Consider the following 115,343-nt stretch of genomic DNA (forward strand, 5'->3'; position numbering starts at 1 on the left):
TGCCGAGGGCCTGACGCTCGTGGGTGCAGGCTCCGATCCGTGGACGCCGGAACAGTGGCTGGACCGCGTCGAGGAGTCCTTTGCCGACGCCAATTCCCAGGCCGAGGCCCACGGCAGGCGGGAACTGAAGCGGATCCGCGAAACCACCAGCTACCACCAGCTGGACGTCACCGCCGAAGGGCAGCTCGCCGGGCTGCTGGCGCAGCTCAAGGGTCCCGTGGCCGTGTACTTCGCCCTGCCGCCGCGGATCAGCCAGCTGGCCTGCGAGGCCCTGACGCCGGAGCAGGTGCCGCCCGGAACCCGGCTGGTGATGGAGAAACCGTTCGGCTCCGATGAGGACTCTGCCCGCCACCTGAACAAGATCCTGGCCACCCTGGTCCCGGAGGACCACATCCACCGGGTGGACCACTTCCTGGGCAAGGCGACGGTGCTGAACATCCTGGGCCTGCGCTTCGCGAACACGTTCCTGGAACCCGTCTGGAACCGGCAGCACATCGAAAAAGTGGAAATCATCTTCGACGAGGACCTCGCACTGGAAGGGCGTGCGCGCTATTACGACGGCGCCGGCGCCCTCCGCGACATGATCCAGAGCCACCTGCTCCAGATCATGGCCCTGATGGCGATCGAGCCTCCGGCGTCCGTGGACGAGCGGGATCTCCGGGACGCGGTGGCCACCGTACTGCGCGCCAGCAGCATCAAGGCACCTTATGCCAAGAGCACACGCCGCGCCCGGTACACGGCAGGCACCACCGGCGGCCGCAAGGTCCCGGACTACGCCAAGGAGCACGGCGTGGGCCCCGCCCGGGGCACCGAAACCCTCGCCGAGGTCCAGGTGGAGATCGACAACTGGCGCTGGCAGGGCGTGCCGTTCATCCTCCGCTCGGGCAAGGCCCTGGGCGACAAGCGCAAGGAAGCCGTGGTCACCTTCCGGCCCGTGCCGCACCTGCCGCAAGGGTTCACCGGGGTGGACTCCCCCAACCAGCTGCGGATCGGATTCGGCCCGGACACGCTGCAGTTCGACGTCGATGTGAACGGCCCCGGCAACGTCCTCGCCCTGGACCGCGTCACCCTTGCGGCCGAGCTGAGCGCCTCCGAGCTGCTCCCCTACGGCGAAGTCCTGGAAGGCGTCCTCGCCGGCGATCCCCTGCTGTCCGTCCGTGCCGACACCGCGGAGGACTGCTGGCGGATGGTCGACCCCGTCCTGAAGTCGTGGGCCCGGGGAAGTGTCCCGCTGGAGGAGTACGCCGCCGGGACATCCGGTCCGGAGGGCTGGCCCACGTAAGCCATAAAATACCCGGGCACAGAAAAGCGGGCCGGCTACCTCTTCAGGCAGCCGGCCCGCTTTTGCTGGTGACGCTCTGCTAGATGGCGGCGCTAGAGCTAGATGGCGGCCGATCCGCGTTCCCCGGTGCGGACCCGCACGGCCTCAAACACATCCATCGTCCAGACCTTGCCGTCCCCGGCCCGGCCGGTGTTCGAACTGGCGATGATGACATCCAGGATGTCGTCCGCCTGTTCGTCCGTGGCCAGGACCTCTACCCGGATCTTGGGCAGCAGGTCCACGTTGTATTCGGCTCCGCGGTACACCTCGGTGTAGCCGCGCTGCCGGCCGTAGCCGCTGGCCGCGCTGACCGTGAGGCCCTGCACCCCGTAGGCCTCAAGGCCTTCCCGGATTGCATCGAGCTTTTCCGGCCGGACGATTGCTGTGATCAGTTTCATGCCCCCACACTTTCCTTGCCTGCTGCGGTCTTCTTGCCATTGGACGCCGGGTCCGCCGGGGCGGCGGCCGCGGCGGCTGTTTCTTCCGGGATCCCGGCTTCGCCCTGCGGCTTGCCGGTGATCAGTTCATGCAGCGGCTGGAAGCTTCCGCCGTGGCCGCCGACACCGAATTCGTAGGCCGTCTCTGCGTGCAGGCTGAGGTCCACGCCCACCACTTCCTGTTCCTGGGAAACCCGGAAGCCCATCGTCTTGTGGATGGCCAGGGCGATCACGGTGGTCAGGACTGCCGAGTAGGCGATGGCCGTGCCGGCCACTGCGAGCTGGGCCCACAGCTGGGTGAAGCCGCCGCCGTAGAAGAGGCCGCCGCCGACGCCCTCGACGGGGAGCGCGATGAAGCCCAGCGCGACGGTGCCGATGATGCCCGAGACCAGGTGGACGCCGACGACGTCGAGCGAGTCGTCAAAGCCCCAGCGGAACTTGAGTCCGACGGCGAGCGCGGAGGCCACACCGGCCACGACGCCGAGGCACAGTGCACCGACCGGGCTGACGTTGGCGCAGGCCGGGGTGATCGCCACGAGGCCAGCAACCACACCGGAAGCTGCACCGAGCGAGGTCGGGTGTCCGTCGCGGATGCGCTCCGTGACGAGCCAGCCGAGCATGGCCGCGGCGGGGGCCGCCAGGGTGTTGACCCAGATCAGGCCGCCCTGCTCCGCCGTCGTGGCTGCGCCGCCGTTGAAGCCGAACCAGCCGAACCAGAGGATGGCAGCGCCGAGCATCACGAACGGGATGTTGTGCGGGCGGTGGTTCGGGTCCTTCCCGAAGCCCTTGCGGTTGCCGATGATCAGCACGAGGATCAGTGCGGCGACGCCGGCGTTGATGTGCACCACCGTACCGCCGGCGAAGTCAATCGCGGGGCCCAGGGCCTTGCCGATGGCGCCTTCCGGGCCGAACAGCCCGCCGCCCCAGACCATGTAGGCCAGCGGGCAGTAGACCAGCGTGACCCAGACCGGCACGAAGACCGTCCACGCGCCGAACTTTGCGCGGTCCGCGATTGCTCCGCTGATCAGTGCCACGGTGATGATGGCGAAGGTGGCTGCGTAGCCGACCTTGATGAGTCCGTCAGGGGTGGTGACGCCCTCCAGCCCGAAGGTGGCGAACGGGTTCCCTACCATCTGGAGGAAGCCCTCGCCGGAGCTCATCGAGGCGCCCCAGAGCACCCACACGACACCGACCATGCCGATGGAGATGAAGCTCATCATCATCATGTTCAGTGCAGCCTTGGCGCGCGTCATGCCGCCGTAGAAAAATGCGAGTCCTGGTGTCATGAACAGCACGAGTGCCGCCGCCACCATCAGCCATACGTGACCTGCGGTAAGTTCCATGGTGCACGTCCTCCTTGCTTGGATGCGATCTAAGGTTTGTTCCTGCGGATTGCTCCGCCTGCCCCAACGCGTTTTGCGTTCTAAGAAGAGTTTTGCCGGGCAGTGTTTCACCGGCAGAGGATTTACATTGCCGGGTTGTTACAAGAACCTCCCGGAAGTAAATGGTGCGTCTCCGCCTTGTTACGGTTATGTTTCACGCCTTTAGTTCCGCCTTCCGCGTTCCGTGATCGAGGACCACAGCATCATGAGCAAGACCCCCCGCCCCGCCGGTGAAACCCGGTCCCAGGCCGCCGGCCGCCCATCGGGCCGCGCCCGGCTCCCCCGGGACATCAAGGTGATGTTGGTTGCCGCCTTCCTGATTGCGCTCGGCTTCGGGCTGGTGGCGCCGGTCCTTCCGCAGTTCGCCACCACGTTCGACGTCGGCGCGACGGCCGCCGCCGTGATTGTGAGCATCTTCGCGTTCATGCGGCTCGTGTTCGCCCCGGCCGGCGGGGCACTGATTGTGCGGCTGGGCGAACGGCCGGTGTATGTGGCCGGTCTGCTCATTGTGGCGGCCTCCACCGCGGCCTGCGCCTTCGCCCAGGACTACTGGCAGCTGCTGGTCTTCCGCGGCCTCGGCGGTGCGGGTTCGGTGATGTTCACGGTGGCATCGATGGCCCTCGTGATCCGGCTGGCGCCACCGGAAAGCCGCGGCCGTGTCTCCGGCGCCTATGCCTCGGCTTTCCTGATCGGAAACGTCTGCGGCCCGATTGTGGGTGGCCTTCTCGCCGGCTTTGGTCTCCGCGTCCCGTTCCTCGCGTACGCGGCAGCGCTGGTCCTGGCGGCCCTCGTGGTGCAGACCCAGCTCAGCCATGTTCCGGCCGCGTCCCGGCCGGAGGGCGGGGTGGCCCCGGCGATGGAACTCCGGGAAGCCCTGCGGGACAGCGCCTACCGCGCCGCCCTGGTCTCCAGCTTCGCGAACGGCTGGGCCACCTTCGGCGTGCGGATGGCCACCGTGCCCTTGTTCGCCGTCGCGGCACTAGGGGCGGGACCGGAGGCCGCCGGCTGGGCGCTGGCCGTGTTCGCGGCAGGAAACGCGGCGGCACTGACGTTTTCCGGCCGGCTCGCCGACAACCTGGGCCGGAAACCCCTGATGCTGGCTGGCCTGCTCGTCACCGGCACCGCCACGGCCGCCATCGGCTTCACCGAGCAGCTGCCCTGGTTCCTCGTGGCGTCCGCCGTCGCGGGCATCGGCTCCGGCCTGCTCGGCCCCGCCCAGCAGGCGGCCATTGCCGATGTGATCGGCAATGAACGTTCGAGCGGCCGCGTCCTCGCCGTGTTCCAGATGACCGCGGACAGCGGCGCCATCATCGGTCCCGTGTTCGCCGGGCTGCTGGCGGACCGTCTGGGCTACGGTTGGGCTTTCGGCGTCACCGGCGGCATCTTGGTCGCCGCAGCAGCCGGCTGGCTGGTGGCCCGGGAGAGCCTCCGGGCCCAGCCCGCGGCGAAGGCCTGAGGCCGGGGGCGGCGCCACGGTCAACCGGGCGCCCCGGCCTTGGCTAAGCTGGACGGGACTTGCCAAATCTTCCGGAGGTACTGCCTTATGGCGCCAATCGACCATTCACGCGGGTATTCAGCTGCCCCCGACCCCTCCGATGATGACGGCGCGCCCAAGGGCAACAAGAAGCGCTCGCGGCTGATCGCCGCCGCAGGGATCGTCGCCGTCGTGGCAGCTGCCGCGGTGGCCATCCCGCTGACCTTCGGCGCACCCGCGCCGGGGCCGCAGTCCGCTGTCTCGAGCCCGGCCGCAACGGCCGCAAGCAGCGAACCCGCAGAAATGGGTCCTGCCGTCACCTACTACGAGCAGGCCGGGCCACCGGCCGGTTCACCGCTGGAAAAGGTTGAACCCCTTAAGGTCGACGTGTCCAAGGACCTGGTGGGCACCTCCCTGAACAAGGGCCTGACAGGAATCTCGCTGGAGGCCACGGACCTGGCCGACCCCGATCTGAGCAGCGACAACGCCTCGATGGTGAAGCTCCTCAAGGAGATCGACCAGCCGGTCCTGCGGTTTGGCGGCAACGCCGTGGACCGCCGGTTCTTCTGGACATCCTCCAACGAGGCCCTCCCCTCCAACTACCGCGGAGACAAGGCGCATCCCGCAGAGGCTGTCGGTCCGGCGGAACTCACCCGGGTCAAGACGCTGCTGGACGCAACGGACGCCAGGGTCAGCCTCACCGTCGACCTCGGCCACTACGACCCGAACCGCGCGGCGGACATGGTCAAGCACGCCTCGGAAATCTTCGGTGACCGGCTGCTCAGCATCACCATCGGCAACGAGCCCAACGGCTTCGTCTTCAACGATGTGAAGACCGACGGCTACAGCCTGGACCAGTACATCCGGGAGCTCAAGGACTACGCCAAGGCGATCTATGCCGTGGCCCCGAATGTGCCCATTTCAGGTCCGGGCGCCTATGACCAGAAGTGGTGGCAGCCCTTCGTCGATGCGGACATCCCGCAGAAGAAGATCCTCACGTTCCACAACTACCCGCTCTACAGCTGTGATGGCAGCGACCCCAAGGGCTCGCCCACCATGTCCAACCTGATGAGCCGGCTCATGCACGACCGTGCGGCCGATTACCAGCAGGCGGCCCTCAAGGTGGGCCAGGCGGCGGGCCTGGAAACGTGGCTCCCGGAAACCGGGATCGCAGCCTGCCCCGGCTCCAACGAGACCTCCCGCACGCACGCATCGGCACTCTGGACCGCAGACTATGCCCTCAACGCCGCGCAGCTGGGGATCACCAGGATCGGGTTCCACAGCTCCATGCTCAGCTGCAAGGGCGGCCCGCCCATGTCCGCCATCTGCAGCGCCGGCGCCTACCCTCTGGGCAACGGCCAGATGTCCGGCCGGGCCAACTTCTTCGGCATTTCGATGGTGGCCGAGCTGGAGGCCGGAAAGTTCATGAAACTGGACAGCTCCGGAGGCGGGCTGGCGTACAGCTACGCGCTGCAGAACGCTGACGGCAGCACCAGCGTCGTCATCGTCAATGAGAACGATCCGGAAAAGGCCGCCCAGACCGATGTCACGCTGAACCTTCCGGGCAGGCCGCTGACCGGCACCATGACCCAGCTCACCGGCCCCAGCTACGGGGCCGAGGACAGCACCGTGATCGACGGGGTCACGTCCGAACCGACGCCGCTGGCGGACCGCGCCACGGTGCCGGGATTCCAGTACAAGTCCGGGACGCAGAACTTCAAGCTGACGGCCGGCACCGTGACGGTGCTGAACTTCAAGTACTGATCCTTCCCAACTGGCTCGCATTCGTTGTCGTTTCAGCGGTCAAAACGGCAACTACTGCGAGCCAGTTGGGTTGCGGACTCAGTTCAGCAGGGCGTCGACGAAGCCCTCCGCGTCGAACGGAGCGAGGTCGTCTGCGCCCTCGCCCAGGCCGATCAGCTTGACCGGGACGCCCAGCGATCTCTGGATCGCGACGACGATCCCGCCCTTGGCGGTGCCGTCCAGCTTGGTCAGGACGATGCCGGTGATGTTGACGACTTCGGCGAAGACCCTGGCCTGGTTCAGGCCGTTCTGGCCCGTCGTCGCGTCCAGGACCAGCAGCACCTCGTCCACTTCGGCGAGTTTTTCAATGACGCGCTTGACCTTGCTCAGCTCGTCCATCAGGCCCACCTTGTTCTGCAGGCGCCCGGCGGTGTCGATCATGACGACGTCGACTTCCTGATCGATGCCCGCCTGGACCGCCTCGTAGGCGACGGACGCCGGGTCCGCCCCGTGGACGTGGGACCTGACCGTGGGGACGCCCACGCGCGCACCCCAGGTGGCAAGCTGCTCGGAGGCAGCGGCGCGGAAGGTGTCCGCGGCGCCCAGCAGCACGTCCTTGTCCTCGGCCACGAGCACGCGGGCAAGCTTGCCCACGGTGGTGGTCTTGCCGACGCCGTTGACGCCGACCACCAGCACGACGGCGGGCTTGTCGGCATGGCGCTCCACCCGCAGGCTGCGGTCCATCGTGGGGTCCACGAGCTTGATCAGTTCCTCGCGCAGCAGGGCCTTGACGTGCTCCGGGGAACGCGTGCCCAGGACTTTCACCCGTTCGCGGAGCGCGTCCACGAGCTGCATGGTCGGTTCGGTGCCGAGATCGGCGAGCAGGAGGGTCTCCTCCACCTCGTCCCAGACGTTTTCGTCGATCTTGTCCGCGGAGAGCAGGGCCAGCAGGCCCTTGCCGAAGATGTTGTTGGACTTGACGAGGCGTTCGCGCAGGCGGGTCAGGCGGCCCGCCACCGGCAGCGGCGTCTCCACCGGGACGGTTTCCAGGCCGGCCACATCGTCCGGCACCTCGACCGTTTCGAGGCCCTCCAGGTCGGCGGTCTCCGGCGCCCCGCGTTCTCGCGTTGGCGAGGGCCGGTCCTCGACGAGGGTTCCTCCGGCGGAGCCTGACTGCACGGGATCGTTCTCGTCACGCGTGCCCGGGTAGCTCGTGATGTTCTTCCGGGTCTTCATGAGGACCGGAATCAGCGCACCGAGGACCACCAGGGCAGCGAGAATGGGCAGGATAATGGGGAGGATGTCGTTCACTCCCCTAGCTTCTCACAAACGCGAAAGCGGCCGCGGAGACGCCTGGGTCCGGGGAGCGGCCCGGGCCGCCGTCCGGGCAAAGCGGGTTTCAGACCTCCGCGCGGAGCCGCTGGCTGATGACCGTGGAGACGCCGTCGCCGCGCATGGTGACACCGTAGAGCGCGTCGGCGACCTCCATGGTCCGCTTCTGGTGCGTGATGACGATCAGCTGGCTGGATTCGCGCAGTTCCTCGAAGATGGTGATAAGCCGCCCCAGGTTGGTGTCGTCCAGGGCTGCCTCCACCTCATCCATGACGTAGAACGGTGAGGGCCTGGCCTTGAAGATCGCCACGAGCAGGGCCACGGCCGTCAGCGAGCGTTCGCCACCGGAAAGCAGCGAGAGCCGTTTGATCCTCTTGCCCGCCGGGCGGGCTTCGACCTCGATGCCGGTGGTGAGCATGTCCGACGGGTCCGTCAGGACCAGCCGCCCCTCCCCGCCCGGGAACAGCCGGGCGAACACGCGGACAAACTGGGCGGACGTGTCCGCGAAGGCTTCCGCGAAGACCTTCTGCACGCGCTCGTCGACTTCCTTGATGATGTCCAGCAGGTCCTTGCGGCTGGACTTGAGGTCCTCCAGCTGCGTGCTCAGGAACTGGTGGCGTTCCTCCAGGGCGGCGAACTCCTCGAGGGCCAGCGGATTGACGCGGCCCAGCGCGGAGAGGTCACGTTCGGCACGTTTGAGCCGTTTCTCCTGCTCTTCCCGGACAAAGGGCTTTCCTTCGACGATCTCGGCGCCGTCCTCACCGACGGGGGCTCGCAGGGCAGCCCATTTGTCCGCCGCTTCCCCGGCGGGCAGGGGCACGGGCTGGTCCGGACCGTAGTCGGCCACCAGCTGATCGGCCGTGAGCCCCAGTTCCTCGACGCTCCTGAGTTCCAGGCCCTCGATCCGCAGCCGCTGCTGGGCGCGGGCCAGTTCGTCGCGGTGCACGGAGTCGGTGAGTTCCGCGAGCTCGCGGGCCAGGGCGTCGGTACCGGTGCGGACCTCGGCGAGTTCGCGGTCCATCTGCTCCCGGCGCTCCTCGGCGCTGTCCCGCTCCTGCCGGGCGAGCTCAACGGAGACATCGATGAAGCCGAGCACCTGTTCGACGGCGGCGGAGACGGCGGCGGCGCGTTTCGCCTGGCGGCGGCGGCGGCGCGCGCGTTCGGCGGCTTCCTCGCGGGCGCGGCGTTCGGCGGCGGCAGCGCGTTCGAGCGAGGCCGCCCGGTTGGCGGTGGCCGTGAGTTGTTCCTCGGCGCTGCGCAGCGCGAGCCGCGCCTCCATCTCGGCGGCGCGGGCCTGCGAGGCCGCAAGGGCAAGGGCGTCGCGGTGCTCGGCGGACGGCTCTTCCTCGGCGGGCGTTTCCTGGGCGGCGGCCAGCCTCGCCGCCACCGCTTCGAGGGACGCCTGTTCCGTGCGGATGTTCGCCTCGGCCTTGGCGAGGGACGCGGCGAGCCGTTCACTTTCGCCGACGGCGCTGCGCAGCACGGAATTGAGGTGTCCCAGCCGCTCGGCCACGGCCGCGAGCCGGGCGTCCGAGTCGTGGAGTTTCTCCAGGGCGGCGTCCGCGCGGTCCTGCGCTTCGGCCCGCCGTGCCTGCGCTGCGGACAGCGCGAAGCGGTTTCGCTCCAGCCCTGCGGTCACCGCGGCCAGCCTTGCGGCGGCGTCGTCTACGGCGGCCTGGACCTCCAGCAGCGAGGGCGCCTTGGCGGAGCCGCCGCTGGCCGTCAAGGCGGTAAACACGTCCCCTGCCCGGGTGACGGCTGTCAGCTCCGGCCGTCCCGTGATCAGCTCCGCGGCGGCGTCGAGATCGTCGACGACGGCGATGCCCGCCAGGAGGCCGGACAGCGGCAGTTCGGCGATGGCCGTCGGGGACCCGGCGGAGGCGACAAGGCTTGAGGCCCAGCGAGCCCCGCCCGGCAGCCCGGCGTCCGGCAACCCGGCGTCCGGCAGCAAGATGTCCGGCTGAGCCGGGGCGTCCGGGGCCCCCGCTACCAGCAGCAGCGAGGCGCGGCCGGCGTCGTCGTTCTTCAATCGCTGGACCGCGGCGGCGGCGGCCTCCGCGTCCTGCACCACGACGGCGTCCGCGGAGGTACCGAGGGCGGCGGCGATGGCGGCCTCGAAACCGTTCTCCACCGTGATCATGGCCGCCAGGGACCCCAGCACGCCGGGCAGACCGGCGCCGAGCACATGGCCGGTGCCGTCCTTGCGGTTCAGGCCAAGCTGCAGGGCGTCGCGGCGCGCCACGAGGGCACCGCGTTCGCGCTCGCCCTCGCGCTCGGCCGCCTTGAGGGCGTCAATCTCGGCGATGACCGCGTCGAGGGCACCGTTGGCGTCCTCATAGTCGGCGTCGAGGGTTTCCTCGCCGTCCTCGACGCCGGCCACCTGGGATTCCAGGGCGGTGAATTCGCTCTGGGCGTGCCGGCGGCGCTCCTCCCCTGCCTTCTGGGACTCGCGGAGCCGGCCGAGTTCGGCCTGCGCCGACTCGACGCGGGACCGCGCCGCGCCGACCTGGCCGGCGAGTTTCGCCAGGCCCTCACGCCGGTCCGCGGCGGCACGGAGCAGGGCCGCGAGCCGCTTGTCCTCGGCGGCGGCCGCGTTCTCGGCGTCCTGCTTGGAGTCGGCAGCAGCGTCCAGCGCGCCGCGCCGGTCCAGGATCTGCCGCTCGAGGTCGGCCTGTTCCTCGCGTACCCGCGCGGCCTGCCGGTCCAGCTGGTCCGGGTCCCGGCCGGTGTCCGGGACCGAATCTGCCGCGCCCAGCAGCCGCCGGCGTTCCTCGGCGAGGGAGCCGAGGGACCGGAGCCTTTCGCGTCCGGCGGAGAGCTGGTACCAGTTGTCCCGGGCGGCGTTCAGCTTCGGCGTGGCCCCGGCCGCGAGCTGTTCCAGATCGGCCCGGCGCTGCCGGCCGTGTTCCAGCTCCCGCTCGACGACGGCGCGCCGGGCCTTGAGGGCTGACTCGTCGGCGACGTCCTGCTCCAGCGCGGACTGCAGCTGGACGAGATCGTCGGCGAGGAGGCGGGAACGTGCGTCGCGGACTTCGAACTGGACAGTCTGGGCCCGGCGGGCCACCGCCGCCTGCTTCCCCAGCGGGGTCAGCTGCCGCCGGATTTCCCCGGTGAGGTCGCTGAGCCGCTGCAGGTTGGCCTGCATGGCTTCGAGTTTGCGGACCGTTTTTTCCTTGCGCCGCCGGTGTTTGAGGATGCCGGCGGCTTCCTCGATGAAACCTCGCCTGTCCTCGGGCGTGGCATGCAGGACCTTGTCCAGCTGCCCCTGCCCGACGATGACGTGCATCTCCCGGCCCAGGCCGGAGTCGGAGAGGAGTTCCTGGATGTCCAGCAGCCGGCAGCCTGCGCCGTTGATGGCGTATTCCGAGCCGCCGGTCCGGAACAGGGTGCGGGAGATGGTGACTTCGCTGTAGTCGATCGGCAGGGCGCCGTCGCTGTTGTCGATGGTCAACGACACGTGGGCGCGTCCCAGCGGCGGCCGCCCGGACGTCCCGGCGAAGATGACGTCCTCCATCTTGCCGCCGCGGAGCGTCTTGGCCCCTTGCTCGCCCATGACCCATGCCAGGGCATCCACCACATTGGATTTGCCCGAGCCGTTGGGTCCGACCACGGCGGTGACGCCTGGCTCGAATTCGAAAGTCGTCGCCGAAGCGAAAGACTTGAATCCCCGGACGGTCAGGCTCTTGAGGTGCAAAGTGCTTCGGAACTCCTTCAGTGGCGGCAGTGCCGTGAATCTACGTGCCCAATCTACCCCGTGGACCACGGGAATCCGCGGATTTCCAGGGTTGCCGGTGCTGCTTGGCAGCCCGTCTACCAGCGGCCGTTGCGGGGCCTGGGCTGGCACACGGGGCAGGTGTAGGAGGACCGGTTCATGAACTGTTCCCGCTTGAGGATGCTCACCAGACCGGCGGCGGCGCAGCGCTTGCACTGCTGCCCTTCGCGGCCGTAGGCGTTGAGGGAACGGTCGAAGTAGCCGGAGGCGCCGTTGACGTTGACGTAGAGCGAATCGAAGCTTGTTCCGCCGGCGGCCAGGGCGTCCGTCATGACCTCCCGCGCGGCGTCCAGCACCCGCTCGGCGTCCGCCCGGCGCAGGGTGTCCGTGGGGCGTGCGTAATGCAGCCGCGCCTTCCAGAGAGCCTCGTCCGCGTAGATGTTGCCGATCCCCGAGACCAGCCCCTGGTCCAGCAGCGCCCGCTTGAGGCCGGTCTTCCGGGCCCGGAGGCGGCGGTAGAACTCGTCGAAGGAGAAGTACGGGTCCAGCGGGTCCCGGGCGATGTGCGAGGCTTCCTCGGCGATCAGCGGAAGCGGCGTTTCGGCGAGCCCGCCGGGACCGCCGTCGGACGTGGCGATCAGCGAGGTGAGGAACAGCCCGCCGAAAATTCGCTGGTCCACGAAGCGGAGCTGTTCCGGCATGCCCTCAGCCGGGCTCAGGCGCAGCCGGACCTTCAGGTGTTTCTCGTCCGGAACACCGGCGTCCTGCATCAGGAGCTGCCCGGACATGCCGAGGTGGGCCATGAGTGCCACGGCCGGCCGCGGGGGTCCCGATTCAGCGTCTCCCGATACGGCGGGTCCCGATACGGCGGTACCGTCCGGTGTATCGGCCAGCGGCAGCCACAGGAACTTCCCGCGCCGGACCACGTCCAGCACCCGGGCACCCTCGAGGTTGCCGGCGAAGTCCTCGGGACCGAGCGGGTGCCGGCGGACGGAGCGCGGATCCACCACGTCAACGGACGTGATGGTCCGGCCGCGTACCCAGCTCACCAGGCCGCGGCGGACAACTTCAACCTCCGGCAGTTCAGGCACAGCGCGCCTAGCTGTCGGTCTGGGTCAGCTGCCGCGTCTCCGAAGGCGTTTCGGGAACCGGTGCCGGGGGAACCGGTGCCGACGGTGCAGGGGGAACCGGTGCGGAGAGCCGGCGCCAGGCGTCCGCGGCGGCTTCCTGCTCGGCTTCCTTCTTCGAATTCCCCGAGCCGGTGCCGTAGTCCGTGCCGCCGATCCGCAGTATGGCCTCGAACGTCCGCGCGTGGTCCGGGCCGGAGCCCTCCACCGCGTAGTTGATGGTGCCCATCTGCCGGCTGGCGGCCAGCTCCTGGATGCTGGTCTTCCAGTCGGTGCCGGCGCCGAGGGCGGCAGCGTCCGCCAGCAGCGGCCCGATCAGCCGCATGACCAGCTGGCGTGCCGTCTCAATGTCGTTGGAGATGTAGGTGGCGCCGATCAGCGCCTCCATGGTGTCCGCCAGGATGGACGCCTTGTTCTTGCCCTCGGTGAGCTTCTCGCCCTGTCCGAGGAAGATGTATTCGCCCAGCCCGATGCTGCGGCCGATGCCGGCCAGTGCCCGGGTGCTGACGACGGCGGAGCGGCGCTTGGCGAGGTCCCCTTCCGGCAGCGTGGGGTTGTCACGGTACAGCGCGTCGGTGACGGAGAAGCCCAGGATGGAGTCACCCAGGAACTCGAGCCGTTCGTTGGTGGGAATGCCGCCATTTTCGTAGGCGTAGGAACGGTGTGTGAGCGCAAGACGAAGCGTCCCGGCGTCAATAGAGACACCGAGACGCTTCAGAAGCTCTTCAGTTGAAGACATCTTATTCAGCCTGTCGGCGGATTAGACGTCTGCGACCTTGCGGCCCTTGTATTCAAGGAACAGCGCGGTGCCAGCCGAGTCGGTAACGACCTTTGCCTGGTGCGGCAGGCTGTAGGTAACCTGGCCGTTCTCGACAGTCTTCACCAGGTGGGGGGCGGTTGCCTTCCACTGGGAGCGGCGGGCGCGGGTATTCGAGCGAGACATTTTCCGCTTCGGGACAGCCACGGCTAACTCATTTCTCTCTAGTCCAACACTTACAAATCAGTTTTGCCGGTCAGGCTTAGCCAAGTCGGCTAGGGCAGCCCAGCGAGGATCTACGATCTCGTGGTGATGCCCCGGCTCGTCTTCCAGGCGAACTCCACATTCGGAGCAAAGGCCCTGGCAGTCTTCCCGGCACACCGGCTGGAACGGCAGCATGGTTACAACTGCGTCCCGCAACACCGGCTCAAGATCGATAACATCGCGCTCGACTCGATATTGCTCTTCTTCGTCTTCTTCATCCGAGAATTCAGCATCCTCGTAGAAGAAAAGTTCTTGCACATTGACCTCGAGGTCATACGCAAGGGGATCCAGGCATCGGCCACATTCGCCGGTTACTTCGACGTTTGCGGTTCCTGATACCAGAATTCCTTCGTGTACGGCCTCCAGCCGCAGGTCCAGCCCGACATCCGAGCCTTCCTGCACGCCAATGAGCGCCACACCAAGATCACCTGGTGCGGGTACATGTTCCGTCAGCGTCCGCATGCTTCCCGGACTGCGTCCGAGGTCCTTGACGTCGAACGCCAGGGGCGAACTAGCATCTCGTTTAATGAGAACTCCTGTTGAACATATGACCGACGTACTATCTTAGCCTGATCTTCCGGACGGACTCAAACCGCGGATACGCCTGGGGCTCACACCGCAAACGGCTTTGGATTCGGGCCGCGCAACCGGCAGCAGGCCGCCGAGTACCGATCAAGCTTACCCTCTGTGCGCCTAATCCTGGACAGGCCCGCCCGCGTGCAGCCGTTTCAGCACGGATCGGGGCACAAACTCCGAGACATTGCCGCCCAGCGTGAAGACTTCCTTGATCAGGGTGGACGACAAATGAAGGTAATGGGCTTCCGCCGGAAGGAAGACCGTTTCGACGCCGGTGAGCTGCCGGTTCATGGTGGCCATCGGCAGTTCGTAGTCGAAGTCCGACGACGAACGCAGGCCCTTGACGATGGCGGACACACCCCGCTGGCGGCAGTACTCGGCCAGCAGCCCCTCCCCCACCGGCTCCACAACAATGCCGCGCAGGGACGCCAGGGTTTCCCTGGCCATCTCGATCCGCTCGTCCAGGCTGAAGCGGTACTTCTTCGCGTAGTTGGTGGATACTGCCACGATCACCTCGTCGAAGAGGCCGGCTGCTCTGGCGATCACTTCCAGGTGTCCATTGTGAATGGGGTCGAAGGAGCCAGGGCATACGGCGCGTCTCATGCTCCGAACCTACCGTATCCGCGCCGCCGAGCGGGATACCATGGCTGAATGTCAGCTTCCAGCAATCCTTTCGCCGTGGCCGGGGGCGTCGTGCTCGTCACGGGCGCCGCCAGGGGCATGGGCCGGCTCTACGCGCTCCGCGCTGGCTCCTGGTGACCGCCCCGCTGCGGTTCCCGTGGCAGCGGGCCGCCACCGGCGCCAACCTGCTCTCCGCCGAAGGCACCCTGGGTGTCACCATCTTTGAGGAAATGACCACGCTGGCGCTGCACACCGGCGCCATCAACCTGGGACAGGGGTTCCCGGACGAGGACGGCCCGGCGGAGATCAAGGCGGCCGCCCAGGCCGCGATCGCCGCCGGCTACAACCAGTACGCGCCGGGCAAAGGCATCATTGAACTCCGCGAGGCAATCTCCCTCCACCAGGAGCGCTTCTACGGCCTGACTCCGGACCCGCAGACTGAAATCATCGTCACCACCGGCGCCACCGAGGCCATTGCCGCCTCGCTGCTCGCCCTCGTGGGCCCCGGCGACGAGGTCCTCACCTTCGAACCCTTCTACGACTCCTACGGCGCCATCATCGGCCTCTCCGGCGCCCGCCACGTCACCGCGCCGCTGCTGGCACCGGACTTCATGCCGGATCTGGACGCCCTTGAAGCGGCATTCAGCCACCGCACCAAGGTGGTGCTGGTCAACAACCCGCACAACCCGACCGGAGCGGTGTTCCCGCGCGGGGTGCTGGAGCGCGTCGTCGAGCTGGCCGCGAAGTACGACGCCGTCATCATCACCGATGAAGTCTACGAACACCTCACCTTCGGCGTCCGCCACATCCCCCTGGCCAGCCTGCCCGGAGCGGCCGAGCGCACGCTCACCATTTCCTCGGCCGGGAAGACGTTCTCCTTCACCGGCTGGAAGATCGGCTGGCTCAGCGGCCCCGAACACCTCGTCGCGGCCGCCCGGACCGTGAAGCAGTTCCTCAGCTACAGCTCCGGCACACCGTTCCAGGGCGCCATCGCCGTCGGCCTCGGCCTGCCGGACGAGTTCTACGCCGGGATCGCCGACACGCTCCAGCTCAAGCGGGACATCCTCAGCGAGGGCCTCCGCGCCGCCGGGCTGGACGTCTTCACCCCGCAGGGGACGTACTTCGTGAACGTCGACACCGCGTCCCTGGGCATCTCGGATTCCGTGGACCTGGCCCGCCGGCTGCCGGCGCTCATCGGCGTCGCCGCGATCCCGGTGCCGGTTTTCTGCCACCCGGAAGGAGCCGAGCGCACCCGCAGCCTCCTGCGCTTTGCCTTCTGCAAGCGGATTGACGTCTTGCAGGAGGCCGCCGAACGGCTGGCAACCCTCCGGGACCGGCTCTAAAAGGGTGGCCGGAACACCGGCGGCGGCGTCGCGCTTTCTGCGGACCACGGGCCAGCACGCCACGATCGAGCCCGATGAATTCACCGAGGGCGGCTTCGTGCTCAGCATCGGCGGGGCCGAGCAGTCACACGTGAACCTCACCGACCCCTCGGACATCTTCTACGAGTACCTGCGCCGGATCGGGCACGTGGTGGACCTCGCGGCGCCGTGGGGTGGGCCCATCAGCGCCCTCCACCTCGGCGCCGGGGCCCTGACGCTGGCCCGCTACATCCAGGCCACCCGGCCCGGCTCCGTGCAGTACGCGGTGGAACTTGAGCGGGAACTGCTGGACTTCGTATTGCAGCAGCTGCCGCTGCCCGAAGGCATCCAGCTGCACACGCTGATCGGCGACGCCAGGGAGGCGCTGGCCGGGCTGCCTGCAGGACAGCGCTTCGACGTCGTGATCCTGGACATCTTTTCCGGCCCCGAGGCACCCGCGCATCTTGCCTGCACAGAGTTCTACCGCGAGGCCGCCGCGAAGCTGACCCCGCGCGGAGTGCTGATCGTCAACGTGGGTGACGAACCCGGGCTGACCCTGGTCCGGAGCCAGGTGGCCGCGCTGCGCCGGGCGATGACGGACGTGTCGGCAGTCGCCGAGGCCGGCATGTTTACCGGCCGGTATCCCGGCAACATCATCCTGACCGGCACGCAGACGCCGTGGCCGGAGGCGTGGACCGCGGCGCTGTTGGCCCGCGGCCCGCATCCGGCCAGGGTGCTGTCCGGCGTAGGGCTCGATGAACTCTCGGACCAGCCGGGCTGACCGGGCTGCTCCCCCGGGAGGACATGTCCAGTTCTCGCGCCCGGGACCGGACATAACCGGAATATGTCCATCCGCAGACCCCGGCGCGGGGCATGTCCGGGCTCGGGGGTGGCACGTCCGGACCAGGGGCGCGTCCGGTTCCAGGGCCCCCGAAGGACATGTCCAGGCCTCGCGCCCAGGACCGGGCATAACCGGTCTATGTCCATCCGCGAACCGCGGCGCGGGGCATGTCCAGGCTCCGGCGGCAGGTGCGGTGGCTCCGCCAGTGGCGGGCTACTGCCCGTCTTCCAGCACTACCTCCGGGACTTCCGGCACACTGGGCTCAGCGAACCAGAGCCGGGTCTCCCCGTACTTCCGTTCGGCAAACCGTTCCAAGCCGTCCGGCCAGGTGGGTTCGGGGCTCCGCGAGGAGCGTTCCACCACGACGACGGCACCTTCCGCCAGGTGCGGTGCGAGCTCGGCCAGCACGTCGGCCAGCGCGGGTTCCTCCAGCGGGTAGGGCGGATCCAGGAAGACAAGGTCCCAGCGGACAGCCTCCTGGGTCCGTTCGAGGAACGATTCGACCCTGGAGCGGTGCACCGAGACCACCTTGCGGCGCGCGACGGTGTTGACGAGGTCCGCGTTGCGCTGGCAGACCTCGCTGGCCTTGGCATCGAACTCCACGAGGTCCACCGTCCCGGCGCCCCGGCTGGCGCTCTCCACCCCCAGCGAACCGGAGCCGGCGTAGAGATCCAGCACGCGGGCGTCCGCCACGACCTCGAAGGCGTCCAGCCGGGAAAACAGCGCTTCCTTGACGCGGTCCGTGGTGGGGCGGGTCAGGGAGCCGGGCACGCTGACCAGCGTGGTTCCGCCCGCGGCGCCGGCGATGATGCGGCTCATCGCCGGGACCCCGTAGCTGCGTGGATTCTGCTAGCCGCGTTCAAGGAACGCCTCCTTCTCAGGGTTAAGGTATTCGTCGATTGCCTCGGCGAGCCCGGGGTGGCCCGCTAGCGACGGGTCGGCCGCCACGATCCGCTGGGCGTCCTGCCGGGCCCGGGCGATGATGTCCTCGTGTTCGAGCACCCGCAGGAGCTTCAGCGTGGACCGGCCGCCCGACTGGGAGGCACCCAGGATGTCGCCTTCACGGCGCAGCTTGAGGTCCTCCTGCGAGAGCTCGAACCCGTCCGTGGTGGCCGCAACGGCATCGAGCCGGCGGCGGCTGGGATGGCCGGGTTCCAGGGTGGTGACGAGCAGGCAGGTCCCGGGCAGGCCGCCACGGCCCACCCGGCCGCGGAGCTGGTGGAGCTGCGAGATGCCGAACCTGTCCGCGTCCAGGATCACCATGAGCGTGGCGTTGTGCACGTCCACGCCGACCTCAATGACGGTGGTGGAGACGAGGAGTTTGGTCTCGTTCGCGGTGAACGAGGCCATGGTCCCGGACTTGAGCGCAGGGTCCTGGCGGCCGTGCAGGGGCGCCACGGTCACCCCGGCGAGTGCCGGTTCGTCCCGCAACTGTTCGACGACGCCGGTCACGGACGCCAGCTCGCGCGCGCCGCCGTCGCCTGCGAGGTCGGCGGCGGACGGTTCGGCTTCCCCGGGACTGAAGTCGCCGTCGTCGTCGGTGCCGATCTTGGGACAGACGACGTAGACCTGGTGGCCGGCGTCGATCTCCTCGCGGGAGCGGGACCACAGCCGGGCGAGCCACGCGGGATGCTCGGCCAGCCCCACGACGTGCGTGGTGATGGGGGCGCGTCCCGCCGGGAGCTCGTCCAGCACGGAGGTTTCGAGGTCGCCGAACACGGTCATGGCCACGGTCCGCGGGATCGGGGTGGCGGTCATGACCAGCAGGTGCGGCGGCTTGCTGGCCTTGGACCGGAGCACGTCGCGCTGTTCCACGCCGAAGCGGTGCTGTTCGTCGACCACAATCAGGCCGAGGTCGTAGAAGGAGACGTTGTCGCTGAGCAGCGCGTGGGTTCCGATCACGATCCCGGCCGTTCCGGAGGCGGCATCCAGCATGGCCTGCTTCTGCGCCGCGGTGGGCATGGAGCCCGTCAGCAGGCTGACCTGGACGGCGTCGGCTCCGAGGCCGCCGAGCATCCCGTCCCGGGACAGCGGGCCGAGCGTGCGGCGGATCGACTCGAAGTGCTGGGCGGCGAGGACCTCGGTGGGTGCCAGCAGGGCCGCCTGTCCCCCGGCGTCGACCACCTGCAGCATGGCGCGCAGCGCCACGATCGTCTTGCCGGACCCCACCTCGCCCTGCAGCAGCCGGTTCATCGGGGAAGCCTGGCCGAGCTCTTCGGCGAGCGTCTTGCCGACGGCGGACTGGCCGGCTGTCAGCGTGAACGGCAGCTGGCGGTCGAAGGCGGGCAGCAGACCGCCGGCTGCCGGGCGGCGGGCGGTGGCCTCCTCGGCGGCGAGCTGGGCGCGGCGCCGTGCCAGTGCGGACTGGAGTACCAGGGCTTCCTGGTAGCGGAACCGGTCGCGGGCCCGCTGCCAGTCCGGCGGCGTCTGCGGGGCGTGGATCAGGCGGTAGGCCTCCGCGACGGGCAGGAATTTCTCCCGGGCGGCAATCTCCGCCGGCAGCGGGTCACCCAGGGCCTCGAGCTCGACGGTGTCCAGGAGCGTGGAAATCACCTTCTGGATGGACCAGCTGGTCAGCTTGGCCGTGGCCGGATACACCGGGATGGGCATGGCCGCGAGCTTTTCCGGATCCATCCCCGGCGTCTCAGGGTCCTCGTCGAGCAGCAGGAAATCAGGGTTGGTCAGCCCGAGCGCGCCGCCGTAGCGCGTGACCTTGCCGGAAAACATGGCGCGCCGGCCCGGCTGGAGTTCGGCTTTGGCCCGGAAGCCGTTGAAGAAGCTCACCTTCAGGGTGCCCGGCATCCTTGCTCCCGGGGGCCGGACGGCGCCGGCGGCTCCCCCGGCATCATCGGAGATCACGACGTCGGTCAGGGAGCCGCGGCGGGCGCGCATCTGGCGGGTGCTGTTGGAGATCACGCGGGCGATGAGCGTGACTTCCTCGTCGAGCGGGACCTCACTGATCGGGGTCAGCTCGCCGCGGCTGAGGTAGCGGCGCGGGAAGTAGTTCAGCAGCCCGCCCACGGTGGTGATGCCGAGGTGCTTCTCAATGACCGCCGCGGAGCGCTTGCCGATCCGGCGCTCCAGGCCGAGGTCCAGTTCAGCGTTCATGTCCGTCGGGGTCCCGCGGCTCAAATTCACGCGGGAGGGCGAGTTCGCTGACGGAAAAGTCCGAGGGCTCGCCGAGCGATCGGATCAGGGCCACGGCCGGGCCGGCGTCCAGAACATGGACGTGGACCCGCCAGCGGTACTGGCCGGAACTGTCGGCCGCGGCGCCCACCTGGCTCATGATGACCGAGTCGCCCATCTCATCGAGCCGCTGGCGCATCATCGCGGCATCCAGCGGCGAGAGCGTGATGGTGCACATGACTTCCACGCCCTCGTCCCGGGGCATGGCGGCGTGGATGTGCGGATCCTGGACGTCGTAGCCGTGCAGGCCGTCGAGGAGTTCGCTCTGCAGTTCCTCGCCCAGGACGGCGGAGCGCAGGCAGTCAAGGATCAGCAGCATTCCGACCCCGCCGGCGTCCACCACATGGGCGGCATGCAGGGCATCGAGCTGGTCCTCGGTGTGGATCACCGCAGCCAGGGCAGCCTCGACGGCGGCATCCAGTGCCAGTCCGAGCGTGTGGTTGCTGTCGTCGCCGTCGTGCGCTGAGTCCACGGCGGCGGCGGCGCGGGCGGCGGCTTCCATGACGGACAGCATGGTTCCCGGCACGGGATCGCTCAGCGCGGACCAGGCCCGGATCTGGGCCCGGTTGAGGGCGGCGGCCAAGAGCGGGGCGCTCAGCCGGGTGTGGCCGGCGAGTGGCTCGGCTGCGGCGCAGAGGAAAACAGCGAACAGCGTCCCGGAGTTACCGCGGGCCTGCTCCATGGCGGCCTGGCCGGCCCGTGCCAGGACCGCGCCGACGTCGTTCTGGGCCGGACCGGGGCTCCCGAAAGCGGTTTGGGCCAGGTCCCCGGCGACCAGCGGGATGGAGGCGGTGTCGGCGGTTAAGGAGGCCGTGTCCATGGCCGTGCCCGTGGCTGTGTTCGTGCTTTGCAGTGCGTGCACCGCGGCCCGGACCGTCAGGTAAAGGTTGGTGCCGGTATCGCCGTCGGCGACGGGGAAGATGTTGATGGCGTTCAGGCGGTCGCTGTGGTTCCCTAGCGTTGTTTCTGCCTTGCCCAACCACCGCTTCATCGCTTGCGCGTTGGCGGCAATTTTAGTCTGCAAAGTGATCCCATCCCACGGTGTCAGCGGGCCGGCCCGCGATCTTGACGCCCGCGCTGTCCAGAGGTGCAGGGGCTTCTATCGAGCCTATCGCAGTGAAACCGGGAGGCAGCTGAAGGCCTGCGGGGAATGTGGCGAGCAGTCCGTGGTCTTCCCCGCCGCCCAGGACCCAGGCCAGCGGGTCAGTGCCAAGCAGCGTCGACGCCGGCAGCAAGGGAACGGCGAGTTCCTTCAGTGCGGCGGCGTCCAGGTTGAGCACCGCGCGGCTGGCTGCCGCCATGCGGCCGCCGTCCCGCACCAGGCCGTCGGAGATGTCCATCATCGCCGTGGCCCCGGCTTCCCTGGCCAGCGGACCGGCGGCGAGCGGTGGCCGGGGCCGGCATTGGGTGTCCATCAGGGCCCGCTGCTCCCCGCTGAGCGAGTGGACGCCGGTGTCCGATTCGAGCAGGGCAAGCCCGGCGGCCGCCCGTCCCACGGTTCCCGCCAGCGCCAGTGTGTCCCCGGGGCGGGCTCCGGAGCGCAGCACCGGTTCCCTGCCGTCCAGGGTCCCCAGTATCGCGACGCTGACAGCCAGCTCCCGCCCGCGGCCCAGGTCTCCCCCGGCCACGGCGCAGTCCGGGGCGCCAAGTTCCCGGATGCCGGCGGTCAGTCCGTCCGCGAAGTCCTCCACCCAGGAGACGGCCGTTTCCGGCGGCATCGTCAGGCTCACCACCATGGCCGTGGCGCGGGCTCCCATGGCGTTGATGTCGCTGAGGTTTTGCGCGGCGGCCTTCCAGCCGACGTCGTATCCGCTGGTCCGGTAACCGTTCTTCCATTCGAGCCGGAAGTCCTGGTCCGCCACCTGGGTGTCGATGCTGATCACGGTCCGGCCGTCGGGCACCGCCACGATGGCGGCGTCGTCCCCCGGGCCAAGCAGGACCGCCAGGTTGCCGCCGGTGCCGCGGTTGAGCCGGGGGAAGATCCGTTCGAGGAGCTCGGACTCGGAGAGCGCGGCAACGGTCAGGGAAGCTTCGGGCACGGTGGAGTCGGGCACGGTGGAGTCGGGCACAGTCGATTCAGGCACAGCCCTACGCTACCGCGGGGGCCGGACAACAGACTCACGGGACGGGACGGGACGGCAGGACCCCCCGGCAGGCACCCCGGCAGGATCCCCGGCGGGGTGGGGTCGCCGCGGACGCAGATTCACACCGCGTTGAGGGCGTCCAGTACGATCGATGGGTCAGCGGCCTAAACTCTTTCGGGGGAATCACCATGCCTAGTGTCATGCCAATTTTCGGGACCCGTCCCGAAGCTATCAAGATGGCCCCTATAGTTGCCGCCCTTCAGGAATCTGAGCATTTCGACTGCGTCGTCACGGTCACGGGTCAGCATCGCGAGATGCTCGATCAAGTCAACCAGCTCTTCGGCATTGTGCCGGATCATGATCTGAATATTCTGCAGCAGCGCCAGTCACTCTCCGCCATCATGACCCGGACCATCGATGGGCTGGACAAACTCTTCGCAGCCAACAAGCCAGACGTCGTCATCGTTCAGGGTGACACGACGACGTCCACCGCCGGCGCCATCGCAGCGTTCTACCATGGCATCCCCGTGGTGCACGTTGAAGCAGGCCTTCGCAGCGGAGACCTGTTCTCCCCGTTTCCGGAGGAGGCAAACCGCAAAATCACCAGTCAAATCGCCAGCCTCCACCTTGCACCCACAAGCGTGAGCAAGGCCAACCTCGTCGCCGAGGGAATCGACCCTGCCAACATCGTCATTACCGGAAACTCTGTCATCGACGCCTTGCTCACCACGGTCGGCAAGCAGATCCCATTCACGGACCCGCAGCTTGAGGAACTCGCTGCCAGCGGCAGGAAGATCCTCCTGGTCACCACCCACCGGCGTGAAAACCAGGGAGGCGCCATGCAGGGCGTGGGCCGGGCCCTGGCCAGAATCGCGGAAGCCGAACCGGATCTGATGATCGTGCTGCCGGCCCACAAGAACCCGGTGGTCCGCGAAGCTGTGCTCCCGGCGGTGGCAGGCTTATCCAACGTCATTGTGACCGAGCCGCTGGCCTACGGTGAATTCACCCGGATGCTTTCCCTCGCCCACATCGTCCTGACGGACTCGGGAGGTGTGCAGGAAGAGGCCCCCAGCCTCGGAAAGCCCGTCCTCGTCATGCGGGACAACACTGAACGGCCCGAAGCGGTCGACGCCGGCACCGTGGCCTTGATCGGGACAGACGAAGAGGTCATCTTCAAGGAAGTCGACCGTCTCCTGCATGATCAGGAACATTTTGACTCCATGGCCAATGCGGTCAATCCTTACGGCGACGGCCGCGCATCCGAGCGGACAGTCGCGGCCGTGGCCGCCATGCTAAACCTCGGTCCACGCCTCCCCGAATTCGGCCAGTAGCTGCGGGCCGGCTGACGTATCTTGAGGGGTAGCCGAGCCCCCAAGAGCGTGGGTCGAAAGGGTCTCCGTGGCTCAGGCGCCCTTCCTTTAGGCTTCTGCGGTGGCCAGGATCCCGGTGGTTTCCCGGTATTTGAAGAGTTTGAGCAGGTTGTGGCAACCCGCCGGGAGCTCCCGTTCGCGGGCGGCTTGCTCGAGCCCGTGGCGGGTATGGATTGCCCGAAGACCGGTTCAACGATCGCCTTGCGCGGCGCCTAGACGGCCCGGCCCCTCTTGGTTTTGAGTTTCCTCGCCCTGCGTTCCTTGGGTGTGGCGTTGGCCGGAATCCGTCCCCTACTACGACCGGAAACGCGGCGAAGGCAAACGCCACAACCAGGCCCTCGTCGCCCTCGCCAGGAGACGCTGCGATACCCTCTACGCCATGCTTCTAGACGGAACCCTCTACCAGCCGAGAACCACCGCAGTGACCTGATAGAACCCCAAGGCTCTCCATACAGCAGCCACCGCCCGATTGGAAGATTCAGGAGGCCGGTGACGGGCTGGGCACGGAGCCGCTAGGATTCGCATACCCCAGACGCCCCTATGAGTCAGAAGGTGGGACCAATGCATCTTGACGAGGTCATCGACCAGTTTCATCAAGCGGTAAATCAGTTTGCTAAAGGCGACCCGGAACCCGTCAAGGCCATTTTCTCCCACAGCGGGGATGTCTCCCTTGCTAATCCCTGGGGCCCTCCGGTGGTGGGCTGGGAGCGAGTATCAGAGGCCCTCGATTCAGCGGCGGCACGATTCAAAGATGGACGCGTCACCGCTTTTGATGCCCTCACCAAGCACGTCACTACCGATCTCGCATGCTTCCTGGACATAGAACACTGGCAGGCAAAGGTCGGAGGAGGCGACAAAATATCGCCATTCGATCTACGGGTAACGAGCATTTATCGCCTTGAAGGCGACACCTGGGCACTCGTGCACCGCCACGCAGACCCGATCACGACACCGCAGGCCCCGGACGCGGTGCTGCGAAAATAGCGCACGGGATTCACGCCCTCCGTTTCCACCCTGGGATGCAATGGCATGTGACCGGCCGGGCCGCCCATCCGCTCAGGGTCGTCCCACTGTCCCGGCTAACGCGGCCTAAGCAACAGTTGACTAAAAACATAGGGGCACCCCGTGTTTGAGCCGCCCGGTCGCGATGAAGAACTCGGTCCCACCGGCAGTCTCGATTTCCGTGACCTATTCGAGCTTGGCTGCTGAACAATACCCGGCATCTGGTCCATTGGGAGGGCATCTGTCCCACGCGCCGGGTGGTGTGTTCGATCATCGGGGCCAGTGGCCGCCTCCGTGCGGGCCTTCCGTACGGCTTCGTCCTCCATGGGACTTGCGGGCAGCGGCCAGTGCCGCAAGCCGCGATTCCCTGTCCACCAGAGCCTCCAGCAGCTCGTCCCGCGCTTGTCCCGTACCGGCTGTCCTCGGCCTCGTCCACGGCCTGGGCCAGGAGATCGCTGACCTCGTCGGCAACGATCCTCTGCTTCTCCGACAGCCTCGCGTAGCTCATCACGTTGCGGGAGGCGTTGACCCGCACCTTCGTCCCGTCCAACCCAGAGAGACCATGCCGCGGCACGGCAGAGCTCCTGGGCCCGGAGGACCACATTGCCCAACGCGGCCAGGTGACGTTGGCGGAACCGTCCAATGGACCGGAAATCCGGAACCTGCTGTCCGGCGAGCCAACGGAACGCGACCACGTCCTCACAGGCCCGTCCAACTCCCGTGAGGAGCGCACCCCGACGCAGCATCCGTAGAGCAGGACCCGGACGATGAGCCGCGGTTCGCACGGCGGCTGTCCCTTCGCCTTCGCATACGAGTCGTAGAACCGGGCCAGATCCAGTTCCTCGGCGACGATTTCGGCAATGAACCGGGCCAAATGTTTATGCGGCAGCCACTCGTCCAGCGACGGCGGCACCAGCATCACCGCGTCCAGCTGAAACGCCCATCGACAAGCGACGAGTATTCTCAGAAAGCGCCCTCGCGAGCCACCTTCCCGCCACCACGCGCAATGTCCGCGTCTGCCGCCCAAGGTTTTCCCAAGCTGCTCGGCCTAGCGTCTGTCTTGTCACTTAAGACCAGTGCCGCCAGGAGGCGCAGATGGATCGCAGAACAGCACCGATCCCCCTCCCCGTGACCAGGTCCCTTGCGAGGCACTCTAGCCATGGGCGCACGCGTGCTTCTTTCTGGCGGCCCCGCACCGCACTGATTCGATCCCTCATTTTGGGGCCGACGGCCGGCAGGCATCTGGCTGGCCGCGGCGGGCCGCGGGGGCCAGTGATCCTGGGGGCGCCGCTTGTTGGAATTCTCCGCGCGTCCACACTTCTGGTGACAGTCCTGCTGATCATGGGGTACGTGGCGACGGCTCCGCAAACCTCCTCGGGCGCGGCCGGATCGCACGTTCACTCGGCGGCGCTGCCGGCTCCGCAAGACTCCGCAGGCGTGGCCGGACCGCACCTGCACGTCCCCGAGGTGCTGCCGGCTGCCGCGACGGAGGCACTTCCGGCTCCAATGCCACGGACCGGGTGGACGGCTTCGTCCAGCGACGAGGAGATCTCCGGCCAGAACGGCCGCGCCAGCAATGTGCTCGACGGGGACGCCGCCACCTTCTGGCACAGCAAGTGGACCGCTCCTGCCGGCCCGTTGCCGCACACCATCACGATCGACACTAAGGCGACGCAAAGCATCTCGGGGTTCCGCTATCTCCCGCGTTCCACCACCGCGAACGGGCGGGTCGGCAGCTTCGAGATCCTGGTGAGCACCGATGGCACCACCTGGAGTGCCCCGGTGGCTCAGGGGACCTGGGCGGACAGCAGTGCGGAGAAGACGGTGACCTTCACCGCGGTCAGCGCACGGTACGTCCGGCTGATCGCAACCGCTGAGGCCGGCGACCGCGGTCCGTGGAGCAGCGCCGCCGAGATAAACCTGGTCGCCGGGCAAACCGCACCCCCTACCACCGAGATCAACCTGCTCGCCGGGCAAACCGCACCCGCTGCCGCCGAGATCAACCTGCTCGCCGGGCAAACCGCACCCGCTGCCGCCGAGATCAACCTGCTCGCCGGGCAAACCGCACCGGCTGCCGCCGAGCTCGTCGGCCAGTCGCGGGGGTCCTGGGGTCCGACGATCAACTTCCCGATCGTCCCGGTCGCGGGGGCGCTATTGCCCGGCAACAAGCTGCTGACCTGGTCCGCCTATTCCCCCACCGCTCACGGTGGCGACAGGGGCTACACCCAAACGTCCATCCTGGACCTCGCCACGGGCAAGGTGACCCAGGCCCAGGTGGCCAACACCGGTCACGACATGTTCTGCCCGGGGACCTCGATGCTACCGGACGGCAGGATCATGGTCAGCGGCGGCAGCAGCAGCACGAAAACCAGCCTGTACAACCCTGCGACGAACAAATGGAGCCCGGGGCCGGACATGAAGATCGCCCGCGGCTACCAGAGCAACGTGACCACCTCCACCGGCGAGGTGTTCACCATCGGCGGCTCGTTTTCGGGCGGTATCGGCAACAAGGACGGCGAGGTGTGGTCCGCCGCCGGCGGCTGGCGCAAGCTGCCGAATGTCCTGGTGGACAAGATCCTGACCGCCGACCCCCGTGGCGGCTACCGTTCCGACAATCACACCTGGTTGTTTGCCGCCCCCGGTGGCCGCGTGTTCCAGGCGGGGCCGAGCCGCCAGATGAACTGGATCTCCACCACCGGCAAGGGCAGCATCACCTCGGCCGGTCCGCGCGCAGATAGCCAAGACGCGATGAACGGCGACGCCGTGATGTACGACGTCGGAAAGATCCTCACCGTGGGCGGGGCGACCGCCTACGAGAAAACCCCGGCCACGGCGCGGGCGTACACGATCGACATCAACAACGGGGTCAAAGTGGCCCGGACCGCAGACATGGCCGTGACCCGGTCGTTCGCGAACGGGGTCGCGCTGCCCGATGGCCAGGTGCTCGTGGTCGGCGGTCAGGCCACCCCGGTTACGTTCACGGACACAGCCGCCAGGATGGCCCCGGAAATCTGGAACCCGGCAACCGGAAAATGGACCACGCTGGCCCCGATGGCCATCCCCCGGACGTATCACAGCGTCGGCATGCTGCTTCCCGATGGCAAGGTCTTCGTCGGCGGTGGCGGGCTGTGCAACACCTGTACGACCAACCATCTGGATGGCGAGATTTTCACGCCGCCGTATCTGCTGAACGCCGACGGCAGTGCACGCACCCGGCCGAAGATTGTGACCGCACCGGCCAGCGCCGCGACCGGCAGCACGATCGCCGTGACCACCGGAGCGCCCGTCACCAACTTCTCCCTGATGCGGATGAGCACCGTGACCCACACCGTGAACACCGACCAGCGGCGGATCCCGCTGACCGCAACTTCGGTGTCGGGCAACACCGCGTCGCTGACGTTGCCGGCGGACAGCGGCGTGCTGGTGCCGGGCAGCTATATGCTTTTCGCAATGGACGCCAACGGGGTGCCCAGCGTCGCCTCGACGATCAGGATCACCGTTTCGGCAGGTTCTTCGGGAGGTTCTTCGGGAGGTTCTACGGCAGGTTCTGCGACTGAACCAGGGACACAAATTCCAATAACGCCGTTCCGGGCGTTGGATACCCGTAAAGGTGCCCCGGTCGGTGCTGACTCGTCGGTGTCCTTCCAGGTCGGCGGCGTGAGCGGGATCCCGGCGAATGTCTCTGCCGTGACGTTCAACCTCACTGTGACCGAGCCCCGGTCCTTCGGCTTCGCTGCCGCTTATGCCTCCGGCGCTGCGCGCCCGAACGCTTCCAACTTGAACTTCGCCAGGGGCCAGACTGTCCCGAACTCGGTGACCGTTCCCGTAGGTGCGGACGGGAAGGTCACGCTCTTCAACCGCTCCTCGGGTACCACCCACTTCATCGCCGACGTCTCCGGTTATTACATTGCGGGCACCCCGACGGCGGCTGGTGCGTTCAAGGCCACCGCGCCGTTCCGGGCGTTGGACACCCGCAGCCGCACCGCGGTCGGTGCTGACTCGTCGGTGTCCTTCCAGGTCGGCGGGGCGAACGGGATCCCGGCGAATGTCTCTGCCGTGACGTTCAACCTCACCGTGACCGATCCCCGGTCCTTCGGGTTCGCCGCCGCGTACGCCTCCGGCGCAGCGCGCCCGAACGCCTCCAACTTGAACTTCGCCACGGGCCAGACTGTCCCGAACTCGGTGACCGTTCCCGTAGGTGCGGACGGGAAGGTCACGCTCTTCAACCGCTCCTCGGGTACCACACACTTCATCGCCGACGTCTCCGGTTATTACATCGCGGGCACCCCGACCGTGGCTGGTGCGTTCAAGCCCACAGCACCGTTCCGGGCGTTGGATACCCGCAGCCGCGCCGCGGTCGGTGCTGACTCGACGGTGTCCTTCCAGGTCGGCGGGGCGAACGGGATCCCGGCGAAGGTCTCGGCCGTGACGTTCAACCTCACTGTGACCGAGCCCCGGTCCTTCGGCTTCGCTGCCGCTTACGCCGGCACTGCGCGCCCGAACGCTTCCAACTTGAACTTCGCCACGGGCCAGACTGTCCCGAACTCGGTGACCGTTCCCGTAGGTGCGGACGGAAAGGTCACGCTCTTCAACCGCTCCTCGGGAACGACCCACTTCATCGCCGACGTCTCCGGCTACTACATCGCCGGCCCCCCGAAATGACGTGACAGCGCCTACGACGCGAGCGGTTCGATGATAAGTGATGGAACAGCAAACGTGCGCCAACACGCATTTTGTCCCGAGATTCCCGGACCATCAGCAAAGCACGGATGATGACGAAAGCTGCCACCAGCTAATCGTGAGGTCGGGAGATCGAGCCTCCCCACCGCTACCAACTAAGCCTTGATCCACCGATGTTGATTGGGGCTACGTCGGCGTTTTAAACCGAGAATGGCCGCCTTTTCAAGGAAAATGAAGTTTGTCTAGAACTCATTTTTCACCGAAAAGAGGCCATCTCGTAGATGCAAGTTTCCCACAAACCATCCGCGGTGTCGGTTTCCTTTGACGAGCCCAATCTCGTGTCGGCTGCCGGGCTGCTGCCGGTCATGACGCTGGCCCGGGACGCCGGGCTGCACGAGCTCGCCCAGGACTGGCTGACGGTGCCGACGGATAAGGGCGCGAACGCCGGGCTGAAAGTCGCTTCCCTGGTCGCCGGGATGGTCGCCGGGGCAGACTCGATTGATGACATGGCCCTGTTGCGCCACGGCGGGATGAAGCGGCTCTTCAGCGCCTGCTACGCGCCCTCGACCCTGGGCTCGTTCCTGCGGTCCTTCACGTTCGGGCACGTGCGCCAACTGGACGCTGTCGCCTCCCGTTTCCTGGCCGGCCTGGGGACCCGGGCCCCGCTGCTCGGGAGCCCCAGGGCGGAGGACTTCGTGTTCGTCGATGTTGACGACACGATCATCGAGGTCCACGGCTACGCCAAGCAGGGTTCCGGCTACGGGTACTCCGGGGTCCGCGGCCTGAACGCCCTGCTGGCCACGGTCTCCACCAAAGACACCGCCCCGGTAATCGCAGCGCAGCGGCTGCGCAAGGGCGCGGCGAACTCGGCCCGCGGAGCCAAACGCCTGATCACCGATGCCCTGCCCACGCTCAAAGGCCTCCAGGCCGGCGGGCAGAGCCGCGGGCGGGTGCTCTGCCGGTTCGATTCGGCCTTCTACGGCCATGCAGCAGTTTCCGCCGCCCTGGCCGGCGGGGCCGAGGTCTCGGTGACCGTGCGCATGGACCCGGCCGTCAAACGGGCCATCGCCGGGATCCCTGAAACGGCGTGGGAAACGATCGAATACACCGACGCGGTCTTCGACGAGACCACCAACACCTGGGTGTCCCGGGCCGAGGTCGCCGAAACCGGGTTCACCGCGTTCTCCTCCCGCAAAAAGGCCGAGCAGATCACCGGCCGGCTGGTGGTGCGCCGCATCCCGGAACTGAACAAGAAAGCCAGCGACGGACAACCCACCTTGTTTGAAACACACCGGCACCACGCGTTCTTCACCACCGTGGACGCCAAGGTTCTGGACACCGTCGCGGCGGACAAGACCCACCGCAAACACGCTCAGATTGAGCAGGTGAACGCCGATCTGAAGGACAGTGCACTGGCTCATATGCCCTCAGGTGTTTTTTCCGCGAACTCGGCATGGCTGGTTACCGCGGTCATGGCCTACAACCTCACCCGAACCGCCGGAATCCTCGCCGCAGGACCCTTCAGCAAGGCCCGCACCGGCACGATCCGCCGCAAACTCATCCACGTCCCGGCCCGCATCGCCACCAGCGCCCGGAAAATCCGGCTTCATCTCCCCGAAGCCTGGCCCTGGAAAACCGCCTGGCAGGGCCTCTTCGAGCACCTCTACCCGCCGCCACAACCGGCCTGAACCCACACCAACCAGCCACACGGCGCAACCAGGACCACCAGTGGAACACCCCGACAGCGAGGCCGGATGATCCACCATGCCCAAACACCTCACCGCAGCCAGCCCGGAATTACGCCCGGGACCGGCTGCCGATCGGTGGATCAAGGCTAAGACCCCCGGAATCCTCGTGATTCCGGGGTCTTTTGTTTGTGGGCGGGATTGGGTCCGCGCGTTCCTCCCGGGATGCCCCTCCGACCAATAACCGCGTCACTGCGCGCAATCTCAGCGTCTACGCCGCCGCCCGCAGGTTTTCCCATGCTGCTCTGGCTAGCGTCTCCAATTACAGGGTACTCGTGCCGCAAGGAGGCGCAGATGGATAGCACATCTGGTCGCTTCCCCGTGGGCAGGGCGCCCGGCAGCAGCGCTCGTCATAGGCGTCCGCATGCTGGCCGGTCCCTGGCATCTGCCGCAAGTACTCCCGCTGGAACGCGACAAGCATCGCTGGCCTTCGCCCCTGATACTTTCCGGCCGCGCCGCACTTCGCTGATCTCCCTCCTCGCGGTGCCGGCCGGTGGCAGGCACCGGGCTGGCCGCAGCAGGCCGCCGGGTGCAGCGTTCCTGGTGGGGCGGCCTATGGGATTTCGTCTCTCGTCCACTTTTCTGGTCGTACTCCTGGTTATCGTGGGAGAGGGGGTCTCGGCTCCGCACGATTCCTCGAGTGCTGCCGGGTCGCACCTGCACGCGGGGTCGGTTACCTACGACTCCGCGGGCGCGGCCGGTTCGCACATTCACAATGCGGTTCTGCCGGCTGCCGCGATGGAGGCGGCTCCGGCTGCATTGCCGCGGACCGGGTGGACGGCTACGGCCAGCGATGAAGAGGTTACCCGCACGAACGGCCGCGCCGCCAATGTGCTTGACGGCAATGCTGCCACGATGTGGCACAGCAGGTGGTACCCGGCGCCGGCGGCACCGCTGCCGCACAGCATCACGATCGACACCAAGGCGACACGAAGCATCTCGGGGCTGCGCTATCTCCCGCGTACTGACCTCGCGAACGGACGGGTCGGCAGCTTCGAGATCCGGGTGAGCACCAACGGCACCACCTGGAGTGCCCCGGTGGCTCACGGGACCTGGCCGGACACCAATGCGGAAAAGACGGTGACCTTCACCACGGTCAGCGCCCGGTACGTCCGGCTGACCGCGACCACTGAGGCCGGCAACCGCGGCCCGTGGAGCAGTGCCGCCGAGATCAACCTGCTCGCCGGGCAAACCCTGTCTCCAACCGGCGTGCTGCCCCGCACCGGGTGGACGGCTTCGGCCAGCGATGAAGAAGTCACCCGCGTAAACGGCCGCGCGGGAAATGTTCTCGACGGCAGTGCGGCCACGATGTGGCACAGCCGGTGGTACCCGGCGCCGGCCGCGCCGCTGCCGCACAGCATCACGATCGACACCAAGGCCACGCGCAGCATCTCAGGTTTCCGCTACCTCCCGCGTTCTGAGGGAACGAACGGGCGGGTCGGCAAATACTCGATCGGAGTCAGCACGAACGGAATCACCTGGAGCGTGCTCGCCAGCGGCACCTGGCCGGACACCAGCGCGGAGAAGACCGTGACCTTCACCGCGGTCAGCGCCCGGTACGTCCGGCTGACCGCGACAACCGAGGCCGGCAACCGCGGCCCTTGGAGCAGCGCCGCGGAGATCAATCTCCTCGGCCCGTCGCAGGGGTCCTGGGGTCCGACGATCAGCTTCCCGATCGTCCCGGTCGCTGCGGCGCTATTGCCCGGCAACAAGCTGCTGACCTGGTCCGCCTATTCCCCCACCGCTTTCGGTGGCAACAGGGGCTACACCCAAACGTCCATCCTGGACCTCACCACCGGCAAGGTGACCCAGGCCCAGGTGGCCAACACCGGTCACGACATGTTCTGCCCCGGGACCTCGATGCTACCGGACGGCAGGATCATGGTCAGCGGCGGCAGCAGCAGCACGAAAACCAGCCTGTACAACCCTGCGACGAACAAATGGAGCCCGGGGCCGGACATGAAGATCGCCCGCGGCTACCACAGCAACGTGACCACCTCCACCGGCGAGGTGTTCACCATCGGCGGCTCGTGGTCCGGCGGTATCGGCAACAAGAACGGCGAGGTGTGGTCCGCCGCCGGCGGCTGGCGCAAGCTGCCGAATGTCCTCGTTGACAACATCCTGACCGCCGACCCCCGTGGCGGCTACCGTTCCGACAATCACCCCTGGTTGTTCGCCGCCCCCGGTGGCCGCGTGTTCCACGCCGGGCCGAGCCGCCAGATGAACTGGATCTCCACCACCGGCCAAGGCAGCATCACCTCGGCCGGTCCGCGCGCAGATAGCCAAGACGCGATGAACGGCGACGCCGTGATGTACGACGTCGGAAAGATCCTCACCGTGGGCGGGGCGACCGCCTACGAGAAAACCCCCGCAACGGCGCGGGCGTACACGATCGACATCAACAACGCGGTCAAAACGGCCCGGACCGCAGACATGGCCGTGACCCGGTCGTTCGCGAACGGGGTCGCGCTGCCCGATGGCCAGGTGCTCGTGGTCGGCGGTCAGGCCACCCCGGTTACGTTCACGGACACAGCCGCCAGGATGGCCCCGGAAATCTGGAACCCGGCAACCGGAAAATGGACCACGCTGGCCCCGATGGCCATCCCCCGGACGTATCACAGCGTCGGCATGCTGCTTCCCGATGGCAAGGTCTTCGTCGGCGGTGGCGGGCTGTGCAACACCTGTACGACCAACCATCTGGACGGCGAGATTTTCACGCCGCCCTACCTGCTGAACGCCGACGGCAGTGCACGCACCCGGCCGAAGATTGTGACCGCACCGGCCAGCGCCGCGACCGGCAGCACGATCGCCGTGACCACCGGAGCGCCCGTCACCAACTTCTCCCTGATGCGGATGAGCACCGTGACCCACACCGTGAACACCGACCAGCGGCGGATCCCGCTGACCGCAACCTCGGTGTCGGGCAACACCGCGTCGCTGACGTTGCCGGCGGACCGCGGCGTGCTGGTGCCGGGCAGCTATCTGCTCTTCGCAATGGACGCCAACGGGGTGCCCAGCGTCGCCTCGACGATCAACATCAAGTGATGACGACGACCGTCCGCATCAACCCATTGGCTGATGCGGACGGTCACTTTGTCACTTGACCCTCCGCATGGACCGGACGGGTGAGCCGTGAGTTCAGCTCCGAAAGATCTCCTCCAGCCACTGTTCGCCGGTGGATCGCATATCGAACCGCCGGACGTATTCGGCAGCCGCCAGGGACTCCTCCTCATGCGCTTCCGGAGAGCTGTTGAGGGCGGAGACGAACTCTCGAACCTGGGACGAGGTCTCGCGGGTCCAGCGTTTGCTGAATATTTGATCCACGCCGGGCCTTTGCCAGAACAGCGGTATGGAACCTGACGCCATTCCCTCAGCGGGGGCAAGGTGGAAGCTTTCGTCCGAGCTGGGCGAGAGAATGTATCCGATCTTGCGCATCCAGCTGGCCATATCCGGGCCGAACGGTTCGAAGACCACGGCGTCCCGCAGCGCCGGGGACTGTCCGATCCGGTCCAGGATTTCTAGGTATGCCTCCCTCTGAAGCGGCTTCTTCCACTCGTAGGGATACTCCCAGGGCATTCTTCCCCGTATGTGCAGGGTGTACCTGGAGTCTTCGTCCAGTAATTCCTCCAGCAAGTCCAGCGCCCTGTCCAGGCGCTTGCGCATCGGAACAATGCCCACGAGGCCCAGCCGGAATCTGTGATCCGCTGCTTTGGGCCTGCGGAGGTCCGCCAGGTCAATTGCATTCGGAATGACCCGGAACGGAGTGCTGGTCCAACCCGTACTTTCGAGGGTGCGCTCCACGAACAGCTGCGACACGCAGATGAGGGCGTCAATGTTTTCAGCGGCCACATTCGTCAGCCAAGGACCGTTGAGCTCGAACATGTGAAGACGCACAATGAGCTTCTGTCTCTGCCGTTTGTTATTCGAGTACCAAACGGCGTTGGGTCCACACCACTCACAAATGATGACGTCAGCCCAGTCCCTGAGCCGCTCGGACTCCTTGGCGTCATGGTGATGCAGTGTTTTCCAGTGGTCGAAAGCAAGTTCGATGTCGTCCCTCATTTCGAGGACGGAAACGAGCTCGCCTGCGAACTTAAGATCGTGACCGGCAATCAGCACGCGGGTCTTGTGCTTGGAGCGAGGACTGCGGACGTAGTCGCCCTCGGACCGCTCGAAGTAGGCTTTCAGCCGGCTTGCGGAGGATGAAATCGAATAGTGCCGGACCCGCGAACTTACGTCCTCTTTCAACTCTGCCAGGGTGTCCCTGGCATCCAGAAGGGTGTTTACAACGCTCTCCGTCGAATCGTCGTCGACATACAGCGGGTAGTCGGCGCCGAAGAGTTCGAGATGCTGGGCATTTCGGTTCACCATGGGCGGTACCCCCAGGGCAGCGTATTCGAGCACCTTGGTCGAAATTTCGAGACTGCCGTCCATGCTTGCATCACGCCAGCTCAACCCGACATCGTGCCGACTGACCTCCTTTGCCGCCTCATCACGCGACAGCCCTCCCGTCCAGTCGATGTAGGGCAAGGCCATGGCATCCTCCATCGTGACCGACCATGAGGGGTCTTGGGGATCATGCTGGAATTTGTCGCCGATCATTGTCAACGCAAGGGGAAGATCGTTCTCCTCGGCCGCAGCCGGGAGTGAGCACATCTCAAGAGTGCGCCACTTCTTGGCGAACTTACCGGAATAGACGGCGCTCAATTGCGTTCCGCTGCTCGGGTAGCTTCCCCGCAGATCAAAGTATTCATCGGGCACCATCGGCGTGAGGACAAGTGTCTTACCGGCAGCTTCGGGAATCGTCGCTTCAACGTACGAGCGCGCGGCCTCAGTCTGCACGAAGAATCGCCGGCATTGTCCGACGGTCCGCCTGAGCATCGCGAGATCGCCTTCAGAAAGTCGGGAGCTGGGATGTGCGATGTCGGTGATGTAAAGCCACGATTTGGGACCAAGGACTTTGGAGTTTGCGACGTGCGCCGCTACCTGGGTGCCGCGGGCGATCACGACGTCGAACGGCCTCTCGGCGTCGAGTTGGGCCATGCGCTGGGCTGCATTTCGAGGCTTCAGTGCCTCAACGTCCTCGGTTGCGTCTGGCTGCACGATTTCCACGCCAGGCAGGCCGGCAATCCGTTCAAGGAGCCGCGTGTTGGTGACCGCGGTCTTGAGCAGTACGCAGACCTCGGAGCCCGTCAGTGACAACGCTTCGGCCATGGAGACCAGCCAGACGGCTGAACCGTCGATGATGTTCAGGTCGACGTCTCCGTACAGGAGGACGGTCCGCGTGGACCCGGTTGTGTCAGTGCGAGTTGTGTCAGTGCGAGCCAATGAGTGCCTCATTTTTCATCTTGACAAAAGTTTCCAGCGAATTGATCAGGCCAAATTTGTAGTCTTCGGTCCACTCGTCCATGGATAAACGATCCGAAAACACAACGTCCGATGCAGCTTCGAAATCCCGGGTGTAGATCTCGGCCGCTCGTCGCGTTTTCACAAAATAGACCGGCACTCCTTGGGACCGGCATTCAGCCAGTGCCTGGAGGATTTCGTTTGCCAGCAAGGTCCCCGCCGCGGAATCGGCTCCGAACCAGATTCCCGATGCGAATGCGGTGTCGTCGACGATCAGCGCGGATCCACTCCCGTTCGCGATCTGGGCGGCTATGGTGCTCGGACCCAGAGCTTCAAGCGCGTGCGTATCGCCCAAGTACCGGGATAGGTCCCTGCCGAGGATCGAGTAAATGACCCGTCCGCCCCACGGCGCAGTCGGAGGCACCCCGAGATAGCCAAGAATTGTGGACTGACGCTGCCGGTCATCCGTCACAGCGGCCGCCAGCCGGCCGATTGCCCCGCCGGTCGATGGAACCGGGCCGGACGATGGAGCCGTGCCGGGAGACACGGGCGGCTTCGCCGACGCCGTGGCAACTCTCGTTACCGGAATCTGTTGAACCGACTTGGAAATTCCGCCCAACATGTCACGGAGTTCGCGGAAACGCGAGCGGGACTTCTTGGCTTCGGTTTCCTGGACCCACCGCATACTGACCAGTTGCGATTGGGCCGTCACCGCCATGAGGGTGAACAACCCGAGGGACAGAACCGCGAACGCCGGATGCCCGACTGAAAAGTAGAGAGATCCGGCCAGTAGCGCGGCGATCCCGCAGAGGGCCATCGCGATGACGCCCCGGCTCTTGACGGCTGTGCGCATACTCTCAAGGAACCGGCGGATCATGAGCTGAAGACCCCTCTGGTATCGACGAGGAGCTTCCCTGCAAGGGCCTCGGGGGGCAGAGCACGGACGGCGTCATGGTCAACAAGCACAACCACCAGTGAGGACCGGCTCACGGCTTCCTCCAGGTTCACCAGCCGGACGTTGTCCCGGCCCCGAAGGCGCGGGGGCAGCTCATCGATGTGGGACTCGGCGACGTTGATCTGCGTGGCTGGCATCGAATCGGCAATGGCTTGGGCTATTTCAACAGCGGGCGACTCACGAAGGTCGTCAATATTTGCCTTGAACGCAAGTCCCAGGACGGCGATCTCGGAATTCACGGGCAGCTTGGCAAATGCATCACGCACCTGGTGCCAGACCCAGCGCGGCTTGTCGTCGTTGACGGTCCGTGCCGTCCTGATCAAACGGGATTCTGCTGGTGCTGCAGCCACGATGAACCAAGGATCTACTGCGATGCAGTGCCCGCCCACACCAGGTCCGGGCTGCAGGATGTTGACGCGTGGGTGGTGATTTGCCAGTCTGATCAGCTCCCAGACGTTGATATCCAGCTTTTCACTGATGACCGAAAGTTCGTTGGCGAAGGCAATATTTACGTCGCGGTAGGCATTTTCCACTAGTTTGGCCATTTCCGCCGTTACGTCGTCGGTGACCAGTATCTCCCCCTGGCAGAACACCGAATATAGCTCCTTCGCGAGCTCGGCCGCTTCGCTGGTGATGCCTCCAACAATTCTGTCGTTGGTGACCAGCTCGATCATGACCTTGCCGGGCAGCACGCGCTCAGGGCAGTGGGCCAGCAGGATCGCAGCCCTGCCGTTGGCGCCGTCCAGCGACAAGTCCGGCCGGAGCGAGATAATGTACTCCGCCAGGTGGCGGGTTGCCCCGGGTGGTGACGTCGATTCCAGGATGATCAGTTCGCCGCCCTGCAGCAGGGGCGCGATGCCGCGTGCGGCTGCCTCGATGTAGCTCAGGTCAGCACTTTTGTCCGATCTGAACGGCGTTGGCACGGCGACAATGTACGCATCTGCGGCCGGCGTCTCGGTGGTGGCCTTGAGCCGGCCCTGGCTGACGGCTCCGGCAACGTGGATCTCAAGATCTGGTTCAACAAACGGAACGCGCCCGTTGTTCACGGCGTCCACGGTCCGCTGGCTGACGTCGACGCCGATGACGTCAAGCCCGTTGGTCGCCAGGATCGCGGCCGTGGGCAGGCCGATGTACCCAAGTCCGATCACGGCGATGGTCTGGATGTTTGTCAATCTATTGTCCCCAATCAAAGAGTGATGTGCTCACGTGGATTTCCGGAAATTTGGATATTGCCGCCCACTGCGGGTTCGTCATCCGGTCCGGCCCAGGGCTGCCCTGCTTCCAAGCGAATCTGGCAGTAATTGAACCTGTCGGCCGAGTAGATGGAGCCGTTGGCTGCCGTCACTGATGTCAGGAAGGCGGTGTCCTCGCCACGGCTCAGGGCCTCAAAGGGGTGCGCCTCGAAGACCTCCCGTCGTGCCGTAATGGTTGGTCCCACGACAAGCCGGCTGAACCGGTGCTCATGGTGCGCAGCACGGAGCACCGTCGCCTGGCTGGAACGGATGTGCCGGTAGTGGGCCTGTTTCCCCACCACATCCGCGCCGGAGTAACTCAGCGCATGCAGCAAATCAACGAGGTAGTTTGGCGCGTAATAGTCGCCGTCGTCCATCTTTGTGAGCACTGGCCCGGCCGACGCCTTAACGCACAAGTTGAGGCACTCCCCGCGGGTCAGGGTGTCCGGGGCGACGAGTACTTTGTACCTCGCCACGCCATGGGCGTGGGCCAGATCAGCCAGCTGGCCGTCGGCGGCCACAAAACCGTGAGTCAGCAAAACAAGCTCCAGGTCCACGCCGTCCTGGCTCCCTGCGGTCTGGAATACATGGCTCAGCTGTTGCGGACGGGTTGTGCTCACCAAAGCGCTGACCGAGGGGAGATCGACCGGCAGGTATCGCTGCGGCGCGATCGCCCGAACGATGGACTCGGCTCGGTGCGCGTAAGTGTGCTCCCGCCAGATCCGGCGCTGGGCCTTATGGACCACGCGTTCATTGAATTCCGCATTGGATGTCAGCATCCGCAGCATGTTCTCCGCCTCAGGCTTGGCTTTGGCAACCAGGACCTCATCGTCTTCGAAGAACCGCGGTATCGCCGCGCTGGGCGTGGAGACGACTGGTGTGCCCGAGGCCGTGATCTCAAAAATCCGTCGGGCACACATGCTGGGCGACTCGATCACGGAATTGACATTCAAAAAGGCCTTGTACGCCCGGTATGCGGTCAGCATCTGGGCGTAGCTCAATGAGCCCACTACATGTTTGTCAAACGGATCCGGGAACTGGTACTTCTTGGACCCTCCCAGCTGGCGGGAGAATATGTCCAGCTCGGCGCCGCCCGTTATTGCTTCGGCCATGGCCGCGCCCAGGAGCATGTCCATCTGGGTGCGCCGCTGGGGATACTTATGGGCAAAATACATCCCCGCGAAAGCCACGCCTCGCGAGTGCCGTCCGTGGCCCGTCCGGACAGGATTGTGAATGGCTGGCTGCGCGGCAAACGGAAGGGTGTCAACCCTGTCATGGCCCAAATCCCTCACATAGTCAGGAATGCGGTCCGAATCACTGGTAAAGACGTGGTCAAACAACTTGGCTGCCGGAAGAAAATCACCGTAGTGGGGCGGGTCTTCCTTATTCCAGAAGACTGTCGGAATTCCGTGAGCCTGGCACCACTCAAGGAGGCGGACAAACTCTATGCCCGGGCCGGCGGCACCCGTGAGCTGACCGTGCCAGGATCCGGAATTTCCGTTCCAGGCAGATTCCACGAACAAGAAATCGATCCGGGTTTGCCCCAGCTGATCACGCCACAGCTCGCTGCGCAGTTCGAGCAGGTTCCATTCGAACGAAAAGGCGGTACGCGTGAAATCGTCAAGAATCACGCCCACGTTCAGATCCGTGCGCCGCCGTCCCAGTCGGGAAGATTCGTAGGGCGCGAACTGCAGCTGCCGGTTTCGTCCTCGGTCCGACCATTCGCCCTCTGGAACCTTGGTGGCCTGCGGGACAGGGACGCGCGGTTCCGCATTCTGACGCCGTCTCCACTCCTGGAGCTGAGCCATGCCACCGGATCTCAAATGCCACACGGCCTTTCGCATGCCGCCGACGACGCCCGGCAGTCCCCGGCGCCCGAGTCCCTGGTCCTGCGGCGGCTGTGCGGCCGCATCCGGTACGACGTCGCATTCTGCACGCACTGCCCGGTTCTCCTCAACGTTCGTGCTGCAGTACAGCGTGGTGGCGGCGAGGGCCACTGCGTCACGGCAGCGCAGAGATCCCTCGGGCTAATCCGCCAAAAGGAAGTTGGGCACGGTTTGTACCTTCATCGAAGGTAGGGGTCTCAGGTAAAGAGAATGGCGGTCCGACGTGAACGCAGGACTAACGACGCCCGGAGAGCCGGTTACCTCCGCCCTGCCCGGCTGCAGTTCTCAATAGGTGATGGCTTTGCACCCGAGCTGGGATACGCCGGTGGTGAGCACCGTGATTCCCGGGCTGGAGGCACACACGGTGTATTTTCCCCGGCTCGAGATCGGCACAACCGTGCGGTAACCGTGGATTCCGCTGATTCTCAGCGCAGCGTTGACGTCGGGCCGGGCAACGTTCGTGGTGGACTTGAAGGTCTTCGACGTGCCGTTCGGAAACCTGACGCTGACGTTGACCGGCACGCTCCGGCTCGGGAAGCTGGGATCCACAGTCCAGCCGCTGGCCGTCACGGACCTGCTGGCGCTCGTGCCGGTCAGGCTCACGGTGTCCAGGTAACCCGTCGGGGCAGACGCTGCCGCCGCCGTGAGGTCCCTGCAGCCCAGCAACGTGTTGCCCTCGTTGAGGGGGCTCACCCAGATACCGTAGGCGCAGACGCGGTACTGGCCGGACCGGGTGATGGGGATGCTGACCTTGTAGCCATGGCGGCCGGACACGGACAGCGCCGCGTTGACATCGTCCCGGGCCTGGTTGGCGGTGAAGGCGTAGCCGGTGCTCTTGCCGTCCGGGCCCGTGACGTAGACGTGGACATCGTTCGACGCCGACGGCGTCGCCTGTTCGAGGCTCCAGCCGGACACCCGGACGACGGCGGACGGGTTGCTGGCATCGATGCGCGCGTCATCCACATAGCCGACCGGGGCCGCGGCCGCCGTCGTCCGGATGTCCTTGCAGCCGAGGAACGCATTGCCCTTCGTGAAGGCGGTCACCGCGATCCCGTAGGCGCAGACCCGGTGGTTCCCTGTCTGAGTCACCGGGATGCTGGTCCGGTAGCCGTGGGATCCGCTGATCTTCATGGCGGCGTTGACATCAGGCCTCGGCAGGTTGGCCGTGGTTGTCACCACCTTGGTGGAGCCGTCCGGTGATGTGACGTAGAGGTGGATGGGGATCGACTTTGCGGGCGTACCGACGTCGTAGGACCAGCCAGCCACCCGGAGGGCCGCTGACGGTTTGGCGTTCGTGAAGTCCGCTGAGTCCAGGTATCCGCGGGGATAATCGGCGGCGGCGGCCGTGACCGTCTGGCAGCCAAGCGGGGAATTGGGCGCTGCGGCAAAGGCCGAGACGGAAATGCCGTAGGCGCAGACCCTGTAGTCACCGGTCTGGGTGGCCGGGAGGGTAACGGCGAAACCATGGCGACCCGTGATGCCGAAGGCCCGGTTGACGTCGGTGCGGGTCTGGTCCGCGGTGAAAGCCCGTCCGGTGGTGACGCCGTCGGGAGTGGTCACGTAGACGTGGACGGGGATCGATGCCGCGGGAGTGCCGCGGTCGACGGCCCAGCCGCGGAGCTTGAGCTTGGGCTGGCCTGATTCCATCTCCGTGCTCACCGAGTCCAGAAAGCCTTCCGCGGCCGGCGTGCCGGTGAAGGTCGCCTTGCGGCAGCCCAGCGCGGTGTTGCCGGCGGCGCCGATGGCATAGGCGCACGCCTGGTAGGTGCCCGCCGCCTTGACGGCGATGGAGCTCCGGAAGCCGTGGTTTCCGCTGATGCCCAGGGCCGAGTTGACGTCCGGACGGGCCTCGTCCGCCGTCAGCGCGTAGCCCGTCTGCGTCCCGTTCGGGGCTGTGACATAGACGTGGGCCTGGGTGGAGGCGGAGCTTTTGGACGGGTCCACGGCCCAGCCGTCCACCTTCAAGTAGGCGCCGGAGGACGTGACGGAGGGGTTTGCGCGGTCAAAGGAACCCGTCGCGGGAGCGCCCGGCGGACGGATTGTCAGAGTGGCGGCGGAGTTGCTGACCGATTCGATCGAGACCTTTGTTCCGGCGTGCGTCGTGAAGGTCTGGCCTTCCTGCCACGCCTGTGTGTTGCTGTAGTAGCCGGCGAAGGGACGGGTGTTCGGCGGCAGCAGGATGGAGGAATTGCCGCCGCCCTGTTGCGTGATTTTCACGCCGCGGTTTCCGCCTGTGGCGATCCCGGCGTCGTAGCCCGCCGGGGCCCGCAGCTCCAGATAGTAGACCTCACCGGACTTCGGATCCGTGAACTTTGCGGCCCGGTTCGCTCCGGAACCCGCCCAGGGCTTGAGGGTGACGTTGCGGGGCGAGGAAATGGTGCCGAGGTTGGCGATTTCGTCGCCGTTCCCGAACCGTCCCATTTCCCAGAAGCTGGCGCTGATGACCGGCATGAGGTCCCAGTGCGAGATGCCCATCAGGTCCAGGTTGTCACCGTAGGGCCTGATGGTGCAGGTGGAGTCGGCGAATCCGGCGAAGGGTCCGGAGGCCACGTCGGCTGCCCCGCTGCCGCACTGGAGGCTGTTCGCGTGGTCCATGCCGAGGGCGTGGCCGAACTCATGGGTCAGCACGGGGGTGGTGAGCCTGCTGTTCTGCGGCATCACGATCCGGCCGCCGATGTTGCCGTTGCTGTAGGTCATGCCCGCGGCGCCGTTGTTCAGGTAGGCCCCGGGAATGAACATCACCAGCGCGGTGTACGGGTTCTGTTTCCAGCCCAGCTCGGCCGTGACGATGTCGGCGATTTCGCCGGGCGACTGGCTGGACCGGGCCGCCGATTTGTGGCGGGTCCTGGTCTCGACCAGGGAAATGTCCACCCTGCCTGATGTCGCACTCCGCCAGTAGCCCTTGGCGGCGCTGATGGACGCCTTTGCTGCGTCCATGGGCACGGCATCGTCGGTTGCCGCTGCCGACTTGTCGGCCAGCTGGACCGTCAACAATGTGGTTTTCATGGTCCCAGCGAGCGGTGCACTCACGTAGGTGTACTCGGATTTGGCCCTGCCGGCAGGCGGCTCCGGCCGGACAAAGTCGTCCACGTGTGGTGTGGGCGAAGGATCCGTGACCGAGGGCACGGCCACCGCTACTCCCGCATCAATCTGCGTCGCGGCGGAGGCTGCCGGTGGCAGCGCGGCTGCCAGCATCACGGCGGCAATGACGGTTGCCGCTACGTTCAGTTTTCGCAAGATTGCTCGCTTAAGGGTGAGACCTAAAGGTTGAGACCTGTTGGTGAGACCTACGTGGGTGCCTATAGCATAAGCGTCAAATCACATCTGTCACCCCACACACTTTCGTCACTTCCTCCACAAGGGCGCCGCGCCATTTTCTTTGTCAGTTTTGGCGCAGGAATTTCCCACCATTTCGCCCAGTCAACCGCGCGTGAAAGACTCGGACCCGTGCTTCCTTCCGTCCCCGCGGTGACTACCGCAACCCGCAGGGCGCTTGCCTTCACCGCCGGGGGCTTTCTGCTGTGGCTGATCGTCGCCGTCCAGCTCTTCGTCAACACCGACCCGCTGAGCGTGCACCGGACGGATGCCGTCATCATGCTCGGGGGCGCTGCCTCGGAACGCTTGCCCGCGGCGCAGCGCCTCCAGCAGGACCTCGGCATCCCCGTCCTGGTACTTTCCTCCACGGACACCTTCGGCAACAGGGCGGCCGACGGCGTCTGCCGCTCGGCCGCTTTCCCCAACCCGTCGCTGGTCTGTTTCCGGCCACCGGATCTGGACACCCGGGGCGAAGCGAGGGCGATTTCCCGGATCGTGGCGCTCAACGGCTGGAAGTCCGTCACCGTGGTCACCTCCAGCTACCACGTGACCCGCGCCGGACGGCTGATAGGCCAGTGCACGACGGCGGACGTACAGATGGTTGCCTCCCACCCGGATCTCGACCCAGGGCAGTGGTTGCGGCGTTTTGTCATCGAAACCGGGGGCCTCATCGACGCGTCCCTGCGGCCCGAATGCGTGGATCACCCGGCAGCAATGTAACAATTGATGGCACCGGGCTGAAGCCGTCAGCCTGATTTATGTTCCATTGGGGCGAGGAGGACGAGACCTTGGAAAACCCTGCCTACGGCGCTCCCCCGCTGGTCGCCGCCCCGCGGCACCTGCGCCGCCGCCGACTTCACGGGGACATCCCGGACTGGCTTCTGGTCCCCGGCGCACGGCCGCTTCCAAGGGCCCCAAAGCGCCCCCCGGCCGCTGAGCGCCCCGCGACGGCCAAGCGCGCCGCCGAGCTGGACATGGACGACGCGGAAGTGACGTACAGCCGCAAACGCCTCACGGCGCTGGTGGCCGTCATAGTGGTTGTCATCGCCGTCCCGGCCTTGGTCATCGCGCTGCTGCTGCTGGGCTGAACAGGCAGCAAGGCCTCCTATCGGCAGTCCCGTTCCAGTAGCCTTTACAAACCACCGCTCGCGCTTCTTGGGGGATAGTCCATGCTGGCGGATAGTCGCTGACCCGGCAACAGAAAAGGCCAGATAAAGAAGTGCAACGGCGGAGCAAGATGCAAGTATCACGACGGGACGCCATTCGGTGGGCGTCCACTGGCGCAATCGGGGCCAGCCTGCTGGGACTGACCGAATCCACGGGGGTGCGGTCGGCTGAACCGTTCCCCGCGCGGCCGTCGGAACCCGGCGGCCCGGCACGCGCGAAACTGCAGCCTGCTGCGCCGCTGACAACCTTGGACGCCTCTGTCATTTTCGGATCCCGGCGCGTGCAGCGTCTGCCGTACCGGCGGCTCGCACGGGGACCGGCTGTCGAGACACTCGTACGGGGAGACCTGCATGCTCGGGGCCGCACGTCAAACAGCCAACGAACGGGTCTGGCCACCTTCGGTCACCTCACTGATTCACATGTGCTCGACGCGGCAAATCCGGGAAGGCTCACCTTTCTTTGGCAGTACTCCGATTTCTCGGAAGAATTTCCCAGTTCAACGAGATTCCGGCCACAAGACCTGTTCACAGTCCATGTGTTGGACGCAACGATCCGGAAACTCAATGACGTCCGGCGCGGCCCCCATGGTCAACGCCTTCTGGACTGCCTGGTGATTACGGGCGATCTAACCAACGCATATGCTCTCAGTGAACTGTCAGCGGCGGTGGGCGTGTTCGAGGGCGTTCCAGTGACCTCGCACCCGGGCGGCGGCTACCAGGGGGTCCAGGATCACGGCCCGGCTCCTCTCGAACTGTCCAAGAGCATCTGGCATCCCGAACCGGAGTCTTCGTTGATACCCCCGGACAACTGGAAAACCCTGCACGGTTATCCCACGGTTCCAGGACTCCTCGCGGCCGCAGTCAAGCCGGTAGCAACGGAAGGTGCCGACTTCCCTTGGTACATCGGCTTTGGCAATCACGACGAATCAGGGCGTTCGGCGTCCGATTCACCGAAGAATGATTTTTTGGACACTCTGCGGATCGGTAGCCAGCTTCCGATCCGGCTGCCTCGTGGCATGGACACCTCGGACTTCTGGAAAACGGTCGAGGGTTCCAGCGACAGTGAACGCCAGAATCTCATCGCATCTATGCCTTCGCGAACAGTGCGCGCCTCCACGCTTCGCCGCCCATTCAGCAAGGCTGAGTTCATTGACGCCTTGCCGACGAATGCCGCCCAGGCTCCCTCCGTCTCCGGCCGAAGCTCCAAAGTGGCGCCTTACTACACCTTCGAGGTCTCGCCGGATGTTGTCGGGATCATGCTGAACACGGCGAGCCCGGACGGGGGCACGAAAGCCGTGCTGGACGCCGCTCAGGCGGAGTGGTTGGAGGAACAACTAGGGCGCGTTTCCCGAAAGGCCTACGACGCAAAGGGCAAGCCCACCACGTCAAAGGTTCAGGATCGTCTCGTGATCCTGTTTAGCCACCATCCCCTGTCCTCCTTTGACAAGGATGAGCGCTCCTCCGACGCCGGCCCACCGCCGCTGAACCGGTCAGGCCTCTTGGACCTCCTCTCCCGATTTCCCAATGTGATCGCCTGGATGAACGGCCACATCCACAAGCACAGGGTGACACCCCACAAGGGGAAATATGGAGACGGCGGCTTCTGGGAAATCACCACTGCGTCACTCATTGACTATCCGCAACAATCAAGAATTGTTGAACTCCTGGACAACGGAGACGGCACACTGTCCATCGCTGCGACCTTGGTAGACCACTCGGCCCCGGAGAGCGTGCTGCATGAAGGAACCCACACCCCGCAATCCCTGGCGGCGTTGAGCCTCGAACTCGCAGGCAATCGCCCGGGACTTGACCGCGATGAAAAGATGGGACGCGACGTAGACCGGAACGTCGAATTGATCCTGCGGAAACCCTTCTGATGCCTGCTCCCAGAAACGGCCGGCGAAACTGCCGGTCAGCCAGGTCCAGTCCGGGAGCCTCCGCCCGCAGTGCGGGGCCAGCCACGACGGCGCCAACGCAGAGTTAACACAGCATTAACGCCTGCTGACCAGCATTATTGGGCGCCTCGTTGCTCAACCATTATGCTTGGACGCGGGGGGAGGCACCCCTTGACCCGTCCATACGGTTCCGGGGTGATCTCGAGTGATGCCACGGCTCGCCGCTCCCGCCGTAAACATCGCTCGTCGAAGAGGAATAAACATATGAAAATCCAGGCCGTAATTCTTGCCGCCGGAATGGGCACGCGATTGGCGCGTCCGCACCCTAAGCCCATGACCGAGCTCAGTGATGGCCGGACCATCATGCACCAGCAGGTCCAGAACCTGCAGAACAAGTTCGGCAAGAAGCTGCGCCTCACCGTCGCCGTCGGTTTCAAGCTCGAGATGATCCTCGAACACGTACCCAACGCTTCGTTTGTGTACAACGAGAACTTTGACCAGACCAACACGTCCAAGAGTCTGTTGAAGGCCATCAGGAACTCCGCCAAGGGCGGCGTGCTGTGGATGAACGGCGATGTTGTGTTCGACCCGGACATCCTTGCGATGCTGGAGCCCTACATCAAGCGGGACGAATCATTCATCACAGTTGATGTTTCCTCGGTTTCCGATGAGGAAGTCAAGTACACCACCGACGCTGACGGCAAGATCCAGGAACTCTCCAAGAGGGTGCCCGCCGATGTGGCCCAGGGCGAAGCCGTCGGCATCAACTATGTCAGCTCGAAGGACAAGAAGAAGTTCCTCAAGCGCCTCATTGAAGTCGACGACCAGGACTACTTCGAGGGCGCGATCGAACTGACCATCAAGCAGGACGACGTCAAGTGGACCCCCGTGGACATCAGCGAGTTCTACGCCGTTGAGGTCGATTTCCCGGACGACCTGGTCCGCGCCAACGCCAGCATCTAAGAGAAGGCGTTCTCACCGCCTACGCAAAGCGCGCGAGCGCGCGTCGGTGTCTTGGAACCTAATACGGACCGTATGGCTGGGGTATCCAGCCATACGGTCCGTCGACTACCGAACTACCCAGCGAACTGTCAGCGCTGGAAAATACTACGGAGATGAATGAGTACCTGGGAAGCTGCGTTCGCTGCGGCGCGCCATTTTGAAAGCGTCGGTGACTGGCCGGCCGCACTCGACGGGTACAGAAACCTTTATCACAACGGGCATAGCGGAGATAGCGCGGTCGTGTTCCATTACGGCCTTGCTCATTTCCGACTCGGTACGCTTCAAGAAGCCCAACTGCTTCTTGAACAGGCTCTTTCCATGGAACCGGACAATGAGCAGTGGGCGGAGTGCCTCACCCTTGTGCGGGACAGCAGGGGGTCCAATACCGACGACGAGAATCCGGACCTACCGACATCAACCGGCGCAGTCGCGTCTACACGAGTTGACACAGCGAATGCCATACCGGCAGGCCACAGCGTTGCTCACGCTACGGCAGTAGGCCACTCGTCTCTCGCAGCTGAACACAAACTCACGGGTCAGCGCTGGCAGGAAATCCAGGCGCTGGAGGCGGGTCTTGAACACCACGGTGCCAGCGCGGCATGGCACCTTCGGCTTGGCGAGGCGCGCGAGGCCATGAACCGGTTCGAGCAGGCAGCGGAAGCATACGGCGAAGCCAACCGCCTTGATCCTGGCAAGGCCGAGATCCACTTCAGGGAGGCCTCCTGCAGATCACAGGCCGGAAATTCGGAGACAGCGGGGGTGCTGTTCACCAAGGCTGTGGCACTGGACAAGAAGCTCGGCGCCGCGTCCTTCGGGGTAGGGGTTTTCTACCAGCAGCTAGAAGACTGGCGCGGGGCCGCCACTGCGTACGTCCAAGAACTCACCCTTCAGCCCCACAACGCGGCACTTGCCTATCGAGCGGCTCTGGCACTCGAAAAATGCTATGAATGGGAAGCATCGGCGGACATGTACCGCAAAGCCACGGCCATGGACCCCACGCAGACCTCGTGGCATTTTCGCCGCGGCTTCGTCTACGAACGCCTGGAGCGGTGGGCTGATGCTGCCGAGGCATATGCGTTTGGCCTCGCGGAGAGTCCCAAACCGTCTGCCTACTGGGCCTACCGATGCGGATTCGTGCTCGAGCGCGCTGAACGCTATGAGGAAGCATGCGCGGCTCATCTGATAGCAAAACCTGGGCTGAACGGCGCCGGCGACGCCTTCGCGGGCCACGGAGAGTCGCCTTCCCGCTACGCCGAAAACTTCATCGACGACGCGCTACGGGCAGCGTTAAGAAATCCTTCATCCCTGGTAAGCGTGGCCGTGGCGGAGAAAGCGGCCTCACTTGGCCTCTACCGACAGGCCGCAATTGCCTATCAAGCAGCCATTGATCGCAGCAACGAAGTCCATTCGGATTGGTACTACCGGCTCGGCAATGCCCTGACCCTTGCTAACGACTTCAAGTCGGCGGCGGCAAGCTTCCGTATGAGCAGGGTGTTCGATGATGCCCATGGGGTTGATACAACAGGCTATCGAAAAGACAAAGGCCTCCTCGACGTCATGTACTACACATCGTGGCGGGAAAGTCTGCAGCTTCGGGAAGACGTCGTTCTTTACGAGAGCTTCCACGGCGATTCCATCAGCTGCAATCCCTTGGCCATTTTCGAGGAGCTTTCCCGGCGTGAGGCCTTCGATGGCTACCTGCATGTCTGGGTTGCCAATGACAACACCTATGTCCCGAGTGCCGTCAAGACGCACCCGAACGTGGCCATTATCAGACGAAATAGTGCGGGCTACAGACGCCACCTTGCCACAGCAAAATACCTCATTAACAACGTGACCTTTCCGGCATACTTCGCGGCCCGGCCCGGTCAGCAATACCTGAACACATGGCACGGTACTCCCCTGAAGACCCTCGGCAAAGACATCGGGACTGGCTTCCTGGAGCACAAAAACGTGGCGCGCAACTTCCTGCACGCCACTCACGTCCTGGCGGCGAATCAATTTACGGCCGACGTCTTAACGCGCCGCTACGATGTGGACACCATGATGTCCGGGAGCGTTGCGGTTACGGGCTACCCGAGAGTCGACCGGACCCTCAACGCCTCGGAGGCCACACGCATCAGCGTGAAGCGGACGCTCGGAATCCACGCGTCCGATCCGCGGCCGGTGGTTCTCTATGCCCCCACCTGGCGGGGCGGGTTGAGCACTACGCACTTCGATACGGAACAACTCACGTCTGACTTGGCACGGCTGGCAGCCTTGGACTGCAACGTGATCTTCCGCGCTCATCACAGGACGCAGGAGCTCCTGGCGGGAGCGAATCTGAGCGTAACTATCGCTCCGGATTCCGTCGAGACCAACGAGCTCCTCGCAGTCGTGGATGTCCTCATCACCGACTACTCGAGCATTGTTTTTGACTTCCTTCCCACCGGCAAACCCGTCACGATGTACACCTACGACCTCGACGAGTATCAGAATGAACGCGGCCTATACATTGATCCGAGCACGATGGGCCTACCAACTGCCAACACCATCGATGAACTTGTCGAGACCGTCTCCCAGCAAATAGCGAATGCCGATCAAGCCGGGATCCACGCCGACTTGGTCCAGCAATATTGCCCACGTGAAGATGGTAAAGCATCCGCTCGAGCCGTCGATTTCTTCTTCTTCGGTGATGATTCCCATGAACTGAAGAGAGACACCCCGGCCAAGACGTCCCTTCTCTTCCACCACAGCTTCATTCCGAACGGAATCACGTCGTCGCTGCTCAACCTGCTGAGCCACATAGACCCTGACGAATACGATGTCACAGTCGTGGTACCGGTTGATGACACTGCAGCCCATGCCGATAGAGTTGAAAAGTTCGAGGAGCTCCCCGCAAACGTGCGGGTCATCGGCAGGGTGGGACGGCAACTCTTCACGCCAGAAGAGAAATGGGTGGTAGACCGCCTGAACAAGCATCGGGTTTTGACAAATGAAGCCCAGATGAAGATTTATCGCAGAACATTCGCCAGGGAATTTGTCAGGATTTTCGGACCCCACAAATTTACGTCTGCGATAGAATTTGAAGGTTACTCCACATTCTGGACAGCGCTTATGGCGGCTGCCCTCAAACCTTCACGCCGGCTAGCCTTCTTGCACAATGACATGCGCAGCGAATGGCTGGGTAGATTTCCCCACCTAGAAGCTATCTTCCGCATCTATCCCTCGTACGACGCCCTTGTTTCAGTGTCCGAAGTCATAAGCGAAGAAAACCGCGATCATCTGGGATCACTTCTGTCCTTGGCGGACGATAAGTTCGTTCATGCCGTAAACCAAATAAACCCGACCAAAACGCTCGAATTATCGGACGGAGATTTGGACGAGGACCTATTGGACTGGTTCTCACCGCACTTCACGACGTTTATCACCATGGGCAGGATGTCGCCGGAAAAAGATCACGAAAAGCTGATCCGTGCCTTCCACGAGTTCCGGAGTATGACCCCGACCAGTCGTCTGGTGATACTGGGGGACGGACCACTCCGGCAGACCCTCGAACTGCTGATAGCTGACCTCGATCTGACTAACAACGTTTTGCTCGGCGGACTACGAAGTAATCCCTTCCCGGCTCTCGCCCGCGCGGATTGCTTCGTGCTTTCTTCCAACCACGAAGGGCAGCCGATGGTCCTCCTGGAAGCCCTGACGCTGAAGAAACCCATTATTTCTACGGAAATCATCGGGGCCAAGTACGTCCTTCAAGACGGCTACGGCCTCCTTGTTGAGAATTCGGTGGAGGGCTTGATTCAGGGCCTGAATCAGTACATGGACGGCAGCGTCCCTCAACGGGTCTTCAACATCTCGAAGTACCAGCAGAAGGCCCACGCGCAGTTCCTTGAATTGGCCCTCCCGGCCGACAACGACCACGTCCCGTCCGCGTCGGCTAGTGATCCTTTGGCCGTAGCATCTCCCTCTTCCCCTTCCTCTTAACGGCCGGACAATCTAGAAAATGGAAATATCATGAGTGATGCCGTCATAAAGATGTCCTACAACAGCCCGTGGGAAACCGTCGCCAATCAGATCACCGACAACACAAAATTTGTTCATGTGGCACTGGAAGAGGGTCACGGTGAGGACATGAACCTCATCCGTTTAGCGCGCAAAATTCCGGCCGCAAAGACGAATCTGGTTGGGCTTACGAAGCATGGATTTCATTCGTACCTCACGAAGGACAATGTCACCCGCCTGGTAAAGTACGACGTTGTCCGGGACCTGTGGTCGAAGGTGAAGGATGGCGAATACAGTATCACGGAAGACGGAGTCGTCTACACATACACGCCTCCAGCCTCCGGCGTTTATCCACAGCGCCTCTTCGTCGTTTTCTCGGCTATCCATGAAGACATGTACACGACTAGCCTCATGCGGCACTTCATGCAGAATTTTCCGTCGGTGCAGAAGTACTTGCCGAGCGACACGGCCGTGCTTCGAATTGCAGACCTTGGCGGGGTTGCCGGATCCTTTTACCTGAACTCGACCTATTTGCAGGACAACGTCTCGGCAATTCAGCGACTCCTAGCATCCGTCGCCAAGCTGCACGAGATCGGTCACGATTCAGTGGTCCTGTACGGAGTGTCCAAGGGCGGTACCGGCGCCCTGTATCACGCCCTTAAGGGCGGCTACCGCTGTGTTGCCGTGGATCCGGTTGTTTCCGACGCGTACTACGAGGAGCGCTACCGTGATTCGCATTTCACGTCGGGTGGCATTTTCCCTTCTTCAAAGCAGAATGCTTTCCGTGAGCTGATCCGTAGCGTTGTCGATGGCGCGGTTTCCGTCCCTGGCGCCTATAGCCGCTGGTCGGTTATTACTTCCGAGCGCTCTCCCCAATTCGTATACATATCCGACATTCTCGTCGGCCCTCTCCTGGACCGTATTTCCTTTTTCAATTCTCGGAATACTCAAATCAAGGATCATCCGGATGTTGGACCACGAACGGTCAACACGGCAACGATGCTCATGAACATGCACCTGTACGGCGTACCGCTCCGCTCAGGGATGAACCGGATCGACTAATTGTGCGCCGATAGGCCGAGAACGGGTCGATCTGCAGTAAGGGCCTGTGAGTAACCAACACGCTGTTATGCCGGTGTTGCGGGCCGGAGGGTGTAGTTCCACTCGCCATGAGAATCGTGACGGTTAATCGGCAGTGCCGCCATCTCGGTGTCGCTGATCTTGATCCCGGTCGGGTAGGTGTCTTTGTCGTGTTCAGCGTGGACTTTCAGCCCGGTCCTGGTGGTGGTCGCGCCGATGAGATCGACGATGACTTCATGGCTGGTCAATGGGCGTCCACGCCAGTTCATTGAGATGTGGCTAAAGGGTCGGTGCTCGATCTTGTTCCACATGCTGGTGCCGGGCGGTAGGTGGCAGACGGTGATTTCCATTCCGGTTTCAGCGGCCAGGGCAGCGAGTTCGTTCTTCCAGCGCGGAGCCGGTAGCCGTTGTAGCCGCCACCGTTGGCGCAGATCGGCAGACGGTCGGCATCCGGGTAGGCGACTTTGGCGACCTGGTCGAACCAGCGTCGGATTGTCTGCACGGCGAACGCGGCCGTATCGTGATCGGTCCCGACCGAGACTCATCCGGTTTTGGCCGTGACGTCGTAAACCGCGTAGGGGTTGGCCTTGCCCAGGTCCGGGTCGGGGAAATCGTGCACATTCACTCGGACCGGGTCTCCGGCCGGGCGCCATTGTTGCCCACCGTTCTTGAACAGACCGACGATCTCCTTCTTTTTTTGTATCCACGCTGATCACCGGCTGGCTGGCATTGATATGTGCCGCGCTTTGGGCATTGAGGTACTTGAACTGGGCGTCACGATCCTCGTGGACGGCTCACCTCGACCGGTTTCGCGTTGCCCTGCAGGCTGAATCCCTGCTCGTGCAGCAGGTTCGCCACCGTCCACGCCGACACCGGATTACCGCTCCGGGTCAGCTACTGTGCCAAGGTTCGCGTGGGCTTCGTCGTCCACCGCAACGGCGAACACGGGTGCCCCCGCTGATCGGGCTCAACCAGGCGCAGCAGCGCATCGAGCGGTCCCGGGTCTTTGACTGTCTGGGGTTTACGTCCGCCCCGGGCTGGCGCACCCGCTTCAAGGGATCGCTGCCGGATTCCAACTCCGCGCCCTTGGATACCGTGACTGCATTGACCCCAGCGGCCCGGGCGACAACCTTGATGCCACCATGGCCGAGCACCCGAGCTTCCGCACCCATCAACAGCCGACGCCGACGCTCATCCAAATGCGGCAACAACGAATCGAATTTCCCCGTCAACGCCGCCTCGACCTCGGATCCAAAACCCATAACACAACAATTGAACCCGAAACATGCAACCCATGCTTATTTACTCGCGAGCCCTAAGTCACCATCAGCTCGGAACGCTCACTGACTTCTCCCGGGGTCGTATGCTAACGGATCCGCGAATGCTGCCGATAGTGGCTGGTACGGGAATGTCTCCATTAGGCACTGATGGAGCTCGCACTTTATCGGAGGCGGGCAGGCAACGATATCCCAGGGCACAAGGGAAGGTTTCAGATGTTGATGCGCTTGCGAACAGGACGGCGCCCAAGGTCAGGCGCTGCAGCGATTATCATGACACTAGCCCTTGTGCTTGGGGTGGGTGCGCAGAACGCTGTAGCTGCACCGGCTCCGCCCACGGGGTTGAAGTCGACTTCGCAGACAACCTCTACCTACCTGAGCATGTCCTGGAACTCCGTTACTGGCGCGGTTGGATACCGCCTCATGTATTCGACCAAAGCCGACATGAGCACACCGTTCTATCGCAACATCGCCTCCGGCCTCACCGGGGGCTACGGAGGACTTACCCCGGCGACGACTTACTACGTCAAGATCAAGGCCTTGAACTCATCCGGCGCGGACCTCACCGCATATTCCGCCGCCGTAACGGCTAAGACCCTCCCCCCCATGCCGGCGCCACCTACAGGCCTTAAGTCCATTTCGCAGACCGCTAGTTACTTGACTATGGGCTGGAACTCCGTTTCCGGGGCGGTCGGATACCGGCTCATGTATTCAACCAACTCCGACATGAGCGCGCCCTTTTATCGCAACATCGCCTCCGGCCTCACCGGGGGCTACGGAGGACTGACCCCGGCAACGACTTACTACGTCAAGATCAAGGCCTTGAACTCGGCCGGCGCGGACCTCACCGCATATTCAGCCGCCGTGACGGCGAAAACTCTGGTGGCACCACCCGCTCCCCCGACAGGACTGAAATCCACGATCCAGAGCACTACGACCCTGACTTTCTCTTGGGGCGCCGTACCCAACGCGCCCCAGTATCGGCTGGCTTTGAGCAGCAAAGCTGACATGAGTGCCCCGACGTACGCGACATCATCAACCACTACAGGCGAGGTGCGTGGCTTGTTGCCCGCAACCCAGTACTACGCGCAGGTGCGGGCGCTCTCGGCAACCGGAGCCGGAATCACTACCTACTCCACCGTTGCCAAGGCAGCGACCGCGGCTATGCCCGTGCTGCCGGCTATCACCAACCCGCTGTCCGTTGCCTCTTACAACATTCGTTGCGCCACTTGTATCGAGGGGCTGCCAGAGGAAAAGTCCTGGGCGGATCGCCGAGGCGCCGTTGTACAGACAATCGTTTCCAAAATGCCAGACATCATTGGCATCCAGGAAGCCTCACAGACATGGCTGAACGATCCTAGACCAGGCGGATACACACAATTTGAGGATCTACGAGATCGCCTAACGGCCGCGGGTGCGCAGTACAAACTGACTAACTCGAACCGTAACAACTGTGTCGACTCACGGCTTCCCGCGAACTGTGTCTATGCCGACCAGGGTGCCTCAGCCGGGACGAGGATCTTCTACAACGCGAAAACTGTCAAGGCAGTGCGGTCAGGCTCGAAGTTACTCCCCGCAGCTTCGGGGGCGACCGTCCCCCGTTTCGTTGCTTGGGCCGAGGTAGTACAACTGTCCACTGGCAAGCACTTGATATTTGCCGACGCACACTTGGAGATCGGCAAGGACGCTACCTCCAACGACCTCCGCAAGCGGCAGGCCCAGGCTGTCCTGGACACCGTTGAGAGCCGGAATACGAGCAACCTGCCGGTCATTCTCGTAGGCGATATGAATTCCAATAAGTGGACGGAGCCGGCCAACGGCCCCTACGACGTGCTCACGAGCCAGGGACTAGTGGATTCCCTCGGTAATACGTACAAGAGCTGGTACCCGAGTGGTGCGGCGACGGCTGAGAAGGTTGTCAACCGGCGCGTCAACAGCTGGAACGGCTTTGAACGAACCGTCCGACAGGGGGCCGCTGGAACTAATGGAACCTACATCGACTACATTTTCACCTCCAAGATGCGGGTTCCCTATTACGAAAACGTCGCCAAAATCGATGCGCTAGGGAACTATGTCGGAACGATGCCCTCGGACCACAACATGCAGTTCGCTAGGGTTGGTCTGCCCTGATCCGAAAATGGAGGTGATCTGACGTACCGCCACGCCTCTCCCGCAGTCTGCCTGGCGATGGCCCGGCCGGCAGAATAGAACACCAGATTGCCCACACCTTGGGGCCCCTCGCGAAGCTGCTTGAGCAGTCGTATGGAGTAGTCGCGATGTGGATTCGCCTCCAGCTGGCGTCCGTCTTCGGTGGACCCGGCGGGTCACTCGAGTCGTATCCGATGAGCTGCCAGTCGATGCTGACCATGGACGTGTTGACGACGGCCTGGTCCCAAATGAGGCCGCGCAGCTGCAGGGGCGGCCTTCGTGCGTACAGCTGCGATGTGGTGGCGATAGGAGCGGCTACCCGTCGGTATCATCGAAGGCATGACTATCACTGCACTGGCACCCTACCGGGACGACAAAGGCAACACCATCATTTACTCGGGCACGGGTGGCCGTGACGTGACGGTTGAGTTCAGGGGATCCAACAACACTCTCGAAGTGGCGGAGACCGCGAACTTGCGCAAGGTGCACTTCAGCTTCGACTGCGACAACGGAGTGGCCCGCATCGGAGGTCACAAGACCGGGAACTTCGCGGCTTTCATACGCATCGGCCAAGACTCCACCGTAACCATCGGTGACGACGTGACCGCAACGCAAAGCGTCAGCATGACATGTGTTGAGGGACAGACGCTGACAATTGGCAATGATTGCATGTTCGCCGTCGGATGCCAGGTCCGGACCGATGACGCGCACGCCATCTTCGATGTACGGTCTGGGGAACGGGTAAACCCATCAAAGCCTGTGGTGGTTGGCAACCATGTTTGGCTCTCCAACGGCTCAGTCCTCCTCGGTGGAGCGACTGTTGGGGATGGATCAGTAATCGGCGTTGGTTCCCTCGTGAAGGGCCGAATCCCGAACAACTGCATAGCCGTCGGGGCCCCCGCCAAGGTCGTCCGCATGCACACGGCATGGGAGCGCCCGCACCTGTCCCTGTCCAAGCCCTACTATAAGCCTGACGCAAGTACCGTCAAGAAGTCCGCGTACTGGAATATGACTGTCATGGCGCCTGAATACCCCAGCTTCAAGTACCCCGACTACAGCAACGCGGCCCGATAATTCGGGCCACCACATCACTGGATATTCGTGATGGATGGTGTGAGTTACAAGTTGTTAACGCCAACCGAAAATGGGGCCAATAGTGCCAATTGAAAACGCTTCTCGGGCATGCTGCGATGGCGTCCTCTCAGGTCTCAGGACTCCGACACACTGGCGATTTAATGGCTGGGCGATGGGGTGTTGTTTTTGATGGCGAATTTGAGGGTCAGCGGGGTAGCGGGTTTCGGTGCTGGTGAGGTGCTCGCAGAGCTCGTCGATGGCCTGGGTGGCCCGCTTCGTTGGCAAGGGGCCCAGCCGGATCGTCAGGAATCCCGGGACGGTAGGGTCGATGTCGCCCGGCTGGTTGAAGGCTTGGCGCATGATCGCGTGGGCTTCGTCGGCGGCACGCTTGTAGCCGGTGTTCGTGCGGATCTCCCGTCCGATGGTCATTGCGGTGTTGTATGCGGCCATGCGGATAGCGTGGGTGATGAGCTTGACCTCGGTGTCCAGGACTTGCCGGCCCGGGGCCAGATCGCCGAGACGCACCCTGGCAGGGATTCCCGCATGCGCTGCTTGTGGCTGATCGAGAGCGGCTTCGGCCCCCCACAATGGCGCCATGATCGCGTTGTGCATGGCGCTGGTGACAGTGACTTCGGCGGTGCCGGCTGGAGGGTGCGTGCGGCCATCAACGCCGCGTCCGTCTCCGCCGCCACCTCGGCATGGTGCTTCCTGGCGGCCGGCATAATCCGAGTTGTGCCCACATCGGCACAACTGGGATATTGGCTCAGAGTTCATCAACTGGGAGCTGCTGACCTTGTGCGAACAGGAGAATCTGACGTTCACCCGGTCCCAGTCCGGGAACAAGAACGACGGCGCCCATGTGGAGCAGACGAACTGCATATCGTCCGCCAGACCGTCGGCTACCACCGCTACGACACCGCCGGGGAACTGGAGCTGCTCAACCGGATCTGGGCGCTCCAGCGGCCGCTGACCAACCACTTCGGGCCACAGCAGAAACTCCTCGCGAAGGTCCGCAACGGCGCGAAGATCAGCAAGAAATACGACCAGCCCGCGACCCACGAAACAGCCCAAACGGGCATCTTGACACGAATACTCGGGGCCCGCTACGCAACAAAAACACCGGAATGAAACGGAAGCCGCTCACGTAGCCACGGCCCGTGTCCAGAGTCCTGGGACTCAGGATCCGGCGGCGGGAGCTATTTGATCGCCAAGGGAACCGGCGGACGCGGCCACCGGGTCCGAGGGCCGGCGTCTGCCAATGCCGGACTCGTTGTCCCACAGCGGCCTGGACGGCACCACCTGCGCGTCCTGCAGCAGGGCCCTCATCCCGCCCAGAAGGTCCGGCGTCGTGCGGTAGGGCAGCATCCGTGCCTGGATGAAGCCCGAGAACGCTGATGTGTTACCAGCACCGGGGGCGTGTCGTTCTGACCTTCTCCGCGCGGCAGCGGTTCCTGGGGAACCAGAGGTCGCACTGGATCCGGAATCCCGGTTCGTGGACCAGACGGTCAGACGGGTCCGGCGCTGCGTATTCCGGCCGGATCGGGGCGACCTTCGCCAGGAACAGCGACGCGGAACCGGACCCGCCCACCCGCTCCGCCAGCGTCGCAGCCGGCATCGTCGGCGCCCTGACCAACAGCTCCCGCACCCTGGGAGCAAACGCATCAAAACTCGACACTCCCGCTGTCCTGCTGCCCGCCGGTACTTCGGCGCCCGTCCGACTCCGGCGCGCGCTCCACCGTTCCGCGGGAAACTCCTACGAGCCTGCCGATCTCACGCTTCGAGTGCTCGCCCGTCGAAAACAGGTGGCGCATCTCCGCCCAATCATCCAAATTGATCACCCTCCAGAATGGTCGGTGGCCCTGTTTTCAATTGCAGAAATCGTCATGTTTTTTGTTGGCGTTAACAGCTCACGCTAGCGCTTGAAAAATGATCCATGGATTAGCTCGTGGAATACTGTACCCGGACCCACTTCCGAGGGGTCTCGCTTGTACGACAACTTATGCACAATGCTGGCACCTACGATCTTTTCAGCATCGACTTCATCTGCGCGACGCTTGAGAACGCGACCGAAAGTCCGCGGATCGTACTTCGGCCTTGGAACTTTGGACCAGATCCGGTCCGATCGGTTATCCATGGTATGCAAGAGTTGGAAAATGAAGTGGAGATAGAAGTACGTCACGGGTCGGTCAAACACCCGCCAGTAAAGCCGCAAAGAGTCCCTAACAAGATGCGTCAAATAGTTGTCAGGACGACTCGCGAGGAACCAGCTGGAAATGGTTTTTTCCTTGGTCTCAAAGGCGAAAAACCCTGCCTCGCCGATCAGCTCGTCGAAGTGATCCAGAAGGCGAACCGTGGGAAGGCACGTGGCATCGATCCAGATACCACCGTACTTAGCGAGTAGCTCAAACCTCAGAACATCCGAGAACGCGGTTCGATTCTCCCCGATCATTTCCCGCAAGTCAGCCGGCAGCTCCACCCAGTCAGATAGGTTCTCGTCCGTGAGGACCACGATGTCATCGGCGTCGTGAAGACGATGAAGCTCCGCATGGCAGAACTTAACAATCTCTGGAGCATTCTCGAAACCCTGCCCCCAATAGACGAATACCTTTGGCTTCCAATCCTCAGGCATCACATACTCTGCATTGAAAACCTTGGCCGCACGGGTCATAGGAACCATTCGAAGACGAAGTAGATTCCTTAACTGCACGCGAGCCCGGAATGCCCGGGTCGATTCCGCGAGGAGGTCCCAGTCGTCCTGGCATGCATACACGTCCTTGCCCAACGCTTCGGCGAAGAGCTCCCGCGCTTTCGCTTCGTTGTTTTTTTCCCGCGCTGCGAGGGTTCCTGCACGATTAAGTCGGTCAGTTTCGCGGCGCAACTCAAGGCCAGGTATCACGATGTCTTTCCCCATTTGCTAGATGTCATCTCAAGATTCTACCGGCGACGAGCCTGGCGGGCATTGTCCTCCATCCTCACCTTCGCTGTGGGGGTGGGGCCGTTCGTCCGTTCGGACACAATGCGGGGCTAAACCCCTGACTGGGTGAGGAACGCCCTCCAGGCTGTGCCATATTCTGCGGCGATAACTATACCCCAGTACTCATGCCATAAGCTAACACAGTTAAAGCCACCCCAGGTCCCTGCGTGATCCACCCATAGCTGTCAACTTAGATCTCTGCTGGGTTTGCTCGGCCAGCCAGCTCCTGTATCCGTGGGCGAGGGCATCATCGCGGCTGAGTCCACTTTCGATGCAGGAAACGGGGCTCTTCAAGGTTCCCGGGGAATGTTCTGCTGAGATGATTGCCCATGCTGCCGTCCGGGCTGCACTCCTCAAGAGGATACGCGATTTGTAATTGTCCCGGTTTCGGTAGCCCCTCGCGGTTCGCTTGATGTGCTTGATCGCGGTGTTATTGGCCTCTACCTTGGCCGTTTGTTGCCGCGGTGACGATGAGGACTTCGATCTCGGGGCACCAGCGGCACACGGTCCGGTAGAGCCTGTTCGCTTCGGGCAGCGCGGCCTGCGCCACAAGTTCAGCCAGGGTGGTTTCGCGGCTGCGGCGTTTGCGGCTCAGTCCCCGCCGTGGCTGAGCCTGTGCCGGGTGGTTTTCCCCGATGATGCGGGGATCGGGGCCGTGCCTCTCAGGGGGCGAACCGGGCCTCGTTGCCGATGCGTTCCGGATCAGGCAGGTTGAAGATCATGCTGGCAGGATCATGGCCAGCCACAGTAGGCTGTAACAAAGCTCGTGGTTCCTGTTCAGGTTGAATGCGTAGACGACACTCATCCCCGCAGAACCACGGGAGTGCTCTGCTATCTACAACACGAACCTATTTCCCCAGGAAGTTGAACACCCGCCATAATCGGTTCCTGGTCATGCTGGCTGCGCGAGTGCAAGAAGGCCGCGTCGCTGGCCGATGTGCTCAAGGATCGGGTCCATGACCCGCCGGCGCTGATGCGCGGCTCCCTGACCTGGGACAGGACACCGAGATGGCCACCACGCCGCCCTGACCGTTACCACGGACTTGCCCGTGTACTTCGCCTACCCGCGCTCCCCCTGGGAGTGACCGACGAATGAGAACACTGTGCTCATCCGCGAATACCTCCCCAAGGGCATCGAGTTGACCGGTCATCAGCCCTTCCTTGACTCCATCGCAGAGGAGCTCAACGACCGTCCCCGGGCCTCCCTGGGCTACAAGCTACTCAACGAACATGTTGCTAAGACCGGTTGACACTGCCCGTTTGGGCGGAATGCCGGGACTGGCAAGGTCGTGGGAAATAGTGGCACCCCCCGGCGTCGACTGGTGTTTTGTCTGGCGGGCAGACCTGTGAGCACGGTACATCCAAAGGCGGCTACGGGGCCGCTCGTGTAGGCAACTGCTCCGGCGTCCTTCCCCCTTTGAAAACGTTCAAGTAGCTGGAAGCCAAATGGCCAATATCGATCGCATGATGGCCGCCACCTTCCTCGGATGACAGATATCCTGCTAGAACGGTTCCCGAAGGCCCCAACGCTATTAGGAACAGGTCGATATCGCTGACGGCCCGGAGCTTATGCTTAAGATCCGGAAGCGTCACATAAGCATCAGCGGGTTCAGAATCGATTCGTTCCACGCTTGCGACGTTGTCGAACAGATCGGGCAAGAGCTCGAATTTTGACCCGCGCCCAGCGATTATGCAGATCCGTCGATCATTCCAGACCCTTCGCCAAGCCTCGACCGCATCACGGCCGTGCCTTTGGAAAAACAGCGGCCGAGATACGTGAGTGTTGCCCCACTTGGACCGGGATTCCTCAAGAATTGGCCTCAGAAGGTGCCAGTTCTCAGCGAATATACCCATCCACAGGCGGCTCGAAAAAAACGTAGGCATAGCAAGAATAATTCTTGAGGAGTCGTCATCGTAGGAAGAAAGCATCTCCTTGAGCTCCGCTGCGAGTGCAGGAAATCCCTTTTGATACATGAGATCAAATTCGGGTTGCAGCATAAGCTTAATTTCGCCGTCACCCCAACGCGCGATGGACTTCCCCTCCGCCACCTGCTCCACAGTCTCCATCATGCCCATTTGCCTGGACTGAATTACCTCCCTAGCATCGGCAAGTATGTCCCGGAGCCCTATCCGCCCCAATACCTCGAGCATGCCCCTGTGTTCATCCGATCGAGCTTGAAGGGCATTCAGTGTCCTCGACTGCGCTTCGATAATGGTGTTCTGCTTCCGAATCAGCTCCACCATTTCTTCGGAGCTTCTGCTCATCCGAGAAAGTAAAGCTTCGTATGGAGATTCTCTTGTCATTTCGTCTTTCCTTGTCCTTGCCAGTCACAATTCCCTAGAATTGTTATCCGCCGGCTGCACCCAATGCCCCCTGCTAACCAGACGATCCTCGGTACTCGAGAGGACCGCTGCGCCGCCTCGGGCTGTGTTCGCCTTCCATGGGTGGGCATTCCCACAGACTACCCATAGGCAAAGCGATACTCGAAAGCTGCAACGGTTGTGTGCCTGCTCTGGCTTGCCGCATGGTTATTTGCCAATGTCCGGGCCAGCTGAACACGGGATGCAGACACTACATGTGCATGGCCCCACGACGTGGGCAAATGTGCCCTCTACACGGATTCCGCCCGAGTCCGGATTGGCAAGTTACCCTGTACGGAGGTAGAGATACAGCCACTCGGCTTCGGTGACCCCCGTCAGAACGGCGACGCCCTTGTTGCGAGGAGGCTCCCCTCGAAGCGGCCCGAAAATCGCTCCACGGTACAATTTGGAAGCGAACGACAACAGAACCTAACCAAAGGCGAACTTTCCCAAGATGAACAAGGAAGAAACAAAGGATGTCCTTCCCGCGAGGGCCGAGCTTCGCGCGGCTACCTGGACGGGCGCACGGACTTACACCATGAGACTCTGGGCCTACCTGCTGCCTGAAACCTCGAAGTCTGCGACGACGGAGGTTGAGGTCTGGCTGCAGGACGACAATGGGCGCCGGACGAATGCGTTGGTTCGCCCGTACACGGAGCCAGCAGCCAACGAGCGGAGCTCGAACACTTCGTTTGACGTTTCGACTTGTGCCTTTGAAGCAGTGTTCGACTTTGACAGTCATCTGGCGGCGGCCACTTCGCGGGGTAGCGTCTTGACCGCTCATGTCGCTATATCTGATGGCCGGCAGACACACGAATCGAAATTGACTCATCGCTATAGATGGGGTTCGGCAGGTGCACTGGATGCGTGCGGCTTCGACAATGGCGTACAAGTCGTTCCCAGTTGGACCGTGAACGGGTTGCAATTCAAGGTTGCCCAACGCATAGCAGTCGCCCATGCAGCCTCGCTCGTCGGAGAGGAACTTCGGCTTTGGGTCAAAAGCAGCGGACGCTTCACGCCGGACTTGGCCGTCCTCAAGGATGAGGCCGAGCGTGAGGTTGAAGCCTCATTCTTCAACCGCGAGGGAAGCTGGGTTGAAATCGCTTTCAACACCGCAAACCTTCCGGATTTTGCGGCAGACGCCCAGGAATGCTGGCGAATCTACCTCCAGGCCGGCGACCAAAGCAGACTCGTGCATTGGACCAATGCCCCCATACAGGCTAGTCAGCGTGAGGACGGGCTCGTCCTGACTACCGGTCCCAGCGGTGTACTGCGGTTGGACCGCCTCCAGCACAATATCGAGGCAAGTACTATCGATTTTTACCCTCTTCCCAGCCCGCACCTAACCGTCTCGGGATCCTACTCGGGCGAGCAGTCGAAGCCGGTAGGACTGTCCCTCGACGGACAACGTACGAGCGTTCCGGGGGCACTCGTAACCAACGAGGCCGGCCGCTTTATCTTTTCGGTTCCCCTCGTCAGTCCGCTGGAATCTGGCACATCTCCCGTACCGTCCGGCGGTTACCGGGTTACTGTCCAGTTCAATGATGAGTCATACGACCGTTTGCGCCCCGCGAAGTCATTAACGGCCGGGCTGTATAAGGCTCACTACTCAGACAGCCTCAACATTCGCTTGGAGCGTTCTCCGGCAAACGAGGTCTATGTGCATGTCAGTCCGCCAATGTTGCCTACTGAGTTGGGTGAGTACAACCAACGGAAAGTTAGTAAGGCAAGTCGTGATGCAGCCGAACTACGGAACGATTGTTTCTATTTTGAAAGTTGGTTTGGAAAGAACTTCTCCGACAGCCCGTTGGCTCTCTTCCATGAGGCGAGGCGGCGGCTTCCGGACGCCCGATTCTACGTCGGTGTGGCAGACCTGTCCGTTTCGCTGCCCGACGGTGCTACGCCGGTCGTACGCAACAGCTCACAGTCGTGGAAGGCCCTTGCTGAATCCAGATATGTCATCACGAACTGCTGGGTGCCTGATAAGTATCAGCGGCACCCGGAACAGATCCTAGTGCAAACATGGCACGGAACCCCCCTGAAGCTGCTCGGGTTGGACCGGCCAGGCTCACGGGAAAAGGCAAGTCGGGTTGCCAAATTGGAGAAGGATGCCAACCAATGGAGCCTCTTGCTCTCCCAGAACCGTCACAGCACAGACGTCTTCCGACAGGCGTACGCCTATGGTGGAGAAATTATGGAGTCTGGGTATCCCCGCAATGACGCGTTGTTTGACGCTGAGGCCCTCAGGAAAGATGTTCGCGACTCACTGACGATTCCGGACGGAAACACGGTCATTCTCTACGCGCCCACGTGGAGAGAGGACAGTGCTGGCTCACCTGATCTTCTGGATGCGGGCGCAATGGCCAGTGCACTGGGGCCGAACTTCACTATCCTCGTCCGCGGTCATTCCGTAAGCCTTCGACGCGGTCAGAATGTGCAAGCCACGGGAGTCATTGACGTCACCTCATACAACGATCCTGCTGGCCTCATGGCCGCCGCCGACGTGCTGGTGACAGACTATTCATCCATCATGTTTGACTTCAGCGTGACCGGAAAACCGCTGATCTTCTATGTTCCGGACTGGGATGACTACACAGGATCAGGCCGGGGAGTCTATTTCGACTTGGCCGAAAAGGCCCCGGGTCCCCTGTGCCATTCCCGGCAGGAGGTTATTGATAGCCTCCACGAGCTGCCTGCGTCCCGGAAGAAATACGAGACCGCATACGCTGCCTGGAACAAAGAGTTCAATCCGTGGGACAATCCAAGGTCGTCCGCGGCGGTAGTTTCCCGCATACTCGAACTTGGCGCGGAAGGCCCAAGGCAAAACTGAGGATGCCTTCAGCGCCCCTCGTTGCGGACCGAAACCACGACGACCGAAGCGACGACTGAGGATGAAGAGCGGCTAACGGATGAGGAATCCGTTAGCCGCTCTTGCGTCATCGGGTCAGTGCAACATCCGAACCCACGATGCGCTCGAACTTAGCAATGGCGCCGGACACATACTGTTCCGCGTCAAACTGGGACGGTTTCACAGTCCCGGCCAAATGCGCGCGCATGCCCTCGACAAGCCCTTCCACCGAGTTCGGCACTAGGAGCCCGTGCTCTCCATCCGGACCCGCGAGGACGCCCCGGGAGCCGTCGATATCTGTGGCAACGATCGGCATGCCCAGGACCATGGCTTCAAGTAAGACCATTGGCTGGCCCTCATGATTGGACGACAGGATGAAGCAGTCACTCCTTCGCAAAATTGCGAAGGGATTCTCCTGCATTCCGGCAAAGAAGACGGAATCCTCCAGCCCAAGGTCGCGGGACAATCTACGCAACTCCCCCGCCAAAACTCCGTCGCCGATTAGAATAAGTCGCGTTTCTGGAGATTCATCCACAATTTGCTTGAACGCGTGCAGCAACTTGGCATGGTCCTTTTCAGGGGAAAGCCGCGCGCTCATGGCAAGTACCTTTCCGGGGCCGGAAGTCCACTCGGAAATAGTAGAGTCCACTGGCTCGGATGCCCGAGCAAGGATTTTACCCGGAATGATGACGTTCGGCGTGAAACCAAACTTTTCATTCGGAATATCAAAAGTGTCCGACAACTTTGAGGAGTTGACCGCACTAAGCGCTTCCGATACCGAAATAACTCCGTCAAACTCCCGATACAGCGCAAACATTTCGCGAAGGTAGGGGTATTTCGACTGGTTCTCGGCCAGCATGTCGTTGTGCAAGAAAATCTCGCTCTTGTTTGTCCTGTCACGGCCACCAAGCAGGATTGAAGCCATAAAGGGAGAATAGCCATCGAACTCCACAAGAGCGTCGAACGCCGATTTACCAAAGAGCCGCCGGAATTCCCGGTTGAACGCATTGAAATATATCTGCTTTTGCTCATCAGTAGAAAAGCTGTTCAACCGATTGAAGGTCGAAATTATCCACCGCTCCTCCACGCTGGAGATCTGACGACCCACTCGACCCACGGTGCGTACGTTTTCCGGAAGCGACTTGAACGCGGCCAACCGCTGGGGATCGTTCTGCACCCCGGCTGCGTCAATTAGAAGGGTCAGGGCATGGCGGTCAGCATCGAGCGCCTGCAGCAGATTGAGCAGGGAGGCCGTCATGCCGTTAGGGTTCATTCCGTGCCTGAAGAGAAGCGAGCTTTCCTTCTTCTGCAGAGCGACTTCATGTTGGGCGTCGTCTTCGAAGAAGAACGCTATTGCCCTTTCTGCCGCGTTACCATCTTCTGCGGGCGTGAAGCGCGCCTGGTTCGCTGCGTACGTTGGATGCGTTTGGTCGGCGGCCAGTCCGCTGCGAACCCCCGCCAGAACCTCTTCGACAGTGCTGCACACGGGGCCGGGGAGGCTATCCATATCGAAGTACAGCCCACGTTCCGCAGCGTATTCCTCTTGGTCCGGAGCGTACAGCACCACAGGGCGACCGGTCGCCATGAAGTCGAAAACGACGCTCGAGTAGTCCGTGATAAGGACGTCGACAACGGAAAGCAAATCGTTAGTCGTCAGGGTCCGCGGGACGACTGCGATTGGCTGGTCGCTCCCGACCAAGAGGTCCTCGGTGTAGTGGTGGGCACGCACCACCAAGTGAAAATCAGACGACGAAGCCAAAGCTTCAATGTCGTGAGTCATCGCCTCTGCGTCCAATACCTTGGCGTTCATACTTCCTCGCCAGGTGGGTGCGTAGAACACGATTGGCTTGTGGTCCTCGGGATCTATACCCAGCACGCCGAATACGGCGTCACGGCGCGCAGCCGAAGATTTCACCGTCTTATCAATTCGGGGGTAGCCGGTGAGCGCTATGCGACCGGTGAAAAGCTGGTCCACTCCGAACGCACGGGTGAGCACATCGGTCGTGTGCTCGTTCGGGCTGAGAAGGTGGGTGGCCTGAAGCAGATTTCGAGTGACGTTGGCATGCTCAAGGGCAGCACCTTCTACGTCGGTGCCCATCTTCTTCAACGGTGTCCCGTGCCAGGTATTCAGATAAGACTGGCCGTCTTTCCGAACGAAGTAGGAGGGAAAGGTTGAGTTGTTGATGAGGTACTCGGCGGTCGCCAGGTACCTCAGATACAGGTCCGACTGCTTCACTACGATGCGGACGTTTTCCCTGCCCAAGAGGCTGGCAGGCAACGACACTTCCCCGTTTGCCACAGTCCAAATATGGACGTATCCGGAGTATTTTGGATCTTCGACGATTTTTTCGTAGATAGATAAGGGGTTGCAGTCAATAGACGTGCCCAAGTTGCTTTCGTACAGAATAGTGTTTTCAACGATCGGCAGGCTCTCGTAGTATTCCACGTATTCAATGACCGATTTAACGGCGGCCGACTTTGAGTAGCTCTGCTCGCTTACGCCATACGGACGTGCGAAAATCCGGCTCTGCCGAAAAGCATCGCAGGCTTTTTCTGCCTCTCCGGATTTAGCCAAGGCATGGCCGAGCCTGTTATACCACCCGGGTTTGTGATCGTTGCTCCGCAGAACGGCTTGGCTGTAGAGCTTGGCTGCAGCCGGCCAGTCCCCGAGCTTTTCTGCATCCGCACCGACGTCGAAATACGACTTCGCGTCCAACCTGCTCTTCACAGATCCGGCCAACTGCCTCACCAAACTTAGAAGCCTCTCATGCACCTCTGACGTTTGTGCTTCACCGGACTCATCGAAAATCTGATCCATCGGCGCCAGTCTTGCTGCCGCGACATAGGATTCAATAGCTTCCTCGTAGCGACCCATTTCGTGGAGCACATACGCCAGCCGAAATAGCCAATACGGTTTCTGCGGCTCACTGACTCGTATCGCCTCTCCATACGAATCAGCAGCTTCCTGCAAGTGGTGAAGGCGCTCCTGGGCAAAACCGAGCCGGTAGTGCCAATATGCTTCATCCGGCTTCAGGGCAACTGCAGCCTCATAGGAGGAAACCGCCTCAGACCACTTGTAGCAACGATCGCTGGCGAAGCCGTGGCGGTAGTGCAGCTCGGCATCCAGTGGCTTGACCTTGAGCTGTTCCAGATACGCGCCGGCAGCACCGTCCCAGTCCCTCAAGGCTTCAAAAAAGACGCCATGACCGAAGCGGGCCGCCCCCAGTTCCCGATCAGCGGCCACAGCACTGCTGAACCATTCTTGTGCCGCGGTTGGAGCACCTGTTCCTGCCTGCGCGAGACCTGTAGCGAACAGCAGTCGGGCATCCTTCGGCCGCAGCTGAAGTGCGCGCTCGTATAGCTCCGATGCCTCCGAGAAGCGTTCCATTTCAAAGTAGGCCCCGGCGAGCTTGACCAGCCAGTCTGCATCGTCCTGGTGGAGGGCCAAGCCGTCCTCCAGCGCCTCGACCTCCTCCCAGCGCGCAGCGCCCTGGCCCAATTGCTTTCCCAATACCTTATGGAACTTGGCGTTACTGGGGTCCAGATGCACGGCAGTGCGTAGGGACTCTTGGGCTGCCGTCTTTTCCCCCAGGGCCTGTTCGCACTGGGCCTTCCTGTAGAACCACTCGGCCCTCTGAGGCTCGAATTCTGTGGCCAAGGTGTAGGAGTGCAGCGCCTCGGCCCACAATTTCTGGCGTTCGTTAATGAATCCGAGCCGGTAATGCCAGGTGGCGACCTTCGGGTCTAGCTCGACCGCTGAGGAGATGTACTTCTGCGCCAGGTCGAGGTCGTCGAGCCGGAAGTATGCGTGGCCGAGTTTATAGGCAACCTTCGCGTTGCCAGATCCCCCCTGATCCCACAACTTCTGATAGACGGAGGCAGCCATCTTCCAGTTGCCCCGTTTCTCGAACTCGCGACCGCCCCAGTAACCGAATTGCCAACCAATCATTAATTTCCTCCATGTTGTAGAACCGCCGAGCAGACGCACTGTCGGCCCTGTCCATGCCTAAAGTTTAAGTTGCCAGCAGGCAGAGTGCAGGATCGCACTTTGCCGGTTTGGCGACCAGCCGGCTTTAGTCCGCGCATCATCCTCATTGGATCGGTGCTCCTGCGGAGGGCCAGATTTTTTCCATGACCCTGGCCGTTGCTCCGCCGTCATCCATGGCGGCATAACTCTCCTTGAATTGTCGATAAGCCACCTCATCAGATCTGTTTCCCGCTTCCTTGATGGCTTCACAGAGCAGGTCAGTATCTGAACAAAGCGGGCCAGGGGCTATCGCCTCCCAGTCCAGATAGAACCCGCGAGTCTCGTCCCGGTACTGGCCCAGATCGGGAACCAGGAAGTACATGGGCTTGTCAGTCACGCAGTAGTCGAAAGAGATCGAGGAGTAGTCAGTCACCAGGAGATCCGAAACCATGATCAGATCATTGATCTCGGGATACATCGAGACGTCTATCACGTTCGAACCAACGTGCGTGGAGGAGTTGTGGGCCACGTTGTGGTGCCCGCGAATCAGGAACACATAGTTTGATCCGAGGCTCTTCCGTGCCCTCGCGAAGTCCAAATGGCTCACGAGACTGTGCCGCTGCGACCCGTCCCGGGCATCATCACGCCAAGTAGGCGCATACAAGGCAACCGTCTTCCCTGGAGCTATCCCCAAAGATTGTCGAACCCGTTCTGCCTTGCTTTCGCGCCCCGCGTGCACCAACGCGTCGTTGCGGGGATAGCCCACAGTCAGGACACCGCCGGTGTAACCAAACGCCTCGGGTAAGACACCCGACGCAAACTCGTTTTGTGCAAGCATCAGGTCCCACATCTGCGCCTCACGTTCCATGATCCGTCGGTACGAGGCAGAGAGATAACGGCTGGGAGCATGCCGTGCCAATTTCTTCAGCGGTGTGCCATGCCACGTCTGGATGTATCGTTGTCCTGCAGATTTTCTGAAGTAAGACGGGAAATTATTGTTATTGACTACCGTCTTAGTGGTCCTAAGCCTGTTGAACCATTCCCGCGACCCTCGAAGGACCGGGATGGCGTACGCGGGATACTCCACCGAGAAGTCATTGATTGACCAATAAATGGGCACGTTGGCGAACTTCGCCTGCAGGGCGTCGGAGAGGGCACGTGGACTGTCGGTGCAGCTCTTGCCCGCAAAACTCTCAAACAAGACGCCGTCGGTGAGGGCCGGTCCCAACGCGCTTGCGTATTCATCTCGGAGCTGCCGCTGGTTGTACTTCCCGCGCTCCCCGCGTTCAAATGGCGGTGCGATTCCCACGGCGCAAGCTCCGGATTGAGCCCGAAACACCGTGACTGTCGCATGTGAAAACTCGTGTTCCAAGGGAAGATCGGTGGTCAATCGATCATCGGCCAGGACCGGCAGCGACGATTGGTTGAGGACCTCGCCCTCGTTCGCATAACGAAGTGTGTAGGCACCCGGAAATGGCGCAGCGACTTCCCTCCCCCACTTGACCTGTCTCAGCGGGAACTTGAATATCCGGGAATCCGGACCATGCTCGTCAACCGAGATCGGGCGGACCGTATTTCGGGCCGTGACCAAAGCGACGTCCAGCCACGGTGGCCCTGCCGTCGTTGATCGCGGGATCCTTACACAGACGCTGAACTGCTCCTGGCGTTCGTCAAACGTGACGTCCGTGACCGTGGGCCGGCGAGGTGCGGCACCGGCTGCGACGTCCCTCGAACCCGCAGGAGGAAGGCTGAGAACATGTCTTCGCTCATAGACCTCCTGAGCCACAGCAAATCTGACCACCAGTTCAACCGACGTCGTTCGGAGCTCGCGCAAGCGGTCTGCACCGATGCCGCAGGTGAAGGCGGCAGCCGAGTGACGGGCGTAGGGATCGGTGCCGAGCGTATCTATCTGCGAATCTTCAGAGCGTTTGACCTCCACGTCCCGGAGGTTGCCCGCGCCATCCCTCATCTGGACATTGATGTCCCCGGGATAGGCTGCAGAATCGAGTCCGGGCAGGTAGAAATGGCCACTGATCATGAGGGCGCCGTCGTTGGACCATCCCCGGCTGCTCATCTGAGAGACAGGCGTCAATGCAGAGGCTGGGAACTCCAGCAGGTCATCCGGGTAGGACGTGTTGAGCTGATCCAAATATTCAAGACGAGCAAGAAATCGATCACTACGAATCTGCGTTTCAAATCCTGTACCGTTTTCGAATCGATGGATGAGCGCGTCTTCGAGGTCAGCACGGGCTCCTAAGGCCGTCAGGCTGCACAGAATTTGCTCGTGAGGACCGATGTTCTTAAGCACAGCGGTCGAAAATTCCATGCCCACTCCCTGCACCGAAGCGAGGATTTGAGACAGGCCAATATGGAGCGTGTGCCAATAGTCCTCACCCGCGTACGGCACCTGCTCGAAGTACGGAACGAGGTCCGAGCCGAGAACCCTTGTGAACCAGGGCATAAGCACATCAGGCCCTCTCTCCGCCAGCAGCAGCTTGCTGACGGAGTCCACCACACCCAATCGGTCTTTCAGGTCGCGAATGGAATGCTTACCTTGTGTAATGGAGGAGCCGTCCTGACGAGAACGCCAGCTGTAGACGACATTCGGGATGATGTCGAACGCCTTGGCTCTTGCGTATGCCCGCGCCGTTGTCTCCTGATCCTCATAGAGGACATCCTGAGGAATAGCCGTGACCGCAGAATCCCAAAAATCCTTGCGGAACATCTTGTTCCACAAGAAGACGTCCGAAATGATCTCGGGATAATCTGACAGGCTGATTCCGTTTCGCGGGATTGCATGAAGCTTCTCCATCATCCGCACGCTGTTTCTCGTGCGCCCCACCAGCCGGTCTGAGGACCCCACAACGAACTCGGAGGATGTCGCATGCAGCTTCGTGATCATGACCCTGTAGGCGTCCGGGGCCACAATGTCGTCAGAATCCGCGAATGCGATGTATTTACCCGTCGCTCTTTCGAGGCCTGCGTTCCGTGCCCGGCCGTTGCCCCCGTGCGGGACATCGAGAATGTGGAACCTACGGTCGCGCCGGGCGAAACCCTCCACGATGGCCCGTGAACCGTCGGAGGAGCCATCGTCAACAACGATGATTTCCAAGAACGGGTAATTCTGGGCCACAATGCTGGCAAGACAGTCAGCCAGATAGGGCTCGACATTAAATACCGGCACGATCACGGACAGACGCCCCAGGTACTTTGGACGGCCACTGACGAGGCGTTGCAGGCGGGAATTGACGGCCGGATGCATACCGCCGCTGACACGCGAAGCCAGGCCTCTCAGCCGGGGAGCCAGTCCCAAGCGGGACCTTCCCGCGCCAATTAAGTCCATCGTAACGCAACGCCTTTCTTGCCAAATGTCAATGTTCGCATCCCCCTGGAAACGGAGTTCAGGGATGCAGCGCTCAGCGCCAGAAGCCGCGGGTATCGACAATCCGTTTGCCCTGCAGGGCGTCCGGCTCGATCTCCCGGAACTTGTCGTGATCGACCAGCAGCACCACCACGCCGGCGGCCTCAACCGCTTCATCCGTCTCGACGAGCCGGATGTTGGGTATCGCGGCCAGTTCCTGCGGCAGATGATCCTTGTGCGGTGCCGCCACCAGAATCTCGGCATCCGGGTGCTGTGTGGCCACACGCCGGACGATCTCCACCGCCGGCGACTCGCGGACGTCGTCGATGTTGGCCTTGAAGGCCAGGCCGAGGCAGGCAATAACCGGGCGGCTGACGCCTCCCACGGCCTTCCGGACCTGTTCCACGATGTAGCCGGGCTTGCCGTCGTTGACTTCCCGGGCGGTCCGGATCAGGACGGAATTCTCGGGATCGGCGGCCACGATGAACCACGGGTCCACCGCGATGCAGTGGCCGCCGACTCCGGGACCGGGCTGGAGGATGTTGACGCGGGGGTGGTGGTTGGCGAGGCGGATGAGTTCCCAGACGTCGATGTCCAGCTTGTCGCTGATGACGGAGAGCTCATTCGCAAACGCGATGTTAACATCGCGGTAGGCGTTCTCCACGAGCTTCGACATCTCCGCCGTTGCAGCGTCCGTCAGGTGGATCTCGCCCTGGCAGAACACCGCGTAGAGCGCCGCGGCGGCCTCGGCAGCCTCGGAGGTGAGGCCGCCCACCACGCGGTCGTTGGTGACCAGCTCAATCATGATCCGGCCAGGCAGCACCCGCTCGGGGCAGTGTGCCACCAGGAGCACCGGCTTGCCGTCCTTGCCATCGAGGCTGAGATCGGGGCGCAGTCCCAGAATCAGCTCGGCGAGCTGGCGCGTGCTCCCGGGAGGCGACGTCGATTCCAGAATCACCAGTTCGCCGCCACTCAAGGTGGGGGCGATGGCGCGCGCCGCCGCGGCGATGTAGGACATATCCGCGGACTTGTCCGCCTTGAACGGCGTCGGCACCGCCACGATGTAGGCATCCGCGCTGGGGGTCTCGAGCTGGGCCCGCAGCCTGCCCTGGCTGACCGCGCCCGCGACGTGGATGCTCAAGTCAGGTTCCACAAACGGCACGTCGCCGTTGTTGATGGCGGCCACGGTGCTCGGATTGACGTCGACGCCGATCACCTCGAGTCCGTTGGTGGCCAGGATGGCCGCCGTGGGCAGTCCGATGTAGCCGAGCCCGACGACGGCGACCGTCCTGATCGGGGCCTCCGTCGCCAGGGTGCTAGATGTCAACATGTTCATATAACTTTCCATAGAATTTGAGGTCGCCGGATGCAAGAAGTTCGGCATCCTCGACCTGCCAGGTGTGTCCATCGCCCGTGCGGACCTGAAAATAGTTGAAGCGGTCCGCAGAGTAGATGATCCTCCCGGCGGCGTGGGCGGCCCGGAGAAATCCGGTGTCCTCGCCGACGGTGACGTGTTGGAACGGGTGATCCGTAAAGACCTCCCTGCGAGCCATGATGGTGGGTCCCATCACGAAATCGGTAAAGCGGTGCTCCCTGACCGCGAACCGCAGGATCGCGGCGTTCGAGGTCTCAAGGTGCATGTAGTGCGCCTGCTTCCCCACGACGTCGGCGCCTGAGTAGGACAGCGCGTGCAGCTGGTCGCTGAGGTAGTGCGGCCCGTAGTGGTCGTCGTCGTCCATCTTGGTGAGCACGTCCCCGCTGGCGGCGGCGACGCACCTGTTCAGGCACTCCCCCAGCGAGACCTCCCGCGGTGCCTCCAGGAGCACCACGTTCCGGAGCCCGAACTCCTCGGAGAGTTCAGCCAGCCGTTCGGTGGAGAGCCGGAAGCCGTGCGTGAGCAGCACCAGCTCGGGGTCTACGCCGCGCTGACCGGCGAGGGTGCGGAAGACGCGTTCCAGGTTCTGCGGCCTGATGGTGGGCAGCAGCACCGAGACTGACGGCCGCGTGACGCCCGTGGCACTTCCCGGCACGGCGTGTTGCAGCACCGTCTCCGCCCGGTGGGCGTAGGTGTGGGCCGCCCAGATGGCGCGTTGGGCCAGGTGCGCCGTGCGGTCGTTCAGCTCCGGGTTGGCAACCAGGGCCCGGGCCAGGTGCTCGGCTTCCTTGCGGGTGGCCGCCACGGGCACCGCTGCCGGCGTGAAGAACTGTCCCATGGCCTGGCTGGGCGCCGTAACCACCGGTGTCCCGGACGCTGAGATCTCGAAGATCCGCCGGGCGCACATGCTGGGCGAGTCAACCACCGAGTTGACGTTGAGGAAAACCTTGTACGCCTTGTAGGCGGACAGCGTCTGGGCATAGCTCAGCGAACCGACCACGCGAGAATCCAGCGGCGCAGGGAACTGGTACTCGGCGTTGCCGCCCAGCTGGCGCGAGAATATTTCCAGGCCCGTCCCCATCCGGGCGGACGCGTCCAGCGCGCCGCCCAGGAGCAGGTCCATCTGGGCCCGGCGCTCGGGGTATTTGTGGGCGAAGTACATTCCCGCAAATGCGACGTCCCTCGTGTGCCGGCCATGTGCCGGCCGGACCGGGTTGTGAATGGCCGGCTGGGCCGCGAACGGAAGCACAGCGACGCGTTCGTGCCCCAGATCGGCTGTGTACTGCGCGATGCGGCCGGAATCGGAGGTGAAGACCTGGTCAAACAGCCGGGCAGCAGGCAGGAAGTCCTCATAGTGCGGCGGGTCTTCCTTGTTCCAGAAAACCGTGGGGATCCCTTGCTCCCGGCACCACTGGACCAGCTCGCGGAATTCCTTGCTGGGCCCGCCGGGACCGGTCAGCTTGCCGCGCCACAGGCCGCCGTTTCCGGCCCAGGCCGACTCGACAAACAGGAGGTCAACTGCCCCGGAGGCAAGGTCGCTGCGCCAGGTGTGCGGATGGACGGGGCTGGTTGCCCACTCGTAACCGAAAGCCAGCGCCGAAAAGTCGTCAAGGATCACCGCAGCACGGATGTCCGGCCGGGAGGGCTGCTGTTGCGGCAGGCTCGCCGGCATCAGCGAGAGCCGCCGCCTGCGCCCGCGGCCGGTCCAGGCCGCTTCCACGCCCTGCACGTTGCGCGGTGCGGCGAAACCCTGTTCGATCCGCTGGCGGGAACGCCACGAATTGAACTGCGCAGGCCCGCCCCTGCGCAGATGCCACAGCCCCGTCCGGAGCTCCCGGAGATCCGCCATCAGCCTCGGCTCCGGCGTGAGGACCGCCCGCGGACCTCGGTGGCCACGAGGTCCGCTTTGGCATCGTCGAGAATCTTGGCGGCTGAAATATTGTTGCCCTTGGAAAGGTGACGGGTGAACTCCTGATAAGCCTTGACCGCTACGTCCGTGTCCCCGTCCATGATCAGATCGCCCTTGTCCAGCCAGATCACCCGCGTGCACATGTCCTTGATGGTGTCCAGGCTGTGGCTGACCACGAAGACACAGCCCGCCTGCTCGCGGAGCTCATCCATCCGCAGCTTGCTGCGGTCGCCAAACTGGGCGTCACCGGTGTTGAGTGCCTCATCCACCAGGAGAATCTCGGGATCAACGCTCGCCGCAATGGCAAACCTGAGGCGCGAAGCCATGCCGGAGGAATAGGACTTCATCGGCAGGTGGATGGACTTCTCAAGTCCGGACAGTTCCACGATGCTGCTGAACTTTTCGTCCACCTCGGCCCGGCTCATGCCCATGGCCAGGCACCCGAGGATCACGTTCTGGTCGCCGGAGAGGTCCTGGACCAGGGCTGCGTTGACGCCGAGCATGATGGGGGTGCTGGAGGCATACACGGCCCCCGACGTCGGCTTGGACTGGCCGCTGATGATCTTCACCAGCGTGCTCTTTCCGGAGCCGTTCCTCCCGATGATCCCCACCGACTCGCCGCGTTCCACCACGAGCGAGAGCTCGTTGAGGGCGTGGACGGTCACCATGTTGGGCTTCCGTACCGCCCTGCGAAAAAGGCGGGGTGCTGAGCGGTCAGCGTCAGGATCCGAAGCCGCAGTGGAGGCCACGCGATAGCGCATCCGCACGCTGTCCACCACCACACACGGATGTCCTTCGATGAAAATCTCCCGTTCACCCTCGTCCATAGGATTCCTCCCCTTTCCAGAAATAGACCAGGCCGACGGCCAGCGCCCCCAGGGCCCAGGCGGCAAGAGTGGCCCAGGACTGCCACTGCGGAACCCGGGCATACAGCACGCAGTCCCGGATGATGTCGATCACGTTAAACAAGGGATTGAGCTTGATGACGGCAAGAATTTCGGGGTGGGTGACGAAGCGGTCATACGTGTAGAAGATGGCCGAGCCGTACATCCAGGCGCGGAGCATGAAGGGAAGCAGGTGGGTGACGTCGTGGACGCGGGAGATGATGCGGGCCAGGATGAGCCCCACCCCAAGGTTGAACAGTGACTGCAGGAGTACGGCTGGTATTACCAGGATCCACAGCCAGGTGATTTCCTCGCCGGGAGGCAGCACCACCACGATCAGCAGCATCGCAAGGATCAGCGGCACAGCAGACAACAGCTCGCGCACATTGGCACCGATGGGCAGCGCCGCCCGCGGGAAGTTGAATGCCTGCACCACGGACTTGTTGCTGCGGATGGAGCGCGCGCCGGAGGTGATGGCACCAGAGCTGAACTGGAAGACGAAGATCCCCACCACAAGGTAGCCGAGGAAGTTGTCGATGCCCCGGCTGGTTTTCAGCAGCAGCCCGAAGATCAGGTAATAGGTCAGGCCATTGAAGATCGGGTTCAGCAGCAGCCAGGCGCTGCCGAGGCGGTCCCTGCGCGTGCCGCTTTGAACGCGGGCACGGGCATCGTAAAAAATAAACTGCCGGAAGTCCCAGAGCTGGACAAGATAGTCCAGGAAACTTGGCCGCGAACCGACACGGGTCAGCCGCCGCATATCCACGGAGAGGGGCTGTACGGCCACCGGCTCCGGGTCAATTGCACTATCTGCGGACACTACTGATTCTCCTCATGTTCATGGTGCAGCTCGGCGTAACGTGTGGCCAGGGCATTGGCGTTGGCCGCCCAGGTCCTCTCGGCGAGAACTGCAGCCCGCCCAGTTTGCCCCATCGACGCCCTCCGGCTCCCATCCGAGAGCAGCGCCGAGATCGTGCTGGCAAGTTCGCCCGGGGACGCGGCAGGGGCCAGAAGCCCGTTACCGCCGTCGTCTATTATCTCCCGAAGTGCGGGCAGGTCAGTGCCAACCACCGGCCGGGCACTCGCCAGCGCCTCCACAGGCTTGAGTGGAGTTACCGCACGGGTCACGTCAAGGTCCTTGCGTGGGACCACGAACACGTCCAGGGACTGGTGGTAGAGCGGGGTCAGATCCCGCGGTACCCGCCCCGTGAAAATTGCCCTGTCAGCCAGTCCCAGGCCGCGGACCTGCTCCCGCAGCGCGGGGCCGGCCACGCCGTCGCCCACGATCAGCAGGCGCAGCTGTGGGAAGTCCGGTACCAGGAGCGCGAAGGCCCGAACCAGGTCATCCAGGCCTTCATACTCGACCAGGCTGCTGACCGTGCCGATGTAGAGTCCGTCCTCCGGCAGCCCCAGCTCGCGGCGCGCACTGGCTGTATCCAGCGGCTCCTCGAGGAAGGCACCGCCGACGGCGTTCGGGGCGATGAGGATCTTCTCCCCGGGGATGCCCGCCGCGACGATGTTGGCCTTCATGGCATGTCCCAGCGTCACCACCAGGCCGGCGTCCCGCATGACGTCGGTTTCCCGTTCCTGGAACAGCCGGTACTTCTCGCTGTCCCGGGCCTGAGGTCCCCGCGTGGCTGCCCAGGTGTCCGCCAACTGGCCGCGCACCTCATACACCCAGGGGATGCCCAAGGCCCCGGCCACCGCCCGGGCCACCATTCCGTTGACGAAGTGCGTGGTGGTGTGGAGGACGCTGGGTTTGAATTCCAGCGCCACGGCCAGCAATTCCTCGGCCTGTTGCTGCAGGCGTGCGTCCATGGTGGGCGCCAGCCGTGACGGAAGGAGACGCCGGTACTCCACCCCGTCCACGACGTCGCTGGCGTGTGCCAGGAGCTTCCCCACCTGCACCGGATACCCGAGCCGCGTGACGGCCAGGACCTTCCAGCCCGCTTCCTGCTGGGCCGCCATGATGGAGTGGGACCGCTGAGCGTAGCCGCTGGCGGTGTGGGGCAGGGAATTCGTCAGCAGATGCAGCACCCGGCCGGGAACCGGCGTGAACTCCTGCGGGGCCAGCGAGGGTGCCGTGCCCGTGTACAGCGCCGCCTCGCCGGCAAGCCGCGCCTGCTGCCGCCGTCCTGCCCGGCCGTAGCCCTCAAGGACTGCGACGGCTCCGCTGAGGTTGCCGTCATGCCACAGCCTGCGCGCCAGGGCCGACTTGAACCCGCGCGCCTTCCGTGCGCTGGCCAGCAGGGGGTCCGCGAGCTCCGGACGGTTGGCGGCCAGCGCGATGTCCGCCAGCTTCCTCGACCTGTCCGCTGTGAGGTTCCGCCCCGTGACGTTCCGGTCTGCGGCGAGCCGGAGACGGCGAGCGACGTCGCCGTCGTCCCCGAGCAGGAGCGCTGCGAGCAGCACGGGCACAGCCACGGAGCTTTTGGCTGCCACGGCGCAGGTGAGGCGGGCAAGCGGGCGGACCACCGCGGGCGGGAGCCGGCGGGACAGCTGGAGGAAAAGCACCATCGGATCGTCCGTGAGGTGTTGTCCCGCAGTGTGTGCGGCGAGCCGCGCATTTTTAAAGACTTGGATCATCGTGTGGTTACGGGCGCCTTGGCCAGGACTTGCTCAATGAGCTCCATGTAGCGGCCGGCCAGCTGCCCATACTCGGCGTGCGATTTGACCCACTGCCGGCTGTCACCGTTGCGGACCAGCCGGCCACGGTCGGCGGCAAGGTCACGCCACAAAGCGGCCAGGGCCTCAGGATCGCTGGCCACGATGTCCCCCGCCTCGGCGTCGGCGATGATTCGTGCCGCCTCGCCGCGCACCATGGCCGTCACGTGGCGGCCCACGGCCAGGACCTCATAGGTCTTGGAGGGAACGGTGGTTTCGAAGGATTTCCAGTCATCGCGGAGGGTGACGAGGCAGGTGTCCGCGGAAGCGTAGCGCTGCATCATGGCCTCGCCGTGAAGAGGCGCGTGGAAGGTTACCGGCGCCTTCAACTCGCGGGCGAGCTTCTCCAGCGCCGGGCGCTGGGTCCCGTGACCCACCATGTGCAGGTGCATCGAGTCACCCACCAGCGCACTGGCCCGGATGGCCACATCAAGCCGTTGGCTCTCGCCATGGTTTCCCAGGTACAGGGCCTCGAAGACGGGCCGTTCCATTTCGGGGGCATCCATCACCGGGATGGCGTCCAGATGCAGTCCGTTGCTGACGGTCGCCACCTGGCGGATCCCGCGGGCGCGCAGCGTGTCAGCGAAACCCTCGGTCACCGTCACCACGAGGTCCGCCCGCTGCTGCACGAACTCCACAACGTGTTCAATGACACTCTTGACTTGTCCCTGGACAAGGCGGGCGTCCCGGGCGAGGTCCGGCCAGGCGTCGCGCATTTCCACGATCAGCGGCACACCGCGCAGCTTGGCCAGGATGTAGCCGGCGGCGAGGGACGGCAGCGCCGGCGCGGTGACAATCACGACGTCGGGCTTCCGGAGGAGCATCCCGGCCGGAATGGAGAGCGCTGCCGAAAAGCACTGGTCCACCAGGCGGGCAGCGCGTGAGTTGCCGTGCCGGAGGTAGGGCACCCGGAGGACCTTCTCGGTGAATTGCCCTTTCTGCAGCTGGAACGGCTGGCCCGCCAGCTTTCGTGGCAACGCCCGCCGGCCAAAGGGATAGTGCGCAACCGGCGCCACGACGTCGACGTCCCAGCCGGAGCGGGAAAATTCCTTGATCATCGCCGTCCAACGGCGCTGGGGCGGGCTCTGCTCCGGCCAGTAGGAGTGGGTCAGCAGTGTGATCCGTACCGTTGGGGTATCGGTTCCAGTGCGGGCACGTTCAGTCCCGGCGTTAGTTTGCGTGGCCATTGCTTACTTGCTGGGCTTGGGGGCAATGCTGGGGCTCTTGCCAGCGAGGAAACGGAAGTAGAGGAGGCCGGCGCCCAGCAGAATCAGCACGGTGATCAGCTGGACCACCAGCGGGCTGCCGGTTGCGACAGCCACGGCGGCCTGGATTTCGGACTTCATCACGGCAGGCGGTTGCGCGACGGCGGCAATCGCCGCATGTGCCTTTGCCAGTTCGGGCACGGGGGAAGGTGAGGGTGAGGGCTCCGCGGTCGGTGCTGCGTCGACGGTACTCTCGTCGACTCCGGCGGGCACGACTGCCGGCGGCATCGGTGCAGGCACGAGCGCAGGCGCAAAGGATGGCGGGGCGACGACGGCGGTGGCGGCCGGCGACGCAGGAGGGGCCGGCGGCGTCTGGACGACCGGAGGACTGACGGCGGGAGGCACCTCGGCGGCAGGCGGGACCTCACCGCCCGGCGGGACCTCACCGCCCGGCGGGACCTCACCGCCCGGCGGGACCTCACCGCCCGGCGGGACCTCACCGCCCGGCGGGACCTCACCGCCCGGCGGGACCTCACCGCCCGGCGGGACCTCACCGCCCGGCGGGACCTCACCGCCCGGCGGCACCTCGCCGGGCGGGACCGCCGGTAAAACAACGATCGGGGGCGCCGTTGGACTCAGCGTCGGAGGAGGCGTGCCGATCACTGTCAGCAGATCATCAGCGCGCGCGGCGGTCGCGGGTCCGGCAAGGGCCAAACCCATCGCCAACGCCAGCATTCCGGCGCGTGCTGAATTGGCCATGCGGCAACGTACAGTCATAGCTAGTGCCTCCCCCTTGGGTGCGAGATTTTCCCAACCGTGCCTAGTTTCCGGCCAGAACTGACCTCGCTGTCGGCAGTGCCCCAGAATACACGATCCTTCCATTCTACTGGAAGGCACCAAGCGCACCCGCCAACGCCGTCCGGGCAGGGTGTCCGGCGCGTCCCGGCAGGGAGCCCGGGACGGGCGGTCCGGGCAGGGCGCCGGGCGCGTCGATTCGGCGCGTCGAGCCGGGATAGGCTGGAATAATGCACCAGTTCCGCCCCCCGGCTTCCGCACGCCTGTTCCGTACCCTGGCGATCGCCACAGCCTCCGCAGCGGTCCTTACGGCCTGTTCTCCCGCCGTGGACGTTTCCCCGGCGAAGGACAGCGCAAACGCCGCCTGTGCCCCCATGATGGTGGCCCTGCCGGATGCCCTGGGCGAGGCCAAACTCCGCAAGACGAACAGCCAGGGAACGGCTGCCTGGGGGGATCCGTCACTGGTAATCCTGCGCTGCGGCGTCAACGTCCCGGGACCCACCACGGACCGCTGCGTAACGGTGAACGGCGTCGACTGGGTCATCAAGGAAGGCAGCCCGGTGTGGACCTTGACAACGTTCGGGCGCGAACCAGCCACTGAAATCCTGATGGACCCGGACAAGATCAGTTCGGCCACCGTCCTGGCCGACCTTTCCGCCTCCGCCTCGAAAATCAAGGCGACCCGGGGCTGCGTAGGCCAGGAAGAGCTCCAGAACCTGCCGCCCAGCAAGTAGGGCACTGGCGCTTACCGGGCCGGTCCAGGAAGCACTACGGCTTAGAGGCAACGCCGGACTGTTGCAGATAGGTACCGAGGGTGTCGTTCTTCAGAGCGTCCCTGATATCAGCAATCGCCGCGTCATCGCGGAGGACGATGGACTGGCCGTCGGCCGAGGTCCCGATACCCAGCGTGGGCAGAGTGAAACTGGTGACATCGGACGCTCTGACATCGCGTAGCTCCACCGCGAGGCCCGCCACCTTTCCGGCGTCCAGGGATGCGTCCACACTGACATACGGCGAGACGGTGTCCACCAGTTTGCTGAGCGTCATGGGATTGGAGAGCGTCTCGGCCGTGAGGAACCGGGACAGGATGGCCTTCAGGAACACCTGCTGGTTCTTGACCCGCTGGTAGTCACCGTCGCTGAATGCCTTGCGTTCGCGGACGAAGGCCAGCGCCTGCTCCCCCGTCAGCTCCTGTTTGCCGGCAGGGAAGGCGAACTGCTGGGTATTGAACGCCACGGGGACATTCACGTCGACGCCGCCCAGGGCGTCGGTCATGGCTTTGAATCCCTCGAAGTCGATGTTGGCCACGTTGTCCAGCCGGGTATCGAACATGTTTTCCAGGGTCTGCACCGTCAGGGGTATGCCGCCGAAGGCCATCGCGGAGTTCATCTTGGACTCCCCGTGGCCGGGAACATCAACCCAGGTGTCGCGCAGAATGGACATGATGTAAATGTTCTTCCGGTCCGCCGGAATGTGGACCCACATCATGGTGTCTGACCGCTGGTCGGTCGGAGCGCCGGCTTCGGCCTCATCCACGCTTGCCGCACCGCTATCGCTTCCGAGAAGCAGCATATTGGTGGCACTGGGTCCCGCTGCTGCCTCGACCTTGTCCGGCCGAGTCGATTCGTCGGGGAACGCGTTGTCGATCTTCTGCGCCTTGGAATCGAAGCTCTGGGCGAGGTTGAAGGCGAACACCCCGGCCGCGGCGGCGGCGACGAGGACGAACGCTACGAAGCCCAGCAGCACGTTGCGGCCAGTGTGCCGTTTCCGGTTCTTCCGCCGCCGCGGCCGGAGCCTGTCTGAAGTCTGCTGCTCGGTTTCAAAACTCATGTGTTCTTTCCCAAAAGTGTGGATCCAGAGGACAAAAAAGCCGTGCTAGTGGGCATTTTCGTTAGTTCGTCGGGGGTCAGGTCCAAGCGGTGGGGTCGTTGAGGTAGACGCCACAGGCGGTGGCGCGACCGGCCATCACCGGCGGCGGTTTCAAGGTCCTCGACCAGCCTGCCGGGTCGACCGGAATACACCACCGGCCCAACGACTAGCTGCTACGCCTGAGCAGCCACGAGCACGCACCGGCAGCCTGACCCCGACGGCCTAAGCGAAAATGACAACCGGACAGGACATGCCCCGCGCCGGGGCCGGCCGATGGACATATTCCGGCTAGGCCCGGTCCCGGGCGCGAAGACTGGGCATGTCCTCCCGGGCGCGAAGACTGGGCCTCAACCCCCGACGAAGTAACGAAAATGACCACTAGCGCAGCCCGGTCCTGCGGTGCAGGGCAAGGTAGATCAGCTCGTCGATCAGCTCCGCGTAGCTCAGGCCTGAGGCCTTCCACATCTGCGGGTACATGCTCTTGGGCGTGAACCCCGGCATCGTGTTGATTTCGTTGATGATCAACTCGCCGTCAGGCGTGTAGAAGAAATCGACCCGGCTCAGTCCCTCGGCGCCGACGGAGTCGAAGGCGACGGCGGCCAGCTCGCGGACCCGGGCGATGGCCTCTTCGGGGAGATCGGCCGGGCAACTCAGCGCGGCGGCGTCGTCCTCCACATATTTGGCGTTGAAGTCGTAGAACTCGTGCCCTCCGCCGGCGACAGAGATCTCCCCGGGCATGGACGTGCGCGGAGCATCGGTTCCCCGGCCCTCCAGCACGGCGCATTCGATCTCGCGGCCCACGATGCCGGCCTCGATGACGAGCTTCGGATCATGCTTGCGGGCTTCCTGGATGGCGGCGTCGAGTCCCTCGAGTGAGTCGACCTTGGAGATGCCCATGGAGGATCCTGCCCGGGCCGGCTTGACGAACACCGGGAAGCCGAGCTGGTCCACGCGCTTGCGGACGGTCTCCGGATCCTTGCGCCACTGCCGGTCTGTGACGGCGATGTACGGCCCGACCTGTAGCCCGGCGGATTCGAACACCACCTTCATGAAATGCTTGTCCATGCCGACGGCGGAGGCCAGCACTCCTGCGCCGACATAACGGGTGTCGGACAGCTCAAGAAGGCCCTGGATGGTGCCGTCCTCGCCGAACGGCCCGTGCAGCAGCGGGAAGACGACGTCCACAGAACCCAGTTCCTGAGGGACCTCGTTCGGGGAGGCCACAATGAGCTGGTGTTCGCCGCCGATCTCGGCCAGCGCCACGGTCTGCTCCGAGGGAGCGACCTCCGGCAGCGAGGACGCCGATAGCGACCACTCGCGCGTGTCGCCGGAAACCAGCACCCATTGGCCGGTCTTGGCGATGCCGATGGGGATGACCTCGTACTTGGTCTGGTCGATGGCGCCGAGGACTCCCGCCGCGGTCACGCAGCTCACCGCGTGTTCGCTGGAGCGTCCGCCGAAAAGCACCGCCACCCTGGGCCGGGGCCGGGCGGGGCGGACCTCTGTGCTCACGTTATCTTCCGACACTGTCAGTGATCGCCTTCAGGTTTCAGGTCCCGGGACAGCAGCAGCGGTCCCAGTTCGTCTACGGTCAATTTTCCGGCCAGCACGGCGACGACGGCAGCGGTGATCGGCATCTCGACGCCGAGCTTTCCGGCCAGTTCGTGTACGGCCTGGCTGGACTTGATGCCCTCAGCCGTTTGCTTCATCTCGGCCGTGACCTGCTCGAGGGTGAGGCCCTTGCCCAGCAGCCGGCCGGCGGTGTGGTTCCGGGACAGCGGGGAGGAGCATGTGGCCACGAGGTCACCCAGACCCGCGAGCCCGGCCATGGTCCGTGCCTCGCCGCCCAGCGCGAGGGTCAGGCGGGAGGTCTCCGCAAGGCCGCGGGTGATGACGGAGGCCTTGGTGTTGTCCCCCATCCGCTTGCCTTCGCAGATTCCGACGGCCAAGGCAATGACGTTCTTGACGATGCCGCCAATTTCGACCCCGATCACATCGGTGGTGGTGTACGGGCGGAAGTAGGGCGCCGTGCAGCTGCGGGCGATCCAGCCGGCGGCCTCGGAGTCGGAGCACGCAACAACGGAGGCTGTGGGCTCTTCCCGCGCGATCTCCATGGCCAGATTGGGGCCGGAGACCACGGCCACCCGTTCGGCGGGAATCCCCAGCTCCGCGCAGATGACCTCGCTCATGCGCGCGTCGGAGTGCAGCTCGAGGCCCTTCATGAGGGACACCACGAATGCGCCCGGAGGCACGAGGTTCTTCCATTCGCGCAGCTGCGGCCGCAGGGTCTGGGCCGGAACGGCAAGAATGACCAGCTCGGCGCCGTCGAGGACCTCCGCGACGTCGGTCGAGGCGCTGATGCTGGGTGGAAGGACGATGTCCTTGAGGTACTGCTCGTTCCGGTGCTTGAGGTTGATTTGGTCCACCACTTCGGCGCGCCGGCCCCACAGCCGGATCCTGCGTTCGACGCCGGAGGCGGTGGCCGCGTCGGCGACGACCTTCGCGAAGGTGGTTCCCCACGAGCCTGCCCCGAGGACGGCTACGGTGCTGGCGGATGTTGTTCGTTCAAGATTGACCGTCATTCGGTGCTGTCCCCAATATTCTCGTTTGACGCGCCGCCCTCACGGGTGGCCTTGCCTGGACCGGATTCGCCACGTTCGATGAAGCGGCCGTGCGCGGACTGGTTGTGCGCCGAAGGATCCCAGCGTACCGTCGGCGGCTTTTCGCCGCGGAGTATGACAAGCAGTTCCGTGATGGCGTCCATGATGACGATTGTTACTTCGGTGAGGGTCGCCTTGTCCAACGGGCGTCCGGCGAAGGCACTGAGGTCCACCGGTTCACCGACGATCAGGCGCGAGGTCTTCCTCGGGAAGACGTGGAACCGCTTGGCGTAGCGGGGAAAGACCTCGTGGGCTCCCCAGTGGGCGATCGGCACCACGGGGATGCCACTCTCCAGCGCCATCCGGGCGGCGCCCGTGTGGCCCCTCATCGGCCACAGCCCGGGATCCCGGGTCAGCGTGCCCTCGGGGTAGATGACGATGGCACCGCCCTCGTCAACTACCTCCTTGGCGATCTGCAGCGCTCGGTTGGCGCCCGACGACAAGCGTTCCACCGGAACCTGCTTGGTGGCCCGCAACACCGCCCCCACGACCGGGACCTTGAACAACCCTGCCTTGGCGAGGAAGTGCGGCATCCGTTTCTGGTTGTAGAGCATGTGCCCGACTACGAGCGGATCGATTTCGGTGCAGTGATTGGGCGCGGCGATGAAGCCCCCTGCCGGGAGCTTCTCGAGGCCCTCCCATTTCTTCCTCATCAGGAGGTTCATCGCAGGCCGGACGATGCCGGCCACAATGACAAAGGTGATGTGGCTCTTCGCCGGTTCCTTCACAGGTCCCAACTACTCGGCTGAGGAGATGTCGAAATCGGCGCCAAGCCCGGCGAGCTTCTCGGTGAAGCGCTCATAACCGCGGTTGATGATGTCGATTCCGGTGACCCGCGAGGTGCCGGTGGCCGCGAGTGCCGCGATCAGGTGGCTGAAACCGCCGCGCAGATCGGGCACGTCGATGTCGGTGCCGGTCAGCTGCGTCGGGCCGGAGATCACGGCGGAATGCAGGAAGTTGCGCTGGCCGAAGCGGCACGGCACGCTGCCGAGGCATTCACGGTGCACTTGGATGTTGGCGCCCATCCGGATCAGGGCGTCGGTGAATCCGAAGCGGTTCTCGTAGACGGTCTCGTGAACGATCGAGACACCCTCGGCCTGTGTCAGGGCGACGATCAACGGCTGCTGCCAGTCGGTCATGAAGCCGGGGTGCACGTCCGTTTCGAGGACCAGCGGGTTGAGCTTGCCGCCGCGGTGGTAGAAGCGGATACCGTCGTCGCCGATGTCCATTCCGCCGCCGACCTTGCGGTAGGTGTTGAGGAAGGTCATCATGTCGCGCTGGGTGGCGCCCTGGACAAAGATGTCGCCGCGCGTGACGAGGGCCGCTGAGGCCCAGGAAGCGGATTCGTTGCGGTCCGAGAGCGCGCGGTGGTTGTAGCCGCCGAGGTCCTGGACGCCTTCGATCCGGATGGTGCGGTCCGTCTGGACGCTGATGATCGCGCCCATCTTCTGCAGCACGGCGATGAGGTCCACGATTTCCGGCTCTGTGGCCGCGCCGGAAAGCTCGGTGATGCCTTCGGCGCGGGTGGCGCTCAGCAGCACCTGCTCGGTGGCACCGACGGACGGGTACGGCAGGGAGATTTTGGCCCCCTTGAGGCCTTGGGGCGCAGAGATGTGGATGCCGCCGGGCCGCTTTTCCACGACGGCGCCGAACTGGCGGAGCACGTCCAGGTGGAAGTCGATCGGGCGGTCGCCAATCTTGCAGCCGCCGAGGTCAGGGATGAAGGCCTCGCCAATCGCATGGATCAGGGGCCCGCAGAGCAGGATCGGAATGCGGGAGTCTCCGGCGTGGGCATCGATTGCCGTGTGGGAGGCCGTCTTCGCGTTGGTCGGGTCCAGGGTCAGGTCCCCCGTGACGGGATCCTTCTCGACCGTGACACCATGGAGCTGGAGCAGGCTGGTGACAACCTCGACGTCCTTGATTTCAGGGACGTTGCGCAGCACGGACGGCTCGTTGCCCAGCAGGGCGGCGACCATTGCCTTGGGGACAAGATTCTTGGCCCCTCGGACGGTGACGCGGCCAGTCAGCGGGACGCCTCCGCGGATTGTCAGAACACTACTCATTTACCGGTTTCCTCACGACTACTCGCCCCCAAATCCTTACAAAGGCTCAAGCTAAGCATAGGAGCTTGCCTTACCGATCTGAAATATGGGTTGGTTTGACAGGGGCCACGCTGGCCCGGTCCGAGTGCTTACGACCCGCCGTCCCGGCTGCAGAACCGTATTGTGCACCGCGTGTTGGAATACGCGGGAGGCAGGCTGGGGTCTCACGCCCGCTACAATCACGAGGTCCGTCGTTCGTGGACGCAAGAATTGCGGCGGTCTCGCCGCGAGAGCCTGGGGACCCGTTGGTGACCACCAACATTAGATCTGGAACTGCCGTCGCCGTTTGTTTGGCGATCTTTACAATGCTTTCGCTTATCAAGGCGCCGGTCGCCAGCGCAGCTTCGGATGTGACTGGACCCGGCACTCAGTGACGACTCCTGACCCCTCTTGCCATCACGCGCAAGCCTGCGCGCAGGTAGCGCTGACCGGCTCACCTTCGGCGGGAACATCATTGAGACCATGATGCCTCAACTCCTGACAGCCCCAACATCATCTGCCCCTGGGGCAGTCGTCCGGGGCCCAAAACCCAGGACAGGATGCTGATCTGTACACATGTCTAAACGCCCTCGACATATCTATCCAATCGCAGAATACCGCCAGTGATGCAGGTCACGAATAATTGGATGATCAGCTTCCTAGCTCAGTGAGGGCATTCAGGGAGAGAACAAAGAGGTTTACATGAACTCCTGGAGCACATCATGAACACGAACACGCCCTCCCCCGCGGCAGAGGTGCCCCGGCTCGAGGATAAGACCATTCAGCCCATTCCTTTGAACGAACGACATGGAAAGGCCAGAGACCTTTTCACCATATGGTTCGGTTCCAACATCATGATCATGACCATCGTGACTGGTGGGCTTGCGACCACGGTGTTCGGACTCGACTTCGTCACCGCCGTTGTCGGCATCATCATCGGCAACGTCATCGGTGGCGTCTTTATGGCCCTGCATTCCGCGCAGGGACCACAACTGGGCGTCGCGCAGATGATACAGACCCGCGGCCAATTCGGTTCCTATGGAGCGCTGCTGATTGTTGTCATCGTCGTGATCATGTATGTCGGGTTTTTCGCCGCAAATCTGGTCTTTGGTGGCCAGGCGATGGCCGCGGTCACCCCCGGCATCAGTGTCGATGCCGGCATCATTATCCTCGGCGTGGTAAGTGTCGTAGCAACGATCTTCGGTTACCGTCTCATCCACGCCTATGCCCGCGTCTTAAGCATTGTCGCTGGCGTGGCCCTGCTGCTGGCGTTTGTTTGGATTCTCTTCGTTCATGGCTTGCCTGCCGGATTCCTGGACCAGGGAAATTTCAACTGGGTCGGGTTCATGGGAACCATCTCCGTTTCCGCCCTCTGGCAGTTGGCATACGCCCCGTACGTCTCGGACTACTCGCGCTATATGCCGCACGGGACCGGCTCGCGCCCGGCTTTCTGGGCCTCCTACTCGGGCTGCGTCCTGGGGACGCTCTTTCCGATGGTGCTGGGCGCGTTGGTGGGATCTCTTGCGATGGTGGTGGCCGAGGATGCCGCCAACGTGGATATCGTGGGGAGCCTGGGTGCCCAGCTGGAGCCATGGACACTGGTGATCATCGGCATTTTCTGTCTCGGTGTTGCCGCCTCGAACGCGATGAACCTCTACTGTGGGGTGCTGTGCACCCTCACTATTGGGCAGACTTTCAAGCCGAGCTGGCTGCCACGCGCCAAGACGCGAAGCGTGGCAGCAATCATTCTCTTCACACTGGCCCTGATGATCGCGTTGTTTGCACGCGAGAACTTCATGGTCTTCTACCAAAACTTCCTCTCGTTCCTGCTCTACGTCCTGGTCCCGTGGACGGCCATCAATTTGGTCGACTACTACCTCCTCCGCCACGGCGACTACAGGGTTGAAGACTTCTTTCGGCGCGATGGCGGAGTCTATGGCCGGTTCAACTGGGTTGCTATTGGGTGCTATGTTGCTGGCGCGCTTATCCAGGTCCCATTCTCATCAACGGCCATTTACACGGGACCCGCCGCCGCAGCCATGGGCGGTGTCGACCTGTCATGGATTGTCGGTCTGGTCGTCGTCGCCCCTCTCTACTACTTTGTCGCACGCCTGTTCCGGAAGACGGCGGACCCCGCACCCGTCCAGTCCCCAAATTTGGTGACTGACCTGATCTGAAACTGCGCGGGCACGATACGCCCGCGGCCACCGCTGAGAACCTCCCAACGCCGACTACGGCACAGAAAGCAAAGGCGAAATATTATGACACTCACTGACATCGAGCGGTTTACAGTCCGGCGCCCCTCCGCCGATCAGAGCTCTGCGGCAGACTTGCCGCCGGCGGGGCACTTCATCGGCGGTTCGTTTGTTCCGGGTTCCTCCACGGATGTCATCGACGTCCTGGACCCGGCTACGGAAAACGTCATTGCCTCGGTGCCGGCGGGAACCGCCGCGGACGTGGATTCGGCCGTTGAAGCCGCCGTGGCGGCTCAGAACGCCTGGGGTTCCACAACGCCCAAGGAACGGTCCGAGGTGCTGTCCCGGATTGCCAACATCATCGAAGCCAACCGCGAAGCACTTGAGCTGCTCGAGTCCGCAAATACCGGCAAGCCGCGCAGCGTCGCGGAAGATGATGTCTCCAGCACCATTGACACATTCCGTTTCATGGCCGGGGCATGCCGGACACTGACCTCGCTGGCAGGCGGAGACTACGCGACCGGACACACCTCGGTCATACTCAGGGAGCCGGTGGGGGTAGTCGGCGTCATTACCCCGTGGAACTATCCGCTGCTGATGGCGGCCTGGAAAATTGCACCCATCCTGGCCGCGGGAAACAGCGTCGTCCTGAAGCCCTCCGAACAGACCCCACTGTCGACCCTGAAACTGGCAGAACTCGTGGCCGGACACATTCCCGACGGAATCTTCAACGTCGTGACGGGACAGGGCAGAACCGTCGGGCAGCGTCTGGCGGAACACCCGGACATCGCACTCGTCGCGCTGACGGGGAGTGTCGTCAGCGGACAAGCCGTGGCAGAAACAGCGGCACGGTCCGTCAAACGTGTCCACCTGGAACTCGGCGGCAAAGCACCCGTGGTCATCTTCCCCGACGCTGACCTCGCCGCGGCCGCGGCCGGCGTGCGCAACGCGGGGTTCTGGAATGCGGGCCAGGACTGTGGCGCTGCCTGCCGGGTGCTGGTGCACGAATCCGTGGCCGAAGAATTCACCAACCTCCTGGTCAGGGAAGTCGGTACCCTCGTCGTCGGCGCGCCAGGAGCAGGGGACGACATTGAAATCGGTCCCATGATTTCGCGCCCGCACTTCGAGCGGGTACGGGACTCACTGGCAGAAGCAAAAGCAGCCGGGCTTAAGGCCGCTATCGGTGGCTCGGTCCTGGAAGGACCCGGCTACTTTATCGAACCCACCGTGTTCAGCAACGTGCCGGCCGGAGCGGAGATTGCCAGCCACGAAATCTTTGGTCCCGTGGTCAGCGTCGAGTCCTTCAGCACCACCGAAGAGGCAATTTCACGGGCGAACGAGACGCCTTACGGCCTGTCGGCGTCGGTCTGGACCAGGGACGCGGGACTTACCCTCAGTATTCCCAAGCAGCTGGATTTCGGTACGGTCTGGGTCAACTCGCACCTGGTGCTGGCGTGCGAGGTTCCGTGGGGCGGATTCAAGGGCTCCGGCTACGGTCGCGACCTCTCCCTGTACGCTCTAGACGATTTCTCCCGGACCAAACACGTCATGATCAACCACGGCGCATGAGCGTTGAGACCAGCACTGGAGCCTGACATGACAACGAATCTTCGACACTCCGCGCCGTCACGCCCGTTGACGGGTGCCGCAATCCCTTCCATCCCTTTTGATACGGAAGTGCCATGGACCAACTGGGGCCGGAACCAGTGCGCCACACCGGCGTTCACCGTCCGGCCGCGGACGGAACAGGAAGCGCTCGACGCGGTCCGCTTCGCCATCAAGGAAGGCCTCCCCGTTCGCGCCGCGGGTGCCGGTCATTCATCGTCACCGCTCGTCCAGACCGGCGGCGTCCTGATGGAAATGTCCGCGATGACGGGAATCACCGGAACCGACAAGATGCGCCGCCGCGCGCGGGCGTTGGCCGGCACGACCATCAGCGCCTTCGGCGATCCGCTGTGGGAGCGGGGGCTGGCTCTGGGCAACCAGGGCGACATCGACAAGCAGCAGATCGCCGGGGCGCTCTCGACCAGCACCCACGGCTCCGGGAAGGACCTGGGCAGCTTCTCCTCCAGCCTGCGCTGGGTCAAGCTCATCAACGGCTACGGCGAAATCGTCGAAATCGGTGAAGGGCAGCTGCGCGAGCTCAGGGCGGCGCAGGTCGCCCTGGGCACGCTGGGAATCTTCCTTGAGGTCGAGCTGGCCGTGGAGGAGCGCTACTACCTGCAGGAGCAGATCACCTATCCGACCTGGGCCGAGACCGCCTCGACATGGGAGGAAGATATCGCCGGCAACAGGCACTACTCCTTCCTCTGGTGCCCGGGAGAAGGGTCATCCGAACTCCTCGACCTGCCGGGCACGCCCGGACAGAGCATGACGAATCGCAGCTACACCAAGCGGTACAACATCGTCCAAGTCCAGGATGAGAGTGAAATTTCCTGCAGGGAGGGGTCACGGCTGGACCGGTCCTACCGCATCTACCCCGGCGGATTCACGACACCGTTCCATGAACTCGAGTACTTCGTTCCCACCGAGCACGGCCTGGCCGCCACCGAAGCTGTACAGGAGCTGATCCGCACCAAGCACGCAGACCAGAAGTACCCCGTTGAAGTCCGCTGGGTGAAAGCCGACGATGGCTACATGTCCCAGTTCCAGGGACGCGACACTACGGTCATCACGCTCACCACTGAGCCAGGGACGGACTACTGGCCGTTCTTCCGTGATGCGGATGCATTGCTGCAGGACTTCGAGCCCCGCGCACACTGGGGCAAGATCCATTTCATGACCAGGGAACGTCTGGAGCGGCTCTACCCGGATCTTGACACCTTCATCCAGATCCGCCGGGAATTCGATCCCCACGGGGTGTTCCTCAACGACCACACCCGCGCCCTGGTTGGCTGAACAGCCAAATCCCCGGAAGCTGCCCCCGACCCACGGGTCGGGGGCAGCTTCTCCGCCGCAGCCACTGCCCCAGGCCCGTGGGTCGGGGGCAGCTTCTCCGCCGCGGGGGCGCTACGGGCGGCACTGCCGGCCCCACGTCGGAGCGCCGGGCTCTCCGGCCGCCCGCTTGCTTGGCGGTGCAAGCAACCCCCGCCGCATTCGTTGACCGCCACATTGGCGTGCGCCGCCAGGCCGATGTCGACACCATGCTCAAGTCCGTCGGCTACGACACGCTGAAATCCTTGGTGGATACGGCCGCGCCCACCGACATTCGCCAGAATACTCCCCTGACCCTGCATCGGGCCCTCAGCGAGGTTGAGGTGCTGGCCGAGCTCCGCAAGCTCGCCACGAAGAACAAGTCCGCCGTGCAGATGATCGGCCAAGGCTACTACGACACCGTGACTCCCCCGGTGATCCGTCGCAACATCCTCGAATCCCCGGCCTGGTACACGGCCTACACCCCCTACCAGCCGGAGATCTCCCAGGGTCGGCTCGAAGCACTGCTGAACTTCCAGACCATGGTCCAGGACTTGGTGGGCCTGCCGATCGCCAACGCCTCCCTGCTGGACGAGGCCACCGCCGTGGCCGAGGCGGTCCTGCTGATGCGCCGCGCCAACAGGTCCACCGGACACAAAGCAGCCGTCGTCGACGGCAAGACTGTCCTGGCCGCCGCCGGCCTGGCCGAGGTCATGGGCGGCACGCCCGAGCAGGTGGAGAACGCCGCGGAGATCGCCATGGAACACAACCTGGGCTTGACCTGCGCCCCCATCGGCGGCCTGATGCAGATCCCCTGCATCGAGCGCAACGCCATTGCCGCAGCCAAGGCCATCAACGCCGCCAAGATGGCACCCTGGGGCGACGGCACCCACCGCGTCTCCCTCGACGAGGTCATTGTCACCATGCGCGAAACCGTCAGGGACTTGTCCTCCAAGTACAAGGAAACCGCCATCGGCGGCCTCGCCGTCAACGTGGTCGCATGCTAGCCCCAGCCCGGTCGGCACATGGGAAAGTCGTGGCTCGGCGGTTTGACCACAGAGCCACGACTTTTCCCGACGGGTTGTCTTAGACGGTTGCTACTTCCAAGGATGCATCGTCGGCGAGGGAAATTCCCTTGCTCCGGTTGACCATCAGACCCAGCAGGTCAAAGACGAGCGTCGCGGCGGCCACCGAAGTGATATCTGCGTGGTCATATGCGGGCGACACTTCGACGACGTCGGCACCAACGATGTTGATGCCGTTCAGCCCCCGCAGCAGGGCCAGCAGCTCGCGGGAGTGCAGCCCGCCCATCTCCGGAGTACCGGTGCCCGGAGCGTAGGCCGGGTCCAGCACGTCAATGTCGATGGAGACATACACGGGGGTGTCCCCGAGCCGGTCCTTGACGCGCTGGATCGCGGCCGGAACACCGATGACGTCCAGATCAGAGCACCGGATGATCTGGAAGCCGAATTGGTGGTCACGGAGGAAGTCGTCACGGTCGTAAACCGGGCCGCGGATTCCCACATGCATGGACTTGTCCTCGACCAGCAGGCCCTCCTCGAAGGCCCGGCGGAAGATGGTGCCGTGGGTGATCGGCTGGTCGAAGTAGGTGTCCCAGGTGTCCAGGTGCGCATCGAAGTGCAGCAGCGCGACGGGTCCGTGGACCTTGTTCAGGGCCCGCAGCATCGGCAGGGCGATGGTGTGGTCGCCGCCGATCGAGATCAGCTTCTTGTCCTGGCCGAGGAGCGGGAGGGCCTGTTCCTCGATTTCGCGGACTGCGCGGGTGATGTCGTAGGGGGTGCAGGCAATGTCGCCGGCGTCCACGACCTGCGCCTCGTAAACGGGCTCAACATCGAGTTCGGGGTGGTAGCCGGGGCGCAGCAGCCGAGACGCCTCACGGACGGATGCCGGACCGAACCGGGCACCGGGGCGGAAGGAGGTGCCGCCGTCGAACGGGACGCCGACGATGGCGATGTCGTAGTCCGGGACACGGTCGATCTGCGGAAGCCGGGCGAAGGTGCCCAGTCCGGCATAGCGGGGTACCTTCGTTGCGTCAACGGGGCCGATGGGCTTGTGCGTGGTCATGGCAGGGATCCTTCAGATACATCGGCCGCGGTCGCCCGGGCCTTTTTGCGGGTGGTCAGTTCGTGGAGGGTCTTGTTGGCGGTCTCGGTGGCCAGCGGCCCCGTCGGGTTCCGGCGAGAGGTCCCCGGCGGGGCATTATCAATGAGGTTCATCGTCACGTCCATCTAAATCCTCTCCCCGGATAGTCATCACCGAACACGGAACCCATTGAGTTAATGATCGTTGGCCCGCATCACGGCGAACATACTGCGATTGACTACATCTGTCCGCAGCATCTATACATGTGTACAGACCGTCCGGTTTCAAGCCGGCGGCTCCCGCAACGAAAGGAGCGGCGCGTGACAATTACCGTGGCAGAACTGCTGGCTGAACCCCAGCTTGGCCTGTCCCTGCTGGCAGGTTCCAGCGGCCTGGACCACCCGATAGCCTGGGCCCACACTTCGGACCTGCCGCGGCTGTGGGAATGGGTCACCGGCGGGGAACTCATGATGACCAACGGCCTGTCCCTGCCGGCCGATGCTGCCGGGCAGGTTGCCTTCGCCGAGGCTCTGGCCGGCGCGGGCGCCAGCGCCCTGGCCATCGGGGAGAAAATGCATGCTCCACCACTGTCACAGGAATTCCTGGATACCTGCGACCGGCTGTCCCTTCCGGTCCTGAACATCCCCTACCCTTTGCCGTTCATCGCCATCGCCCGCTCCGTTGCGGAATCCTCCCTGCTTGAGCAATCGCACAGGCTGCGCCAGACCGCCAGAATTTACGATCTGATCGGCCGCGCCGGGGCAGCCGAACAGCACTGGCAGAATCTCATCTCGGGGCTGGCTGCAGAGCTAAACACGACGTTGTTTGTCCTCGACCGGCACTGTCTGCATCCCTGGTATCCCGACGGCGAACCCTTGACCCCGGAGGTGGCGGCCGGGTTGGAACTGCTAGTCCGGATCCCAGCAACAGCCTCAAAGAGTTTTCAGTGGCACATTCTCCCAGACGGCCGGCACATTCTCCTGATGGATATCCCCACGCACCCCAACGCGCTGCTGGTCGTATTACCGAAGGCGGAAGCGCACCCGGACGCCGTCATCTTGCTGCATGCCGCTACGGTTTTGGGTTTGGAATTGTCCCGGACGACACTGGACCTTGAAAACCAGCGCCGGCTCGGGGCTGAATTCCTTAGCCAGGCCTTCGAGGGCGGCTACTCGACCGCCGACGTGGAGCGGAGGCTGCAGGAATTTGGCGTCACCGCGCGGCAGTTCCTCATTGTCACCATGGGTGCGGAGGATCTGCACGATCTTGACCCCATCCACATCGGACTCTGGCGCCATGGCTACCCCAACGCCTGCCTGCGGCGGTTCAACCGCCTCCACCTTGCCGTCGGCCCGGACTGTTCCGATGAAATTCTGCGCCATGTGGTTTCGGCCCGAGTCCGGATCGGAGTGAGCCAGCTGGCGGACGCGGCCGGCATCGGCCGGGCACTGCAGGAATCCCTCTGGGCATCAGGCACAGCGGCCAGCAACTCCGAGCAGCTTGCCCACTATGCGCAGGGACCCGCATGGCTCGGGCTGACCAGTTATGAGGAAGGCAACGCGTTGGTGCGGAGATTGCTCGGCCCGGTCTTTGACTATGAACGCGGCCGCCAGCCGGACCTGATGATCACCCTGAAGACATTCCTGACCCTCCAGCGGTCATGGCAGAAAACCGCTGCAGAGCTGTTCACGCACCGGCAAACGATCATCTACCGCATTCGAAAGATCAGCGAACTGACCGGGCTGGACCTTACCGAAACCTCCTCCATCGCTCAGCTGTGGTTTGCTCTGCAGATCCATGAAGCCATGGAAACGCACGGCCACCAACCCAATTTTCCGGCTGGTGGCCGGTAGGACTGCATGGTTGCTCATGCAGGCCCGGTTCGATCACCGGATCTTGCTGTGTGGCGGATCTCCCAGACGTGCAGTTTGGTATATTGGCGGACCCTGTCGGCCGACATTCCGTGCTGGGGGCAGCCGGTATGGCCACAACTTGCGCGACTGGCCGCGGGACACCATCAGCTCGCGTCGGGGTCCGGCCATCCCGGAGGTCTCCTTCGGCTGAGCATGTAGCCCCCTGCTGCGGGCGACGGGTACGACGGCCGCAGCAGGGGGCTACATGGCTGCCGCGGTCAGACGGCCGGCTGATGCTGGGTGATGCAATGGATGCCGCCGCCCCGGGCGAAGATGGGGCGGGCATCGACCATCACCACTTTGCGGCCCGGATAGGCCTGCTCCAGGATCCGGCGGGCTCCCGCATCCGCCGGGTCATCGAAACTGCAGGCAATGACGCCGCCGTTCACCACCAGATGGTTGATGTAGCTGTAGTCGACCCAGTCGAGCTCGTCGCGCAGCGTGTCCGGGGCCGGCACCTCCACGATGTCCCAGGCACGGCCCTGCGCATCCCGGGTCCCGGCGAGCATCGCGATGATGTCGGCGGTGATCTCGAAGTCCGGGTGCGAGGGGTTGCGCTGGGAGTGGACCAGCAGCACACCGGGTGACGGGATGGCGGCCACGATGTCCACGTGTCCGCGGGTTCCGAGTTCCTGCGTGTCACGGGTCAGCCCGCGCGGCAGCCAGATGACGTGCGTGGCGCCGATGGTGCGGGCCAGCTCGGCTTCGACGTCCGCCTTGGTCAGGTGCGGGTTCCGGAGCGTATCCAGCTGCACCGTCTCGGTGACCAGCACTGTGCCCAGGCCGTCCACCTGGATCCCGCCGCCTTCGTTGACCAGCGGGCTGTCCAGAAGCTCCGCCCCGGCCTGCCTCACCACTTCGGCACCGATCGCGGAGTCCTTGCCCCAGCTGGCCCAGTCCTGCTGCCCCCAGCCGTTGAAGACCCAGTCCACCCCGCCCAGCCGGCCGTCGTCGCCGGTCACGAATGTGGGCCCGATGTCCCGCATCCAGGCGTCGTCGAGGGGCGCTTCGACCAGGTCAATGCCGGCCGAAAGGTATGTCCTCGCGGCAGCCATGTCCGGTGGGTCCACCACCATGGTGACCGGCTCGAATTCCGCGACGGCGTGCGCCACCGCGGACCAGGCCGTGCGTGCCTCGTGGGTTTCCTCCGGGGTGTGCCCGATCGAGGAGCGCTCCGGCGGAAAGGCCATCCAGACCCTTTCCTGGCGGGCCGTTTCGCTTGGCATCATCCAGCTCATGGCTGGGCCGCGGTTTGCCGGGCGGACACCGCGCCGTACGGGCGGTCGACGTCGACGTCGCGGGTGAGCTCGGCGTAGGTGTCGGGGCGGCGCGTGGTCAGGAACGGGAACAGGTCCAGCCAGTCCTTGCGCTGGTCCAGGTCGAGGTCGGCCACCAGGACGGCTTCCCGGTCCCGTGGCGCCTGGACCAGGACGCGGCCGTAGGGGTCGGAGATGAATGAGGAACCGTAGAAGTTGATGTCGCCTTCGTCGCCCGTCCGGTTGGGGACCACCATGAACGTGCCGTTCGTGATGCCATGGCCGGTGATCACGTGCTGCCACAGCGGCTGGTGGTCGAACGTCGGGAAGCTCGGCTCCGAGCCGATGGCCGTGGGGTAAACCAGGATTTCCGCACCGGCCAGCGAATACAGCCGGGCGACCTCCGGGAACCATTCGTCCCAGCAGGTGGGGAGTCCGACGGCGGCCCCGTCCAGTTCCGCGGGGCGGTGCACGGGGTAGGCGTCGCCGGCCGGTCCGGCGCGGAAGTAGGTGTCCTCGTAGTAGCCGGCACTGACGGGAATGTGGGTCTTGCGGGTGCGTGCCAGCAGCTCGCCCTGGGGCGAGACGAGGATGGCGGTGTTGAAGCCCAGTCCGTCGTTTCCGTCTGAGCGCTCGTAGAGCGAGGCGTGGACGGTGACGCAGTGTTTCCGGGCCGCGTTGGCGGCGAACTCGAAGGAGGGGCCGTTGAGCAGGTCCTCGGCATCCTTGGCGGGGTTGATGCCGGCCCGGACGTTGGCAGGATATTTGGACAGCGTCAGTTCCGGCAGGAACACGGCCCTGGCTCCGGCGTCGGCGGCTTTGCCGATGGCCTCGGTCAGCACCGACCTCAGCTCGGCGGCGTTCTCCCGCCAGTGGTGCTGGACCAGTGCCACGCGGAGGGGCCGGCGGCTGCTGTCCCCGCTCCGGGCGAAGGATACGGGCGGAGTGGCGTTGGCAATGATGTCCATGGTGGTGCTTCCTAACGGGACCCTAGGGGTCCTTGCATGATCGCGGGATTCCGTTGGAATCACGTCGCTTGATAAGTGGGTGAGAGTTGGGTTGGTGGTTCATTTGCCCAGACCCTGTCCGGAAGGTTCCTGCAAGGTGGCCGGGCGTGCTGTGGTGAGTGAGCCGATGGCCGTCGTCAACAGGGAACGCGCGTGGTCTGTGGTGATGAAACCGTTGAGCCAGCGGCCGGAGATCCCTTCCACCAAACTGGTGAGGATCTCCGCAGTGACTGCGGCCTCGTCCTCGCTGGTGCCTTCGCTGGCGGCCACGATGGCCTGGGCGATCTCACGGTTCCATTCCGCCGTTGTCCGGGAAAGCGGTTCCGCCAGCTCCTGTTCGAAGATGGAGCAGGCCCGGAGCTCGTTCCAGGCCACCGAATTCCGGCGGACATCAGCGTCGTCCTTGATTTCGTCAAGGAGCAGGTGCCTGAAGTGCCGGGCGCGGTCTTCGGCGTCAGGGGAGGCGGGAGCGGCGTCGTCCTTGCTGACCTGCTTGTTGATGTGTTCAAGCGTTGCGGCAAGCAGGCCGGCCCGGTCGGTGAAGTGGTAGTACAGGAGGCCCGGCGAAACTCCGGCTTCTGCAGCCACATCGTTGACCCGCATTCCCCGGACGCCGTTCCTGGCGATGCAGGTGGTGGCGGCGGTGAGGATCTTGGCTAGTTTGTCAGTCATGGTTTGACAGTAATACGTGCTCACCCCGCTCCGGTGCGGCCTCGACCAGGGAGGCATGCGGTTCGGGCCAGAGCCGGAGCGCCGCGAGATAGCCGACGGCTCCGATGACTGTGGAGCCAAGGAAGCTGAGGTCGATTCCCCCGGCGAGTTGCGAGAGCGGGCCGGTGTAGAGGGACGTGTCCGTGGCCAGCAGGCCGAATACTGATCCGATGGCCCAGGGGATCACGGCCCTGAGGTTCCAGCCGTTGCTGAACCAGTACCGTCCGCGCGGTCCGTTGGCGCGAAAGAGCTGGAGGTCTGCGGCGTGGTATTTGCCGCGGCGGGCGACCAGGAAGCCCAGGACGTTGATGGCCACCCAGGGGCCGGCGAATCCGTTGAGCACCAGCGTCATGGCCGTGATCGAGTCCACCGCGTTGAACACGAAGACACCAAGGTAGAGGAGTCCGACGGCGATCACCGACGTGATCAGCGTGGTGTGGATGCGGCGCAGGCGCGGGAAGAGTGCTTCGAGGTCCAGGCCGCTGGCGTAAAGGTTGAGCACGCCCTGTCCGAGGCCGCCGGCAAGGGCGATGACGAGGATCGGCAGCAGGTACCAGGCCGGGGATGATTTCACGAGATCGGCGACGTACGAGCCGCCAAGCTCCGGCAAGGCCGAGGCCGTGAAGGCACCGAAAAGGGCAGTGACGAAGAGCCCGAGGAAGACGCCGAGGCATGCCGAGGTCACCACCGAACGGTCCGAGTGCCTGGTCCGCGAGATGCGCCGGCTGTAGTCGCCCAGCGTGGGCGCATAGGAGAGGGGGCCGCCGACGGAAATGACGGCCGAGAGGATCCACGTGGGCCAGAAGTCGCCCAGGAGGTAGTCGGCATGGACTGTTGTGGGGCTGAACGTCGGTGCGAAGGCGACGACGCCGATGAGCAGCAGAACGCCGACGACGGGTGCGACGAACTTCTGCATCGCCACCACGGTGCCGTGGCCGAAGAGCGCCACGAGAACGATTTCCACGGAGATCACGGCGTAGCCGATGGAGAGCGTGACGCCGTCGACGGGTATCCCGAGCAGCCGTTCGGCGGCGGCAACCAGTGCGTCGCCCGAAGTCCAGACCGCGATGGCGGCGTAGGCAAGGGCGAACAACAGGGTCAGGGCGGAACCGATCAAGCGCCCGCGGGTGCCGAAGTGTGCGGCGCTGGAAACGGTGTTGTTGGTGCCGGTCCGCGGTCCGAGGAGGGCCATCGGGCCGATCAAGGCCGTGCCAACAAGGAGCCCGGCGAGGCTGGCCGTGGCGGCGCCGACGAAGTTCAGGCCGAAGGTGATGGGAAGCCAGCCGAAAACGATGACAGAGAAAGCGAAGTTGCCGCCGAAGAACACGGTGAACAGGTTCCGGGGGCGGGAAGTGCGTTCCGCGTCGGGAATGAACTCAATGCCGGCCGACTCAATGCGGCCAAAGCGGTCCTTGTGCGCCGATGCGGCACCGGCGGAATCCGCGTCTTTGCGGAAGCGCGTGCTGATCATGGCAAGCCTTTCGTGAGATACATCACGGTGATGTATTGCCTTAACCATAATCCTGACTGAATTTTCAGTCAATAGTCCGACGGGACTCATCACAAATGCTCGCGAAATGGTGTCATTTTCCGAAGACGATTGCACGGACTGTCCAAAGCCGGCGGCACGACCGTCCGGTTGGGGGTATACCCCAACCCAACGTCAGGCAGGACTCCCTGTCACCTGTGACTGTTGGTTCGGAATGGCGGTTTTTCACAGTTCGGTTTGGCGGTTTTAGCTGATTCCGATGACGAGGGTGGAGCGTGCGGCCTCGATGACGTCGTCAGTGATGGTGCTGAGTTCGTTGATTTTCATGACGCTTTCCACTTGGGTGAAGAGCCTGTCGATGAGGCGGAAGTTGCCCCGGGTGGGGGTGGCGGGGTGAGTACGTGGCGGTTGCCCGAGTTGCATTGCTGCCATTCGCGGTAGACGTCGATCGCGGCGTCCCACGGCTGGTACTTCATCGGCAGCCGGCGTTCGGTCCAGTCCTTGTCGAACTCGGCGTAGAAGGTGGCCAGTTCGAAGTACTTGCGGTCGTCGACGTAGTGCGGTTCGTAGTCGTCGCGTTGGGTGAGGAAGACGACCTTCTCGGGGCTGCAGTAGTACAGCGAGCCCAGGCACATCGGGCAGGGATGGGCGAGCACGTAGATGGTGCACCCGGTCAGGTGCTCGGTACCGAGTCGGGTACAGGCCTCGCGGATCGCGAGGATCTCGGCGTGCGCGGTGGGGTCGTTCGTCTGGGACGCACGGTTGGGGCTCTCGGCGAGGATCTCGCCGTCGGTCGCAAAGGGTCGCCCACCTTCCTCGACGTTGGCACGGGCGATGTCGATGGTGCGTTGAATGAAGTCCGTGATGTTCCTTGGCTGAGAGGTAAGTTCGGGCACAACCGTGGCTGTGTCCTCACTTCGAGGACACAGCCACGGTGGGGATCAGAACGGTTTGGTGGGCAGGTATTTTCCGTCGAGGGTGATCACGGCACGTGAGCCGCCGTCGGGGTCTTCAACTTTCTTGATGTCCAGCTTGAAGTTGATGGCACTGATGATGCCGTCACCGAACTGTTCGTGGACCAAGGCCCTCAGGGTGGAGCCGTAGACCTGCAGCATTTCGTAGAACCGGTAGATGGTGGGGTCGGTCGGGATACCGCCGGGGATGCTGCCGCGCAGCGGAATGGTCTGCAGCAGCATTACGGCGTCCTCGCCCAGACCCAGGCGCTCAGCGACGATTTCCGCAGCGGTTTCAGGCAACGGATGCTGGCCGAGCAGGGCGGCGGTGACGAAGGCAAGGCTCAGACCAGTGCCATCGGTCAGTTCCTGCCAGGAGAGGTCCTTGCGCATCTTGGCGTCGATGATGGCGGCGGTCAGTTCCTCGCGCGGAGCCTGGGTGTTCTGGGAATGAATCATGGTGTTTTCCTATTCTTTCGGTGATATCAGGTGGTTAGGCGGCCAGGCCGGATGTGGCCGGCGTGGCACAGGTCTGCGGGTTGTCCGCAAGTGGGACAAAGAGGCCGGTGGCACCGTCCAGGGTGTCGATGGAACCGGTTTCGATGTCGTAGACCCAGCCGTGGAGGTTCAGCCGGTTCTGGTCCAGGGCCAGGGCGACGGAGGGATGGGTCCTGATGTTGGTCAGCTGGGCGATGACGTTCCCGCGGACCATGGCCTCCAGTCGCTCCTGGGCCGATCCGTGGGTGCGGGCGGCGTTGACGGCCTTCGCCGCGTCGGCATGGGCAAGCCAGCTGGCCACGGCCGGCAGGTGGTCCAGGTTCGTGTCGGTCGAGATGGCAGTCATCGCTCCGCAGTCGGAATGGCCACAGATGATGATGTCCGTGACGCCCAGGACGGCGACCGCGTACTCGACTGTCGCGGAGACACCGCCGGGCTCCGGGCCGTAGGCCGGCACGATGTTGCCGGCGTTGCGGATCACGAACAGGTCACCCGGTTCCCGCTGGGTCAGCAACTCCGGCACGACCCGGCTGTCCGAGCAGGCAATGAACAGAGCCCCAGGGTTCTGGGCGGTGGCCAGCTCCTTGAAGAGTCCAGAGCGCTCCGGAAAGGCTTCCCGTTGGAATTTCAGAAAGCCTTCGATGATGTCTTGCATGGGCCGTCTCCTTATGTTTTGGGGGATAACTCAAGGATGACGGAAATGAACTATAGTGTCCAAGACTTATTTACAATGAAATCAATAAGTAATTCCTATAGTTGGAGGTCGTAATGCTACGCCACATTCGTTACTTGACCGCGGTCGCGGAACACCAAAACTTCACCCGCGCGGCCGAGGCACTGCATGTCTCCCAACCGACGCTGTCGCAACAGATCAAGCAACTGGAGAACTCGCTGCACGTCCGGCTCTTGGACAGGTCCGGGCGGACCGTGCGGCTGACAGACGCCGGCGAGACCTACCTGCGCTATGCCCGCCGCGCCCTGCGGGAGCTTGACGCCGGAACCCGGGCCATCCACGACGTGCAGGATCTGAGCCGTGGATCGCTCCGGCTGGCGATGACGCCCACGTTCACCGCTTACCTGATCGGTCCACTGGTCGAACGCTTCAGCACCCGCCATCCCGGCATCACCTTGAGCGTGCAGGAGATGACCCAGGACCGCATCGAGGCGGCACTGGCCGAGGACACCCTCGATCTAGGCATCGCTTTCGCCGAGGGGCGTTCGTCCGAGATCGAGACCCAGGCATTGTTCGTCGAAACCCTTGGCCTGGTCGTCGGCAATAACCACCCCCGCGCCGGCGCGCAGGCACCCATGGCCCTGCGGGAGTTGGAACAAGAGGGGCTTGTGCTTCTCAGTAGCGACTTTGCAACCCGGCGCCACATCGACCTGCACTTCCGGGACCACGGCATTGCCCCCCGCATCGCGATTGAAGCCGACTCCATCAGCGCGATCGTGGAAATCATCCGCCGCGGCCAGCTCGCCACCGTGCTGCCCGAAGCCATTGCCCGCGAACAGCACGGGCTCCACCCAGTTGACCTGTCGCCGGCCATTCCACACCGCACCGCAGCCCTACTCAGAAGGAAAGGCGCCTACGTGAGCGCAGCCAGCCAGGCTTTCACCGAGCTGTCATCGACGTGGAGCTAGTCGCCTGACCCGGCCGTGGCCAACGCAGCCACCCTCAAAAGACTTGCCCAACGCCATCCATGCGTCACAGAGGAAACCAACGAGGGCGCTGGGTGGCGCGAATTGTCATCGCTGGGGTTCTGCTGGTGTTCCCGGCTTCCGCCTACTCGATAAGGAACCCGCGGAGGAAGGGCGCTGCATTCATGTCTGGGAAGAAAGCCAGGCCTTGGATCTGTCATTCCTGACGGCTTGCACAAGTAGCGGTAGCGGTATCGGCATCGGTGCTTAGTGGGTATCCGGTTAGCTCAGGTTGTGCTTTTCGATCCCGGACCGTGGGCGACGATTTGGCGATAGGTGGCTGGCGCCTGCTGTGCGCCGAGACCGAGCAGGGATTGGAAGGCCGCCATGGGTGTGCTGCGCCGGTTGTAGCGGAACGTGAACTCGTCGAGGTACACCTGCAGGTGTTCATTGCCCACGGAGCGGTGGGTTCCCCGCAGCCATGTCTTGAAGTTGCTGATGGCGCGGTGCACGCGGGGAAGGACAGGGTCGGGGTCGCCGGCTCTTTTGGCGGCCCGCTGGGATCGCGGGCGGTGGTCGTAGCCTTTGTTCCTCAACGGGACGTACCCCATCCAGCCGTCGGTGTGCACGATGGCGCCGGGAGCCACAGTGTCTGTCACGAAAGTGCCCAAGGTGTCGCCGGACGCGTTGGGGATCACCTTCATCCGGACGCGTCCGGAGCCCTGACCACGCACCTCCACCGCCACGACTATCTGCGCGGCCCGGGCCGTGAGATTTCTGCCGCCGCGCCGGCCCACCTCCGGGCCGCCGACTTCGCATTCGTCCACCTCTACCTCGCCGGTCAGCAGGGTGCGTTCGGGGTTGACCATGGCGCGGCGCAGTTTGTGGAGCATGGTCCAGGCCGTCTCGTAGCGGCTGAGTCCGAGCTGGCGCTGCAGCTGCCTGGCCGAGATCCCCGGAGTTCCCGTCGTCATCAGGTAGGCCGCCCAGAACCACAATTGCAGTGCAGTGTGGGTCTTGTGGAGCACGGTACCGGCTGTCAGCGAAACCTGGTAACGGCATGCGGCGCATTCCCACAGCCCCCGCGCCGCCACGGGCCAGGCGGACTCCCCCTTGCACCGGGGACACGAATAGCCATCCGGCCAGCGGCACTCAAACAGATAGCCCAGGCAAGCCTGCTCGTCGCCGAATCTCGCCTGGAACTCCAGAATCGTCTTCGGAAAGTCCGGTCTCGACATTTACGCAGTCTACCTGAGCTAACCGGATACCCACTGGTGCTTTTATGAGCCGCAGCCGGCTTGGTCACTCCCCGCGGCGCCGGAGACCGCTGGCATCCTCGCCAGTTCGATTCGTGCCGGTTTGGGAAGCACGCTTCATTGCAACATGTGTCCGGTTGGGGTATACGTCAACCGGACGTCAGGCAGGACGGCCAGGACAGTTCCGCGGTCGCCGAATTCGGGATGCAAGTCCAGAACGGCGTCAGGACCGGTCACCGGGGACATGAACGGGAGGACTTCCGGTCGGCCTGCCAGGGACCGGTGTTTTCCAGCCAGATTCGGGGTCCGATGCCTTGAAGTGCGATCCTGCAGCCGGGCGCTGAGGCGACCTAGAGCCGTCCGCTCAGCCAGCAGCATCCCTCGGCAAGGCCGGCCAGGGCGTGGCGGAAGCGTTCCGGGTCCAGGGGCCGCTCAATCCGGTGCACGACGGTGGTGAACAGTGAGGAGGATCCGGCGGGTATCCGGACGGAGCCGTGCCCGGCACCTATGGCCGCGCCGAACGCACCATCGCCGGCCTCGCCTCCGCCCGCACCCGAAAGGTGGACGCCCCTTCAAAATGACCCCCGCCAAAGTCCGGCTCGCTCCCGCCTCCATGGGCCGGCCCGGCACCACAGTCAGCGACCTCTGCCAGGATCCGGGAATCACCCAACAGACCCGGTACCGGCACGTATCACCCACCCGGGAACTCCGTCCGGACGGTACAAAGCTCCTCTCAATAAGTTAGGTCTGCGGATCCAACTTGGGAAGGGAGCTCGTCGAGCGGGTCCGCCGGCGGATGACCGCGCTGATCACGCGCATGTACAGTGCCCAGTACGCAACCCCGGCGGCGAGCGATGCTGCCACGGCCAGCAGTGGACTGATCGGGGCCAGCGGCGGGTAGACCAGCCAGTGGACCAGGTACGCGTAGAGGGAGGCGCTGGCCAGCAGTATCGTCAGGCGGCGGAACCCCTTCGGCACGGGAATAGCGGGCAGCCAGATGAGCAGCAGGATTCCGACGAGGAGCGTGTATTCCCGGTTTGCGTCCTCAAAGAACCCCTGGACCGTCAGGGCTGCGACGGCTGAGACGGCGCAGCGCTGGGCCACGTTCCGGGTCCGCGCAATGGCCCAGCCCAGCGCGAATAGCCAGAGGGCCGGCGCCGTGTGCGGCACGCCGGGATCAATCACGTCATAGCGCGTGAGGAGCCCGGCTCCCGTAAGGGCCAGCGGAAAGAGGAGGGGGAATCGCCGCTCAGCGCGGTCCGCCCAGGGAACCGCGAGCAGGGCAGTCATTCCCACGAGCAGGTAGACAAGTACTTCGATGAACCAGAAATGCCACTGAGTGGTCACCGCCTCCGGTCCGAGGACGGCATTGAGGAGCACGATGTTGGCAGGGGTGTAGTTATCCGTGATCAGATAGGCCACACCGATGAAGGCCACGCTCGGCACGACGACTCTGGCCAGGCTGGCCAGCTGCCGCCGGAGGCGCGGAAGCCGCTCCCCGGAAAGCTGGAAACGCGCGAAGTTGTAGCCCGCCACCGCCATGAGCACATGGGCCGCGCCCTGCCACCTGAAAAGGCCGACGTGGGTACTGACGATGAGGATGATCGACACGGCCCTCAACACAATGCCGGTTTCGATCGGTGCGAAGAACCGTCGCAGCTTCCGGACCGGCATATCCCGTCGGCGCGGTTCCAGATCCCGGACCGGCGTCACGTGCCAATCCCGCGGGAGATGCCCCAACGCCTGTTCCAGCCTTACGGACGCTGCCACGTAGGACAGCGAGTCCCCGCCGAGCGAGACGAAGGTGTCGTCGTCGGCGATGTCCGCGCGCTCCAGGGTGTCCTCGAAGATTTTTCGGACGTTGTCGGGACCGGCTGCAGGGTCAGTCCCGGGCGCGGGCTCTGCCGGGTCAGGCCGGGACAGCGCAAGGACCGCCGGGTAGTCCAGTTTGCCGGTGGCCAGCCTGGGGAGATGTTCGACGGCGTGCACCTCGAGTGCCGCACGCGGCAGGCCGACGCCCTGGGCCAGGACCTTGCCCAGCAGGTGCGGGTCGTGCCCGCCTTCGACGGCGACAACCAGCCCGTCGTCCGTACCTGCGCTGGCCGCGTGCACTCCGAGGTCGGCAAGGATCCTCTCGACCTGACCGAGGTCAACGCGCAGTCCCACGATCTTGACGAACCGGCTGCGGCGCCCCACAACTTCGTAGACTCCGGCGGGATGCTTCCGGGCGAGGTCGCCGGTGCGGAGCTCGGTGATGGTCCGGCCCTTTCCGAGGTCCTCAGGGCTTTCGGCGTAGCCGAGCATGACATTCTGGCCGGTGTACACGAGCTCCCCGTGCTCCAGCCCGGGGACGGGATCGATCCGGAATGCGCCGCCGGGCACCGGGATACCGACGGCGCCGGGGACTGCGGCTGCGAGTTCCGGCGGCAGATAGGCCATCCGGGCTGTGGCCTCCGTCTGGCCATACATCACGAAAAGTTCCCATCCCTGCCGGCGGCCGAGCTCGGCGTAGCCTCGCACCATCTCCGGTGCGAGCCGGCCTCCGGCTTGGGTGACGTAGCGAAGGTTGGGCAGCTCCATCTCGGGGAACCCCACCCGCTCCAACAGTTCGAACGTGTACGGGACGGCCGCGAACGACGTCGCACCCTCACGGCGGAACAGGTCCCAGAAACAGGGATCAACGACCGAAAGGTTGGTAAGGACCAGGCCTGCCCCGCGGAGCAGGTGACTGTTGATCACGGACAGCCCGTAGCAGTAGGACATCGGCAGGGTCGTAGCCGCCCTGTCGTCCGTGCCAATCCTCAGGTATTGGGCAATGGACTCCGCGTTGGTCTGCAGGTTGGCATGCGAGAGGCGCACGAGCTTGGGAGAGCCGGTGGAGCCGGACGTGCTGAGCAGCAGGGCAAGGTCCGGGTGCAGCTCGTGCCGTGTGCCGGGCCTGCGCTCCTCCAGGACAGTCTGCCCGTTCCCGGACCGCACAATGACGTCGGGATCGTACGCCGCCACCAGGGACTCCAGGGCTGCGGGTTTGTCTTCCGGCAGGAGGATCAGCGGGTGCCCGGACACCAGGGCCGCCAGGTAGGCGACCAGCGAGTCGACGTCGTTGGCGGCAGCCAGCGCTACGAGGCGCCGCCCGGTGCCGAGGCGGAGGGCGAGGGCATCGACGCGCTCCGCCAGCTCCCGGTAGGTCAGGGTGAGGCTGTCAGTGAGAATTGCGGGTCTGTCCCCGTAGCTCGCAAGATCCGAGGCAAAGGACACCCGCGCGAAATCAAGGTGCGTTGTCACTCGGACGATGTTATTAGATAAGCCTTACCTAAACAAAATTAGGGTATAAAAAGTTTGCGTAATCGTTTTGGATAAGTATCCTCCTTACTTAGGTGCGCCTAAGTAAGGGTTCCGTCAGCTCCTTCACCTAGGGACGTCCCCACGCGTCACGGTTCCGCAACCGCCGCCCTCCGCCGTTTCTACCAACCGACCAAAGGAAACACCCATGCCCGGCACCCCCTTGCCCAAAACAGCCCCCCGATTCCGGAAGTCGCTTGCCCTGGTAGCGGCGGCCGCTGCCGTTCCACTGGCTCTGGCCGGCTGCACGGACAACTCCAAGACCCGGGGCGCGGCCTCCGGGCCGATCCAGGTCACCAGCACCAAGACCGAATGCAAGGTCTCTGCGAACCATGTCTCCAGCGGCAACCTGACCTTCGCCGTCAGGAACGAAGGCGCCGAGGTCACCGAGTTCTACCTTCTGGCCCAGGACGGGCTGCGGATCATTGGCGAAGTCGAGAACATCGGCCCGGGCCTTACCCGCAACCTCGTGGTCACGGCGGCCGCCGGCAAGTACACCACGGCCTGCAAGCCCGGAATCCAGGGGGACGGCATCCGTGCAGCCTTCGACGTCACCGACTCCGGCACCAATCCCATCGTTGACGCCGACCTCCAGAAGGTCCTGGACACCGGCACCGGCCAGTACTCCGCGTATGTGAAGGATCAGACCGAACAACTGGTGACCGGCACGAAAGCGTTCGCCGAAGCCTACGCTGCCGGAGACGCAGCGAAGGCGCGCGGACTCTACGCTTCCACCCGCATGCACTGGGAGCGCATCGAGCCGGTCGCGGAGTCTTTCGGGGACCTTGACCCCAAGCTCGATGCCCGCGAAGCCGACCTTGAGCCCGGCCAGGAATGGACCGGCTGGCACCGCGCGGAGAAGGACCTGTTCCCGCCCGCTGGCTACACCCCGCTAACCGCGGAGGAGCGCACCGTCATCGCGAAGCGGCTCGTCGCCGACACCGAGGACCTGGGCCAGCGCACCGGTGAGGTAAAACTCACCGCCGATATGCTCGGCAACGGCGCCAAGGAACTGCTGGACGAAGTGGCCACCGGCAAGGTCACCGGGGAGGAAGAAGCATGGTCACACACGGATCTCTGGGACTTCCAGGCCAACGTGGACGGGGCCCGGATCGCCTTCGAGAGCCTGTTGCCCGTGCTGCAGCAGAAGGACCCAGCCCTGGCCGAAAGCCTCGACGAGAAGTTCTCGGCATTGCAGGCCGGGCTCAAGAAGCACGCCACAGGCGAGGGGTTCACCTACTACACCGAGCTCAGCCAGACCGAGATCCAGCAGCTCGCCTCCCTGGTTGATGCCCTTGGCGAGCCACTCTCCAAGCTCACCTCGGCAGTGGTCCTGTGAGCGGCTGCCCCTTCAACGGCCACACCGCCGAAACGCCCGACGGCGCCGCCCCGGATTCCGGCGCCGCCCCGGGTTCCGCCGACGATCCGGCACCTTCGCCGGCTGCCGCGGCAGCTCCCCTGCCCGGAAAGGGCCGGCTGTCCCGCCGCGGGCTGCTGTCCCTCGCAGGTGTGGGTGGCGCCGGGGCCGTGGCCGGCCTGGCCGCCGGCCTCCTGGGGCCGGACGCGCTGGCTGCGGCGGCAACCCCTGCCGCGTCCGGCAATATCATCCCTTTCCACGGTGGCCGCCAGGCCGGCATCATCACGCCGGCCCAGGACCGCCTGCACATTGCGGCCTTCGACGTCGTCACCGAGGATCGTGCAGCGCTCATCCGGCTCCTGAAGGCCTGGACCGCCGCTGCGGAGGCTATGACGGCAGGGCGCACGACGGGAAGCACGGGCGCCGTCGACGGTCCCTACGACGCCCCGCCAGAGGACACGGGCGAGGCCCTGGACCTTGGGGCCGGAAATCTGACCCTCACGTTCGGCTTCGGCTCCGGCCTGTTCGAGAACGACCGGAAGGCACGCTTCGGCCTGGAAGGACTGCGCCCGGATGCACTCATCGACCTGCCGCACTTCCCCGGCGATGACCTCCAGCCGGGGCGCACCGGCGGCGATCTTGTGGTCCAGGCGTGTGCCGACGACCCCCAGGTGGCTGTCCACGCGATCCGAAACCTCGCACGAATCGGATTCGGGCAGGCGCGGGTCCGCTGGTCGCAGCTGGGCTTCGGCCGGACCTCCTCCACGTCGCGGTCCCAGCCGACCCCGCGGAACCTCTTCGGCTTCAAGGACGGCACCAGCAACCTCAAAGCGGAGGACACCGCCCTGCTTGATGAGCACGTGTGGGCCGGAGCGGGAACCCGTCCGGGCGAGGCCTGGATGGCCGGCGGCACCTATCTGGTGTCCCGCCGGATCCGGATGCACATCGAAATCTGGGACCGGACCTCGCTGCGCGAGCAGGAAGGCCTGATCGGCCGCACCAAGGGCGCCGGCGCCCCGTTGTCCGGCGGCGGGGAATTCACCGCTCCTGACTTCGAGATCCAGGGGCGCGGCGGGGAACCGCTGATCCCGCTGGACGCCCATGTCCGCCTGGCGCACTCGAGCCGGAACGACGGCGTGAAGATGCTCCGGCGCGGCTACAACTACACGGACGGCTCGGACGGCCTGGGACACCTCGACGCCGGCCTGCTCTTCATCGCGTTCGTCAAGGACCCGCGGACCCACTACGTGCCCATGCAGCTGGCCATGGCGAAGGACGACACGCTGGCCCTGGAATATCTCAAGCACACCGGCTCGGGCCTGTTCGCCGTTCCGCCGGGAACCAGCGCCGGCGGCTTTATCGGTGAGGGGCTCTTCGCATGAAGCCTCCAGTCGCCGAGCCCGGTGGCGGCAGCGCGTCCGACAGTACGGCCGTCTGTGAACCGAACGGCAGCGGGCTGGCCAGGCCAACCGGCAGGCCCTCCCTGAAAACGGTGCTGCTGGCACTGTTGTGTTCGGCGGCGTGGCTGGCCTCGGTGCTGCTCGGCGGCTTCCTCGACTGCGGGACGGAGATCCACCGGATCGCCCTCGCATGCCATATTCTCGCGCTCGTGCTGTCCTTCGGAGCCATACTGGTGCTCGACTGGGTGGGCCTGCTGTGGCTCCTTGGCCGCCGGGACGTCGACGACACCCGCCGCCTCGAATCCGCCGCGCAGCCGCTGATCTGGGGCGGCCTGGCCCTGCTGCTCGCTTCCGGGGCGATGCTGCGTCCGGATCTGTCCAGCCCTCTGACGCAGATCAAACTTCTGTGCGTCCTGATGCTCATGCTCAACGGCTTGGCCCTGGCTCAAACCATGAAGCAACTGCATCTACTGCCACAGGGAACATTGTTCACGAAGGTGGCCACGGGGCTGCGCGTGCGCTTGCTGGTTGCCCTGTGCATCTCGCAAGGCTGCTGGTGGACGAGTGTGCTGGTCGGGCTGCTCAACAGCACACTGCGGCGCTGGGCCAACGGCTAAATGTACCAGTGCATGGCTGACCCGCCTCCGAACGCCAGGGACGGTGAACTCGCTGCTGGAAACAGGAACGGCAGGGCATTGACCGGCAGGGCAGCAGCGGAGGACTCTCGTAAATAGGCGAGCCCCCGCCAGTCCAGACCCGACCGCGCCCGGCCAGCCCGGTCCGCGACTTTGAACACCAACCCGAGGAGATCCAGATGAGCACCCCTAAATTCAACGAACTGCTGACCCGCCAAGTGGGCAACGAATTCGCCGCCTCCCACCAGTACATCGCTGTAGCCGCATGGTTTGACAGGCAGGACCTTCCCCAGCTGGCCAAGCACTTCTACCGCCAATCCCTGGAAGAACGAAACCACGCCATGATGATGGTCCGGTATGTCCTGGACCGCGGACTCAAAATCGCCATCCCCGGCATTGGGCCTGTCCGCAATGACTTCGCCAAGGTCGAGGAACCCCTGGCCCTAGCCCTCGCGCAGGAACAGGAAGTCACCGAGAACATTAAGGAACTCTTCGCCGCAGCCAGATCGGAAAACGATGCCCTGGGCGAGCAGTTCATGCTCTGGTTCCTCAAGGAACAGGTCGAAGAAGTGGCCTCGATGACCACTCTGCTGAACATCGCCCGCCGCGCGGACAACCTATTCGACATCGAAAACTTCCTCGCCCGCGAACGGGTCGGCGCCCACGGACATCCCGGTAGCCACGCCGGGGGCCACTCTGGCGGGCACCACACAGGCCAGGGCGGAGGAAGCCACGACTCCGGATCGCCGGAAGCCGCGGGAGGGTCACTCTGATCTCTTCGCCCGCCGCAGCGAACCGGGGAGACTGGCCCTGCTATCAGGACTCAAGGGATATAAGGCCGAGCAGCAGCACGGCGAGGGAAGCGAAGCCTCCGACAAGTAGCGCCCCCGGCATCCTGAACTTCCCGCCCGGCTGGGCCGAACCCATGGTCCGGCCCATTCGTTCCAGAGGAGCTCCATCTACGACAGGGGCAAAGCCCGGCGCGGCGGAGGCGATGAAAAACGCTACGGCACGGACCGGGGAAGAGTTGGGAGTTTCTGCTACGAGATCGGGCAAGTTGGCCAGGCCTCTGTGCGCAGCAGATGGTCAGGCCTCTCCTCTCACGGGACAGACCAATGGGGACCAGGAAGATCAGCCACTTCCAAGACTGCGGCCAGGAGAAGCCGACGCCGCACAGCAGGACGGTGAGCCTAAGGTAGTAGCGGATGTTGCGGTCGCCGTCTTCGAGGGTTAGCACGAAGCTGGCGCCGATCAGAGAGAACAGCAGCAGGATGAATCCGAAGAGCCAGGGGACCCATGCCGGCTGGCATGGACCAGAGCCGCTAGGGTCGGCAATATTCCCCAACTGAAGAACAACTTTTCTGAGCTCAACATCCCCAGAACAGATGCAGGACGTCCTGCCATGCTTCCTTCGAGAGCAGCGGGGGCATCTCACTCCCTTGGAACTAAGCCAGTCCAGCACCAGCCGCTCCCCGGCAATTGTCATTTTTCTCGTCTGCACGGATTGTCCGAAGTCGTCTGCGCGACTCCGGCTGGCACTATGGTCAGCTCAGAGTCGATCCAGTTGCTTGGACATGGGACATCCGTAGTGCGGCGCCCCGCTGCCGACATTTCAGCTGCTCAACTTAGATGTGGCTCATTGCTGACCTGGCGGCAGACTGCCATTCTGGGTGAATCCGCACTTCCGGCAGTGAACGAAAGGAAGAGACGATGCCGCTCTATCTGTCGAAATTCAGCTACACACCGGAGACCTGGGCGAGGCTGATCAGCAACCCCGAGGACCGCGGAAAGGCCGCCCAGGCATACATCGAATCGGTCGGAGGGAAACTCCATGGATTCTGGTACGCCTTCGGCGCCCACGACGGCTATAACTTATGGGAGGCTCCTGACAACGTGTCCATGGCCGCGGTTGCACTGGCGATCAGCGGAGGCGGCGCACTGAGCTCGTTCGATACGACAGTGCTCTTGACCATCGACGAAACGATGGAAGCCCTGCGGAAAGCCGAGCAGATTAAGTATCGGCCTCCCGGCACCTGACATTTCCGGCGAACCTGCACCGAATGTCCGAAGTCCTCTGCACTTAGGCCCGGATGGGAGTTCCCCGAGTGAGGAGGCCCGATGGTCGTCATTCGTTTCATGGTGCGGTCCCAGCCAGGCAGGGCGGAAGAGTCATGGCCGCGCTGAAAGATGTCGTTCCGCCGAGCCGGGCGCTGGATGGTCTTATCAGCTTCGACATCGGGCGGGACGTGACTGATCGGGTTCAGAACGGGAAGTGGGCAGTTTTCATGGCCGCCAAGCGACGTCAGCGAGGGCATGTTGCTAAGACTGATTGATCCGATTGTGTGGCTATTC

80 protein-coding genes and 5 pseudogenes (1 of these 85 only partly in view) are annotated in these 115,343 nt (G+C 64.0%); 34 read left to right on the top strand and 51 right to left on the bottom strand.

Going from position 1 to position 115,343, the window contains the following annotated elements; translation table 11 throughout:
- Window positions 1-1,282: the 3' portion of a glucose-6-phosphate dehydrogenase gene (locus ACQCSU_RS03950; RefSeq protein WP_426978385.1), read on the top strand. It extends 107 nt beyond the left edge of the window; 1,282 of the gene's 1,389 nt are visible here — the last part of the coding sequence; its start codon lies off the left edge, out of view; it ends in the stop codon at window positions 1,280-1,282.
- Between the two features lie 98 nt (window positions 1,283-1,380).
- Here the strand turns inward: ACQCSU_RS03950 and ACQCSU_RS03955 are convergent, their stop codons facing one another.
- Window positions 1,381-1,719 carry a P-II family nitrogen regulator gene (locus tag ACQCSU_RS03955; RefSeq protein ID WP_264354265.1) on the bottom strand — a complete coding sequence of 113 codons (339 nt, stop codon included), beginning with the start codon at window positions 1,717-1,719 and terminating at the stop codon, window positions 1,381-1,383.
- Complete coding sequence (locus tag ACQCSU_RS03960) at window positions 1,716-3,101, bottom strand: ammonium transporter (protein ID WP_426978386.1); 1,386 nt, start codon at window positions 3,099-3,101, stop codon at window positions 1,716-1,718. Before ACQCSU_RS03960 ends, ACQCSU_RS03955 begins: the two co-directional genes overlap by 4 nt.
- A gap of 244 nt (window positions 3,102-3,345) precedes the next feature.
- On the opposite strand from ACQCSU_RS03960, the gene ACQCSU_RS03965 reads away from it, so the two are divergent.
- Both ACQCSU_RS03965 and ACQCSU_RS03970 read left to right on the top strand, forming a co-directional pair.
- Window positions 3,346-4,596 carry an MFS transporter gene (locus tag ACQCSU_RS03965; protein ID WP_426978387.1) on the top strand — a complete coding sequence of 417 codons (1,251 nt, stop codon included), beginning with the start codon at window positions 3,346-3,348 and terminating at the stop codon, window positions 4,594-4,596.
- 87 nt (window positions 4,597-4,683) lie between these two features.
- Complete coding sequence (locus tag ACQCSU_RS03970) at window positions 4,684-6,378, top strand: hypothetical protein (protein WP_426978388.1); 1,695 nt, start codon at window positions 4,684-4,686, stop codon at window positions 6,376-6,378.
- Window positions 6,379-6,456: 78 nt separating this feature from the next.
- Here the strand turns inward: ACQCSU_RS03970 and ftsY are convergent, their stop codons facing one another.
- The 7 genes from ftsY to coaD form a co-directional block, all read right to left on the bottom strand.
- Window positions 6,457-7,668: a signal recognition particle-docking protein FtsY gene (gene ftsY, locus ACQCSU_RS03975; RefSeq protein WP_426978389.1), complete on the bottom strand. Its 1,212-nt coding sequence runs from the start codon at window positions 7,666-7,668 to the stop codon at window positions 6,457-6,459.
- 88 nt (window positions 7,669-7,756) lie between these two features.
- Window positions 7,757-11,383 carry a chromosome segregation protein SMC gene (smc, locus tag ACQCSU_RS03980; protein ID WP_426978390.1) on the bottom strand — a complete coding sequence of 1,209 codons (3,627 nt, stop codon included), beginning with the start codon at window positions 11,381-11,383 and terminating at the stop codon, window positions 7,757-7,759.
- Window positions 11,384-11,499: 116 nt separating this feature from the next.
- Entirely contained in the window at window positions 11,500-12,492 is a 993-nt protein-coding gene (mutM, locus tag ACQCSU_RS03985; RefSeq protein ID WP_426978391.1) for a bifunctional DNA-formamidopyrimidine glycosylase/DNA-(apurinic or apyrimidinic site) lyase, read from the bottom strand.
- Window positions 12,493-12,499: 7 nt separating this feature from the next.
- Window positions 12,500-13,267, bottom strand: a complete 768-nt coding sequence (rnc, locus tag ACQCSU_RS03990; RefSeq protein WP_426978392.1) for a ribonuclease III — start codon at window positions 13,265-13,267, stop codon at window positions 12,500-12,502.
- A gap of 21 nt (window positions 13,268-13,288) precedes the next feature.
- Window positions 13,289-13,492 (bottom strand): 50S ribosomal protein L32, encoded by a 204-nt coding sequence (rpmF, locus tag ACQCSU_RS03995; RefSeq protein ID WP_009356569.1) that lies wholly within the window; start codon window positions 13,490-13,492, stop codon window positions 13,289-13,291.
- 36 nt (window positions 13,493-13,528) lie between these two features.
- Complete coding sequence (locus ACQCSU_RS04000; protein ID WP_426979707.1) at window positions 13,529-14,053, bottom strand: YceD family protein; 525 nt, start codon at window positions 14,051-14,053, stop codon at window positions 13,529-13,531.
- 189 nt (window positions 14,054-14,242) lie between these two features.
- On the bottom strand, window positions 14,243-14,728 hold the full coding sequence (gene coaD, locus ACQCSU_RS04005) for a pantetheine-phosphate adenylyltransferase (protein ID WP_426978393.1): 486 nt from the start codon (window positions 14,726-14,728) through the stop codon (window positions 14,243-14,245).
- A gap of 152 nt (window positions 14,729-14,880) precedes the next feature.
- On the opposite strand from coaD, the gene ACQCSU_RS04010 reads away from it, so the two are divergent.
- Together ACQCSU_RS04010 and ACQCSU_RS04015 are read left to right on the top strand one after the other, a co-directional pair.
- Entirely contained in the window at window positions 14,881-16,089 is a 1,209-nt protein-coding gene (locus ACQCSU_RS04010) for an aminotransferase class I/II-fold pyridoxal phosphate-dependent enzyme (protein ID WP_426978394.1), read from the top strand.
- 4 nt (window positions 16,090-16,093) lie between these two features.
- A complete protein-coding gene (locus tag ACQCSU_RS04015) occupies window positions 16,094-16,888 on the top strand; it encodes a spermidine synthase (protein ID WP_426978395.1) in 795 nt (264 codons plus the stop codon).
- Window positions 16,889-17,161: 273 nt separating this feature from the next.
- Here ACQCSU_RS04015 and rsmD read toward each other — a convergent pair whose 3' ends face one another.
- Genes rsmD through ACQCSU_RS04035 form a run of 4 tightly spaced genes read right to left on the bottom strand, consistent with a single transcriptional unit; the run spans window position 17,162 to window position 22,173 of the window.
- The gene (gene rsmD, locus ACQCSU_RS04020; RefSeq protein WP_426978396.1) at window positions 17,162-17,767 is read right to left on the bottom strand and encodes a 16S rRNA (guanine(966)-N(2))-methyltransferase RsmD; all 606 of its coding nucleotides are present in this window, start codon (window positions 17,765-17,767) and stop codon (window positions 17,162-17,164) included.
- Window positions 17,768-17,797: 30 nt separating this feature from the next.
- Window positions 17,798-20,056, bottom strand: coding sequence for an ATP-dependent DNA helicase RecG (locus tag ACQCSU_RS04025; protein WP_426978397.1), 2,259 nt, complete (start codon window positions 20,054-20,056; stop codon window positions 17,798-17,800).
- Complete coding sequence (locus ACQCSU_RS04030) at window positions 20,046-21,125, bottom strand: DAK2 domain-containing protein (protein WP_426978398.1); 1,080 nt, start codon at window positions 21,123-21,125, stop codon at window positions 20,046-20,048. The genes ACQCSU_RS04025 and ACQCSU_RS04030 overlap by 11 nt, the downstream gene beginning before the upstream one ends.
- A gap of 22 nt (window positions 21,126-21,147) precedes the next feature.
- Window positions 21,148-22,173 (bottom strand): thiamine-phosphate kinase, encoded by a 1,026-nt coding sequence (locus ACQCSU_RS04035; RefSeq protein WP_426979708.1) that lies wholly within the window; start codon window positions 22,171-22,173, stop codon window positions 21,148-21,150.
- A 233-nt stretch (window positions 22,174-22,406) separates the two neighbouring features.
- Between ACQCSU_RS04035 and wecB the strand changes: the two genes are divergently transcribed.
- The 3 genes and pseudogenes from wecB to ACQCSU_RS04050 all read left to right on the top strand — a co-directional run bounded on the left by wecB (window position 22,407) and on the right by ACQCSU_RS04050 (window position 24,572).
- On the top strand, window positions 22,407-23,549 hold the full coding sequence (gene wecB, locus ACQCSU_RS04040; RefSeq protein ID WP_426978399.1) for a non-hydrolyzing UDP-N-acetylglucosamine 2-epimerase: 1,143 nt from the start codon (window positions 22,407-22,409) through the stop codon (window positions 23,547-23,549).
- A 316-nt stretch (window positions 23,550-23,865) separates the two neighbouring features.
- Window positions 23,866-24,018, top strand: a pseudogene (locus tag ACQCSU_RS04045) (IS110 family transposase); the annotation flags it as partial.
- A 131-nt stretch (window positions 24,019-24,149) separates the two neighbouring features.
- Entirely contained in the window at window positions 24,150-24,572 is a 423-nt protein-coding gene (locus tag ACQCSU_RS04050; RefSeq protein ID WP_426978400.1) for a YybH family protein, read from the top strand.
- 95 nt (window positions 24,573-24,667) lie between these two features.
- On the opposite strand, the gene ACQCSU_RS04055 is transcribed toward ACQCSU_RS04050, so the two are convergent.
- Window positions 24,668-25,336, bottom strand: coding sequence for a transposase (locus tag ACQCSU_RS04055; RefSeq protein ID WP_426978401.1), 669 nt, complete (start codon window positions 25,334-25,336; stop codon window positions 24,668-24,670).
- Between the two features lie 577 nt (window positions 25,337-25,913).
- Here ACQCSU_RS04055 and ACQCSU_RS04060 point away from each other — a divergent pair.
- The 3 genes from ACQCSU_RS04060 to ACQCSU_RS04070 all read left to right on the top strand — a co-directional run bounded on the left by ACQCSU_RS04060 (window position 25,914) and on the right by ACQCSU_RS04070 (window position 34,060).
- A complete protein-coding gene (locus tag ACQCSU_RS04060; RefSeq protein WP_426978402.1) occupies window positions 25,914-29,252 on the top strand; it encodes a discoidin domain-containing protein in 3,339 nt (1,112 codons plus the stop codon).
- 299 nt (window positions 29,253-29,551) lie between these two features.
- On the top strand, window positions 29,552-30,958 hold the full coding sequence (locus ACQCSU_RS04065) for an IS1380 family transposase (RefSeq protein ID WP_426978404.1): 1,407 nt from the start codon (window positions 29,552-29,554) through the stop codon (window positions 30,956-30,958).
- Between the two features lie 612 nt (window positions 30,959-31,570).
- Complete coding sequence (locus tag ACQCSU_RS04070; RefSeq protein WP_426978405.1) at window positions 31,571-34,060, top strand: discoidin domain-containing protein; 2,490 nt, start codon at window positions 31,571-31,573, stop codon at window positions 34,058-34,060.
- A gap of 93 nt (window positions 34,061-34,153) precedes the next feature.
- On the opposite strand, the gene ACQCSU_RS04075 is transcribed toward ACQCSU_RS04070, so the two are convergent.
- The 4 genes from ACQCSU_RS04075 to ACQCSU_RS04090 form a co-directional block, all read right to left on the bottom strand.
- Window positions 34,154-36,229 (bottom strand): glycosyltransferase, encoded by a 2,076-nt coding sequence (locus ACQCSU_RS04075; protein WP_426978407.1) that lies wholly within the window; start codon window positions 36,227-36,229, stop codon window positions 34,154-34,156.
- 100 nt (window positions 36,230-36,329) lie between these two features.
- Entirely contained in the window at window positions 36,330-37,238 is a 909-nt protein-coding gene (locus tag ACQCSU_RS04080) for a hypothetical protein (RefSeq protein WP_426978408.1), read from the bottom strand.
- The gene (gene wecC / locus ACQCSU_RS04085) at window positions 37,235-38,488 is read right to left on the bottom strand and encodes a UDP-N-acetyl-D-mannosamine dehydrogenase (protein ID WP_426978409.1); all 1,254 of its coding nucleotides are present in this window, start codon (window positions 38,486-38,488) and stop codon (window positions 37,235-37,237) included. Before wecC (ACQCSU_RS04085) ends, ACQCSU_RS04080 begins: the two co-directional genes overlap by 4 nt.
- A gap of 14 nt (window positions 38,489-38,502) precedes the next feature.
- A complete protein-coding gene (locus ACQCSU_RS04090) occupies window positions 38,503-39,723 on the bottom strand; it encodes a glycosyltransferase family protein (protein WP_426978411.1) in 1,221 nt (406 codons plus the stop codon).
- Window positions 39,724-39,777: 54 nt separating this feature from the next.
- Between ACQCSU_RS04090 and ACQCSU_RS04095 the strand changes: the two genes are divergently transcribed.
- Complete coding sequence (locus tag ACQCSU_RS04095) at window positions 39,778-40,626, top strand: hypothetical protein (protein ID WP_426978412.1); 849 nt, start codon at window positions 39,778-39,780, stop codon at window positions 40,624-40,626.
- Window positions 40,627-40,719: 93 nt separating this feature from the next.
- On the opposite strand, the gene ACQCSU_RS04100 is transcribed toward ACQCSU_RS04095, so the two are convergent.
- The gene (locus ACQCSU_RS04100; protein ID WP_426978414.1) at window positions 40,720-43,671 is read right to left on the bottom strand and encodes a hypothetical protein; all 2,952 of its coding nucleotides are present in this window, start codon (window positions 43,669-43,671) and stop codon (window positions 40,720-40,722) included.
- A 210-nt stretch (window positions 43,672-43,881) separates the two neighbouring features.
- Here ACQCSU_RS04100 and ACQCSU_RS04105 point away from each other — a divergent pair, with 210 nt between their 5' ends.
- The 6 genes from ACQCSU_RS04105 to ACQCSU_RS04130 all read left to right on the top strand — a co-directional run bounded on the left by ACQCSU_RS04105 (window position 43,882) and on the right by ACQCSU_RS04130 (window position 52,858).
- A complete protein-coding gene (locus tag ACQCSU_RS04105; RefSeq protein ID WP_426978416.1) occupies window positions 43,882-44,469 on the top strand; it encodes a YdcF family protein in 588 nt (195 codons plus the stop codon).
- Window positions 44,470-44,537: 68 nt separating this feature from the next.
- On the top strand, window positions 44,538-44,837 hold the full coding sequence (locus tag ACQCSU_RS04110; protein WP_426978417.1) for a hypothetical protein: 300 nt from the start codon (window positions 44,538-44,540) through the stop codon (window positions 44,835-44,837).
- 149 nt (window positions 44,838-44,986) lie between these two features.
- On the top strand, window positions 44,987-46,792 hold the full coding sequence (locus tag ACQCSU_RS04115; RefSeq protein WP_426978418.1) for a TIGR03767 family metallophosphoesterase: 1,806 nt from the start codon (window positions 44,987-44,989) through the stop codon (window positions 46,790-46,792).
- A gap of 282 nt (window positions 46,793-47,074) precedes the next feature.
- Window positions 47,075-47,773, top strand: coding sequence for an NTP transferase domain-containing protein (locus ACQCSU_RS04120; RefSeq protein ID WP_426978420.1), 699 nt, complete (start codon window positions 47,075-47,077; stop codon window positions 47,771-47,773).
- A gap of 156 nt (window positions 47,774-47,929) precedes the next feature.
- Entirely contained in the window at window positions 47,930-51,778 is a 3,849-nt protein-coding gene (locus ACQCSU_RS04125; protein ID WP_426978421.1) for a CDP-glycerol glycerophosphotransferase family protein, read from the top strand.
- Window positions 51,779-51,808: 30 nt separating this feature from the next.
- Entirely contained in the window at window positions 51,809-52,858 is a 1,050-nt protein-coding gene (locus tag ACQCSU_RS04130) for an XcbB/CpsF family capsular polysaccharide biosynthesis protein (protein WP_426978422.1), read from the top strand.
- 80 nt (window positions 52,859-52,938) lie between these two features.
- Here the strand turns inward: ACQCSU_RS04130 and ACQCSU_RS04135 are convergent.
- Window positions 52,939-54,138, bottom strand: a pseudogene (locus ACQCSU_RS04135) (ISAzo13 family transposase); the annotation flags it as partial.
- Window positions 54,139-54,576: 438 nt separating this feature from the next.
- Between ACQCSU_RS04135 and ACQCSU_RS04140 the strand changes: the two are divergent.
- Window positions 54,577-56,283, top strand: coding sequence for a fibronectin type III domain-containing protein (locus tag ACQCSU_RS04140; RefSeq protein WP_426978423.1), 1,707 nt, complete (start codon window positions 54,577-54,579; stop codon window positions 56,281-56,283).
- 357 nt (window positions 56,284-56,640) lie between these two features.
- Window positions 56,641-57,375 carry an acyltransferase gene (locus tag ACQCSU_RS04145; protein WP_426978424.1) on the top strand — a complete coding sequence of 245 codons (735 nt, stop codon included), beginning with the start codon at window positions 56,641-56,643 and terminating at the stop codon, window positions 57,373-57,375.
- A gap of 54 nt (window positions 57,376-57,429) precedes the next feature.
- On the opposite strand, the gene ACQCSU_RS04150 is transcribed toward ACQCSU_RS04145, so the two are convergent.
- The 4 genes and pseudogenes from ACQCSU_RS04150 to ACQCSU_RS04165 all read right to left on the bottom strand — a co-directional run.
- Window positions 57,430-58,434 carry a hypothetical protein gene (locus ACQCSU_RS04150; RefSeq protein WP_426978425.1) on the bottom strand — a complete coding sequence of 335 codons (1,005 nt, stop codon included), beginning with the start codon at window positions 58,432-58,434 and terminating at the stop codon, window positions 57,430-57,432.
- A gap of 117 nt (window positions 58,435-58,551) precedes the next feature.
- Window positions 58,552-58,740 carry a hypothetical protein gene (locus ACQCSU_RS04155; RefSeq protein ID WP_426978426.1) on the bottom strand — a complete coding sequence of 63 codons (189 nt, stop codon included), beginning with the start codon at window positions 58,738-58,740 and terminating at the stop codon, window positions 58,552-58,554.
- Window positions 58,741-59,287: 547 nt separating this feature from the next.
- Window positions 59,288-60,286 carry a capsular polysaccharide synthesis protein gene (locus ACQCSU_RS04160; protein ID WP_426978428.1) on the bottom strand — a complete coding sequence of 333 codons (999 nt, stop codon included), beginning with the start codon at window positions 60,284-60,286 and terminating at the stop codon, window positions 59,288-59,290.
- 399 nt (window positions 60,287-60,685) lie between these two features.
- Window positions 60,686-60,899: pseudogene (locus ACQCSU_RS04165) on the bottom strand (transposase); the annotation flags it as partial.
- 351 nt (window positions 60,900-61,250) lie between these two features.
- Between ACQCSU_RS04165 and ACQCSU_RS04170 the strand changes: the two are divergent.
- Window positions 61,251-61,599: pseudogene (locus ACQCSU_RS04170) on the top strand (transposase); the annotation flags it as partial.
- 121 nt (window positions 61,600-61,720) lie between these two features.
- On the opposite strand, the gene ACQCSU_RS04175 reads toward ACQCSU_RS04170, so the two are convergent.
- The gene (locus ACQCSU_RS04175; protein ID WP_426978430.1) at window positions 61,721-62,653 is read right to left on the bottom strand and encodes a GT-D fold domain-containing glycosyltransferase; all 933 of its coding nucleotides are present in this window, start codon (window positions 62,651-62,653) and stop codon (window positions 61,721-61,723) included.
- A gap of 511 nt (window positions 62,654-63,164) precedes the next feature.
- Between ACQCSU_RS04175 and ACQCSU_RS04180 the strand changes: the two genes are divergently transcribed.
- A complete protein-coding gene (locus ACQCSU_RS04180; RefSeq protein WP_426978431.1) occupies window positions 63,165-65,540 on the top strand; it encodes a CDP-glycerol glycerophosphotransferase family protein in 2,376 nt (791 codons plus the stop codon).
- A 106-nt stretch (window positions 65,541-65,646) separates the two neighbouring features.
- Here the strand turns inward: ACQCSU_RS04180 and ACQCSU_RS04185 are convergent, their stop codons facing one another.
- The 9 genes from ACQCSU_RS04185 to ACQCSU_RS04225 all read right to left on the bottom strand — a co-directional run bounded on the left by ACQCSU_RS04185 (window position 65,647) and on the right by ACQCSU_RS04225 (window position 81,679).
- Window positions 65,647-69,507, bottom strand: coding sequence for a CDP-glycerol glycerophosphotransferase family protein (locus tag ACQCSU_RS04185; protein ID WP_426978432.1), 3,861 nt, complete (start codon window positions 69,505-69,507; stop codon window positions 65,647-65,649).
- A gap of 142 nt (window positions 69,508-69,649) precedes the next feature.
- Window positions 69,650-72,868, bottom strand: coding sequence for a bifunctional glycosyltransferase/CDP-glycerol:glycerophosphate glycerophosphotransferase (locus ACQCSU_RS04190; RefSeq protein WP_426978433.1), 3,219 nt, complete (start codon window positions 72,866-72,868; stop codon window positions 69,650-69,652).
- Window positions 72,869-72,941: 73 nt separating this feature from the next.
- Window positions 72,942-74,216, bottom strand: coding sequence for a UDP-N-acetyl-D-mannosamine dehydrogenase (gene wecC / locus ACQCSU_RS04195; protein ID WP_426978434.1), 1,275 nt, complete (start codon window positions 74,214-74,216; stop codon window positions 72,942-72,944).
- Window positions 74,203-76,110 (bottom strand): glycosyltransferase family protein, encoded by a 1,908-nt coding sequence (locus tag ACQCSU_RS04200; RefSeq protein ID WP_426978435.1) that lies wholly within the window; start codon window positions 76,108-76,110, stop codon window positions 74,203-74,205. The genes wecC (ACQCSU_RS04195) and ACQCSU_RS04200 overlap by 14 nt, the downstream gene beginning before the upstream one ends.
- Window positions 76,110-76,838 (bottom strand): ABC transporter ATP-binding protein, encoded by a 729-nt coding sequence (locus tag ACQCSU_RS04205; protein WP_426978436.1) that lies wholly within the window; start codon window positions 76,836-76,838, stop codon window positions 76,110-76,112. Before ACQCSU_RS04205 ends, ACQCSU_RS04200 begins: the two co-directional genes overlap by 1 nt.
- A 145-nt stretch (window positions 76,839-76,983) precedes the next feature.
- On the bottom strand, window positions 76,984-77,871 hold the full coding sequence (locus ACQCSU_RS04210) for an ABC transporter permease (RefSeq protein WP_426978437.1): 888 nt from the start codon (window positions 77,869-77,871) through the stop codon (window positions 76,984-76,986).
- Window positions 77,871-79,568: a glycosyltransferase family 4 protein gene (locus ACQCSU_RS04215; RefSeq protein WP_426978438.1), complete on the bottom strand. Its 1,698-nt coding sequence runs from the start codon at window positions 79,566-79,568 to the stop codon at window positions 77,871-77,873. The genes ACQCSU_RS04210 and ACQCSU_RS04215 overlap by 1 nt, the downstream gene beginning before the upstream one ends.
- Before the next feature lie 65 nt (window positions 79,569-79,633).
- The gene (locus ACQCSU_RS04220) at window positions 79,634-80,902 is read right to left on the bottom strand and encodes a glycosyltransferase family 4 protein (protein WP_426978439.1); all 1,269 of its coding nucleotides are present in this window, start codon (window positions 80,900-80,902) and stop codon (window positions 79,634-79,636) included.
- Between the two features lie 3 nt (window positions 80,903-80,905).
- Entirely contained in the window at window positions 80,906-81,679 is a 774-nt protein-coding gene (locus tag ACQCSU_RS04225) for a hypothetical protein (RefSeq protein ID WP_426978440.1), read from the bottom strand.
- A 266-nt stretch (window positions 81,680-81,945) separates the two neighbouring features.
- Between ACQCSU_RS04225 and ACQCSU_RS04230 the strand changes: the two genes are divergently transcribed.
- The gene (locus ACQCSU_RS04230) at window positions 81,946-82,449 is read left to right on the top strand and encodes a DUF3515 domain-containing protein (RefSeq protein ID WP_426978442.1); all 504 of its coding nucleotides are present in this window, start codon (window positions 81,946-81,948) and stop codon (window positions 82,447-82,449) included.
- A gap of 34 nt (window positions 82,450-82,483) precedes the next feature.
- Here the strand turns inward: ACQCSU_RS04230 and ACQCSU_RS04235 are convergent, their stop codons facing one another.
- From ACQCSU_RS04235 to murA, 5 genes are all read right to left on the bottom strand, one after another.
- Window positions 82,484-83,545, bottom strand: a complete 1,062-nt coding sequence (locus ACQCSU_RS04235; RefSeq protein ID WP_426978443.1) for an LCP family protein — start codon at window positions 83,543-83,545, stop codon at window positions 82,484-82,486.
- A gap of 417 nt (window positions 83,546-83,962) precedes the next feature.
- Complete coding sequence (locus ACQCSU_RS04240) at window positions 83,963-85,111, bottom strand: D-alanine--D-alanine ligase family protein (RefSeq protein WP_426978444.1); 1,149 nt, start codon at window positions 85,109-85,111, stop codon at window positions 83,963-83,965.
- Window positions 85,112-85,113: 2 nt separating this feature from the next.
- Complete coding sequence (locus ACQCSU_RS04245; protein WP_426978445.1) at window positions 85,114-86,166, bottom strand: NAD(P)H-dependent glycerol-3-phosphate dehydrogenase; 1,053 nt, start codon at window positions 86,164-86,166, stop codon at window positions 85,114-85,116.
- Window positions 86,163-86,972: a lysophospholipid acyltransferase family protein gene (locus tag ACQCSU_RS04250; RefSeq protein WP_426978446.1), complete on the bottom strand. Its 810-nt coding sequence runs from the start codon at window positions 86,970-86,972 to the stop codon at window positions 86,163-86,165. The genes ACQCSU_RS04245 and ACQCSU_RS04250 overlap by 4 nt, the downstream gene beginning before the upstream one ends.
- Before the next feature lie 9 nt (window positions 86,973-86,981).
- The gene (gene murA, locus ACQCSU_RS04255) at window positions 86,982-88,307 is read right to left on the bottom strand and encodes a UDP-N-acetylglucosamine 1-carboxyvinyltransferase (protein ID WP_426978447.1); all 1,326 of its coding nucleotides are present in this window, start codon (window positions 88,305-88,307) and stop codon (window positions 86,982-86,984) included.
- Window positions 88,308-89,047: 740 nt separating this feature from the next.
- Here murA and ACQCSU_RS04260 point away from each other — a divergent pair.
- The 4 genes from ACQCSU_RS04260 to ACQCSU_RS04275 all read left to right on the top strand — a co-directional run bounded on the left by ACQCSU_RS04260 (window position 89,048) and on the right by ACQCSU_RS04275 (window position 94,440).
- Window positions 89,048-90,502 (top strand): purine-cytosine permease family protein, encoded by a 1,455-nt coding sequence (locus tag ACQCSU_RS04260; RefSeq protein WP_426978448.1) that lies wholly within the window; start codon window positions 89,048-89,050, stop codon window positions 90,500-90,502.
- An 84-nt stretch (window positions 90,503-90,586) separates the two neighbouring features.
- Entirely contained in the window at window positions 90,587-92,089 is a 1,503-nt protein-coding gene (locus ACQCSU_RS04265) for an aldehyde dehydrogenase family protein (protein WP_426978449.1), read from the top strand.
- A 108-nt stretch (window positions 92,090-92,197) separates the two neighbouring features.
- On the top strand, window positions 92,198-93,418 hold the full coding sequence (locus ACQCSU_RS04270) for a D-arabinono-1,4-lactone oxidase (RefSeq protein ID WP_426978450.1): 1,221 nt from the start codon (window positions 92,198-92,200) through the stop codon (window positions 93,416-93,418).
- A 170-nt stretch (window positions 93,419-93,588) separates the two neighbouring features.
- Window positions 93,589-94,440 carry an L-serine ammonia-lyase, iron-sulfur-dependent, subunit alpha gene (locus ACQCSU_RS04275; RefSeq protein WP_426978451.1) on the top strand — a complete coding sequence of 284 codons (852 nt, stop codon included), beginning with the start codon at window positions 93,589-93,591 and terminating at the stop codon, window positions 94,438-94,440.
- A gap of 79 nt (window positions 94,441-94,519) precedes the next feature.
- Here ACQCSU_RS04275 and speB read toward each other — a convergent pair whose 3' ends face one another.
- Together speB and ACQCSU_RS04285 are read right to left on the bottom strand one after the other, a co-directional pair.
- A complete protein-coding gene (gene speB, locus ACQCSU_RS04280; RefSeq protein WP_426978452.1) occupies window positions 94,520-95,518 on the bottom strand; it encodes an agmatinase in 999 nt (332 codons plus the stop codon).
- Window positions 95,515-95,670, bottom strand: a complete 156-nt coding sequence (locus tag ACQCSU_RS04285) for a hypothetical protein (RefSeq protein WP_426978453.1) — start codon at window positions 95,668-95,670, stop codon at window positions 95,515-95,517. Before ACQCSU_RS04285 ends, speB begins: the two co-directional genes overlap by 4 nt.
- 186 nt (window positions 95,671-95,856) lie before the next feature.
- Between ACQCSU_RS04285 and ACQCSU_RS04290 the strand changes: the two genes are divergently transcribed.
- The gene (locus tag ACQCSU_RS04290; protein ID WP_426978454.1) at window positions 95,857-97,389 is read left to right on the top strand and encodes a PucR family transcriptional regulator; all 1,533 of its coding nucleotides are present in this window, start codon (window positions 95,857-95,859) and stop codon (window positions 97,387-97,389) included.
- Window positions 97,390-97,667: 278 nt separating this feature from the next.
- On the opposite strand, the gene ACQCSU_RS04295 is transcribed toward ACQCSU_RS04290, so the two are convergent.
- The 8 genes and pseudogenes from ACQCSU_RS04295 to ACQCSU_RS04330 form a co-directional block, all read right to left on the bottom strand.
- Window positions 97,668-98,639, bottom strand: coding sequence for an agmatine deiminase family protein (locus ACQCSU_RS04295; protein WP_426978455.1), 972 nt, complete (start codon window positions 98,637-98,639; stop codon window positions 97,668-97,670).
- A 44-nt stretch (window positions 98,640-98,683) separates the two neighbouring features.
- Window positions 98,684-99,673 (bottom strand): nitrilase-related carbon-nitrogen hydrolase, encoded by a 990-nt coding sequence (locus ACQCSU_RS04300; protein ID WP_426978457.1) that lies wholly within the window; start codon window positions 99,671-99,673, stop codon window positions 98,684-98,686.
- A 99-nt stretch (window positions 99,674-99,772) separates the two neighbouring features.
- Window positions 99,773-100,384, bottom strand: coding sequence for a TetR/AcrR family transcriptional regulator (locus ACQCSU_RS04305; protein ID WP_426978458.1), 612 nt, complete (start codon window positions 100,382-100,384; stop codon window positions 99,773-99,775).
- The gene (locus tag ACQCSU_RS04310) at window positions 100,377-101,894 is read right to left on the bottom strand and encodes a purine-cytosine permease family protein (RefSeq protein WP_426978459.1); all 1,518 of its coding nucleotides are present in this window, start codon (window positions 101,892-101,894) and stop codon (window positions 100,377-100,379) included. Before ACQCSU_RS04310 ends, ACQCSU_RS04305 begins: the two co-directional genes overlap by 8 nt.
- A gap of 264 nt (window positions 101,895-102,158) precedes the next feature.
- Window positions 102,159-102,293: pseudogene (locus tag ACQCSU_RS04315) on the bottom strand (AAA family ATPase); the annotation flags it as partial.
- A complete protein-coding gene (locus ACQCSU_RS04320; protein ID WP_426978460.1) occupies window positions 102,236-102,808 on the bottom strand; it encodes a nucleoside deaminase in 573 nt (190 codons plus the stop codon). The gene ACQCSU_RS04320 and the pseudogene ACQCSU_RS04315, both read right to left, overlap by 58 nt.
- Window positions 102,809-102,853: 45 nt before the next feature.
- On the bottom strand, window positions 102,854-103,324 hold the full coding sequence (gene cynS, locus ACQCSU_RS04325; protein ID WP_426978461.1) for a cyanase: 471 nt from the start codon (window positions 103,322-103,324) through the stop codon (window positions 102,854-102,856).
- A gap of 34 nt (window positions 103,325-103,358) precedes the next feature.
- Window positions 103,359-104,018, bottom strand: a complete 660-nt coding sequence (locus ACQCSU_RS04330) for a carbonic anhydrase (RefSeq protein WP_354240211.1) — start codon at window positions 104,016-104,018, stop codon at window positions 103,359-103,361.
- 113 nt (window positions 104,019-104,131) lie between these two features.
- Between ACQCSU_RS04330 and cynR the strand changes: the two genes are divergently transcribed.
- On the top strand, window positions 104,132-105,004 hold the full coding sequence (cynR, locus tag ACQCSU_RS04335; protein WP_426978462.1) for a transcriptional regulator CynR: 873 nt from the start codon (window positions 104,132-104,134) through the stop codon (window positions 105,002-105,004).
- A 284-nt stretch (window positions 105,005-105,288) separates the two neighbouring features.
- On the opposite strand, the gene ACQCSU_RS04340 is transcribed toward cynR, so the two are convergent.
- Window positions 105,289-106,239 (bottom strand): IS1595 family transposase, encoded by a 951-nt coding sequence (locus tag ACQCSU_RS04340; protein WP_426978463.1) that lies wholly within the window; start codon window positions 106,237-106,239, stop codon window positions 105,289-105,291.
- Between the two features lie 759 nt (window positions 106,240-106,998).
- Window positions 106,999-109,542: an AMP-binding protein gene (locus ACQCSU_RS04345; protein ID WP_426978464.1), complete on the bottom strand. Its 2,544-nt coding sequence runs from the start codon at window positions 109,540-109,542 to the stop codon at window positions 106,999-107,001.
- 205 nt (window positions 109,543-109,747) lie between these two features.
- Here ACQCSU_RS04345 and efeO point away from each other — a divergent pair, with 205 nt between their 5' ends.
- The 5 genes from efeO to ACQCSU_RS04370 all read left to right on the top strand — a co-directional run bounded on the left by efeO (window position 109,748) and on the right by ACQCSU_RS04370 (window position 115,028).
- Window positions 109,748-110,938 (top strand): iron uptake system protein EfeO, encoded by a 1,191-nt coding sequence (efeO, locus tag ACQCSU_RS04350; RefSeq protein WP_426978465.1) that lies wholly within the window; start codon window positions 109,748-109,750, stop codon window positions 110,936-110,938.
- Window positions 110,935-112,338, top strand: a complete 1,404-nt coding sequence (efeB, locus tag ACQCSU_RS04355; RefSeq protein ID WP_426978466.1) for an iron uptake transporter deferrochelatase/peroxidase subunit — start codon at window positions 110,935-110,937, stop codon at window positions 112,336-112,338. The genes efeO and efeB overlap by 4 nt, the downstream gene beginning before the upstream one ends.
- Entirely contained in the window at window positions 112,335-112,973 is a 639-nt protein-coding gene (locus tag ACQCSU_RS04360) for a hypothetical protein (RefSeq protein ID WP_426978468.1), read from the top strand. The genes efeB and ACQCSU_RS04360 overlap by 4 nt, the downstream gene beginning before the upstream one ends.
- A 197-nt stretch (window positions 112,974-113,170) precedes the next feature.
- Window positions 113,171-113,764 (top strand): ferritin, encoded by a 594-nt coding sequence (locus tag ACQCSU_RS04365; RefSeq protein ID WP_426978469.1) that lies wholly within the window; start codon window positions 113,171-113,173, stop codon window positions 113,762-113,764.
- Window positions 113,765-114,701: 937 nt separating this feature from the next.
- Complete coding sequence (locus ACQCSU_RS04370; protein ID WP_426978470.1) at window positions 114,702-115,028, top strand: GYD domain-containing protein; 327 nt, start codon at window positions 114,702-114,704, stop codon at window positions 115,026-115,028.
- The last annotated feature ends 315 nt before the right edge of the window (window positions 115,029-115,343 follow it).

The sequence above is a fragment of the Pseudarthrobacter sp. O4 genome (genome assembly GCF_050157025.1).
Taxonomy (GTDB): domain Bacteria; phylum Actinomycetota; class Actinomycetes; order Actinomycetales; family Micrococcaceae; genus Arthrobacter.

Bases quoted from the DNA above. Each gene is read 5' to 3' on its own strand.
- ACQCSU_RS03955 (WP_264354265.1), bottom strand. From the start codon at position 1,719: ATGAAACTGATCACAGCAATCGTCCGGCCGGAAAAGCTCGATGCAATC.
- ACQCSU_RS03960 (WP_426978386.1), bottom strand. From the start codon at position 3,101: ATGGAACTTACCGCAGGTCACGTATGGCTGATGGTGGCGGCGGCACTC.
- ACQCSU_RS03965 (WP_426978387.1), top strand. From the start codon at position 3,346: ATGAGCAAGACCCCCCGCCCCGCCGGTGAAACCCGGTCCCAGGCCGCC.
- ACQCSU_RS03970 (WP_426978388.1), top strand. From the start codon at position 4,684: ATGGCGCCAATCGACCATTCACGCGGGTATTCAGCTGCCCCCGACCCC.
- rnc (WP_426978392.1), bottom strand. From the start codon at position 13,267: ATGTCTTCAACTGAAGAGCTTCTGAAGCGTCTCGGTGTCTCTATTGAC.
- coaD (WP_426978393.1), bottom strand. From the start codon at position 14,728: ATGAGACGCGCCGTATGCCCTGGCTCCTTCGACCCCATTCACAATGGA.
- rsmD (WP_426978396.1), bottom strand. From the start codon at position 17,767: ATGAGCCGCATCATCGCCGGCGCCGCGGGCGGAACCACGCTGGTCAGC.
- ACQCSU_RS04025 (WP_426978397.1), bottom strand. From the start codon at position 20,056: ATGAACGCTGAACTGGACCTCGGCCTGGAGCGCCGGATCGGCAAGCGC.
- ACQCSU_RS04030 (WP_426978398.1), bottom strand. From the start codon at position 21,125: ATGAAGCGGTGGTTGGGCAAGGCAGAAACAACGCTAGGGAACCACAGC.
- wecB (WP_426978399.1), top strand. From the start codon at position 22,407: ATGCCTAGTGTCATGCCAATTTTCGGGACCCGTCCCGAAGCTATCAAG.
- ACQCSU_RS04050 (WP_426978400.1), top strand. From the start codon at position 24,150: ATGCATCTTGACGAGGTCATCGACCAGTTTCATCAAGCGGTAAATCAG.
- ACQCSU_RS04055 (WP_426978401.1), bottom strand. From the start codon at position 25,336: ATGCTGCGTCGGGGTGCGCTCCTCACGGGAGTTGGACGGGCCTGTGAG.
- ACQCSU_RS04065 (WP_426978404.1), top strand. From the start codon at position 29,552: ATGCAAGTTTCCCACAAACCATCCGCGGTGTCGGTTTCCTTTGACGAG.
- ACQCSU_RS04070 (WP_426978405.1), top strand. From the start codon at position 31,571: ATGGGATTTCGTCTCTCGTCCACTTTTCTGGTCGTACTCCTGGTTATC.
- ACQCSU_RS04075 (WP_426978407.1), bottom strand. From the start codon at position 36,229: ATGGCCGAAGCGTTGTCACTGACGGGCTCCGAGGTCTGCGTACTGCTC.
- ACQCSU_RS04080 (WP_426978408.1), bottom strand. From the start codon at position 37,238: ATGATCCGCCGGTTCCTTGAGAGTATGCGCACAGCCGTCAAGAGCCGG.
- ACQCSU_RS04090 (WP_426978411.1), bottom strand. From the start codon at position 39,723: ATGTATTTTGCCCATAAGTATCCCCAGCGGCGCACCCAGATGGACATG.
- ACQCSU_RS04115 (WP_426978418.1), top strand. From the start codon at position 44,987: ATGCAAGTATCACGACGGGACGCCATTCGGTGGGCGTCCACTGGCGCA.
- ACQCSU_RS04120 (WP_426978420.1), top strand. From the start codon at position 47,075: ATGAAAATCCAGGCCGTAATTCTTGCCGCCGGAATGGGCACGCGATTG.
- ACQCSU_RS04125 (WP_426978421.1), top strand. From the start codon at position 47,930: ATGAGTACCTGGGAAGCTGCGTTCGCTGCGGCGCGCCATTTTGAAAGC.
- ACQCSU_RS04130 (WP_426978422.1), top strand. From the start codon at position 51,809: ATGAGTGATGCCGTCATAAAGATGTCCTACAACAGCCCGTGGGAAACC.
- ACQCSU_RS04140 (WP_426978423.1), top strand. From the start codon at position 54,577: ATGTATTCGACCAAAGCCGACATGAGCACACCGTTCTATCGCAACATC.
- ACQCSU_RS04145 (WP_426978424.1), top strand. From the start codon at position 56,641: ATGACTATCACTGCACTGGCACCCTACCGGGACGACAAAGGCAACACC.
- ACQCSU_RS04155 (WP_426978426.1), bottom strand. From the start codon at position 58,740: ATGCTGCCCTACCGCACGACGCCGGACCTTCTGGGCGGGATGAGGGCC.
- ACQCSU_RS04160 (WP_426978428.1), bottom strand. From the start codon at position 60,286: ATGGGGAAAGACATCGTGATACCTGGCCTTGAGTTGCGCCGCGAAACT.
- ACQCSU_RS04175 (WP_426978430.1), bottom strand. From the start codon at position 62,653: ATGACAAGAGAATCTCCATACGAAGCTTTACTTTCTCGGATGAGCAGA.
- ACQCSU_RS04180 (WP_426978431.1), top strand. From the start codon at position 63,165: ATGAACAAGGAAGAAACAAAGGATGTCCTTCCCGCGAGGGCCGAGCTT.
- ACQCSU_RS04185 (WP_426978432.1), bottom strand. From the start codon at position 69,507: ATGATTGGTTGGCAATTCGGTTACTGGGGCGGTCGCGAGTTCGAGAAA.
- ACQCSU_RS04190 (WP_426978433.1), bottom strand. From the start codon at position 72,868: ATGGACTTAATTGGCGCGGGAAGGTCCCGCTTGGGACTGGCTCCCCGG.
- wecC (WP_426978434.1), bottom strand. From the start codon at position 74,216: ATGTTGACATCTAGCACCCTGGCGACGGAGGCCCCGATCAGGACGGTC.
- ACQCSU_RS04200 (WP_426978435.1), bottom strand. From the start codon at position 76,110: ATGGCGGATCTCCGGGAGCTCCGGACGGGGCTGTGGCATCTGCGCAGG.
- ACQCSU_RS04205 (WP_426978436.1), bottom strand. From the start codon at position 76,838: ATGGTGACCGTCCACGCCCTCAACGAGCTCTCGCTCGTGGTGGAACGC.
- ACQCSU_RS04215 (WP_426978438.1), bottom strand. From the start codon at position 79,568: ATGGTGCTTTTCCTCCAGCTGTCCCGCCGGCTCCCGCCCGCGGTGGTC.
- ACQCSU_RS04220 (WP_426978439.1), bottom strand. From the start codon at position 80,902: ATGGCCACGCAAACTAACGCCGGGACTGAACGTGCCCGCACTGGAACC.
- ACQCSU_RS04225 (WP_426978440.1), bottom strand. From the start codon at position 81,679: ATGGCCAATTCAGCACGCGCCGGAATGCTGGCGTTGGCGATGGGTTTG.
- ACQCSU_RS04230 (WP_426978442.1), top strand. From the start codon at position 81,946: ATGCACCAGTTCCGCCCCCCGGCTTCCGCACGCCTGTTCCGTACCCTG.
- ACQCSU_RS04235 (WP_426978443.1), bottom strand. From the start codon at position 83,545: ATGAGTTTTGAAACCGAGCAGCAGACTTCAGACAGGCTCCGGCCGCGG.
- ACQCSU_RS04245 (WP_426978445.1), bottom strand. From the start codon at position 86,166: ATGACGGTCAATCTTGAACGAACAACATCCGCCAGCACCGTAGCCGTC.
- murA (WP_426978447.1), bottom strand. From the start codon at position 88,307: ATGAGTAGTGTTCTGACAATCCGCGGAGGCGTCCCGCTGACTGGCCGC.
- ACQCSU_RS04260 (WP_426978448.1), top strand. From the start codon at position 89,048: ATGAACACGAACACGCCCTCCCCCGCGGCAGAGGTGCCCCGGCTCGAG.
- ACQCSU_RS04265 (WP_426978449.1), top strand. From the start codon at position 90,587: ATGACACTCACTGACATCGAGCGGTTTACAGTCCGGCGCCCCTCCGCC.
- speB (WP_426978452.1), bottom strand. From the start codon at position 95,518: ATGACCACGCACAAGCCCATCGGCCCCGTTGACGCAACGAAGGTACCC.
- ACQCSU_RS04285 (WP_426978453.1), bottom strand. From the start codon at position 95,670: ATGAACCTCATTGATAATGCCCCGCCGGGGACCTCTCGCCGGAACCCG.
- ACQCSU_RS04295 (WP_426978455.1), bottom strand. From the start codon at position 98,639: ATGGCCTTTCCGCCGGAGCGCTCCTCGATCGGGCACACCCCGGAGGAA.
- ACQCSU_RS04300 (WP_426978457.1), bottom strand. From the start codon at position 99,673: ATGGACATCATTGCCAACGCCACTCCGCCCGTATCCTTCGCCCGGAGC.
- ACQCSU_RS04305 (WP_426978458.1), bottom strand. From the start codon at position 100,384: ATGACTGACAAACTAGCCAAGATCCTCACCGCCGCCACCACCTGCATC.
- ACQCSU_RS04310 (WP_426978459.1), bottom strand. From the start codon at position 101,894: ATGATCAGCACGCGCTTCCGCAAAGACGCGGATTCCGCCGGTGCCGCA.
- cynS (WP_426978461.1), bottom strand. From the start codon at position 103,324: ATGATTCATTCCCAGAACACCCAGGCTCCGCGCGAGGAACTGACCGCC.
- ACQCSU_RS04330 (WP_354240211.1), bottom strand. From the start codon at position 104,018: ATGCAAGACATCATCGAAGGCTTTCTGAAATTCCAACGGGAAGCCTTT.
- cynR (WP_426978462.1), top strand. From the start codon at position 104,132: ATGCTACGCCACATTCGTTACTTGACCGCGGTCGCGGAACACCAAAAC.
- ACQCSU_RS04340 (WP_426978463.1), bottom strand. From the start codon at position 106,239: ATGTCGAGACCGGACTTTCCGAAGACGATTCTGGAGTTCCAGGCGAGA.
- efeO (WP_426978465.1), top strand. From the start codon at position 109,748: ATGCCCGGCACCCCCTTGCCCAAAACAGCCCCCCGATTCCGGAAGTCG.
- ACQCSU_RS04360 (WP_426978468.1), top strand. From the start codon at position 112,335: ATGAAGCCTCCAGTCGCCGAGCCCGGTGGCGGCAGCGCGTCCGACAGT.
- ACQCSU_RS04365 (WP_426978469.1), top strand. From the start codon at position 113,171: ATGAGCACCCCTAAATTCAACGAACTGCTGACCCGCCAAGTGGGCAAC.
- ACQCSU_RS04370 (WP_426978470.1), top strand. From the start codon at position 114,702: ATGCCGCTCTATCTGTCGAAATTCAGCTACACACCGGAGACCTGGGCG.